91 protein-coding genes, 2 tRNA genes, 1 other RNA gene and 1 riboswitch (2 of these 95 running past the window's edge) are annotated in these 115,343 nt (G+C 36.0%); of the genes, 45 read left to right on the top strand and 49 right to left on the bottom strand.

Annotation, left to right across the window (positions count from 1 at the left end):
* The 3 genes in view from LK994_RS08640 to LK994_RS08630 are tightly spaced (at most 26 nt apart) and all read left to right on the top strand, a layout consistent with a single transcriptional unit that may run on beyond the window.
* Positions 1-339, top strand: the 3' end of a protein-coding gene (locus tag LK994_RS08640; protein WP_229759675.1) for an LTA synthase family protein. The gene continues 1,776 nt to the left of window position 1, outside the view; only the last 339 of its 2,115 coding nucleotides appear in the window; its start codon lies beyond the left edge, outside the window; it ends in the stop codon at positions 337-339.
* 26 nt (positions 340-365) lie between these two features.
* Complete coding sequence (locus tag LK994_RS08635) at positions 366-1,292, top strand: carbohydrate kinase family protein (RefSeq protein ID WP_229759674.1); 927 nt, start codon at positions 366-368, stop codon at positions 1,290-1,292.
* Entirely contained in the window at positions 1,289-2,206 is a 918-nt protein-coding gene (locus LK994_RS08630; RefSeq protein WP_229759673.1) for a pseudouridine-5'-phosphate glycosidase, read from the top strand. Before LK994_RS08635 ends, LK994_RS08630 begins: the two co-directional genes overlap by 4 nt.
* A gap of 8 nt (positions 2,207-2,214) precedes the next feature.
* On the opposite strand, the gene LK994_RS08625 is transcribed toward LK994_RS08630, so the two are convergent.
* The 3 genes from LK994_RS08625 to LK994_RS08615 are packed head-to-tail and all read right to left on the bottom strand — an operon-like array spanning position 2,215 to position 6,609.
* Complete coding sequence (locus LK994_RS08625; RefSeq protein WP_229759672.1) at positions 2,215-2,973, bottom strand: DUF2490 domain-containing protein; 759 nt, start codon at positions 2,971-2,973, stop codon at positions 2,215-2,217.
* Positions 2,974-3,001: 28 nt separating this feature from the next.
* A complete protein-coding gene (locus LK994_RS08620; RefSeq protein ID WP_229759671.1) occupies positions 3,002-4,669 on the bottom strand; it encodes a putative transporter in 1,668 nt (555 codons plus the stop codon).
* 53 nt (positions 4,670-4,722) lie between these two features.
* The gene (locus LK994_RS08615) at positions 4,723-6,609 is read right to left on the bottom strand and encodes a phosphoenolpyruvate carboxykinase (GTP) (protein ID WP_229759670.1); all 1,887 of its coding nucleotides are present in this window, start codon (positions 6,607-6,609) and stop codon (positions 4,723-4,725) included.
* A gap of 340 nt (positions 6,610-6,949) precedes the next feature.
* On the opposite strand from LK994_RS08615, the gene LK994_RS08610 reads away from it, so the two are divergent.
* From LK994_RS08610 to LK994_RS08575, 8 genes are all read left to right on the top strand, one after another.
* Positions 6,950-7,918, top strand: a complete 969-nt coding sequence (locus tag LK994_RS08610) for a PhoH family protein (protein WP_229759669.1) — start codon at positions 6,950-6,952, stop codon at positions 7,916-7,918.
* 172 nt (positions 7,919-8,090) lie between these two features.
* Positions 8,091-8,597, top strand: coding sequence for a YiiX/YebB-like N1pC/P60 family cysteine hydrolase (locus LK994_RS08605; RefSeq protein ID WP_229759668.1), 507 nt, complete (start codon positions 8,091-8,093; stop codon positions 8,595-8,597).
* A gap of 57 nt (positions 8,598-8,654) precedes the next feature.
* Positions 8,655-9,215, top strand: coding sequence for a nuclear transport factor 2 family protein (locus LK994_RS08600; protein ID WP_229759667.1), 561 nt, complete (start codon positions 8,655-8,657; stop codon positions 9,213-9,215).
* An 80-nt stretch (positions 9,216-9,295) separates the two neighbouring features.
* On the top strand, positions 9,296-9,703 hold the full coding sequence (locus LK994_RS08595; protein WP_229759666.1) for a hypothetical protein: 408 nt from the start codon (positions 9,296-9,298) through the stop codon (positions 9,701-9,703).
* Positions 9,704-9,826: 123 nt separating this feature from the next.
* Entirely contained in the window at positions 9,827-10,369 is a 543-nt protein-coding gene (locus LK994_RS08590) for an inorganic diphosphatase (protein ID WP_229759665.1), read from the top strand.
* A complete protein-coding gene (locus LK994_RS08585; RefSeq protein ID WP_229759664.1) occupies positions 10,370-10,813 on the top strand; it encodes a sulfite exporter TauE/SafE family protein in 444 nt (147 codons plus the stop codon).
* A 73-nt stretch (positions 10,814-10,886) separates the two neighbouring features.
* Entirely contained in the window at positions 10,887-11,459 is a 573-nt protein-coding gene (locus LK994_RS08580; protein ID WP_229759663.1) for an RNA polymerase sigma factor, read from the top strand.
* A complete protein-coding gene (locus tag LK994_RS08575; protein ID WP_229759662.1) occupies positions 11,449-11,808 on the top strand; it encodes a hypothetical protein in 360 nt (119 codons plus the stop codon). Before LK994_RS08580 ends, LK994_RS08575 begins: the two co-directional genes overlap by 11 nt.
* Positions 11,809-11,875: 67 nt before the next feature.
* On the opposite strand, the gene LK994_RS08570 is transcribed toward LK994_RS08575, so the two are convergent.
* The 4 genes from LK994_RS08570 to LK994_RS08555 form a co-directional block, all read right to left on the bottom strand.
* A complete protein-coding gene (locus LK994_RS08570) occupies positions 11,876-12,139 on the bottom strand; it encodes a hypothetical protein (RefSeq protein ID WP_229759661.1) in 264 nt (87 codons plus the stop codon).
* Between the two features lie 132 nt (positions 12,140-12,271).
* Complete coding sequence (der, locus tag LK994_RS08565; RefSeq protein WP_229759660.1) at positions 12,272-13,576, bottom strand: ribosome biogenesis GTPase Der; 1,305 nt, start codon at positions 13,574-13,576, stop codon at positions 12,272-12,274.
* 111 nt (positions 13,577-13,687) lie between these two features.
* Positions 13,688-14,554, bottom strand: a complete 867-nt coding sequence (gene era / locus LK994_RS08560) for a GTPase Era (RefSeq protein ID WP_229759659.1) — start codon at positions 14,552-14,554, stop codon at positions 13,688-13,690.
* Between the two features lie 128 nt (positions 14,555-14,682).
* Positions 14,683-14,754, bottom strand: a tRNA-Met gene (locus LK994_RS08555).
* A 51-nt stretch (positions 14,755-14,805) separates the two neighbouring features.
* Here LK994_RS08555 and LK994_RS08550 point away from each other — a divergent pair.
* Positions 14,806-15,735, top strand: coding sequence for an alpha/beta hydrolase (locus tag LK994_RS08550; protein WP_229759658.1), 930 nt, complete (start codon positions 14,806-14,808; stop codon positions 15,733-15,735).
* A 60-nt stretch (positions 15,736-15,795) separates the two neighbouring features.
* Here LK994_RS08550 and LK994_RS08545 read toward each other — a convergent pair whose 3' ends face one another.
* Positions 15,796-17,520 carry a T9SS type A sorting domain-containing protein gene (locus tag LK994_RS08545; protein ID WP_229759657.1) on the bottom strand — a complete coding sequence of 575 codons (1,725 nt, stop codon included), beginning with the start codon at positions 17,518-17,520 and terminating at the stop codon, positions 15,796-15,798.
* 346 nt (positions 17,521-17,866) lie between these two features.
* A riboswitch (TPP riboswitch) is annotated at positions 17,867-17,962 on the top strand.
* A gap of 40 nt (positions 17,963-18,002) precedes the next feature.
* Between LK994_RS08545 and LK994_RS08540 the strand changes: the two genes are divergently transcribed.
* The gene (locus LK994_RS08540) at positions 18,003-20,153 is read left to right on the top strand and encodes a TonB-dependent receptor (protein ID WP_229759656.1); all 2,151 of its coding nucleotides are present in this window, start codon (positions 18,003-18,005) and stop codon (positions 20,151-20,153) included.
* An 84-nt stretch (positions 20,154-20,237) separates the two neighbouring features.
* Here LK994_RS08540 and LK994_RS08535 read toward each other — a convergent pair whose 3' ends face one another.
* The 5 genes from LK994_RS08535 to LK994_RS08515 all read right to left on the bottom strand — a co-directional run bounded on the left by LK994_RS08535 (position 20,238) and on the right by LK994_RS08515 (position 23,410).
* Complete coding sequence (locus tag LK994_RS08535) at positions 20,238-20,546, bottom strand: rhodanese-like domain-containing protein (protein WP_229759655.1); 309 nt, start codon at positions 20,544-20,546, stop codon at positions 20,238-20,240.
* A 30-nt stretch (positions 20,547-20,576) separates the two neighbouring features.
* Positions 20,577-21,377 carry a PASTA domain-containing protein gene (locus LK994_RS08530; protein WP_229759654.1) on the bottom strand — a complete coding sequence of 267 codons (801 nt, stop codon included), beginning with the start codon at positions 21,375-21,377 and terminating at the stop codon, positions 20,577-20,579.
* A gap of 5 nt (positions 21,378-21,382) precedes the next feature.
* A complete protein-coding gene (locus LK994_RS08525; protein WP_229759653.1) occupies positions 21,383-22,366 on the bottom strand; it encodes a D-alanine--D-alanine ligase in 984 nt (327 codons plus the stop codon).
* A 103-nt stretch (positions 22,367-22,469) separates the two neighbouring features.
* Positions 22,470-22,934 (bottom strand): YybH family protein, encoded by a 465-nt coding sequence (locus LK994_RS08520; protein ID WP_229759652.1) that lies wholly within the window; start codon positions 22,932-22,934, stop codon positions 22,470-22,472.
* A 128-nt stretch (positions 22,935-23,062) separates the two neighbouring features.
* Positions 23,063-23,410 (bottom strand): 4Fe-4S dicluster domain-containing protein, encoded by a 348-nt coding sequence (locus LK994_RS08515; RefSeq protein ID WP_229759651.1) that lies wholly within the window; start codon positions 23,408-23,410, stop codon positions 23,063-23,065.
* Between the two features lie 68 nt (positions 23,411-23,478).
* Here LK994_RS08515 and LK994_RS08510 point away from each other — a divergent pair, with 68 nt between their 5' ends.
* The 3 genes from LK994_RS08510 to LK994_RS08500 all read left to right on the top strand — a co-directional run bounded on the left by LK994_RS08510 (position 23,479) and on the right by LK994_RS08500 (position 26,647).
* Complete coding sequence (locus LK994_RS08510; RefSeq protein WP_229759650.1) at positions 23,479-24,471, top strand: acyl-CoA reductase; 993 nt, start codon at positions 23,479-23,481, stop codon at positions 24,469-24,471.
* A gap of 159 nt (positions 24,472-24,630) precedes the next feature.
* Positions 24,631-26,148, top strand: a complete 1,518-nt coding sequence (locus LK994_RS08505) for a Do family serine endopeptidase (RefSeq protein WP_229759649.1) — start codon at positions 24,631-24,633, stop codon at positions 26,146-26,148.
* Between the two features lie 106 nt (positions 26,149-26,254).
* Positions 26,255-26,647, top strand: coding sequence for a hypothetical protein (locus LK994_RS08500; protein WP_229759648.1), 393 nt, complete (start codon positions 26,255-26,257; stop codon positions 26,645-26,647).
* An 8-nt stretch (positions 26,648-26,655) separates the two neighbouring features.
* Here LK994_RS08500 and LK994_RS08495 read toward each other — a convergent pair whose 3' ends face one another.
* Entirely contained in the window at positions 26,656-28,665 is a 2,010-nt protein-coding gene (locus tag LK994_RS08495; protein WP_229759647.1) for a thioredoxin family protein, read from the bottom strand.
* Positions 28,666-28,669: 4 nt separating this feature from the next.
* Positions 28,670-29,125: a protein-disulfide reductase DsbD domain-containing protein gene (locus LK994_RS08490; protein ID WP_229759646.1), complete on the bottom strand. Its 456-nt coding sequence runs from the start codon at positions 29,123-29,125 to the stop codon at positions 28,670-28,672.
* Between the two features lie 317 nt (positions 29,126-29,442).
* Here LK994_RS08490 and LK994_RS08485 point away from each other — a divergent pair, with 317 nt between their 5' ends.
* The 3 genes from LK994_RS08485 (at position 29,443) to LK994_RS08475 (ending at position 32,334) form a co-directional block, all read left to right on the top strand.
* Positions 29,443-30,489 carry a hypothetical protein gene (locus LK994_RS08485; protein ID WP_229759645.1) on the top strand — a complete coding sequence of 349 codons (1,047 nt, stop codon included), beginning with the start codon at positions 29,443-29,445 and terminating at the stop codon, positions 30,487-30,489.
* 28 nt (positions 30,490-30,517) lie between these two features.
* A complete protein-coding gene (locus LK994_RS08480; RefSeq protein WP_229759644.1) occupies positions 30,518-31,999 on the top strand; it encodes an MBOAT family O-acyltransferase in 1,482 nt (493 codons plus the stop codon).
* 113 nt (positions 32,000-32,112) lie between these two features.
* Positions 32,113-32,334 carry a hypothetical protein gene (locus LK994_RS08475; protein WP_229759643.1) on the top strand — a complete coding sequence of 74 codons (222 nt, stop codon included), beginning with the start codon at positions 32,113-32,115 and terminating at the stop codon, positions 32,332-32,334.
* 154 nt (positions 32,335-32,488) lie between these two features.
* Here the strand turns inward: LK994_RS08475 and LK994_RS08470 are convergent, their stop codons facing one another.
* Positions 32,489-33,541 carry a nucleoid-associated protein gene (locus tag LK994_RS08470; RefSeq protein WP_229759642.1) on the bottom strand — a complete coding sequence of 351 codons (1,053 nt, stop codon included), beginning with the start codon at positions 33,539-33,541 and terminating at the stop codon, positions 32,489-32,491.
* A gap of 184 nt (positions 33,542-33,725) precedes the next feature.
* Between LK994_RS08470 and LK994_RS08465 the strand changes: the two genes are divergently transcribed.
* Positions 33,726-34,403 carry a hypothetical protein gene (locus tag LK994_RS08465; protein ID WP_229759641.1) on the top strand — a complete coding sequence of 226 codons (678 nt, stop codon included), beginning with the start codon at positions 33,726-33,728 and terminating at the stop codon, positions 34,401-34,403.
* A 38-nt stretch (positions 34,404-34,441) separates the two neighbouring features.
* Here the strand turns inward: LK994_RS08465 and LK994_RS08460 are convergent, their stop codons facing one another.
* The 4 genes from LK994_RS08460 to LK994_RS08445 all read right to left on the bottom strand — a co-directional run bounded on the left by LK994_RS08460 (position 34,442) and on the right by LK994_RS08445 (position 41,661).
* A complete protein-coding gene (locus tag LK994_RS08460) occupies positions 34,442-38,632 on the bottom strand; it encodes a PAS domain S-box protein (protein WP_229759640.1) in 4,191 nt (1,396 codons plus the stop codon).
* Complete coding sequence (locus tag LK994_RS08455; RefSeq protein ID WP_229759639.1) at positions 38,619-39,761, bottom strand: FIST signal transduction protein; 1,143 nt, start codon at positions 39,759-39,761, stop codon at positions 38,619-38,621. The genes LK994_RS08460 and LK994_RS08455 overlap by 14 nt, the downstream gene beginning before the upstream one ends.
* Before the next feature lie 159 nt (positions 39,762-39,920).
* Positions 39,921-41,267 (bottom strand): sigma-54-dependent transcriptional regulator, encoded by a 1,347-nt coding sequence (locus LK994_RS08450; protein ID WP_229759638.1) that lies wholly within the window; start codon positions 41,265-41,267, stop codon positions 39,921-39,923.
* 124 nt (positions 41,268-41,391) lie between these two features.
* The gene (locus LK994_RS08445; RefSeq protein ID WP_229759637.1) at positions 41,392-41,661 is read right to left on the bottom strand and encodes a hypothetical protein; all 270 of its coding nucleotides are present in this window, start codon (positions 41,659-41,661) and stop codon (positions 41,392-41,394) included.
* A 360-nt stretch (positions 41,662-42,021) separates the two neighbouring features.
* On the opposite strand from LK994_RS08445, the gene LK994_RS08440 reads away from it, so the two are divergent.
* On the top strand, positions 42,022-45,429 hold the full coding sequence (locus LK994_RS08440) for a T9SS type A sorting domain-containing protein (RefSeq protein ID WP_229759636.1): 3,408 nt from the start codon (positions 42,022-42,024) through the stop codon (positions 45,427-45,429).
* A 79-nt stretch (positions 45,430-45,508) separates the two neighbouring features.
* On the opposite strand, the gene LK994_RS08435 is transcribed toward LK994_RS08440, so the two are convergent.
* The 5 genes from LK994_RS08435 to LK994_RS08415 all read right to left on the bottom strand — a co-directional run bounded on the left by LK994_RS08435 (position 45,509) and on the right by LK994_RS08415 (position 52,518).
* Positions 45,509-46,228: a heavy-metal-associated domain-containing protein gene (locus tag LK994_RS08435; protein WP_229759635.1), complete on the bottom strand. Its 720-nt coding sequence runs from the start codon at positions 46,226-46,228 to the stop codon at positions 45,509-45,511.
* A gap of 92 nt (positions 46,229-46,320) precedes the next feature.
* The gene (locus LK994_RS08430) at positions 46,321-48,891 is read right to left on the bottom strand and encodes a TonB-dependent receptor domain-containing protein (RefSeq protein ID WP_229759634.1); all 2,571 of its coding nucleotides are present in this window, start codon (positions 48,889-48,891) and stop codon (positions 46,321-46,323) included.
* Positions 48,892-49,031: 140 nt separating this feature from the next.
* Positions 49,032-49,412, bottom strand: coding sequence for an HYC_CC_PP family protein (locus tag LK994_RS08425; RefSeq protein WP_229759633.1), 381 nt, complete (start codon positions 49,410-49,412; stop codon positions 49,032-49,034).
* A gap of 77 nt (positions 49,413-49,489) precedes the next feature.
* Positions 49,490-50,008 carry a helix-turn-helix domain-containing protein gene (locus LK994_RS08420; protein ID WP_229759632.1) on the bottom strand — a complete coding sequence of 173 codons (519 nt, stop codon included), beginning with the start codon at positions 50,006-50,008 and terminating at the stop codon, positions 49,490-49,492.
* 344 nt (positions 50,009-50,352) lie between these two features.
* Positions 50,353-52,518, bottom strand: coding sequence for a T9SS type A sorting domain-containing protein (locus LK994_RS08415; protein WP_229759631.1), 2,166 nt, complete (start codon positions 52,516-52,518; stop codon positions 50,353-50,355).
* A 14-nt stretch (positions 52,519-52,532) separates the two neighbouring features.
* On the opposite strand from LK994_RS08415, the gene LK994_RS08410 reads away from it, so the two are divergent.
* The 4 genes from LK994_RS08410 to LK994_RS08395 all read left to right on the top strand — a co-directional run bounded on the left by LK994_RS08410 (position 52,533) and on the right by LK994_RS08395 (position 56,739).
* Complete coding sequence (locus tag LK994_RS08410) at positions 52,533-53,663, top strand: sensor histidine kinase (RefSeq protein ID WP_229759630.1); 1,131 nt, start codon at positions 52,533-52,535, stop codon at positions 53,661-53,663.
* Between the two features lie 376 nt (positions 53,664-54,039).
* A complete protein-coding gene (locus tag LK994_RS08405) occupies positions 54,040-54,633 on the top strand; it encodes a Crp/Fnr family transcriptional regulator (RefSeq protein WP_229759629.1) in 594 nt (197 codons plus the stop codon).
* A gap of 39 nt (positions 54,634-54,672) precedes the next feature.
* Positions 54,673-55,239, top strand: coding sequence for a Crp/Fnr family transcriptional regulator (locus LK994_RS08400; protein ID WP_229759628.1), 567 nt, complete (start codon positions 54,673-54,675; stop codon positions 55,237-55,239).
* Between the two features lie 225 nt (positions 55,240-55,464).
* Positions 55,465-56,739, top strand: a complete 1,275-nt coding sequence (locus tag LK994_RS08395; protein ID WP_229759627.1) for a sensor histidine kinase — start codon at positions 55,465-55,467, stop codon at positions 56,737-56,739.
* Between the two features lie 321 nt (positions 56,740-57,060).
* On the opposite strand, the gene ssrA is transcribed toward LK994_RS08395, so the two are convergent.
* The 13 genes from ssrA to LK994_RS08330 form a co-directional block, all read right to left on the bottom strand.
* Positions 57,061-57,433: a transfer-messenger RNA gene (gene ssrA, locus LK994_RS08390) on the bottom strand.
* A 104-nt stretch (positions 57,434-57,537) separates the two neighbouring features.
* Positions 57,538-58,917, bottom strand: coding sequence for an RIP metalloprotease RseP (rseP, locus tag LK994_RS08385; protein ID WP_229759626.1), 1,380 nt, complete (start codon positions 58,915-58,917; stop codon positions 57,538-57,540).
* A 125-nt stretch (positions 58,918-59,042) separates the two neighbouring features.
* Entirely contained in the window at positions 59,043-60,203 is a 1,161-nt protein-coding gene (locus tag LK994_RS08380) for a 1-deoxy-D-xylulose-5-phosphate reductoisomerase (RefSeq protein ID WP_229759625.1), read from the bottom strand.
* A gap of 177 nt (positions 60,204-60,380) precedes the next feature.
* The gene (gene argH / locus LK994_RS08375; protein ID WP_229759624.1) at positions 60,381-61,712 is read right to left on the bottom strand and encodes an argininosuccinate lyase; all 1,332 of its coding nucleotides are present in this window, start codon (positions 61,710-61,712) and stop codon (positions 60,381-60,383) included.
* A gap of 93 nt (positions 61,713-61,805) precedes the next feature.
* Positions 61,806-62,867, bottom strand: a complete 1,062-nt coding sequence (locus LK994_RS08370; RefSeq protein WP_229759623.1) for a M20 family metallo-hydrolase — start codon at positions 62,865-62,867, stop codon at positions 61,806-61,808.
* Positions 62,868-62,869: 2 nt separating this feature from the next.
* Positions 62,870-63,664 (bottom strand): acetylglutamate kinase, encoded by a 795-nt coding sequence (gene argB, locus LK994_RS08365; protein ID WP_229759622.1) that lies wholly within the window; start codon positions 63,662-63,664, stop codon positions 62,870-62,872.
* Positions 63,664-64,638 (bottom strand): N-acetylornithine carbamoyltransferase, encoded by a 975-nt coding sequence (locus LK994_RS08360; RefSeq protein WP_229759621.1) that lies wholly within the window; start codon positions 64,636-64,638, stop codon positions 63,664-63,666. Before LK994_RS08360 ends, argB begins: the two co-directional genes overlap by 1 nt.
* Before the next feature lie 27 nt (positions 64,639-64,665).
* The gene (locus tag LK994_RS08355) at positions 64,666-65,814 is read right to left on the bottom strand and encodes an aspartate aminotransferase family protein (RefSeq protein ID WP_229759620.1); all 1,149 of its coding nucleotides are present in this window, start codon (positions 65,812-65,814) and stop codon (positions 64,666-64,668) included.
* Positions 65,815-65,824: 10 nt separating this feature from the next.
* A complete protein-coding gene (gene argC, locus LK994_RS08350; protein ID WP_229759619.1) occupies positions 65,825-66,817 on the bottom strand; it encodes an N-acetyl-gamma-glutamyl-phosphate reductase in 993 nt (330 codons plus the stop codon).
* Positions 66,814-68,019 carry an argininosuccinate synthase gene (argG, locus tag LK994_RS08345; RefSeq protein WP_229759618.1) on the bottom strand — a complete coding sequence of 402 codons (1,206 nt, stop codon included), beginning with the start codon at positions 68,017-68,019 and terminating at the stop codon, positions 66,814-66,816. The genes argC and argG overlap by 4 nt, the downstream gene beginning before the upstream one ends.
* Positions 68,020-68,137: 118 nt before the next feature.
* On the bottom strand, positions 68,138-68,767 hold the full coding sequence (locus tag LK994_RS08340; protein ID WP_229759617.1) for a GNAT family N-acetyltransferase: 630 nt from the start codon (positions 68,765-68,767) through the stop codon (positions 68,138-68,140).
* A 368-nt stretch (positions 68,768-69,135) separates the two neighbouring features.
* Positions 69,136-70,386 (bottom strand): metallophosphoesterase, encoded by a 1,251-nt coding sequence (locus LK994_RS08335; protein ID WP_229759616.1) that lies wholly within the window; start codon positions 70,384-70,386, stop codon positions 69,136-69,138.
* Between the two features lie 23 nt (positions 70,387-70,409).
* A complete protein-coding gene (locus tag LK994_RS08330) occupies positions 70,410-70,919 on the bottom strand; it encodes an NADPH-dependent FMN reductase (protein ID WP_229759615.1) in 510 nt (169 codons plus the stop codon).
* A 120-nt stretch (positions 70,920-71,039) separates the two neighbouring features.
* Between LK994_RS08330 and LK994_RS08325 the strand changes: the two genes are divergently transcribed.
* The 6 genes from LK994_RS08325 (at position 71,040) to LK994_RS08300 (ending at position 75,905) form a co-directional block, all read left to right on the top strand.
* The gene (locus LK994_RS08325; protein WP_229759614.1) at positions 71,040-71,723 is read left to right on the top strand and encodes a metal-dependent hydrolase; all 684 of its coding nucleotides are present in this window, start codon (positions 71,040-71,042) and stop codon (positions 71,721-71,723) included.
* A gap of 209 nt (positions 71,724-71,932) precedes the next feature.
* A complete protein-coding gene (locus tag LK994_RS08320) occupies positions 71,933-72,733 on the top strand; it encodes a ParA family protein (protein ID WP_229759613.1) in 801 nt (266 codons plus the stop codon).
* Positions 72,734-72,820: 87 nt separating this feature from the next.
* On the top strand, positions 72,821-73,738 hold the full coding sequence (locus LK994_RS08315) for a ParB/RepB/Spo0J family partition protein (protein WP_229759612.1): 918 nt from the start codon (positions 72,821-72,823) through the stop codon (positions 73,736-73,738).
* Positions 73,738-74,313 (top strand): DUF5683 domain-containing protein, encoded by a 576-nt coding sequence (locus LK994_RS08310; protein ID WP_229759611.1) that lies wholly within the window; start codon positions 73,738-73,740, stop codon positions 74,311-74,313. The genes LK994_RS08315 and LK994_RS08310 overlap by 1 nt, the downstream gene beginning before the upstream one ends.
* Before the next feature lie 108 nt (positions 74,314-74,421).
* Positions 74,422-75,138 (top strand): 4-hydroxy-tetrahydrodipicolinate reductase, encoded by a 717-nt coding sequence (dapB, locus tag LK994_RS08305; protein ID WP_229759610.1) that lies wholly within the window; start codon positions 74,422-74,424, stop codon positions 75,136-75,138.
* A gap of 125 nt (positions 75,139-75,263) precedes the next feature.
* Positions 75,264-75,905 carry a response regulator gene (locus LK994_RS08300; RefSeq protein ID WP_229759609.1) on the top strand — a complete coding sequence of 214 codons (642 nt, stop codon included), beginning with the start codon at positions 75,264-75,266 and terminating at the stop codon, positions 75,903-75,905.
* A 67-nt stretch (positions 75,906-75,972) separates the two neighbouring features.
* Here LK994_RS08300 and LK994_RS08295 read toward each other — a convergent pair whose 3' ends face one another.
* Positions 75,973-80,706, bottom strand: coding sequence for a PKD domain-containing protein (locus tag LK994_RS08295; RefSeq protein WP_229759608.1), 4,734 nt, complete (start codon positions 80,704-80,706; stop codon positions 75,973-75,975).
* Positions 80,707-80,932: 226 nt separating this feature from the next.
* On the opposite strand from LK994_RS08295, the gene LK994_RS08290 reads away from it, so the two are divergent.
* Both LK994_RS08290 and LK994_RS08285 read left to right on the top strand, forming a co-directional pair.
* A complete protein-coding gene (locus LK994_RS08290; RefSeq protein WP_229759607.1) occupies positions 80,933-85,807 on the top strand; it encodes an Ig-like domain-containing protein in 4,875 nt (1,624 codons plus the stop codon).
* Between the two features lie 7 nt (positions 85,808-85,814).
* Positions 85,815-86,885: a PorP/SprF family type IX secretion system membrane protein gene (locus tag LK994_RS08285; protein ID WP_229759606.1), complete on the top strand. Its 1,071-nt coding sequence runs from the start codon at positions 85,815-85,817 to the stop codon at positions 86,883-86,885.
* A 67-nt stretch (positions 86,886-86,952) separates the two neighbouring features.
* On the opposite strand, the gene LK994_RS08280 is transcribed toward LK994_RS08285, so the two are convergent.
* Positions 86,953-87,327 (bottom strand): DUF805 domain-containing protein, encoded by a 375-nt coding sequence (locus LK994_RS08280; protein WP_229759605.1) that lies wholly within the window; start codon positions 87,325-87,327, stop codon positions 86,953-86,955.
* A 107-nt stretch (positions 87,328-87,434) separates the two neighbouring features.
* Between LK994_RS08280 and LK994_RS08275 the strand changes: the two genes are divergently transcribed.
* Together LK994_RS08275 and LK994_RS08270 are read left to right on the top strand one after the other, a co-directional pair.
* Positions 87,435-87,794, top strand: coding sequence for a nuclear transport factor 2 family protein (locus LK994_RS08275; RefSeq protein WP_229759604.1), 360 nt, complete (start codon positions 87,435-87,437; stop codon positions 87,792-87,794).
* Between the two features lie 65 nt (positions 87,795-87,859).
* Positions 87,860-89,458, top strand: a complete 1,599-nt coding sequence (locus tag LK994_RS08270) for a Na+/H+ antiporter (protein WP_229759603.1) — start codon at positions 87,860-87,862, stop codon at positions 89,456-89,458.
* 637 nt (positions 89,459-90,095) lie between these two features.
* Here the strand turns inward: LK994_RS08270 and LK994_RS08265 are convergent.
* The 3 genes from LK994_RS08265 to LK994_RS08255 are packed head-to-tail and all read right to left on the bottom strand — an operon-like array spanning position 90,096 to position 92,199.
* The gene (locus LK994_RS08265; RefSeq protein ID WP_229759602.1) at positions 90,096-91,058 is read right to left on the bottom strand and encodes a hypothetical protein; all 963 of its coding nucleotides are present in this window, start codon (positions 91,056-91,058) and stop codon (positions 90,096-90,098) included.
* Positions 91,051-91,401, bottom strand: a complete 351-nt coding sequence (locus tag LK994_RS08260; protein ID WP_229759601.1) for a nucleotide pyrophosphohydrolase — start codon at positions 91,399-91,401, stop codon at positions 91,051-91,053. Before LK994_RS08260 ends, LK994_RS08265 begins: the two co-directional genes overlap by 8 nt.
* 3 nt (positions 91,402-91,404) lie before the next feature.
* Positions 91,405-92,199 carry a hypothetical protein gene (locus tag LK994_RS08255; RefSeq protein ID WP_229759600.1) on the bottom strand — a complete coding sequence of 265 codons (795 nt, stop codon included), beginning with the start codon at positions 92,197-92,199 and terminating at the stop codon, positions 91,405-91,407.
* A 394-nt stretch (positions 92,200-92,593) separates the two neighbouring features.
* Between LK994_RS08255 and LK994_RS08250 the strand changes: the two genes are divergently transcribed.
* Positions 92,594-93,942 (top strand): IS3 family transposase gene (locus LK994_RS08250; RefSeq protein WP_229759599.1). Its coding sequence is split into 2 segments (ribosomal slippage): positions 92,594-92,929 and positions 92,932-93,942, totalling 1,347 coding nucleotides; the frame shifts between segments, so codons are not numbered across the junction.
* Between the two features lie 41 nt (positions 93,943-93,983).
* Here LK994_RS08250 and LK994_RS08245 read toward each other — a convergent pair.
* A complete protein-coding gene (locus LK994_RS08245; protein WP_229759598.1) occupies positions 93,984-95,006 on the bottom strand; it encodes a site-specific integrase in 1,023 nt (340 codons plus the stop codon).
* Between the two features lie 299 nt (positions 95,007-95,305).
* A tRNA-Lys gene (locus tag LK994_RS08240) sits at positions 95,306-95,378 on the bottom strand.
* 154 nt (positions 95,379-95,532) lie between these two features.
* Here LK994_RS08240 and LK994_RS08235 point away from each other — a divergent pair.
* From LK994_RS08235 to LK994_RS08215, 5 genes are all read left to right on the top strand, one after another.
* On the top strand, positions 95,533-96,342 hold the full coding sequence (locus LK994_RS08235) for an SDR family oxidoreductase (RefSeq protein ID WP_229759597.1): 810 nt from the start codon (positions 95,533-95,535) through the stop codon (positions 96,340-96,342).
* A 147-nt stretch (positions 96,343-96,489) separates the two neighbouring features.
* Positions 96,490-97,320: an SAM hydrolase/SAM-dependent halogenase family protein gene (locus LK994_RS08230; protein WP_229759596.1), complete on the top strand. Its 831-nt coding sequence runs from the start codon at positions 96,490-96,492 to the stop codon at positions 97,318-97,320.
* 30 nt (positions 97,321-97,350) lie between these two features.
* Positions 97,351-97,926 (top strand): RNA polymerase sigma factor, encoded by a 576-nt coding sequence (locus LK994_RS08225; protein WP_229759595.1) that lies wholly within the window; start codon positions 97,351-97,353, stop codon positions 97,924-97,926.
* On the top strand, positions 97,923-99,218 hold the full coding sequence (locus LK994_RS08220) for a carboxypeptidase-like regulatory domain-containing protein (RefSeq protein WP_229759594.1): 1,296 nt from the start codon (positions 97,923-97,925) through the stop codon (positions 99,216-99,218). The genes LK994_RS08225 and LK994_RS08220 overlap by 4 nt, the downstream gene beginning before the upstream one ends.
* Before the next feature lie 14 nt (positions 99,219-99,232).
* Positions 99,233-100,060, top strand: a complete 828-nt coding sequence (locus LK994_RS08215) for a DUF2911 domain-containing protein (protein WP_229759593.1) — start codon at positions 99,233-99,235, stop codon at positions 100,058-100,060.
* Positions 100,061-100,110: 50 nt separating this feature from the next.
* Here LK994_RS08215 and LK994_RS08210 read toward each other — a convergent pair whose 3' ends face one another.
* From LK994_RS08210 to LK994_RS08200, 3 genes are all read right to left on the bottom strand, one after another.
* Positions 100,111-101,736 carry a sodium:solute symporter gene (locus tag LK994_RS08210; protein ID WP_229759592.1) on the bottom strand — a complete coding sequence of 542 codons (1,626 nt, stop codon included), beginning with the start codon at positions 101,734-101,736 and terminating at the stop codon, positions 100,111-100,113.
* A 166-nt stretch (positions 101,737-101,902) separates the two neighbouring features.
* The gene (locus LK994_RS08205) at positions 101,903-104,521 is read right to left on the bottom strand and encodes a PIG-L family deacetylase (RefSeq protein WP_229759591.1); all 2,619 of its coding nucleotides are present in this window, start codon (positions 104,519-104,521) and stop codon (positions 101,903-101,905) included.
* A 141-nt stretch (positions 104,522-104,662) separates the two neighbouring features.
* The gene (locus LK994_RS08200) at positions 104,663-107,158 is read right to left on the bottom strand and encodes a M14 metallopeptidase family protein (protein WP_229759590.1); all 2,496 of its coding nucleotides are present in this window, start codon (positions 107,156-107,158) and stop codon (positions 104,663-104,665) included.
* A gap of 23 nt (positions 107,159-107,181) precedes the next feature.
* Between LK994_RS08200 and ggt the strand changes: the two genes are divergently transcribed.
* The 4 genes from ggt to LK994_RS08180 all read left to right on the top strand — a co-directional run bounded on the left by ggt (position 107,182) and on the right by LK994_RS08180 (position 114,980).
* Complete coding sequence (gene ggt / locus LK994_RS08195) at positions 107,182-108,873, top strand: gamma-glutamyltransferase (protein ID WP_229759589.1); 1,692 nt, start codon at positions 107,182-107,184, stop codon at positions 108,871-108,873.
* Between the two features lie 12 nt (positions 108,874-108,885).
* Positions 108,886-109,419, top strand: coding sequence for a DUF1572 family protein (locus LK994_RS08190; RefSeq protein ID WP_229759588.1), 534 nt, complete (start codon positions 108,886-108,888; stop codon positions 109,417-109,419).
* A gap of 68 nt (positions 109,420-109,487) precedes the next feature.
* Positions 109,488-110,138: an outer membrane beta-barrel protein gene (locus LK994_RS08185; protein WP_229759587.1), complete on the top strand. Its 651-nt coding sequence runs from the start codon at positions 109,488-109,490 to the stop codon at positions 110,136-110,138.
* Between the two features lie 171 nt (positions 110,139-110,309).
* The gene (locus LK994_RS08180) at positions 110,310-114,980 is read left to right on the top strand and encodes a translocation/assembly module TamB domain-containing protein (protein WP_229759586.1); all 4,671 of its coding nucleotides are present in this window, start codon (positions 110,310-110,312) and stop codon (positions 114,978-114,980) included.
* A gap of 7 nt (positions 114,981-114,987) precedes the next feature.
* On the opposite strand, the gene LK994_RS08175 is transcribed toward LK994_RS08180, so the two are convergent.
* Positions 114,988-115,343: the 3' portion of a hypothetical protein gene (locus tag LK994_RS08175; protein WP_229759585.1), read on the bottom strand. The gene runs 202 nt beyond the window's last position; only the last 356 of its 558 coding nucleotides appear in the window; the start codon falls outside the window, past its right edge; it ends in the stop codon at positions 114,988-114,990.

Here is a 115,343-nt window from a genome sequence, read left to right as displayed (position 1 = left end):
GTTTCTCAAATTGACATCGCTCCTACTATACTGGGCATGCTTAACTTTAATTACAAAAGCAAATTTTTCGGACAGGATATTTCACATGCTTCTGCAGAAAACCAGAAGGCATTTATAAGTACATACCAGGGATTAGGATTCATTACAAACGGTCAACTCATTGTTCAATCTCCGTTGAAAAAAATAAAAAGTTATCAACCTGACTTTATTACCGGGAATGCCACAGACATAACCAATACAGATAGTTTGGTTCAAAAAGCCATTGCATACTATCAAACTGCTTCGTGGTTGATAAAGAATAAAAAATACGATAGTAAATCATTGTTTTCCGATAGATAATAATTTAGTTTTATTACATTTGATACATGTCAAAACCTGTCGTATGTATCGGAGCCGCTTTGGTAGATGAATTATTTCATGCTTCTGATCCAATCCTCTTGCACACAACAAACAATGTAACAGTTCTAAAAAGTGCAGGAGGCGTAAGTCGCAACATTGCACATCAACTTTCATTGCTCAATATTCCTATACAATTAATTACTGTTTTTGGCAATGATTCGGAAGGCTCTTGGTTAAAAGATATTTGTCAAAAAGCTAACGTACAAATTGACGCATCTGTTACAGCTTCCGGCGCCAGTGCCAAATATACCGCTATCATCGACAGAGATGGTTCAATGTTCACCGCATTATTATCCAGCGCTGCATTTCATCTTATTACTTCGGAACATTTAGAACAGCATGAATCCTTACTGAGTAATGCGGCCTATTTATTGGCAGATGCAAATGTCAGCATAGAAGTCATCAACTGGTTAGTCAATTTTAGCAACAAAAAAAATATTCCATTAATAATAGAAAGCGTATCAGTTCCTCCTGCAAAAAAAATATCTGTTGCTGATCTAAAAGGAGTGTATCTTATCACTCCAAATGAAGATGAACTACCGGCATTGTGCAGTGATTCATTAGCAACTACAGAAGAACAAGTAAATGAATTGTTGCAAAGAGGTGTTCAAAATGTATGGCTGCATAGAGGTGCAAAAGGATCTACTTTATATAACAACAACGAAGTATTTCATTTAGATGCGCCAAAAGCAGAAGTATTAGATTGTACGGGGGCGGGGGATGGTTCTTTATCAGGTTTCATCATGTCAAAATATATTGGCATGAATGATCGGGACAGTTTAAAAACAGCACATACTTTATCTGCCGAGATCTTACAGGTAAATGGTGCTATTGCTACACATATCGACCAAAAAACATTATTACAACTAATTGCTAAATATTATCCAGAATGACACATGCGCTATTAAAAATTCACCCGGAAGTTGAGGCTGCCTTAGAAAAAAATTTGCCAATAGTTGCATTGGAGTCTACTATTATTTCACATGGTATGCCCTGGCCTAAAAATGTTGAAACTGCCTTAGCTGTAGAGAATGTTGTAAGAAAAAATGGAGCCATACCTGCTACCATTGCCATCTTCGATGGCAAATGTCATGTAGGCTTATCAAAAGAACAAATTGAATATTTTGGCAAAGCTGAAAATGTATGGAAGGTTAGTTTAAGAGATATGCCTTATGTATTGAGTAAAAATTTATACGGTGCAACAACTGTTGCTGCAACAATGCGTATTGCATCGCTGGCGGGTATAAAAATTTTTGTAACAGGAGGAATTGGAGGAGTACATAGAGGTGCAGAAAACAGCATGGATATATCTGCTGATCTCACAGAAATGGGGCAAACCTCCGTTGCCGTAATATCGGCAGGCGTAAAATCAATTCTTGATATTGGATTAACATTGGAGTATCTCGAAACAAAGGGAATCCCTGTCATAACTCTAGGGCAAAATGAATTCCCTAGTTTCTATTCGCAAAAAAGCGGATTTACTTCACCATTAAGATTAGATACGCCGGAGGAAATTGCATTGTTGTTAAGTACAAAATGGAGACTGGGTTTGGAAGGTACTGCGTTGATCGCTAATCCTGTGCCTGCAAGCCAGGAGGTGCCGGCTGAAGAAATGGAGGTTCACATTAAACAAGCACTGGCAGCTGCAGAAAAGGAAAAGATCAATGGAAAAGAAGTCACTCCATTCTTATTACAATATATTGCTACTCACTCCGAAGGAGAAAGTTTACAAACAAATATTGCATTGATCTTGCATAATGCAAAAGCAGGCGCAGCAATCGCTGTAGCTTACTCAAACTTAAATTAGAAAGGATTTTATTTTTTGCTCTTACTTTTCTTTCTATAGTCAGGAGTGTAATAAAAGAACCAGCGAAATGTATCATTATGATCATATTGATACCCGGTAGATTTTTCCTGGAACAATAACATATACCCGGCATCAAAACTCAGGTCTTTGGTGATCTTCTGTTTAATACCAACGAATACTCTGTTTTGATCAAATGTATTATACACCACCTCTTTCCCAAATTGCATACACAACTCATCAGCTATAACTAATGAGGGATAATGCGGTTGTTTAAAAACAGGAATAGTAAAACTCAGTAAATAACGAATTCTGTCCGTAAACTTATTTTCTCCACTGGCTTTATCATTTACTATTTTTTCCTGCCAGCGCTGCTCATTTCGCAATCTCTGTAATACTGATATTTTCGAAATTTTAGAACTCATTTGTACCTGTTGGTAAATACGATTTTCATTTGAAAATGTTTTCCATCCTTCCTTTGTGGGTGCTACCCACATGTGCCCATACCCTGCAGTGAGTATGATATTATCTTTCAACCAGTAATTGATACCAACACGTACAAAATGAAAACTGTTATCCTTCAGAAAATTATTTCTTCTTTCATGCAGATCAAACATAAAGCCCCATTTTTTTACCACTTTAACTGTACTATTAACGCTAAGCCAGGCCTGAGTTTGATGGTTAACTTGCTTTTGAGATTGTTGTCCAAATACACCAAAAGATACCCCAATAAAAAAAAGTGTACTGTATATTTTAAGATAATGACGCATGATTTTTTTATTATAAAAATGAAAGTGGCTACGCAAAAAGTAAGATCAATAACTCTGCTGCCACAATCCGCATGATCATTGTCAATGGATAAACTGTTGCATAAGTAGCAGAAGGAATATCATTACCTGCTATTTTTAAAGCAAATGCCAATGCAGGAGGGTCGGTAGACGCACCTGAGAGTAATCCGCATATTTCAAAGTATGTTTTCCTGAAAAATTTATGCGCAATGATGCCCACTGTTAATAACGGGATCACCGTAATAACCGCTCCCATTAATATCCAGGTCCAACCACTGCCATTTACAAAGGCTGCCGCCAAATTCCCTCCGCTATGTAATCCCACACTAGCCAGAAATAAGGTGATCCCCATTTCACGAACCATCAGGTTTGCACTGTTAGTTGTATAGGTATTCAGGTATAATATACCGCCGAATCTGCTCAACAACAAAGCCACAATTAAGGGGCCCCCAGCCATTCCTATTTTTACTGATACAGGCATATTAGGGAAATAAATAGGGATACTACCTACGATCACACCCAGCACTATTCCCATGAAGATGGGAGCCAGATCAGGCACTTCCAGTCTTTTAAGAGAATTACCAAAAAGTTTCACAACTCCTTCTACGCCTTCTTCTGTACCCACCACTTTTAACGTATCTCCCAACTGCAGGTATATATTACCGTGAGGAACAAGCTCTATACCGGCCCTGCTTAATCTTGTTAGAGTAAATCCATCCTGATGTATCTCATGAATATCTCCTAAGCGTTGATGAGTTACTTCCTTATTGGTAACAACAATGTGTTTTACTATCAATTTACTTCCCAATTGAGTTTTCAGATCGATAGGACTTTCTGTACCAATAAGTAGTTTAACAGTGTCTAATTCATGTTTTGGCACCACCACTAACAGCACATCATCTTTTTCAAGTATCACATCCGGTGTTGGGGTAATTACTTCCCCGTTTTTCAACATTCTTGATACAACTATCGGATCTTTCAATAAACTGAAAACCTTCCTCAGCGGTTGTCCGATCAATCTAGGATTATCAAGATTCAAATGAACCGATACAGGACGTTTAGATCTGAAAACATTTAATTTACGATGAAGCTCTCTCTCGGTCTCAAGATTTACTTTAAATATTCTCTTTAAAATGATCAGGGAAAGAATGATCCCGAACACGCCAAAAGGATAAGCGCATGCATAAGCCAGGGTGATCAAAGAATTGTCAATATTTGTAATGCTCATTTCTTTTACTGCAGCCTGTGCTGCGGCTAAGCCAGGAGTATTGGTAACAGCCCCACTCATTACACCAGCCATCAATGTTATGTGAGATCCTGAAACATATTTCAATGTGATCGTAATAACAACCCCCAGTAATACCACAGAGCCCGCTAACAAATTATTTGCTAATGCATTTTTCCTTAACGAAGCAAAAAAACCAGGCCCTACCTGCAAACCAACAGAGTAAACAAATAATATCAAGCCAAAATCTCTTAAAAAATCTTCTGTTTCCTTATTTACAGAAACCCCGAGATAAGAAGATAACAGACCGATAAAAAGTACCCACGTCACTCCAAGAGATATTCCGAATATTTTTACCCGGCCTAACCATATCCCAATTGCTATCACAAGCCCATAAATTACTACCGCATGGGCTACAGTCTGCTCTGTAAAAAGTTTAATAATCCATTCCATAAAAAAAGGGTTAAAAAAAGAGTATTGTAATTAGCTACAATACTCTTTTAAAATTAATGATGTTCCGGTTGCAGCCCAAAATGTTCTGGAGAGCGCCACAACGCTGAGAGTAATAGCTCTCTCATAAATATAAATTCTTTCGGAAGTTTATCATAAAAACGAGAGAAGAGTTCTTCATGTGATAACAATTCTTTTTTCCATGGCTCTCTGTCGATGGTCATTATTTTATCATAATCATCATGGGTGAAATTTTCTAAACCTCTGCGATCAAGATCTTCGAATCTTGGTATCCAACCTATGGGGCTTTCTATTCCTGATGCATGTCCGTTAATTCTGTCTACGATCCATTTCAGTACTCTGATATTATCTCCAAAGCCGGGCCATAAAAATTTCCCCTGATCATCTTTTCTAAACCAGTTCACACCGAAAATACGTGGAGCATTTGGAAGTGACCGGCCGAATTGCAACCAATGATTTACATAATCTCCCACATGGTAACCCATAAACGGCAGCATTGCAAATGGATCATGACGAACTTTTCCTACTTCACCAAACGCAGCTGCAGTTGTTTCGCTACCCATAGTTGTTGCTAAATACACACCAAAATTCCAATTGAATGATTGATATACTAACGGTATGGTTGTACTACGACGACCTCCGAAAATAAACCCTGCAATATGCACTCCTGCCGGGTTTTCCCAATCTTCATCAATGGCCGGATTTTGAAAAGCCGGTGCAGTAAACCTAGAGTTAGCATGCGCCGCAGGTTTTCCACTTGATGGATCCCATGGTTGACCATGCCAATCAATCAATCCTTGCGGTGCTTCTTTGGTCATTCCTTCCCACCATACATCACCATCAGGAGTAATAGCCACATTGGTAAAAATGGTATTGGCTTTTATAGACTCCATTGCATTTGGATTGGTTTTGAAGTTGGTACCTGGCGCCACACCAAAATATCCTGCTTCCGGATTAATAGCATGTAATGCTCCGTTTTCTGCACGATGGATCCATGCTATATCATCTCCTACAGTTGTCACTTTCCAGCCATCAAATTCTTTTGGCGGAATCAACATAGCAAAATTTGTTTTACCACATGCACTTGGAAATGCAGATGCAACATAAGTTTTTTGACCTTTTGGATCTTTTACTCCGAGAATAAGCATATGTTCTGCCAACCATCCTTCTTCCCTACCCATTTCAGATGCTATACGTAGTGCAAAACACTTTTTACCCATCAATGCATTTCCTCCATATCCGCTACCGTAAGAAATGATCAAACGTTCATCAGGAAAATGTGAGATATATTTTACATCAGGATTACAAGGCCATTTTACATCTTTTACTCCATAAGTAAGTGGCGCTCCAACCGTATGCAAACATTTTACAAATTGTTTAGAGGGGATATGTGGCAAAACTTTTTCTCCCATACGAGTCATTATTCTCATATTCACCACCACATATTCTGAGTCTGTGATCTGTACACCATATCTTGATAATGGAGAACCAATAGGTCCCATACAAAATGGGATCACGTAAAGTGTACGACCCTTCATTGAACCTATCAATAAATTGTTCAATATTTTTTTCATTTCATCAGGCGCCATCCAGTTGTTGGTTGGACCGGCATTTTCTTTAAGACGGCTACAGATAAAAGTTTTATCCTCAACTCTTGCTACATCACTCGGATCACTGAAGCATGCAAAACTATTCGGTCGTTTTTCGGGATTTAATTTAATGAACGTTCCTTTATCCACTAAAAGCTGACATAAGTTATCGTACTCTTCTTGTGAGCCATCGCACCAATGAATAGCGCTTGCTTCGCACTGTGTTGCTATCTGTCGAACCCATTTATCTATTTCGTTGTTCACCGGTGTAGATTCGAAAGAAGAAAAATTACTTGGAATTGACATAGAAGAAAAATTACTTGTAATTGACATAATTGTAAATATTTATGATAAAAAATGTAGAGAAAGAGTCTTAAGGTGAGCCAGTTGTGATGCCTTACAAAAGATTCAATCACAACACAAAGGTATCTACACAAAAAAAATGCCGACTGACATAAATTAGTTTTTTGTATGATGTGTATCACATTACTTTTCGAAAAAAATCAGTTAATCAGATCAAATTATTCAGTAAATTTTGCAATCTCACCTATCCTTTTTAACATATTGTGAATAACTATAATTGTGATGTAATGGTGTTAAATCATTAAATTTGGATAGCATGCTTCTTTAATGGTTTTTTGAAACAATATTTTTCAAAATAAAACAAACGACATTGACAGAAACTATCATTAACCTCGAAACCGTTAACCCAATTGAATTTTTTGGGGTTAACAATGGAAAACTTGATATTCTAAAAAAGAAATTCCCCCTCTTGAAAATTCTTAGCCGCGGTACACAGGTAAAACTGAGCGGAGCTCCCGAACAAATTATGGATGCCAAAGAAAAGATCGACCTTATCGTTCAGTATATCGAACGCAATGGTCATATGAGTGAGAATTATTTTGAACAAATATTAGGTGGCGACGACCAACAGGTTGTTGACAATTTTATTGACCGTAATCCTAATGATGTACTTGTTTTCGGACCTAATGGTAAAACAGTAAGAGCGAGAACAGCGAATCAAAAAAGAATGGTTACTGCCGTTGATAAAAATGATATTGTATTTGCTATCGGGCCTGCAGGTACAGGTAAAACTTACACCGCAGTAGCATTGGCAGTAAGAGCATTGAAAAATAAAACTGTAAAAAAGATCATCTTAACCAGGCCAGCTGTAGAAGCCGGTGAAAATCTTGGTTTTTTGCCCGGCGATCTGAAAGAAAAGATCGATCCATATCTACGTCCTTTGTATGATGCATTGGATGATATGATCCCTGCAGATAAGCTTGGTTACTACATGACCACCAGAACTATTGAAATCGCACCATTGGCCTACATGAGAGGCCGTACACTCGATAATGCATTCATTATTTTAGATGAGGCCCAAAATACCAATGACGGACAATTAAAAATGTTCCTTACACGTATTGGAGCAAATGCTAAAGCAATTATCACAGGTGATCCAACGCAGATAGATCTGCCTAAAAATATGCGTAGCGGTATTGATAAAGCGCTACGTATCCTGAAAAATGTTGATGGTATTGCTCATATCGAATTAGATGAAGAAGATGTGGTGCGTCATAGATTGGTAAAAGCAATTATAAAGGCATACGATAAGGATAAAGAACATGAAGAAAATCGTTAATAAACCCTTAAACCGATTCACATTTAAGAGGTGGCTTCCATGCTGCCTCTTATTTTTTTTGTATGCCTGTAAGCAAAACAGTTATAATAAGTTAATCCTTACATCCAAAGACTCTATTGCCGAAATGCAAATGATTTCAAGGTCATTTGCCGCAATTGAAAATGCAAAAAAAATGATACACTCCGGTGATCTCATCACAAGAACCGGAAACGATTTTACCAGTGAAAGTTTAAGGCAATTAAATCAAAAAGACAAAACCTATTCGCACTGCGGTATTGCAAGTATTGAAAACGATAGTGTATTTGTTTATCACGCTCTGGGGGGTGAATTTAACCCCGATCAAAAAATACGCAGAGATGCAATAGAGACTTTCAGCGAACCATATAGCAACAGAGGAATTGGTATTTTCAGGTTTCGGTTAAATGATAATGAGAATGACAATGTGATCAAAGTAGTAAAAAAACTCTATGCAATGGGGCTGATGTTTGATATGAAATTTGACCTGAAAACTGATGACAGAGTATATTGCGCCGAATTTGTTTATAAAAGTTACAAAGTGGGCTCTTTAGATAAATTGCATTTTAATATTAGCCATATTAAAAACTTTGCCTTCATTGGTGTCGATGATCTTTTCTTAAATCCATTGTGTATCGAACAACAAAGGATTGTATACAAATAATTATAAAAAAGTAATAATTAAAATTATATTTGAAGTCTAAAACTAAAAGTAACGTTTATGAAAAAATTATTGATGGCAATTGCCATATTAAGCAGTGCATTATTCATTACAAGTTGTAAAAGCGGAAGCGGCGACCCTAAAGGCGTTCTGATCAGCTTTTTTGATGCCCTTAGTAAAAAAGATATTGATGGCGCAAGAAAACTTGCTACTACAGATAGCAAGAGCATGCTGGACATGATGGAAATGGGAATAAAAATGGCGAAAGACAGTAAAGAAGCTGATAGCAAATATGATAAAACAAAAATGGAATTCGGTGAACCGAAAATAGAAGGTGATAAAGCAACCATTGAAGTGAAAAACAAAGAAAAAAATGAATCAACAAATTTTATTTTGAAAAAAGAAGATGGAGCCTGGAAAGTAGCTTTTGATAAAGCTTCGATGATGCAAATGGGTATGGAAAAAATGAAAGAAAAAAGTGGTGAAGGAATGGATAGTCTTAATAACTCTATGCCGAATATGAAAGATGTAAATATGGATTCATTGAATCAGGCAATGGAAAAAGGATTAAAAGCATTGGATTCAGCTAAAAATCTTTTAAAAGATCTGAAAACACAATAAATATTCAATAAAATATAGAAAGCATCCCGCCAAAAACGGGATGCTTTTTTATTTTAATGTAAAGATGTTAACTTTATCGCATGATGAACAGACTATTTTCTGCACTTTTTTGTTTGTTGCTTTTATATTCCTGCAACAATAAAAAAACGATTCCCAACACAGATATGGATGTTGCAAGAACATTTATAAAGGATGTATTGGTAAACGATTTAAAAGAAGCCAACACTCTGGTATTGAAAGATGAAACAAATAAACAATACTTTGATCTTTTTGAAAAACAGTACGAATCTATCGGTAAAGAAGAACTGGAGAACTATAAAAATGCTGATATCATTATTAAAGAGATCACTAATGTAGTTGCAGATTCTATAACTATTATTAATTATTCAACTTCATATAAAAAAGAAAAGAATAATAAATTAAAAATGGTAAAGGTGAATGGCCAATGGCTGGTTGACCTGAAATACACCTTTTCAGGAAATTTATAAGCATTGAAACCAGTTGTATTGGCAGAGTTCCATTCATAATTAACTATATCCTCAATACTGTTCTTATGGGTATATTTGCAGCCTGACCTGACAACAAACTAATTAACAATAAAAATAGATTACATGTACGTATTACATCCATGGCACGGGGCACATTATGGCAAAAAGGCACCTGAAGTAGTAAATGGCTTGATAGAGATCCCTCAAGGTTCAAGAGCTAAATATGAAATTGATAAAACCACAGGGTTATTAAAACTTGACAGGGTTGTTTATTCTTCGTTTCACTATCCAGTAAATTATGGTTTTATTCCGCAAACATTAGGACATGATAATGACCCCTTGGATATATTGGTAATGTGTAGTGAGAGTATCCAGCCTTTATGTCTTGTAGAAGCTACTGTTATTGGTAATATGCAGATGATCGATAATGGCGAAAAAGATGACAAGATCATTGCTGTGGCCACAAAAGACCCCACAGTAAATCATATTACCAATATCAATGAATTACCAAAACATTTCATTGCAGTATTAAAAAATTATTTTGAGCAGTATAAAGTACTGGAAAATAAAGTTGTAGAAATAGACGACTTCCAGGATAAAGAAGCAGCATATAGTATCATTAATGATGCGATAGAATATTACAAAGTAAAATTTCCTGCAAAATAAATGTCTGTAAAAAAAGCTAATATGGATATGCAAACAATTCTGATAGTGATACTGATCGGTATTGCTGCAGGCATGCTAAGCGGATTAGTTGGTATAGGTGGTGGATTGATAATCGTTCCGGCATTGGTGTATTTTCTAGGATTTTCTCAACATACGGCGCAAGGCACATCACTGGGGTTGATCCTTTTACCGGTAGGTATACTGGGCGTTTTACAATACTATAAACAAGGCAATGTCGATGTTAAAGTAGTGGCCATATTAGCTGTAGGGTTTTTGATTGGAAGTTATTACGGTAGCAAGGTTTCATTAAACCTACCACAAACAACGGTAAAAAAAATATTCGCCGTATTGATGATACTCATCGCCATAAAGATGCTTTTTCTTGACAAACCGAAAGTAGACAAAAAAATTGCCTCAACTAATACCGGTATCATTGAAAAATAATTGCCTTAAGCCTGATAGGTTTATGGAATTCGGGTCGATACTACATCTAAGATAATATATACAGTACATTGCTTTGAGTAACGACAAATACAGGCATATAGAAGATAACCAACTGCTGGAAAATTTTTATTCAGATAAAAATAATCAGTGGTTGGGTATTTTATTACAACGCTACACATTGTTGTTATTGGGTGTATGTATGAAATATTTGAAAAATGAGGATGAAGCAAAGGACGCCGTTCAACAGGTCTTTTTAAAAGCTATAACTGAATTACATAAGTATAAAGTAGATTATTTTAAGAGCTGGTTATATACAATTGCAAAAAATCATTGCCTGATGCAATTAAGGAGCAAAGGGAAATACGATATAGCAATCAACGATGATACCATCACTTTAACAGAGGAACCTGAATTAAAACTTACCTTAATTGAAAAAGACAATACGTTAAATGCTATGGAGGTTGCTTTACAACAACTGAGTACCGAACAACAGCAATGCATAACTTTGTTTTATCTGCAGAAAAAAAGTTATCAGGAAATAACAGATATTACGAACTATAGCCTCTTACAAGTTAAAAGTTATATACAAAACGGAAAACGAAATTTAAGAATTCTGCTATTGCAGCAACACCAAAATGAGCAATGAATTAATTGACATATTATCCAACAGTAATAAAGATATTGATAACCAGCAATTAATGGATTATCTGAGCAATCAGTTATCAAAATCAGAAAGCCATGCTATTGAAAAAAATATGGCTGATGATGCTTTTATAAATGATGCGGTAGAAGGATTACAAAAACTGGAAGGCAAGAAGAATCTCAACCTCTATGTTGATCAATTAAACCGTGATCTGCAAAAACATATAGCCAAATCTAAGCGTCAGAAAGATAAACGTCGGTGGAAAGAACAACCCTATACTTACCTGGCCATTCTTTTGATATTATTTTTATTGATAATCTGTTTTATTGTAATAAGAAATTATCTGCATTGATAGCCCTTCAATAAAAAATCCCCCCGATAAATCGAGGGGACTCTAGCAAGAAATCGTTTATAAAAAACTAGTGTTTTGCAGCTTCTTTTGCAGTTGCAGCCATTTTATCAACAGCAGCTTTAGCAGTATCAGCAACAGCGCTCATTTTGCTAGCAGCAGTATCGATAGCAGCTTTAGCAGTATCAGCAGTAGCAGCAGCAGCTTTAGCTAAAGAATCAGCAGCAGCAGCAGCATTTTTAGCTGAATCAGCAGCAGCGTCAACAGTTGTTTCAGCGTTGTTACAAGCAGTCATAAGACCAGCAACAGCAAGAATAGCAAATAATTTTTTCATTTTTTGTTTTTTTTGAGTTTTTAAAAATTCGGTGCAAAACTAATCACTTTTTTTAATTATACAAGTATTTAGCAACTATTTTATTAACATTATCATATTTTGGGGATAAAACAGGCAAAATCTGCAGTGATTTTACTTCTTTCTAAGGAAAATCCTGATTGGAACCCCCGTTAACTTGAAATTTTCTCTCAGTTTATTTTCTAAATAATTTTTGTACGGCGTTTTTATATCATCCGGATAATTACAGAAAAAAGCAAAAGAAGGAACTACTACAGGCAATTGTGTTACATATTTTATTTTTACCTGATGTCCTCTTACTACCGGCGCATGATATGCTTCCACCGCCTTTAGCATAACATCATTTAATTTAGAGGTAGCTATTTTTTGTTGCCTGTTGTCATATACTTCCAACGCCATTTCCATTGCCTTCATGATCCTTATCTTTTCGGTGGCAGAAATAAACAATATAGGAAGATCGCTAAACGGAGCAAATCGTTTCTTTAACTCTATTTCATAATCACGAGCTGTATTCGTTTCTTTTGGCATTACATCCCATTTGTTCACCAACACAACAATCCCCTTTCCTTTTTTAACCGCCATGGCAAAAATGCTCAGATCCTGGGCTGCAATCCCTTTTTCCGCATCTAATAACAACAAACAAACATCTGCCTCATCAACAGCCTTAATTGCACGGATAACAGAGTAAAATTCAAGATCCTCATTTACTTTTGCTTTACGTCTGATACCAGCGGTATCAATCAGAATGAATTCTTTGTTGAAAAGATTATAATGTGTGTGAATTGTATCTCTAGTTGTACCGGCAATGCTACTTACGATCGTTCTCTCCTGTCCAGTAAGGGCATTTAGTAAGGATGATTTCCCTACGTTGGGCTGACCTATGATCGCAAATTTTGGCAATTGTTTTTCTTCAATGATTTCTGGCTCTACGATCAAGGCTGTTACATCATCTAACAGATCTCCTGTACCGGTTCCGCTGATCGAAGACAGGAAATGGATCTTATCAAAACCTAAACTATAAAATTCAGATGCTTCTAAAAGCCTGTCGTGGTTATCCACTTTATTAACGACTAAGAAAACAGGTTTGTTAGTCTTACGCAGCATTTGTGCCATCGAATCATCCAGATCGGTAATACCTGTAGCAACATCTACCATAAAAATGATCGCATCTGCTTCTTCTAATGCAATTACAACCTGCTTACGGATCTCTCTTTCAAAAATATCTTCGCTCTTAGGAACAAAACCGCCTGTATCAATCACATTGAAAGATTTACCCGCCCACTCTGCTACGCCATACTGACGATCTCTTGTTACACCACTGATATCATCTACAATGGCTTTACGCTCTTCCAACATTCTGTTGAAGAATGTACTTTTGCCAACATTTGGTCTGCCTACTATTGCTACTGTAAAACCCATAATAAATTACGATTTGTGAATTTCGATTTACGAATTTTTTAAAATCGAATGCTGGTATTTCATTCGCAGATCTAAATTCGTAAAACGTAAATATTTATTTAAAACTCAATTTCAATATCCGTATTCTTTCAACTGCATTTCATTGTCACGCCATTTAGGACGCACTTTAACAAACAATTCCAGAAATACCTTGCTATTTAAAAACTCTTCTATATCCTTCCTCGCCAATGTTCCTAATTGCTTGATCATTTTCCCTCCTTCTCCTAAAATAATACCTTTCTGTGTATCTCTTTGTACAATTATATCTGCCTGTATTTTTATCAGGGTAGTTTTTTCTTTAAACTCTTGTATCAATACAGTTGCATGGTAAGGGATCTCTTCTCCGTACAATAAAAATATTTTCTCACGTATCAATTCACTTACAAAAAATTTTGTAGGCAGATCACTAATATCATCTCCTTCGTAGAACGGCGCTCCTTCAGGCAATAAAGCTACAATGCTTGTCAATAGTTCTTCTATGCCTTTCTTTTTAAGTGCTGAAATGGCTATTACCTGCTTACAATAAGTTTGTTGTAAAAAAAACGCTGTGGCTTTGGCTATATCTTCTTCACTAACCTTATCAGTTTTATTTAAAATAACCAATGCCGGCATTTTTAATTTCAACGCAGAAAAAATTGCATGACTTTCTTCGGGATTCTCTCTTGCATCTGTGATCAACAGTGCAACATCCGCATCCTCCAGACTACCTTTTACAGCCTGCATCATTTTTTCATGCAGTTTGTATTTCGGCTCAATGATACCCGGAGTGTCTGAAAAAATTATTTGATATTCATCTGATGTTAAAATAGCCTTTATACGATGACGGGTAGTTTGCACTTTATGCGACACAATGGCCATCTTCTCCCCCATTAAAGCATTTAAAAGGGTGCTTTTACCTGCATTAGGTTTACCAAAAATATTTACAAATCCTGATTTCATTTATAACCGTTTAACTGCAAGGCACACGTATCTGGCTATAAGAATTGAGAGGAGGTAATCAAATTCTTTAGCGTTGATCGGCAACTTGCTAAGAATAAAAAAGGCTCTTTCGAGCCTTCATTTTTTAGTTGCGAAGACCGGGATCGAACCAGTGACCTTCGGGTTATGAGCCCGACGAGCTACCGCTGCTCTACTTCGCGGTGCAAAGGTAAGGGTTTACAGACTCGCCACCAAATAATATACAATTATCGATGAAATTAATTCCCGTCAATCGACATACATATACCATTCCAGCTAAATATTATACATTCGTTAAACAAATGAATCGTATGAAAAATATGTATAAAATATTGTTGCTGCTTATACTTTCCTCATTTTTAATGAGTGCTTGTAAGAAGAAGACCAAAGAACAAAACGACGAGATCTATAGCAGACATTTACAGGAGCATATCAAGCTTACGATCATCAGCACCCCAATACCGGAAGATAAAAAAGAGCTGAACTTATTGTTATTGAATGATGGCCAGGATATTAAAAAGCTACGAGTGACAGAAATTGTTGATAGCCTTTTCAGGAAAAAATTAATTTCTCCCCTCATAATTGTTGCTATACACACTCTTGACAAATCACAGGAATATGGCGTAGCAGGTTATGCCGGTTATCAAAACAAAGGGAACAAAGCTGATAAATATGCTGACTTTATTGACAATGAATTGTACAGTTTTATAAAAAAGAAATCAGGTGTACGAAAATTCAAATCGGTGGTAATTGCAGGTTGTGACTTAGGTGGCTTATCAGCATTTGATATAGCCTGGGATCATGCAGATAAAATCGATAAAGTGGGTGTTTTTTCAGGCACATTTGGCTTCAGTAGTAAATCAACAGAGAGCCCTGACTACTCGGATAATTCGGACAGAATTATTTTTAATAAAATAAGCTCTTCCCGAAAAAAGCCTCACTTAAAATATTGGTTTTATGGAGATGATACGAATGAAAATGGCAGCCGGTATCAGGATAGTATCACTATCAATCATACCGAAGATCTAATAGCATTGATCAAAACTAAAAACGTTTGTGCCCCGTCTGACATTATTTATACAAAAGCGATTACCCGAAAACAGGGGCATAGAGAATGGAGTAATGCTTTCCCCGATTTCATACAATGGGCATTTGGTAAATAGTCATAAAAAAGATGCTGCATTTTTACATGCAGCATCTTTATAAAGTAGAGTGTGTGATTATTAATGTTTGATTACAGAGAATTTGCTTTGCAGCATAGTTCCGTTGGCATCAACAGCTTTTAGAATATAAGTTCCGGCAGGGAAAGCTCTTACATCTATTTTAACTGAATTGCTATTTACTTTTAATTTGTTGATCATTGCTTTTCCTGTTAAGTCAAATATACTGATCAGGTTGTTAGTTGCAGAGAAACTGTTCATATCAACTGTGATTGACTCACGAGCCGGTGCAGGATAAACTTCTAAGCCTAAATTTTTACCGCTGAAATAAACAGAAACGATCTCAGAGTAGCTAACTTTAGAGTCATTACTGATCTCTGTTAGACGATAGTAGTTGTATCCGTTTTTCGGAGACTGATCCTGAAATGCATACGCAACTTCTGTGCTGCTGTATCCTTGTGCATTTACTCTGCCAATACCCACAAAACTAATTCCGTCAAAAGATCTTTCAATGATGAACTCTTTCGCATTCAATTCTGTGCTTGTTGACCAATTCAATTGCACTTGTTGCAAATTCAATTTTTTAGCTTTGAATGATTTTAGTGTAACCGGTAAAGGTCCACACTGTCCATTTCCGTCACATTGATACAAAGGGCAATTACCATAAGCGGCAGGAGTAAGGAACGCATTCATATACAATCTTATACCATTAATATCATCATCTGTATTACCTGAGAAACTATGGTTACCCAAATAAAAGATCAAGCCCCCTTTACCAGACCTATGTTTTGATACTGTTGCACCAAATACAGAATCCGTAGCAGCGGTACTACCATTGATAACAGGATAAAAATTATTCAAAGCCACACTACCTGACTTCCTTGTCCATGATTGGCAAGAACCGCCTTGCTCTGGTGTAAATATACCATCAAATTGAGCATAGGAAAGATCAGGATTGGCATAATTTATATTCGTTTTGATAGCATTATTTAATACATCAATTCCCAGAGAGGATTGTGAATGACTAACATTTTCATATGTTTCAATAGCCGCACATTCTGCAAGAAAATTTCCTCCCTTCTGAACAAAATCTCTTAGAGAATCCACTATACGTGCTATAGGAAAACTTCCACCACCATCATTATGCGGTTCAGAGGCAAAAGTATAACAGCCATTATATAGATTAACGGCCGAATCAAGAATTTTGTAATTGGTAGAAGGAATTGAAGCAGCAGTCATGTAAGCTATCTGAATTGAACCTTTACCACCGTCATTCAAGACCGCAGCTTTAGGTTTAACAGCGGTAAGATCATAACGTACATTCACATTTACAGGAGCAGTAGTTCTGTAAACATTTATTTTATTTACCGGTGTCATAGAATTATTATAAATCGTTATAAATAATCTAGCCAGAGCGGTGTCTGAAGGAGTGATCACAAATGGACCGGCTTTAAAGTCTTTAGGTGTTGTGCCAGCTGCAACAAAACTAGGAGTAATTTTTTCAGCCAATACAGAAAAATCTGCGGCACCATGCACTTTACCTGAATCAATCACCCAACGAAGTCTGATACCACCATTCATAAGGTTTACAAGTAAACCATATGTTTTGATGTTGAAATAACCTGGATTTGCCTGATAAGTTTTATCCATCGCTATCACAAATGAACCCGCAGGTAACACTTTGATATTCTTATTTGGATTAGGCAGATCAGTGTTTTGAGCTTTAGCGTGTGAAGAAAAAAACACAAGGGTAGTCAGTAAAATAACTGAAGGTAGAAAAGTTTTCATAATTAAAATGTTTAATAAGGTTAACGGCTCTTCTACAGAATAAAGGGAAATTAATTACGGCGGCTTTTCAAACAAATGGATTGTTTGCTCGGGAGAGGATATGAACGAAATTTTTTTAAGGGAAATTTCGTCTTGAGGATTAAGCTAGACTCTTGTGTGATGTAAAAATATTTTTTATTTTCTACATAATGAAAGAAAAAGTGAATTATTTTTATTTTTATTGTTTATTAATTATTTATATATTATAATTTTATTTGTATTGATAGAATGATAACGATATCGTAGAAAAAATTACCACTAACTCAAAAACTACTATACCTTTGTTTTGCAAATGTTTTTATAACCGACTGAATTTCCGGGGTGCTTCTTGAATGAGGCTGAGATTAAACCCGTATAACCTGCTCAGGATAATACCTGCGAAGGGAGATACCTTTCTTTTACATCGGATCATAATCCGGATGTTCAGCACAAATCTCGTTTTAATGAAAAAAGTATTTATCAGTACAGTATTGTGCTCATTCTCCATTATTTTGGCCAAGGCGCAGGAGAAGCTCGGCGACACTACCTTTTTACAACCTATTGAAGTATCAGCTGTCAGGGCAACAGAAAAGGCCCCCTTTGCAAAAACCAATCTTTCCAAAAAAGAAATTGAAAAGAATAACATTGGCCAGGACCTTCCTTTTATTCTTAACCAAACCCCATCAGTTGTAGTCAACTCTGATGCAGGAAATGGTGTTGGATATACAAATTTCAGGGTTAGAGGATCTGACGCCACCCGTATCAATATAACATTGAACGGCATTCCTTACAATGACCCCGAAAGCCAAATCAGTTATTTTGTTGATATGCCTGATTTTGTTTCTTCTGCCAGTAATATACAAATTCAAAGAGGTGTAGGAACTTCATCCAATGGAGCTGGTGCTTTTGGAGGTTCGGTAAATATTTCTACCAATGAGATCATTGAAAAAAACTACACTGAGTCTAACAATAGTTATGGCTCATTTAATACATGGAAAAATACAATCAAATTTGGTACAGGTATATTAGATAAACATTTCACTTTTGATGCCAGGCTCAGCAAAGTAAGCAGCGACGGATATATTGACAGAGCTAAAAGTGATCTGAAATCATTTTACACAAGCACTGCTTATGTTGATGCTAACAAATCATTTAGATTGAATATTTTTTCAGGCAAAGAAAAAACCTACCAGGCATGGAACGGGGTACCGGAATATTTATTAAATACAAACCGAACATATAATAGCAGCGGAACAGACAAGCCCGGAGAACCTTACAACAATCAAACAGATAATTATACACAAACACATTACCAGTTCTTTTACAATCAAAAAATATGCAATAGTTTAAAACTGAGTACGGCTGTTTTTTTAGTTAACGGAAGCGGATATTGGGAAGAATATAAAGCCGGCGAAGCGTTAGCTGATTATGGTTTGTCTGATTATACCGTTGGTAATACAACTATCTCTTCTACAGATCTTATTAGAAGGCTTTGGCCAAACAATAAGCAATATGGAACTATTTTTTCTGTGCAACATGAAAAGAAAAACACACAGTTAACGATTGGTGGCGGATACAACCAAAATGACGCAAAACATTTTGGAGAAGTTATCTGGGCACAGGTTCCGGTTACACCTAATTATCACTGGTACGATTTAACTGCAACTAAAAAAGATTTTTCTTTGTATACAAAATGGACACAAACGCTTAACCAGCATTGGCAAACTTTTGTAGATGTGCAATACAGAAATGTAGATTACACCATTAATGGTTTTAGAAAAAATCCGGCTTTAATAGTTAAAAGCAATTACAACTTTTTTAATCCTAAAGCTGGTATTACCTATAATGCTAATAACTGGCAGGTATTTTTATCATATGCCAACGCAAATAAAGAACCTAACAGAGATGACTACGAGATCAATACAGCCAAAAAGCCTGTTCCCGAAAAGCTACACGATTTTGAATTAGGCGCTGAAAAAAGAAAAACAAATTACAGTTTTGGTGCAACAGTTTACTACATGCGATATAAGGACCAATTGGTATTAGTTGGAAATATTAATGATGTAGGGGCTTATACAAGAATAAATATCCCTAAAAGTTACAGACTGGGTGTAGAGCTGGAAGGAGCATATGTTTTCAATAAATGGTTAAATGCTACGGCCAATCTTTCTTTAAGCGAAAATAAGATCAAAAACTTCACGGAGTTGATAGATGATTATGACAATGGTGGATATGTAACTAATTTTTATAAAAAAACAGATATATCTTTCTCTCCTGCTGCAATCGGTAATTACAGTCTTAATATTATTCCTGTAAAAAATGGAGAAATCAGTCTTCTTGGAAAATATGTAAGCAGCCAATACATGGACAACACTTCTAACAAAAGCAGGAGCCTTGATTCTTATTATCTGCAGGATGTAAGACTAGCTTACACTTTACACAATAAGCTTTTTAAAGAAACTAATATCAGTTTAAAACTCAATAATATTTTTGCAAAAAAATATGAATCAACCGGATATACATTTAGTTATGTATACGGCGGGTTAACTACTGAAAACTTTTATTATCCTATGGCACGATTTAATGCAATGATATCATTGAATGTTAAATTGTAACCGTCTACCAAAAATAAAAAGTTCCGTTTCGCTAGTCGAAATGGAACTTTTTTATGTTCATCAATGTGGTTTATTCTATATATCCTAGACATTAAATTTTGCTCTCCAGTCTAACATCCCTCCTACCAGATTTTTTGTGTTTTTAAAACCTGCTGCATCTAAAATCATGCAAGCCTGTCCGCTACGATTACCACTTCTGCAATAAATGATCAATTCCTGGTCTTTCAGTTCTTCCAGCTCATCAATTTGCATTGCCTGTATCTTGCCCAATGGAATAAGTGGCCCCCCTATATTAAATTCAGCATTTTCGTGAGGCTCTCTTACATCTATGATATGTAGTTTTTCGCCTGCATCTAATCTTGCTTTTACTTCTTCAACGGTTATGGTATTCATGTTATAGTATTTTTTAAATGTATTAATATCTTATTGGTTGTTTAAAGTATCCTTGAGGTATATCATCACAGGCGATATCCAAATATCCATTACCTGCCCGGAGTGAATATACATTGGTTGCTTTTCTTCATTAAATCTTTCAGGATTTTGTTTATAAATAAAAGCAGAAGCAGTGTCTTTAATATCTGTTTCAGAAATAATTGCTCCTATGCTTATACCAGTAGAATCAAGCGCCGCTTTCGCTTCAGCAAATCTCATCCCAACCAGATCAGGTACAAGTATTTCAGCATCTTGTAATCCTCCGCCAATGATCAGAGTAATAGCACTACCCCATTGCAACTTTTGTCCCGGAGAAATTCTTTGCCCGTTATATTGCTGTTCCAAAACGGACCCCATCATAAAATCCGGTTTATAAATGGTATCTCTCAACTCCAAATGATTGCGACGAAGCAGGTCTAAAGCAAAACGTAAGCTTAGCCCTTCCAATTTTGGCATTTCAATCATTGGCGGCACATAACGATTGATAGTAAGAAAAACACTACGATTTACTTTCACGGTAGAGCCCCCATCAGGTAACTGCTTGATAACAGTACCACGTTTTACTGTATCAGTATACACAGAATCTTGTATCACTACATCAAAGCCTTTGCTTTCCAATAATTCTATTGCCTGGTGTGTGTCTTTCCCTACCAAAGAAGGTACTGTTAAATACTCTCCATGCTTGGTTATCCAACTTAGCATTTGCAGTAATACAAATACCAACGTAAACAATAGTACAACAGCGGCTACAAAGTTTACCCAAAGCGGCTTATCGGTGATAAATTTAAACATATTGATCAGTTAAAACATTCTTCAATTAAAGCTGAATAAAAATCTTTCAATGTCCAGTTCATTGCTTTTACCTGCTGAGGTACAATACTTGCCTCACTTTGACCGGGTACAGTATTTATTTCTAACATATAAGGATTGCCACTCTGCTCATCATAAATAAAATCGATTCGTACAATGCCATTACAATTAAAAATACTATAGGCTTTTTTTGCGGCATTACTTATTTTATCAGCCATTGACGGATCAATTGCAGCAGGCGTAACTTCTGTGCTAGCTCCTTCATATTTTGCATTAAAATCAAAGAAGTCATTTTTAGATATCACTTCAGTTATGGGTAGTGGGATGATCTTGCCTTTAGTTTTAAAAACACCGATCGTGAATTCTCTTCCTTTAATAAATTCTTCTACCAAAACCTGGTCATCTTCTTTAAATGCTTTTTCCAATGCTGCCTGCAGATCATTTGCTTCATTTACTTTACTCATACCAATACTGCTGCCTCCATTATTAGGTTTTACAAACACAGGCAATTTTAATTCCTTTAAAATATCGCTGCTTGTTATTGAAGTGTCGTCTTTAAACAAGTGCAAAGATTTTGCCACATGCATGCCTCCAAAAGCGGCCACTGCTACAGTGTATCGTTTATTAAATGTTAATGCTGAAGTTGCCGCATCGCAAGAAGTGTAGGGTATTTTTAAACAATCGAAATAGCCTTGTAATTTACCATCTTCACCAGGTGTCCCGTGAAGCCCTATTAATACCGCATCAAAAATGATCTTTTTCCCATTTACAATAATAGAAAAGTCATTTTTATCAACAGCTATATGTTCGCCTTCGGCAGGGATATAAAACCATCCATCAGTACGAATGTCTATTTTATAACAATCCCATTTTTGGGTATCTATGTTGTTTTCAATGGTGATGGCACTTTTATAAGATATTACCGCTTCTCCGGAATAACCGCCTGTAACCAGTGCAATTTTTTTCTTCATCTATATCAATAAGTTATTTAGCAAAGAAACGAAATTAGTTTTAGTTTTTAATGTATGCTTATTAGTTACAGTTGTTTATAAAATTTAACAGTTTGACCACGTTTTATTCTGCTATATCAATTCCCTCGTTACCTGTATCTAAAGCAAATTTCCATTTACCATCCGGCTGTCTTTTCCAAATACTTACATAAGTACCATATTGTACCGTTTCAGATTTTTTGGGTTTAATGGAATATATCCCATAGGTATAGCCAAGATCACCCGATTGAGCTACACTCCCCCCTTTAGGATCCCATGTCATTGTATATGAAGAATCTTCTCCCTGGCTAATGTAAAATATAGCCTCTCCACCGATGATAGGCTTTGAATTGGGTCTTAACAAAACGCCATTGCTATCAATATATTCCATAAAAGCTGCCTTCATTCCTTTTAACTCACTCATTTTTGAAAACTCTCTGTCAGCATCCATCATACTCATCTTAATATCCACCATATCTTCTTTAGGCTTCTTCTTAAAACAAGACAATAAAGAAATTGAAATAATAAGCAATAGTGATAAATTTTTCATGCAGTTAATTTAGTAAAAAAAAATGAGATGAGAGTATACAAAAAAGCGAAAGTATTTTTCAATACCCTCGCCCTTGTTGCAGGAAATATCACCTGCCTGTAGTAAGACCTTCCGGTCTGTATAAAATCTTAAACGTGTAAGCTGTCTTTTTTTGCCATGAGTACTTCCACTGTTTCTTCATACATTTCATCAGGAACACAACAATCAACCGGACAAACTGCCGCACATTGTGGTTCTTCATGAAATCCTTGACACTCCGTACATTTATTAGGAGTAATATAATAAGTATCCACACTTAAAGGTGCGTTACGTTGGTCGGCATCTACCTGAGTGCCATCCAATAAAGTAAATGATCCTTTTACAGTTGTTCCGTCAGATATTGCCCATTCTACACCACCTTCATAAATTGCATTGTTAGGACATTCTGGTTCGCAAGCACCGCAATTAATACATTCGTCGGTAATCTTAATAGCCATTGTTTTGAGTTTTTTATAAATAAAGGGTTAAATAAAATACATTTGCAACCCAAAAGTATAATTACCAGATGAATTTACAAAATAGAATTAATTTATTATCAGCATTAGGAAATCTTCTAAAAAAAAATACAGAAGAATGGCAGGCTGTTAAACATAAAGCTTCGATAAAAAATGGTTGGTTTACCCCCGATTTCATTGATGTTGCTTTAAATAACATTATTAATGAATTTATTGATCCGGAAAAATTAACGGCATGGGCAAACCGCTATTTTTTAGATGACAATATCACCCAAAAACAGGTAGGCATTGTTATGGCAGGCAACATTCCATTAGTTGGTTTTCATGATTTTTTATGTGTATTTATTTCCGGCCATCGGCAAATGATAAAACTATCCAGCAAGGATGATGTTTTGTTGCCGTATTTAACTGAAAAAATGACGGAACTGAACAGCGATTGTGCAAAGTTGATCTCATATTCAGAAATGCTAAAGGGCTGTGATGCTTATATTGCTACGGGAAGTAACAACAGCGCCAGATATTTTGAATATTATTTTAGTAAATACCCAAGTATAATCCGTCGTAACCGTACATCAGTGGCAATTTTAACCGGTAACGAAACAATGGAAACGCTTGAAAAACTGGCTGATGATATTCATATTTTCTTTGGGTTAGGTTGCCGAAATGTGACAAAGATATTTGTACCGGAGGAATATGATTTTGTTCCGTTATTACAATCTTTTCATCGCTATAAATATTTTGCAGACCATCATAAATACAGAAATAATTACGACTATAACCTGGCCATACAGATCATGAACAATCGATTTTATATGACCAATGAAGCCACTTTGCTGGTAGAAAGTGATTCTATTTTTTCTCCCATCAGTCAGTTGAATTATAGTTTTTATAGCGATAAAACGACTCTTTTGGAATCCTTGAAAAAAAATGATGAAATTCAATGCATTGCAGGAATAGATATCCCTTTTGGCATGGCCCAAACTCCCTCCCTCACAGATTATGCAGATGGCATTGATACCATTCAATTTTTGTTATCTTTATAGCAGGTAATAGAATTGAGTTTTTTCATCTACGAAATCGTTCCTAATTAATTGTTAAACATGTCAGTTGGTAAATATCATTTTGTCAGCCCTTCGTTACTTTGTATATGAAAGGCACAAAAATTGAATTCAATTTTTAAAATTCAGAAAACGTTATAGATTATGAAAACAAAACAAATTTTATTTACTGTAGCGATCAGCGCCATTACAGCGCTGGGTGTAATGATTGGTTACACTAAGTTTATACAACACAACAATAGTTTTGCCGGACAACAAGCAGGAATGGTTCCGTCTAACTACAAGTATGCTGGTATGTTTGATAACAACCTGCCTCCCGGTGCCACAGATTTTACGCAACCTTCCCAGGCGGCATTGCCGGCAGTAGTGCATATAAAAACAAAAACAAATGCTAAACAGGTAAGTAATAATTTACCTAAAATGCCAAAGAGCCCATTCAGCGATTTTTTTAATGATGATATTTTTGATCAGTTTTTTGGCGGCAGAGGTAATAGCTACATACCTGAACAAAGAGCTTCGGGTTCTGGTGTTATCATCAGCGATGATGGATATATAGTAACTAATAATCACGTAGTGGAAAATGCTGATGAGCTAACCGTTACATTAAGCAATAAAAAATCTTACACAGCAAAGGTTATTGGTAGAGATCCTGCTTATGATCTGGCTGTGATCAAAATAGATGCTAGCGGATTGCCATTCTTATTATACGGCAACTCTGATGATGTAAAAATCGGTCAATGGGTATTAGCGATAGGATATCCTTTAAATTTAGAAACAACAGTTACCGCAGGAATAGTAAGTGCTAAAGCAAGAAGCCTTGGTTTGAACAAAAGCACAAAAACAAATTCTGCAGTTGAATCTTTTATACAAACAGATGCTGCTGTAAATATGGGTAATAGTGGTGGTGCATTGATTAACACCAACGGGCAGTTGATAGGCATCAACTCTGCTATTGCATCTCCTACAGGATATTACAGCGGTTACTCTTATGCAATACCAGTAAATATTGTAAAAAAAGTAGTAGATGACATGATCAAGTATGGTACTGTTCAAAGAGCATTCTTAGGCGTATCATATAGTCCGGATGGATTGTCTGATGAACAAAAGAAAGCCAACGGAGTTATGGAAGGTAATGGCGTATTCATCAGTGATGTATCAAAAGGTGGAGCAGCAGAAAGCGCAGGCATTAAAAAAGGTGATTTCATTACAAAAATAAATGGAGTTCCAGTTTCATCCAGTGCAGAAATGGTAGAACAAGTTAGCCGCTATAAACCAAGCGATAAGATCACTGTGACATATGAAAGAGGTGGTAAAGAAACTACAACCAACGTTACACTAAAAAACAACGCCGGCACGTATGATATTGTTAAAGAAGATGATGGAACGATGGCTAAATTAGGTGCTGATTTTGTTACTTTAGATGCAAAAAAAGCGAAAGAGTATGGTATACCTGGTGGTGTAGTTGTAAAGAAAATAAATGAAGGTGCATTAAATGATCAAACCCGTATGAGAGATGGATTTATCATTTTAAAAGTAGATGATAAAGATGTTAAAAATGTTGAAGATTTCAAGAAAATAATCGCTACTTCCAAAACACTTACGATCAGTGGTTTTTATCCTGGTTCTGATGGAATTTTTGATTACCCGATAACTCTGGAGTAATCAACACGAAATAACTTTTACAAAGGCAGTAGCAATACTGCCTTTTGTTTTTTCAAAAATTGTAGTATTTTGGAAGTCGTTGTACTTAATCTTTAAAATATTGTTTATGAAAAAGATATTTGGTCTTATCGTATTCATTGCATTTTCAGCAACCGTATTTTCACAAGTAAGTAAAAATGATTACCTCGAAAAAAGTAAGAGAAAAAAAACTACCGGGATCGTTTTGTTAACCATTGGAGTGGCTGCTATTACCGGAGGAATTCTTGCAAATGAATCACGTGGTCAATATAGTTCTTTCGAACAGGATTTTGCAGGAGGTTTATTAATTGGAGGAGGTATTGCCAGTGGTCTTGTAAGTATTCCTTTTTTTATCAGTGCTAATAAATACAAAAAGAAAGCAGCAACAGTAAGCGTCAACAATTTAAAAATCTTTTTATCAAAAAACAATCAGTTGGTTAACAATTTCCAACCGATGATATCTTTAAAAATTAACATGTAAAAAGAGAATTATTTTTTATTGAATTTATCCAACACCATATCCAGGTGTTTTACAAAATCAAGTTCTCCATTTTTTTGCACATCATCGTAGCCATAACTTTTATCAACGATCTTACTTCCATCGTGATATAAAAAAATATAATTGGGTTGAGACACCCCTCCGGTAAGTTTTATTGACAATTCTTTGTATTTATCTCCAACAGTGTTTATCTGAGCACCCAGCAATGCGGAATATCTTTTTTCAGCATCCGGTAACTCCTGATTAAAATCTTCAAATAAAGAAGCCACTACAAATTTATTTTTCATTCTCTCCATCACTTCGGGCATAGTCCACACCCTATTCTCAAACTCTCTGCAATTAGGACAAACAATTCCTGTAAAATCAATCATCAATGGTTTATTTTGTTCTTTAGCTGCCGCCAATGCCTCATCATAATCAAAAAAAGCAACCAACCCTGCACTCTTAGCCGCAGCAGATTCATTTTTGATCAATTCATTTACATACTTAACAGGTTTAATAACATAGGTTGATTTTATTGAATTATTTTTTTCAATATCAGTCTTGGCTGCATTCATTGTATATTCCTGCGTACCGTAAGGTGGTAACAATCCACTTATTTTATTAAGCGGTGCTCCCCATAATCCGGGAATCAGGTATATTGTAAAAGCCATTGAAAGTAAGGCAAAGAAAAAACGAGGAATAGGAATATACTGCATATCCCAATCATTTTTCGGAAGATGACTATCATGTTTCATTTTGAAACCACCCAATAAATAAACAGTAAGGAAAGCAAATAAAGCCACCCATATTGCCAGATAAATATCTCTCGAAAACAAAAACTTACCAATCTGTACATCTGCATTGCTCAAGAATTTCATCGCCAATGCTAACTCTAAAATACCAAGTGACACTTTCATTGCATTTTGCCAACCACCCGGTTTAGATATTTCTTTTAACCAGGAAGGGAAAAAGGCAAATAAGGCAAAAGGCAACGCCAATCCTATTCCAAAGCCACACATTCCCATTATAGCAGCCAATTTGTTCGTCTTAGCTGCAATCCCCAAGATACTTGCTACAAAATTTCCTGTGCAACTGAATGACACTACCACTAATGTTAATGCCATGAAAAATATGCCTGTGTAACTTCCTAAACCGGATTTGCTATCTAATTTATTGGCCCATGATGAAGGAAGACTAATTTCAAATGCGCCCAAAAAAGAAATACCAAAAATTACGAACAACGCAAAAACCAGCAAGTTAAATTGCCAGCTGGTGGATATAGCATTCCACGTAGATTGCGGTACAAACAATACCGACAATATTGCAACGAAGGTATAAATGGCTACAATGGAGAATGCATAGAAAAGAGCGCTCTGTCTACCTTGCTGAGGAGTTTTGCTTCGTTTCAAAAACAAGCTAACGGTAACGGGCACAAGCGAATACACACATGGCGTTAAGAACCCTATCAGCCCGGCTAGAATACCAGCCAATAGCCATCCGAGCACAGATTTGTTGGTAGAAGATTCGGGTGCTTTTTCAAAGGAAGTTAATTCTTGAGTTTTGGGGCGATAAACGAATTCTTTTGAAATAGGATAAGAAAAATTCAATACTTCATCTCCATTTAACACATAGGCAAGCACTTCTCCTTTTATCCTGAAACTATCCTCTTTCACTACATTGACTTCCTGAGACCATATGGCGGAATCGGTAAAATACTGAATACTTACACCTCCTAACGCAGTTGATTTTTCTGTGATCGATGATGTAATAGCAATCGGATCACCTTTTATTCTCAATCTGGATGTACTATCAAAATTGATGGCAGTTCTTACATCATCCAATCCATCTATTTTTTGGGTTGATAATAACTTAGCTCCTTTCGCAATAGTAGCCTTAATGAGTAACACTTGTTTACCTGCGGTATCTGTAGCGGTCGTAAAGCTAAACTGCACAGGTTTTTCCTGTGCAAACATTGATAAAGTAATAAAACATAAGACAACCGTCAGCAGTTTTCTCATCGGCTTATTTTAGTGCTATATTAAATGGAGTTGTTGTTGGCGGCAAACATCTGGAATCTGTACAGACCATATAATACACTTCTCCGCTCACATTAGTTTTGATTTTGCCTTTAACAGTAACTACCTGCACAAAATCAACCTTATCAGCATAATGCAACACATCTATGCCAAAATTTTCATCATGTTGTTTAACCAGCTTACCCACCTCTTTTGGTTTACTTGTGTTTGTCACCAAGGCATTTTTAGCAAAGGTAAACTTTGTTGGCTCCGGACCACCTTCAGGTGTATTTTGAGAATAAATATGCCATCCTTTAGGAAGAGTAGCAGTGATCTTTAATTCATATTTATTTTTATCACCCGCCAGTTTTTTTGCACTAAAGGTCCATTTAACCGGATTTTGCTGTGCACTGACCGAACCTGCCAATGCTGAGAACAATATTAAAAATAAGTATTTATACATGGTATAAAATTAATCATTAAAGCAGTCATATCAATCGAAATTTTAGTTTTAACAATGCGTTTTCAAAATTACCTGTTCAAACAGTGATAAGTACACTAAAATCAATGTTTTTCAGAGTTTATATCCTTCTTCACTATCAAACTCAGGATTATATTGCTTCATCTCTAAGATTATGAATTATCAATCTTAACACTTATCTTCATTTCTTATACATTTAATATCCTTTCGATAATTTTAAAAACCGGTCGTTCCAAGCACCTGTGTCGTTTTAATTTCCATATACCATTATATTTTTTCTGATCATTAAACCTAATCGAATGAATCAATCTTCTTTGGTAAAAGCAGGCATATTCGCATTATTGTTGGTTACTACTACACTTATCAGTTGGGAGTTGCATCTGCGTAATCAAGGCATTTCAATTTCTTATGATGATGACGAAGGGTTATGGGCCGACAAAAGAGAAAAGATCTATTTGCCTGCCGATAAGGCCACTGTTTTGATAGGATCATCCCGTAACAAATATGATATAGATATCCCTACATGGGAAAAACTTACCGGTGATGAGGTGATACAGTTATCCTGTGTAGGAAGTTCTCCTTTACCTACACTTGACAATTTGGCAAATGACAAAAACTTTAAAGGAAAACTGATTGTTGACGTAACCGAGATATTGTTTTTTTCAACATCGCCACACAATAGCGAAGCCCCGGTTAAAAGAATAGAATGGTATAACAAAAGAACTCCGGCCCAATGGTTCAGTTTTAAAGTAAATACCTTTCTGGAATCGAATCTTGTTTTTTTAGATAAAGATTATTACTCTTTGAATGCACTTATTAACAGAAATAAGATCCCCAATAGAAAAGGAGTTTTTCAAGAACCTGATTTTCCTATGGATTTTGAAAGAGTCACTTTTGAACGGCAATGTTTTATGACAGATAAATTTGTGGAAGATACCAATCAACACAATCAGGTAAAAGCAATCTGGGAGTTTTTCAGAAGTATCAGTAAAGACCCTCCAATGAGCGGACATCCGCTAGATTCTCTTCTTAATACGGTTAAAACAGATGTAGATAAAATAAAAGCAAGAGGTGGCCAGGTACTATTTATCCGCACTCCTTCCAGCGGAGGATTTTTAATGGGAGAAAGAATGGGTTACCCAAGAGAAAAATATTGGGAAAGAGTTTTATCCGTTACCAATTGCCCCGGCATTCATTTCGAAGATTATCCTGCTATCGCACATTTTGAATGCCCGGAATTATCGCATTTAAAACCAAGTGATGCGATCATCTATACAACAACGTTAGTAGATATTCTGCAAAAGGAAAAAGGATGGATATTTCCTCATAAACCAACTGCCCAATAAAATCATTTAACCTTCTAATACTACTGCTATGGTTTTTAACTCATATACTTTTATTGTTTTTTTCATAATCATGTTGGTGTTGCATAACCTGCCATTTTCCTGGAAAACAAAAAAAATAAATCTCTTACTTGCCAGTTATATTTTTTATGCAGCATGGAACCCCCCATTCATTTTATTATTGTGGCTTTCTACTATTATCGACTTTTTTGTAGGTAGAGCCTTGTACACACAGGAAAACAAACACAAGAAAAAACTATTGCTTGTCATTAGCCTAATCGGTAATCTTGGCATGCTTTGCTTTTTTAAATACGGAGGATTTTTATTAGAAAACTTCACTCATCTGGTAAATTTATTGGGCATCAATTTCCATCCCGCCAAACCAAATATTATTTTACCGGCGGGTATATCTTTTTATACTTTTACTACACTTTGTTATACGATTGATATGTATAAGAAAAAAAGTGAACCTGTAAAATCATTGTTAGATTTTTCTCTGTTTGTTACCTTTTTCCCTCACCTGGTGGCAGGTCCAATCGTTCGTCCGCCACAATTGGTGCCACAGTTTGAAACAGCACGTAAAGCAACACAACAACAATTACTGCAGGGGTTATTACTAATGACACTTGGCTTGTTTATGAAAGTTGTGTTGGCAGACAGTATGTTAGCGGGATCCGCCAATATGGTGTTTAATGCTCATGCTGCAGTGAGCACGTTGGATGCATGGACTGGTGTACTGGCATTTTCAGGACAAATATTTTTTGATTTTGCAGGATACTCCACATGCGCTGTTGGCGTAGCACTGTGCCTGGGTTTTGTGCTGCCGCAAAATTTTTTATACCCTTATGCTGCCATTGGATTCTCAGATTTCTGGCGAAGATGGCATATCACTTTATCTGCATGGCTAAGAGATTATTTATACATTCCGCTAGGAGGAAACAGGAATGGAAAATTCAGGACTTATATCAACCTAATGCTTACTATGCTGATCGGTGGTTTATGGCATGGTGCCAATTGGACCTTTGTTGTATGGGGTGGTTTACATGGACTTTATTTATGGGTTGAAAAAATGATCGCAGATCTCCGGCATGATAAGGTTAAAGCAATTGCTATTACTCCTTCAGGCGAGGTGGGGGTTTTAGGGCCGGTTCCGGAGATATTGAAAAAGAAGAGCCTTAGTAATTTCTTATTGGCGCTTATTACATTTTTCTTTATCAATGTTACATGGGTATTTTTCAGGGCACCCGACTTTACATCTGCCTGGCGTATGCTTACCTCTATGTTTTATTCAGTGCCAAAAGGCGCAGAGTTATTAACCACCATAAGTATACTTAAAGTTTTGATCATTATCTTTTTTGTGATCATTTTTCATTGGCTGATGAGAAATACCCGTGTATTGATCGTTGCTGAAAAAATGCCCTGGTGGTTATTGGGCATTGTATGGGCTGCATTATTGCTATTGCTCATTTTAAGCCAGGAGAGCAGCAGTTCATTTATCTATTTTCAATTTTAATCTCTATCAAATTTTGTATCAAAGCACTACTGTTTTAAGCTAAATAGTTACATAATTCCTACAAATAATAAACGTGGCTTGAAATTAACGGCATTATAGAGAAATATACTTATATGAAATCTGATGCTATATCAACTGAAAAGAAATTAAGGAATGACTCGAGCGACACTCAGACCAATAAGAGAATACATGAACACCTGACCAATGAAAATGATGTAATATCTGACGAAGATATTAATAATGCTAAAACTGATATAACTACTATTAATGATAGCCAGGCATCACCGGAAAGTGAACCTGATGAAACAACATCACGGGATGTGCCAGAGTCTTGAGCGTAAACAAAAATGGCAATGGGATAGATCGTGTAGTTTTATACCCACTTAATAATCTATAAGTGTGTTTTCTTTATCTGTTTTACTTTCAAGTAATTAAAGAACTTGCAAGTGGCATCATTTGCCCAAATCTCTATAAAAACAAAATTTTTAGTTATTGCTCGTCTCTGAAATACACTTTATAAAAGTTCATATTTTTTTCTTCGTCATATCCTTTTTCGATCAATTCTTTATCGCCATGTATGTAAATATGAAAATTCCTATCGAGTTTTAAAACACTTTTAAATACTCTCGCCTGTTTCTTTACTGCAGCAGTAGAAATGGAGAATGTATCCGCTATTTGGGTATCATATTCATTTTCATACTCTCTTTTAAAACTTTTAAACAATTCTATTCCTTCGGGATTTTCAATAACTTCATTGGCAAATTCATCAATATCAAAACTGTCTTTGTCTTTAAAATATTTTATCGATCGATTCAACAGATCGATCTTATCTGTCTTAGAAATATCAAACTCTTCATCCATTTTTTTAGTAACAAAGTTCTTGTAAATATTGAGTGTATTCTGCGTTTGGGTGTAGTTGTCATTCCTGATACTCAGTTTTAAAAAATCATCTATCCAATAAACCGCTTCAGACCGGTTTGTCTGGTCTACAATAGCAACTTTATACCCTTCTTCTTTTTCCGTGTTAAATATCAAAACTCCTTTATCGAGTTTTTTAATATTTATTGCCTGTTCTTCATAATTAATTTTAAAACCTTGTATATCTTGTTGTACGGTTAGATATGGCTCTTTGGATTCAGATTTAAAAACACCTATTGCGTCCAACAACTCACCTTCTATCTGCACCCCTTTGAAATAAACACAATACAATTCTCCGGATTTTATATTTGGATGATTGGATATATCGTGGAGGTGTTTTGCTATTTGTTGTGTATGCGTATGAAAAGATTCCGGCTCTTCAAAGATCATTTCTGCAAAGTGAAATACCTCATTCAGATTAAGATCATGTGTTGGATGCGACAACCGGTATACTTCATTCACTTTTTCAAAAGGAGCCAGAAAATACTTCATTAATAAACCATTCAAAATTTCATCTTCAATTTGCAAAGAATGTTCTGACAAAACAATAGGGTCATCTGTTAATTTATTCCCTACTTTATGTATAGAAAGTTGAGAAAATGACGCTTCAAAATACGAAACCATTGAATAGCTATTTTTTTGAGTAATAAAATTTTGAGCAGCAAATGTAGCCAAACACATTGAATAAGTATCCCTGGTTTGTGATGCAATAAATAAGGAGATCGACTTTAAGAATGACCCAAATCATTGTTTCCTTTTTTTACAATTATTACCTTGTTCAATGCAACCTGCAACTAATACAGGCTTTATGAAAGCAATACTGCGTAAATACCTGGTCAAACAAGCAAGTCTTTTCCCTTGGCTGATAGTATTATTGTTAGTAGCAATGATATATTATGTTGTAATAGGAATCATTGTCATTCAGGAAAATGCCGAAGGCATCATGGCTTTTCTAATAGTACCTTATCTGATACCATGGATACTATTATTAGCCGGACTGGATTATACATTCCGACGTATTTTAAAATACCGCTTACAAAAAGTATGGTTAATAGAAACAACTATTCTGATAGCTTGGGGAGCTTGGTATTATCATCACAATTTTTATCGTACAGAATTTGTTACAACATCTGTAACTCCGATAATAGTATTCGTTAAAGATATACAGACAGGCAAGGAGCCGGAAAGAGATTTCTTGCAGCAAAGCACTACATTCATTATCCCTCCCGACAATATTCTTCAACTAAAAACTTTTTTACGTACTAATGAGTGGAGGCGCCTGGTTGCTCGTACCTCCGGAGGATACAGATACAAGCAGATCTATCCAATGACTTTTATGGAAAAAGACACGATACAATGTGGCAAACAATCTTATCCTATTCAGTTTTTTATTTTAGAATCAGAGAAATACCCTCATTATCGATTCGATGACAAACAGTTTGACTCTATGCGTACTGCGGTTTGTAACAAATTACAGCTCAAATAAATGATGGCATCCCACTATATGCCTTCTCATCAGGCTCATTAACTTTTGGTTGTAAATTTTTCTCTTGACCCTGGCATTTTAATATCTGTTACGACATGGGTCAGCACTGTTCCTACAGTCTGTATTAGAACGAGCAGCTCTTCTGACGGCATGTTATCTAACGCCAGTATTTCAATTCGTCGTATCTCATTTTGCAAAGAATAGATGCCCATATTATCTATCGAAGGTTTAATACGATGTGCAGTTGCTTTTATTTTTTCAAAATTATTGGTTGCATACCCTTCATTCATTTCTGTTATTGCAAGTGGTATCTGATCACAAAAAATATCAAGCATTTTTTTTATGAATACTTCGTCGTTATGCCCTATCTCTTTAAGTCTCGACAAATCGTACAATGAAACATTGAAATTTTCGTCACTATTCGTTTCTGCTTTCATTTCGTGTTTACCCAACCATTTCAAAATAATATTAACCAACTGAATTTCTTTGAACGGTTTAGATAAATAATCATTCATACCAACTTCAAGGCATCTGAGATTATCATCTTTTAACGCAAAGGCAGTAAGTGCAATTACAGGCAACTCTTTACTTATATTTTTGCGAATATTTTCTGTGGCCTCTATACCGTTCATTATTGGCATATGTACATCCATCAGCACAATGTCATATTGATTGCCCTTGATTTTTTCAACTGCCTCAGCTCCATTTACCGCCTCATCAGTAAATACTCCATAATTCTTTAAAATAGTTGCAGCTACCAAACGATTCATTTCATTATCATCTACAATCAACACTTTTTTATTTACCAAAACAGTCGTATCGATATTTTTTATTTCCTTAACGGGCAATTGGGCCGCAGTTCCTTTTTGAAATGGAATCACAAATGAAAACTCTGTACCTACCCCCTTCTGACTTTGTACATTTATCTTACCATTCATGAGTTCGATCAACTCTTTACAAATACTCATACCTAATCCCGTGCCTCCAAAACGGCGACTAACCGAATCATCTTCCTGAGTGAATTTTTTAAAGAGATCATTGGTAAAAGATTTGTCCATGCCAATGCCGGTATCTTTTACAGTTATTTTTATTGTTTGTTGCTGACCTTGTTCATGCACCAGTTTACAACTAATATCAACGGTTCCTTTTTCTGTAAATTTAATGGCATTAGAGATCAGGTTAAGTAATACCTGATTAAGACGATACGGATCTCCTATAAGTATTTTTGATACCCGATCATCAAACAGGTTGGCTGTAAGTATTAATCCCTTTTCTTCAGCTTTATGTACCATTACCTGAATAGCCTTGTCTATTACACTATTTAATTCGAATGCAATATTTTCAAGCGTTAATTTCCCTGCTTCTATTTTTGACAGATCGAGAATATCATTAATAATGACCATTAAATTTTCTGCTGAAGACTGAATGACCTCAAGATTAAATTGCTGATTCTGATTGAGTGGTGTCTTAGCTAACAGATTTGTCATTCCCAAAATGGCATTCATTGGAGTACGTATTTCGTGACTCATATTTGCCAGGAAATTCTGTTTGGTTTGCGCCATTTCTTCCGTGGCCTGTTTAGCGATCTTCAATTCTTTCTCTGCCATTATCCTGTCTGTAATATCTACGGAAAACCCGATGACATATGGCGCTCTTCCTTCCTCTTCTTTAAGAAAATTATTATATAATGTATATAATAATTTTCCACTTTTATGTACCACTCTTAATATACCACTTGCCTCTTTATTGTCCTTAATAACTTTCAGGTATGATTCTGTAAAAAGCTTTTTATCATCTTCCAACATAAAATCGCTTATATGATGCCCCAATATCTCCTCATCCTCATACCCATAAGTTTTCCCTACCATTGGATTGACAGTTAAAAATTTGCCATCCATATCATGAGTAGTAATAATAGCCATACTGTTATCAATCACATCCCTATATCGCTTTTCACTTTGCTCTATTTCCCTCTGTATTTTTTTAATATCAGTAATATCAATACCATAACCAATTACCATCTTCACTTCATCATTATCATTTAGCACAGGATAAAAATTACGCAAAATGGTTTGAACTGTATTATCAGCCCCCTGCATTTCTTCCTCCCAACTGGCTATTTTTTTTGTTTTAGTTATTGTATCAAACATCTTATCGAACATTCTTTTTCTTACTCCGGCTAAAAAAGACAATGGCTTATTTCTATATTCAAAATACTCTTCGTCTGTTTTCCCAATGATCCATTTCCTCATCTCCTTATCTTTTATAGCCATCGGATTTATATACAAATAACGATGCCCCTTATCAAACACAGCTATATCGGAAGGAATATTATCTAAGATCTCTTCATAAAACACTCTTTGTTCATCCAGCCTTTTTTCTACGTTTATCTTTTCCGTTATATCTGTGTATACCCACAAATGACCATCGTAAACATTATCACTCCATACAGGAACAAAATCTCTTTCAAAACATCTGCCATCTTTAAGTTCCAATTTTTCACCGATCACTTCTTTTCGTTCATTCAGTATCTTAGTTGTATGTTCGAGAAAAGATTTTTCATTTTTAAAAAATTGACTAACGTGTTCGAAAGATGCAAAACAATCTGATCCGACAAAGGCCGAAGGATCTTGTTCAATTTTAAACAAATCGCAAAAATGTTGATTAATGAGGGCAATGGTTTTATCTTCATTTGAAAGTAAAATACCGGCATGCAGGTTAGTGATCAGAGAAGACATTCTTGTAGCTGCTGCCTTCAATTTTTCTTGCGATTCCTTTTCAAGTGTAATATCTTCTTCGTAAGAGAAATACTGCACCACATTATTGTCTTTATCAAATACAGGCTGAGCATTTACCCTTACCCAATACCCTTCTCCTGATTTTTTGTAATTATAAATTTCGCAAACAAATGGTTCTGCACGACTAACTTTTAACCGCATAAAACGTATAGTGGCTTCACTTGTTAATGGCCCTTTCGCTAATCCCGGAGTTCCGCCTCTAACTTCTTCAAGTGTGTATCCGGTTATTTTGGTATATGCATCATTTACCCATTCTACCCTACCTGTTGCATCTGCTATAAGAATAGCATTTCTTGATTGTTGTATGATCAAAGAAAGCCTTTCCAGCTCTGCCTCATATTTTTTTCTATCAGAAATATCCTTAATAAAAAAACATAAGAATTCTGTATTTCCCTGTTTTACAGGAATAACAGAAAGTTCCGCCGGAAACTCTTTATCATCTCTATTTATAGCAGCTATCTCTACTTCTTTATTCAGCAGTGTACCTTCATTTACTTTAGCAAAATGCAGTACCCCTTCTTCATGTGCTCTCCGATATGCTTCAGGAATGATTGTTTTGCTCAATTTCCGTCCAATCACCTCCTCTGCTTTCCATCCAAATATTTTTTCCGCCTGGTGATTCCAGAAAGTAATCAATCCGTAACTATCCATTGTAATGATCGCATCCAAAGAAGCGTTCATGATCAAACGGGTTTTTATTTCGCTTTGCTCAATGGCAGCTTCTGAATTAACAATCTCTGTAACATCCGTATAACTCCATAAATGCCCCTTATATTCGCCGTCTATGGTAATTGGAATAAAATCTCTTTCGATGATTCGACCATCATCCAATTCCAGTATCTCTCCATTGACAAGTTTTTTTTCTTTCAGTATTTTTTCAATATTCTCAACAAACTTATCAGGAGACTTGAACAAATGTTTATGCTGTTCAGCGCTATCAGCACAATCCACCCCCTGTAAATCATCGGGTGAAACAGGAACACCAAACAAATCGCAAAATAATTGATTAGCAAAAACAATATGGCGTGTTTCATCTTCGAGCAACACACCGCTTTGCATATTAGATATTAACGAAGTAAAAACCTTTTCGGCGTTTTTTCTTTTATTGATCTGCAAATTGAGCATTTCTGCAATCATTAACAGATCATCAGAATCTTCCTGCAAGCTGGCTCCCGATATTACGCCAACTGCTTCTTTTAATTTTTCTATGGACAACCTTTTTACTTCCGCTTCTTGTTGCAGGGTTTTGTTTAATTCGCTATACTCTTCTTCGCTTATTTTGAAAGCTCTGTCGGAAAGTTCCTTCTCTCTTTCGAGTGTTATATATGATTCATTTACTACAGACAAGAACTGCTGCATTGCCGGATTATGCTGTAGATCTTCCGGCAGCAGCTTCAATATTTGTTTAGACAATAGTTTATGGTAATTCATAAAAAGAGGTAATGGTCATAGTTTGATTGTGTAGCTGACTGTAACCTCCTTCATCAAAAGGAGCAATCTCTCCATATGAATAAAAACCAGCCAATAATGTTTTATTATTGAACGTTTCATTTACAGCTTCTACTTCTTCTTCGATACGAGGACCTAAAATTATTTTTCTGCCAACACAACTAACCAACATTGTGAACGCAGGCTCTTGATACTCTTTCAACATTGTTTGCTTTGCTGCTGCTGCAGCAGCTTCTGTTAGCTTGGCAAGATTACTTTTCATAAATCTGACAGATGCCCCCTGAGGGATATCTCCGGCAAAAGTCATGCTGTTATTACTTTCGTCTATTGATAAAATAGTGCGTACTACGGGTGTTGAACTTCCAGGTACTGTAATAGCCAACGGAAATAATAATGCAGCGCCGGGGAGATTTTCAGCTTCACTGCCCAAGTATTTTTTATAGAGTTCCAATGCATTGCTATCATCTATTTCATACAGCACATTATCTGCAGACTTTGTAATTTCCTTTTCTACGCCGAACATTTCCCAGCCTCCCCTAGAACCATGGGTAACCAACAAATTGTCTCCATAAAAGCCAATTGCAATAACTTCCCCCTCTTTTGGCTGCTCATTTAAACCTACCAAAGTTGATTGAAAATTGGCTGCATCTCCCGCAATCCCTCCCGTTATTAAAACATCTTTATCTAGCGTTGTATTTAATCCTTTTACCAATTCGCTGCCATTTACTAAACTGCCATCAGCAAAAATCATTACATAGGTCAAATCTTTCTTAGGCAGTTTATCAGCCAGCTTGATTGCGGCATCATAACTACATGCACAATTGCTAATATTTATTGAGGCTGTATGGATAGCAGTCTTTTCAAATTCCAACGCTATTGCTATTATAGCATTATCCAAAACTGCATCATGATAAATTTCTCCTGCCGTACTACACATGGAAATTTGTGCTACGGGGAATTGCTCCTTTAAGGCTGCATAAATATTTTTATCTTTCAATTGTTCCTTTCCACCAAAACTTAAAACCAGCTGTGCCTTGTTTTTATTATTTGCATTATTTGCCGGATGTTCGTTCCAAGTGTTTTCAGCCAATTGATAAAGAGATGTTCTCATTGATTTCTTTTTTCGGTTTTTTAATAGGATTTACTGATACCGGAAGTATCAAAACCATGCCATAAAAAAAAACATTTTTTCATATTGATAATAAGCCTTTTACAAAATACTTTTTTTCTTCCATTCCATGATCTGGAATAAAAAGCCATATTCTGGAAATCACACCAATTCTCCTGTTTGGATCATTTTATATATAGTACTCTTACCAATATCCAGCTTATCAGCCGTAACAATTACATCATTATTATATTTCTTTAAATAATATTTTACAATATCGCAAGTATATTGCCGAAGTGTTTTTTCTTCTGCAGTAAAAGTTTCATCTGCATTTACCGTTGGATAACTTATATCTTCTGCAGTAAGTTCCTTTCCATTACACATCACTACTGCAAGGTCTGTAATAGCTTTCAACTCTCTTACATTACCAGGATAGTTATAACGCATGAGTTTGTCTTTGGCAGATTGAGCCAGTGTAATATTTTCTAATTTATTTTCTTTAGCAAATTCTTCAATAAAATATTTAGCAAGAATGAGAATATCGTTTCCTCTTTCTCTCAATGGAGGTAATTCTATTGGTAAACCAATAATACGATAGTAAAGATCTTCACGAAATGCCCCCTTTTTAACCTCATCTGCCAGATTTTTATGCGTAGCTACTATCAACCTGATGTCAAGTTTTACTTTTTCATTTCCTCCTACACGAATCACTTCTCTTTCCTGCAACACCCTCAGCAATTTACTCTGCAAACTCATATCCAGCTCAGCTATCTCATCCAAAAAAATAGTTCCATTGTTGGCTTCTTCAAACTTACCTGATTTTCTTGCCACAGCACCAGTGAATGCTCCTTTTTCGTGTCCAAACAGTTCACTTTCTATCAGTTCTCTGGGTATAGCAGCCATGTTTACGGCAACAAAATTTTTCTTTTTTCTTTCTGAGTTATAATGAATGGCTTTAGCTACCACTTCTTTCCCCGTCCCCGTTTCTCCGGTAATAGAAACATTAATATTAGTTTTAGCTGCTTTATCCATCAATGCAAATATTGTTTGCAATGCTGCACTTTGTCCTTTGATACTTTTATCGAAGGAATATTTTTTTCCTAATTCCTCTTTAAGGTGTTCTACTTCTTTTTTTAACGAACCGGTTTGCCTGATCTTATTTACCGCATTCCACAACAGATCTTTAGTACTATCATCTTTCACCAGATAATCAGCAACCCCCATCTTGAGTAAATTAACAGCAACAGGAATATCTTCCTGTCCGCTAATAACAATAACAGGTATCTGATCATTCACCGCTTGTATCTTTTGATACAGTTTATCTCCGGAAAAATCCGGCAGAGAAAAATCAATGGTGATCAGATCAGGATTTTGGTGAATGTTTGCCAGGCAATCTTTTCCTGTGGTAAAACGGCTGATACTAAAGTCTGGGTTCAATGAGAGATGATACTCTAAAATTTCACCATACCACGGGTCATCTTCTACAATAAAAATTTTATACGATTCCATGCATTAAAATATATCAAATTTATGTTCGTGTTTTTAAGTAAACCGGTAAGAAAACAAAGCTATGTTATCTGGATAAGATACTATAAGAATTCTAGTAACATTAGTTGCAGCTTTTTAAGCGACCTTATTGTTCACGCTGAGTATTTAACCAAAATTCAAACTCTTCATTCGCATTACTGTCATTCAATACATCAAAATAAACGGTATGCTGGCCTTTTGAACACAGTCCATCTTTATTAAAATAAAACCTGCTACAACCTTGATGCAAAGGTGGTTCTTCCGATATATTATCATCTACAACATCTTTTAGCTTATTAACTGTCTTGTTTCCTTTCATGTTTTCCCCCATCAGCGCCATAGACATAGCGGCTAATAAGAGCCCTTTCGATCTCATTGACATTTTTTCTGTTTTTAATGTTTAAAATATAATAACCTCCCCTGAAAATCTGTGTAAAAGCTTTTCTACTTTCATGTAGTAAGCTTTCTACAAATTTGTATACTACTGATAATCAACGATTACTTACTTAAGACGACAAATCATTCCAAATATTGTATACAAGTAAATATTTATTTACTGTATCGATTAAACAGTTTTAATCAGAATACTTATTAACTAATTCTATTACCTGAAATCAGTTTGATATCAATTTTTTTTGGAAAACGATTCCATATTTTGGAAAATCCTACACCGCTCATTCTCTGAAATGCAGTACTGGCAAGGGTTTTTATTTTGGCACGGTAGTGGAAAACCGGTATGCACAACCCGAAAGAAAATTTTGAAACAACCATTCCCAAGAAAATGAAAAAGAACCTTAAGAACCTAAACGCATCAACCTTATTTACTATCGCAATGATGGCAATCTTTACCATCTGTTCATTTAACAGCGTACAAGGACAAGTAACTCAAGTAGGTACAAGTCAGACAGTTTATTCTACATCAAACTCTCTTACTATAAATAAACCAGCCGGAGTTGCTGTGGGTGATCTAATGATCATCAATGTAATTAAGTATGCAAACGGAAATACCGCCGGAAACGCAATGTCTGGCTGGACCAAAATAGAATCAGCATTAGGAGGCAGTTCTGATAAGATCGGAATTCTTCTGTATAGAGTTGTTGACGGAACAGAAGGGTCAAGTTTTACTTATTCATTAGGAGGATCAAACTATGCTCAAGCTACAATTATTGCATATACCAACGTAGACCCTACCAGCCCATTTGATGTAACTCCAACATCAATTACAACACCTTCAAGTGTAGCTACAACTGTAAATCCTGCAAGCGTAACAACAGTTACTCCAAGAGCTTTCATATTGATGTTGGGGATGAGTTTCAGCAATGCTACTACTAGCAGAACTTTTAGTACATGGTCAGCTACTTCTACTTCTACATTAACAGAAGTGTATGATAACGCCGGAACAAATTATGTATCGGTTGGTGCAGCTACTGGTTTAAAATCTGTGGCGGGTGCTACCGGTAATGGTACCATCACAGTTTCGGGAAATGCCTATTTAGGAGGAATCATTTTGGCAATAAGACCAAAGATCAGAAAACAATTCCGTTCTATTACATCAGGAAATTGGAATGCCACTTCTATATGGGAACAATCAATGGATCGTGGTGTAACATGGACTGCTGCTACTACAACACCTATTTATAAAGATGAGATTGTAACCATATCAACCGGAACAACAGTAACTCTTACTGCCAATTCTACTGCAAGCAGTGTTGCTATCAACGGTACTTTAAATCTTGCAACCTATTCATTAACCGGCACAGAAGATTTTATTGCTGAAAATAGCGGAACACTTTCAATCGGAGGTAACTCCAATTTCCCAACAGGTTTTTTAACAAAAACGCTAAATGCAGGTTTCACAATTGATTTTAGCGGAACTATTGATCAAACGATTAATGGAACTTTTGTTAACAATACTTTTAGCAACCTAAAATTAAGTGGAAGTGGTAAAAAGAGCTTGAACAGTAATATTTCGGTAAGTCGTAATTGGGTTCGTACAGGTACAGCAACATTCGAACCTAACACTTATAAAGTTATATTTATTGGAGATAATAGCGATAATCAAAATGCAGTTATTTCTGCACCAAAATCAAGCACAAGAAATCAATATGGTGCTTTTGGAGGTGAAATTTTTTATGATCTGGAAATAAATAAACACAATACCTCTACTACTGTCGGTAATGGCACGGGTGTAAATATTGCTGTATTACATGGTCTTACTATAACTAAAGGCACACTTAACATTGGTGATAGCAATATCGTTTTAGTTTCAAATAAAAATAACACTGCCAGTCTGAACCAATTCAACAGCACAAATGCTTCTATTATTTACAGCAGCACCGGTCGTTTTATTGTTCAACGTTTTATTGACAATAGCAGTTCTACGGTACGTACATGGAGAATGTTAACTGCTCCTTTACAAAGCACAGAAAGTATTTCTATCAGTGAAGCATGGCAGGAAAATACAGAAAGCAATAATTATACAACACCAGAAACTTTTAATCCTTGGCCAGGATTTGGCACACAAATTACGGGGCCAAAAGGATATACTGCCGGTAATGGTTTTGATCAGGGGTCAGGTTCATCTAGTTATTCAATTAAATATTTTAATGCAGCTACCAGCTCATGGGGATATCCATCTACTACCAATAAGACCGCTTTGATGAGTCAATCAGGTTGGGCAATATTTATTCGTGGCGATAGAAGTTTTGGAATCGCTAATCAATATACCGCCCCTACCAGCACAGTATTAGAGCCAAAAGGAAAAATAAACACCGGTGATATTACAGTAGATGTTGTAAAAGGTAAATTTAATCTTATTGGTAACCCTTACCCTGCACAAATTAATATGTCGAATGTTTCTATTGGCGGTAAAAGGAATGGCTGGTATGAATTATGGGATCCAAAAGCCTTTTCAAATTATTCAAAAACAGGAAAATACATTCCGTTTGTATGGGATGATGTTGCAGGAACTTATGTACAGGCCAATTCACCAGTTACAAAATGGACCGCAGGAACAGTAGAATCAGGCGTGGCATTTTTGATCAACCCGTCAGGTTCACAAATGATTTTTCACGAATCAGATAAAGTAAACAATTCAAACTCTCTGAATGGTATCCAAAATCGTCCAAGTGGTCTTACTTCATCAAGTTTCCGTTGCGATCTGGCTTTTTATGATACAACAGCAAGTTCAAACTATTCATACATTGATGGCACTTTAAATTTATACAATTCAACTTATAGTTCTTCAGTAGATCAGTTTGAAGATGTTTTATCAGCTATAGGTGGTACAACAACAGGTGCAATAAGAATTGCAAAAAACGGCAGTCAATTATCTATCAGTAAGGAACAACCTTTGACGGAAAATGATACTATTTACCTAAATATTTCTAAACTATCACAAATGCGTCATCGTTTAGCTTTTTCTTCTAAGAATATAAGTATGAATAACACTCAGGCTTATGCGATAGATAACTACCTGGGCACTTCAACACCGATAACATTAAATAACAATGATTCTACATTCCTGGATTTTGAAATAACTGCAGACCCACAATCAAACAGTATGAATCGTTTCATGGTAGTATTTAAAACAAGTATCAATGCTCCGCTTCCGGTTAGCTTCACCAGTATTAATGCAGTACAACAACAAAATAAAATTGCTGTTAAATGGGAAGTTGCCACAGAAACAAACGTGAATCAATATGAAGTTGAAAGATCAGCTGATGGCATCAACTTCACTACAGTGGGTACTACTAATGTAAATACTCACAGCTGGATAGATGCAATGCCATTACAAGGCAATAATTACTACAGAGTTAAATGCACATTCTTTTCAGAGCAAGCTAAATATTCAACTATTGTAAAAGTTACTTCAGATAAAGCTACTTCATCAATAGAGTTATTAAATAATCCTGTACTAAACAGTTTGATCAGTTTACAGTTCAACAATCAAAGTAAAGGAGTTTACAATGTAAATCTTTACAATGAAATGGGACAACAAGTACAAACTGCAAAATTGAGTTATGAAGGCGGAAACGGTGGACAATCTGTATCAGTTCCAACTTCATTACCAAAAGGTATTTATCAAATGGAATTGATCACTCCGGCCAATGAAAGAATAACAAAGAAAATTATGGTTAATTAAGGATAAAGGATGGTTTTTTGATTAAGAGCGGGAAAGATTTTAAGATCTTATCCCGCTTTTTTATTTAATAAAATACAATTTACCTATACAGCATAGAGAATAACATCACTGCACTCATTACAATCATCAGGGCATCTTCAATAATTGTAACAGTACTCATAGGAAGATTGAATACTGCTCCCAGGCAAGCGCATTGAATTTTACGTTTATTAAATACACTCTTCAACACTCCTATTATGCTAACAGTCATCACCACGATTGTAACTATATTAGTAAGCAAAGATTGAAAACCTATTGTATATGAAATCCCTAACCCCAACTCTATAAAAGGATATACAAAGCCCCAGCCTCTCCATTTTTTTGCTACAATATCATACATGGCATAGCTATCTGCAAAGCCATTAAGATCAAGCAATTTGAAAAAAGAAAAAGCAAGAAAAAATCCTGCCATAAAAACATTCATTCCATGCATCCAATCAATAGCATCATATTTGATTGCGGCTATCAAAGCAATAGCAGTGATATAAGCAAAGATCAACAGTATGGGTTTATATGTAGCTACCCAACTTTTTGCCTGCTCGGCGGTTTCATTATGTTCTATTGCTGAGATGGTATATTTTTCATTAAGCGAATGTTGAAAAACACTAAGAGGTATATGTTTTTCCATTGTAATGGTTGCAGTCTGTTTTTCTTTTGAAACGGCTACAGCTGTAACATCAGGCAATAAAAGCAAACTACTTTTTACTTTCGCTTCACAACTGCTGCATGTCATTCCGGTAACTTTATACGTGTGTGTCATTGCTTTAATTTTTTATACAAAATTAATTTGATCAACTGCCTAGTGTGTTATAAAATATCTTGTTTGATTTGTAAGATTTACTGTAGCGGAATTTATTTTATTTTAAACCGCAATCCTGCATACAATACTCTCCCATTTACAGGTCCCCAAATGATTGAACCATCAAAGTATGGACTGAACGGATCAGCGGCAGATACGATCGGATTCCCCTGCATGTAGTTAGTCAGATTTTCTGTGCCGACATACAGATCCCACTTACTACCTAATTGCTTAGTAACCTGTGCTGCCATTTGTAAAAAATCAGGAGAGTAATCTCCCATTTGTTTATCGGAAGGGTTACTACCGGTGTAGGGTAATCTTTTTTTACTAAACCATTGTGTAGTAAAATCAAATTTCCATTTATCCTTGGTTTCGTAAGCCAGATTCACAAAAGCTCTATGCTTCGCTATTAATGGCTTATCAAGCACAAGACCATTATAATTTGTCTGCACATCAAGCCAACGATATGCTAACCGAACATCAAATTTTGGAAAGAATTCATAATTCAGCTCCATTTGCACACTATTGCTAAACGATCTTCCTTTCAGATTATAGAAAAATATTTTTTGTGGGTTTGCATCTATATCCACTACCACCTGATGAGTAAAAGAGGTATGATAAGCATCTATACTAAATGATCCGGAACGGCTATTCAGTATAAAGTTTCGAACAAAATTAACTCCATAATTCCATGATCTTTCAGGATCAAGTCCGTAGCCATAAGCAGTAGACGGATTTAATATAGTATACACTCTTGAACTGGCAAATAACCCGGCATTTTCTGCAAAAACATTTGCTGTTCTGAAACCAGATCCAACAGAAAAACGAAGATTTGTTTTAGGGCTGAAGTCATATTTTAAATGCAGCCTTGGTGTTGCGATCCATTTATATTCATTGTGATAATCCAACCGTACTCCGGCAACAGCAGTAAATTTTTTACCCGGAGTATACGTGTATTCAAAAAAAGTTCCTGGTACCGTTTCCCGGCGTTTAAAATTGGTAGCATTATATTTTTCATTAAACACATCATTCACAAAACTTAACCCCGTCCGAAATTTATGAACTGTTGTACCGATAATAGATTGATAAATAAGATTGGCATAAACAGACTGTTGTTTACCATCATATTTTGTCAATCCATAATAAGAATCATTATTATAAGTATTTGCTGAAAAAATAAACCCAATGCTTTTATATTTTTGTTGTGGAAATACATAGCCGAGTTTTCCCGTAAAAATATATTGCTCTACATTAATGCCAACACCATATTTATTTGTTGTAAGCTTATCAGTTGAAGGATTAAAATCTAACTGCCCTGCCTGCCGATGATCATTTAAAACTTTAATAGCAAACTGTGCAAAAATGCCTTTTGTATCAGCATATTTCCAACGGTTGATCACATTGAATTGTCTACCCAACGGAATGTCCAGAAAGCCATCTTTATTATCATCTGTCTTTGCAGCAACGCCGTTTACATGTGTAAACAGTGCTGTGCTCCACTTGTCGTTCACTCTTTGTGAAAGATCAATGGATGTTTCCATGCGTCCCAAATTATTGGCGTAAGCATTTATGAACAGCCTGTCCATTTTATCCGGTTTTTTCTCTTCCACATTTATCTGCCCGGCAATGCTTTCGGAGCCGTTAGCAACGGAGCCGGTTCCTTTGGTAACCTGTATCCCTTCTATCCATGGTCCGGGAATAAAGGTGAGTCCGTAACTCCCTGCCAGTCCACGTATTTCAGGAGTGTTCTCTGTAGTTATCTGTGTATAATTTCCTGACAAACCTAATAATTGAATTTGTCTGATGCCTGTTACCGCATCTGCATAACTAACATCAACAGATGGGCTGGTTTCAAAACTTTCACTCAAATTGCAACAAGCTGCTTTGACCAATTCTTTACTACCGATATTCAACGTATTTAAAGTGCTCAACGAAGAAATATATGTTGATGGCCTTTTGGAATTTACCACCACCTCAGTGAGCTTTGAAGTAACTGCATTCTTAAGTATTATTTTTACCTGTTCAGAAGAAATAATATTTACTGTATCTGTTTTAAAACCCACATAACTAATAGCAAGTTGTATAGGAATATTACATTCCAAACGAAACACTCCCATACTATCAGAGGAAGTTGTATGTTTTGTATTTAAACAAACTACAGTAGCATTTGCCAGTGCCGACAATTTACCCTTTTTATTTTCTTCCAAAATAACCCCTGTGATGGTCTGTGTTTCCATTGCAGGCACTATCACTTTATACGTTGTATCAGCTATCGCTGCTGCAGCTGCTGGTTTTACATATCTTTCATAATAACAACATTCCGGCAAACTCTTGTATGTATTTTCATCAGCCTGAAATTCTTCAGTATCGTGCCCTACCGAAGCCAATTTTTTTGATAGTTGCGTTTTAGATAATTTTAAGCTATCATAACTAACTGTAAGCATTTTTGTCTCTATACTCCAGTTTGCCTTATATACATTCATGCTTTTCATCGCCTTTTCAATCCGGCTCTTACATTGTGAACAGGTACCGAATACTTTAAAACTTTCTGTCTTTATATTTTTATTTTGTGCGGATGCTGCAAAACTTATTACAGTAAATAACGCCGCAAGGATATATTTCATCTTCTTAATTTTTTCAAGTAAATGATATCGATTCAATTATTGCTATTCAATATCATATAAATATTATTGGATATGAGCTTCTACAGCATTATTTACAGCTGCGATATGGCTCAAAATCAAACATACTGTTCAGAAAAAAATCAGATTCGGAAGATGCAATAGAGAATACGCCTGGATGGCAAAAGATCCGGTGGAGGGCATTTGTAAAATAAATCAGTATTGCCTGCGCCGGTAAAATTTATAACAATATTATCTGTTGGATGTAAAATTACCGCTAAAACTGCAGGGGCTAATTGAAAAGAAGTTTGATCAGTATTTTTTTGATCTGTAGTTAATTTTATTACAACGGTTTCATTTTTACAACAACCTTTCCCAGACCTGGCTTTGCATTTTTCTTCTTTTATATCCGGTGTAAGAGAAACGCTTTTTAATTTACCGCAGCAATAAAAATAATTAATACTTACTCCGAAAGAGGAGATAGAGTAAGTAATTAAAATTGCTATTAGTAACAGGCGCTTCATTATAGAAATTTGATATCATAAAGGTAAAACATATCTACAATGCCACGTTATACTATTTTGGATAAGATTTGTAAGATTTACAGCTCTTCTATATTTTTTCGCTTAAACTCCTTCAGCGCTTTAAAATGACTGGGGGTAAACCCTGTTACTTTTTTAAACTGATTGGATAAATACGCAACACTGCTATAGCCCAACCTATCCGCAATTTCTGACAAGCTAAGTTCATCATACACAATCAGTTCCTTTGCTTTTTCAATGCGCTGAGTGATATAATATTTCTCAATTGTTGTACCTTCTGCTTCGGAGAAAAGATTGCTTAAATAATTATACTCCTGGTGAACTTCCGCCGTAATAAAATCAGAAAGATTGGTTTTTAACTCACTATCAGAATGATGGACCAAACGAATAATGGCATTTTTTATCTTCTCGATGGTACGTATTTTTTTGTTATCGATGACTTCAAAACCTAATGCTTTTAAAGATGTATTCAACGCTAAAAGCTGGTCTTTTGACAGGTCCGTTTCGGTTTCCACTTCACCCAGGCGCACAGATAAGGTTTTAATTGCAAGTTTTTCAAAAACCGATTTTACAACCATTGAACACCGGCTGCACACCATATTTTTTATATAAACCTTCATAGAAACATAAAGATACAGCTTGATTTTATGAATAATTGTAATTGTATTTTTAAAAGTTCAACCGAGGAATAAACACAGGTCATATCTCGGTTCTCCCAATGTAATTTTTTCTACTCATTTTAACTTGTGTGATACGGCTTTTGTCTTTTAATGTTTTACAGACAATACGAAATCTAACAAAAACAAAAAATGATATGTTTCAATTTAAACCCGGTTCAAAACAATTATCCCTAAAGCAAAAGGGAATCAAGCCCTTCTCGCTTGATTCCCTTTTGATAATTGCTAAAACTATAAAACTATTATTACTTCCATACAATTATTGTTTTAGAGAGAGACTGCTTATTATTATAATATATGGAAAGCTGATATGTTCCGGAGCTAAGGTTACTTATATCCATTTGTTCCGTTTCTTTAATTGAAGGTATATACCTTGTATAAACTACCCGTCCGATATTATCATACAACACAAGCTTGCCAGGTTTATTAAACCCATCCTTGCCGAAATTAATATTAATATTTGTTGTTGCCGGGATTGGGTAAATATGTATCTCATTTTTATTGATACCCTTTACATACATTATTTGGCTAAATGTTATTATGCCCTCTGCACTTGTCTCTTTTATTCTGTAATAATTATCAATAGCCGGCTGCACATCTGTATAAGTGTATTTTAAAGCATTAGTTGAAACAATAGCAGCTAACTTGCTGAATGTAATTCCATCAAAACTTCTTTCAACAGTAAAAGTGCTACCAGATACTACCTGTGCAATTGAAAAATCAACTTGCACTGCATCCCCTGATCTATTTGCTACTGTATTTACAAATTTTACAGGAAGAGTTGAATTTGAGCCCCTTCGCTTTATCCCAAAGTTTACATTAGTAATAATTATTGTGGTTAGATTTATTGTAGCTGATTTACCATCTACTCCTCCATCGTCACCAGATCCTAGACCAATAAATTCTCCAGTATTTTCCCATCCATCTGGTAAAGAGGCTTCAGCAGATGCCATCAAATCATTTATCAATACCCAATATTTTCCAGCATTTAAACCTGCAAAGTTATATTTGCCGTCTGCCGCAACTGCTTTGGTTGCTAAAATTGTATTAATACTGTCTAATAAGTGGGCATACAGTTTACCTCCTGCATTTGTACCTAAGCCATTTACTGCCCCATCCTGCAAACCATTGGCATCTTCGTACACATTACCACTGATTGAAAGTGTTTTAAACGACATGGTTACTGTTGCAGGTGCACTTGATTGTAAGGCCGCATCTACTTCAGCATAAGTAAAGCTTACTATTACTGCGCCGTCATTAGGATCTACTGTTAATAATGATGGATTGTAATTCTTAATAGTATCGCCGGTTACTACCGGAACGCCATTGTAATACAATACACCATTTGTTGGAAGGGTTTTAATAATCACCGTATCCTGATTACCTGTACCAGGGAAACTTCCTTGTTCTGGATCACTACCATTTAATGTTGGTACTACTATTTTATTTGTACCGCCAGGATTAATATAGAAAAATGGTTGCGCCACATTTTTTGCAGTCGGCAATTGTTCTATTCCAAAGTTTACATTAGTAACATTTGCTGTAGTTAGATTTATTGAAGCTGATATACCATTTACTACACCATCGTTACCAATTCCTGTACCGATAAACTCTCCGGTATTTACCCAATTGCCCGGTAAAGTGGTTGCTGTTGATGCAGTGGATGAGGTATTAACAAGCACACTATATGTTCCTGCAATCAAACCTGCAAAACTATATGTACCATTTGCTGCTACTGCTATTGTTGCTACTACAACATTGCTGCTGTTTAATAATTGAGCGTAAAGTTTACCTCCTGCATTTGTACCTAAGCCATTTACCGTTGCATCCTGCAAACCGTTGGCATCATCATACACATTACCACTGATAGAAAGTGTTGTAAACGGCATGGTTACTGTTGCAGGTGCACTTGATTGTAATGCCGCATCTACTTCAGCATATGTAAAGCTTACTGTTACTGCACCGTCATTAGGATCCACTGTTAATAATGCCGGATTGTAATTCTTAATGGTATCGCCGGCTACTGCCGCAATTCCATTGTAATACAATACACCATTTGTTGGAAGGGTTTTGATAATTACTGTATCTAAATTTCCTGTGCCCGGGAAAACTCCTTGTTCCGGATCACTGCCATTTAATGTTGGTACTATTACTTTAGTCGTACCGCCGGGGTTAACCTGACTAGCAGCAGTTACTGCATTGGCTGTTGGTAATTGTTCAATACCAAAGTTTACATTAGTAACACTTGCAGATGACAATACAATATTTACAGATTTACCATTTACCAATCCATCATTACCAACTCCTGTACCGATAAACTCTCCGGTATTTACCCAGTTAGTTGGCAAAGTGGTTGCTGTTGATGCAGTGGATGAGGTATTAATAAGCACACTATATGTACCTGCATTCAAACCTGCAAAACTATATGTACCATTTGCTGCTACTGCCGTTGCAGTTAGATCGGTTCGATTCTATAATATTTGATAACAATACCAATCAAATCTTTTTAGAATTTTCCGTACCACGCTTTACAGATCAGGAAAATTTACTGATTCAATACAAATTAGATAACCAACCATGGAGCTTGATAAAAAATGAAGAGCTACTCGGATTGAATCTTTATAATCTTTCTTCTGGCTGGCACGAGCTTATAATCAGAAAGCGAACAGGCTTTGATACAAATGATTTTGCATACACCAAAGTTGCTATCTATATTGATAAAAAGTATTATGAAAAATGGTGGTTCATACCAGTACTGTTATTAGGACTAACAGGTATAATATGGATGACGGTTTTATTATCTAATAAAAATTTACAAAGAAAAAAGAAACAATTACAAAAACAAGTAGATCTACAGACAAAAGAACTGAAAAAAGCCCTTAATACCAAAGAAACGTTGATATCTGTTGTTTCGCATGATATGATCGCTCCATTAAAATTCGTTTCCTATATAACAGATATTCTTGGAAAAGGAATTGAAAAAGATCCCCAAAAAATAAATGATGCACTCACAGATATTAAGAAAACAACCGATAAAGTTTTGTCTGACTCGCTAAATATTATTAGCTGGATAAAATATAGTAGCGGAAAAATAAAAACAGAAAGACAGTCAATCGATCTTTACTCATTGACTGAAGAAATTATTCAGTTATTTTCTCCTTTAGCAAATAAAAAGGGAATAAACCTATACTCTACTATAAATAATACAGTGGCGATCGAATCCGATCCAAACATAATCAAGGTCATAATCAGTAATCTTGTTTCTAATGCTGTAAAAAATACAAACGAGGGTTATATTGAAATTAGCTTTTCACATACAGATTCAGAAGAAATATTAACAATAAAAGATACTGGTTCGGGCATAAGTAAAAACAAACTGAAACGCATACACGAAGTATTAAAAGGGAATTTCATGCAAGCAAATAATGAAGCAATCAGCACAGGATTAGGTTACCTCATCATCGGAAGATTAATTTCTGTGATCAAAGCTAAAATAGTAATTGATAGTACTCCGGAACGAGGCACAGAAGTAAAAATAATTTCATCAGTTAAATAAAATAAAAACAATAATCCTCAAATACAAGTATATATTCAATTCAAACATTAAGTTGCCTGTATAATTATATCTTTTACTCACATCAAATAAGAATCTTCCCGAAAGTATTCTATTTCGAATATGTTTTCTCCTCTCTGAACAAGGTAATTTCTTTTCAAAAAAGCCTGTAGTAAAAGTACTACAGCCGCATATTGCAATTATTACATTTCCCACTATACCTCAATTATACCTTTGCTTCATTATCAAGAAATTGATATTTGTCAATTAAATAATTGACAAATATCAATATATGGCGACCATGGATTAACACACATAATTGTATTCTGTTAATCCCAAGCGCTGTGATTTATCTAGGTAAAAACTTTAATTATTAAATATGATATCAGATTCTATCATCAAATCATTATTCAGAACCTCCCCCATACTAAAACATTATCCTTATCAGGTAATGCTGCCGCTTATTAAGACAAAAACGCTTAAGCCTGGTGAGATTTTACATAGAGAAGGAGAAGTCGATTCAAATGTATATATAATTATATCGGGCATACTGAAGAGTTATATTCATGAAAACAACGAAAAAATATTATCGCTATTTTTTGAAGCTGGCGATATTATAACTGCGTCTCCAACTAATAATGAAAAAAATACTGTTTGGGAAACAGTAGAAGCTACTACAAAAACTCATTTAGTTTATTTTGAACATGAACAATTTTTAAATCTTTATGACAGTGACGCTATGATGTTTAGCCTTTATATAGAAAGCTCTAAAAAAACACTGCTCCAGCATTTTCAGCGACACAAAAATTTATTGTTTAAAACTGCAGTTGAACGATACCGGGAATTTGAAAAAATAATGAGTAATCAATTGCCTTATCTATCACTGAAAGATATTGCATCATACCTGAATATTACACTGGAAACTTTAAGCAGATTACGAAACAAAAAACCAAATCGGAGAATTACATATTAACTAAAAATTACAGCAATGCTCGACACCGAAACTAAAAGTTTGATCAAAAGCAAACTTGGCCATTATATTTCCGAAGTAGAAATTGAGGCGATTTTGCCACATGTATTTATAAAAGAATTAGAACCTGGCCGATTGCTATTTATCGAAGAATCCATCGATGAGAATAATTATTTTTTGATTGAAGGATTAATGAAGAGGTACTTTGAAACGGGTAAGAAAAGAAATATCACCAATTTTATTAAACCCGGTAATCTGATCAGTAATTTATCTTCAGAAATAAGTGATGGAAAAGCCTGGGAAACACTTGAGGCAGTAACAAAAGTAAAGCTACTTTATATAACGAAACAATCATTATTTAGTATTTGTAAATCAAACTACAAATTAGGCCTGCTTTACCTTGATTTTATTATGAAGATTCGGAAGAATCAAACCAACAAATTAAGACAGATCATTAATAAGAAGTCAAATGAAAAAGTCGAAAATTTTATGGTTGCATATAAACCTTTTGCTGATTATGTTCCTCAAAATGAAATTGCTTCATTTTTAAATGTAAGTCCTGAGACATTAAGCAGAACCAAGAGGGCTATGATTACCAAATCATCATAGGCATAAAAAACATATTGCAACATACAAGATTTAGAATAAAAGCTCATCCAGAGAATCGTTGGAGCTATTGATCTGATCTATACCAAAAAAATCCAATTCCATTGCTCCCTTACAAGGGAGTTTGAAGACAATATTTTAACCGTACCCTTATAAAAAACAAATTCCCGTATTTTAATAAATACCGGAATCTTAAACACATCCCTTAACGGACTAAATTAAAATATTATGACTTTAAAACTTTGGAACAACAATTTTTACCTGGCGAAGGAGCAGCTTTACAGCTTAAAGAAAAATGGACTAAACATTTTTGAGCAGCTAAACCACATCGTGATTTTAATGAGCTGCTTGAAATTAATTTCTGCCATAATCGAAAATAACCAATTAAGGCACTCATACTTAGCGTTATTTGTTTATTTGCTACCACTTCTTTTAAGTACCGGCACTCACTTTCTTCTGGCAAAAAAAAGATTTACCGCTTGTTTTATTTTATCTTTTTACTGTATGCCAGTTAGCATTATTTTAGTTGGTTTATATGAGCAAATGACTTACCTGGTACTTTTTGAAGTTGCTTATGGTATAGTTGGTTTTTTTATTCTTCAAAAAAGAAGCTATATAATAATCTCTTACACTTTTACTGCTTTGACCGGCCTTATGATTGGAATCAGGGAGATCTTAAACACAACAACTTCTCCTACATACCAGATCGGTCTTTTGATATTAAATTTCTGCATTTTCTTTATCCCGTTTTATTTCATTCTTGGATATATAAGAGGTATTATCGAATTAGCGCTCAAAAATAAATCATTAGCTGAGTCAACTGAATTTCAGAATAAGGTCGTCACTATTCTTTCTCACGACATCAGAGTTCCGTTAGTGGCAATAAAAAATATGCTCACCTCATATTCCAAGGAAAAAATATCAAAAGAAACCATTCTTGAATATTTACCTGACATTGAAGAAAACGTTCGTTATCTAAATGATCTTTTTGAAGACATGCTATGCTGGTCAAAGGCTCAACGAACACATCAGGAGTTGGAAAAAGAGTATTTGAGTTTAAAAGATATTACTGAAGAGGTATGTCATGCTTATATAGGGGCAGCCAGTTCAAAACGAATAACACTGCACAACCAAATAAACGATTCCAGGATAATTTTTGCAAATGAACGATCTGTGAAAGTGATTTTAAGAAATCTTATTTCGAATGCAATAAAATTCACTGATATGGGGGGTGATATTTTTATATACTCAGAAAAGAATGATTTTTTTGATACAATATCTGTAAAAGATACGGGGCGTGGAATTTCTGAAGAAAATTTAAAGAAGATCCGCAATGGTCTTGAGGTAAGCACTAAGGGAACACTTGATGAATCGGGCACTGGCTTAGGTCTTTATTTCTGTAAAGATTTTGCTATCAAAAACGGTGGCGCCCTCTTTGTAGAAAGTGAGCAAGGCAAAGGCAGTACATTTAGTTTTACAATACCTCTGAAAAAAAAGCTATAGAATCTTATCCCCTATATTATGATATAAATTCTACTAACAACGAATGAATCAAATTGCTAAAAAGTATCTGAATCTATAGGTAACGAATGCATATACTTGATTTACTGAAAACATACTTCAATATAAATTGCTTCATTCCTAATATAACCCTGAGAAGCTATGTGAAACAAGAAGAGAATTTATTCCAAAAAATTGGGATCATTCCAGCACAGTTGTCAAAAATCATCAGAACTATAAGTATTGATTCTGAAACTTGGCTGTTTTCTTTAAAAGTAGGCTAAATAAAAAATCGTAATTAATTCAAATTAATTACGATTTTTTAAGTGGAGCTGCAGGGAGTCGAACCCTGGTCCAAACACATTCGTCATAAGCTTTCTACATGTTTATTGTTGCATTAGTTGTCGGGAAAAAGCAGGAGCAACACACACCAACCTTATCCGTAGAAGAATAGTCTTAAACAATGGGCACTTCATTCCATTGCAGCAACCCGTTTTCTTTTTGAGTCGGCGGCGGAGCTTGGTAACAGGTAAACCTGCCCGGCGGCCCTAATGGATGCTAATCTATCGATTAAGCAGCCATGGCATACGAAGTATTGCCATTTGAAATTTTGAATATTCAGATTAAAGTGCTAATTATCCAACGCACTACATGCTTACACTTACAAAGAACTATGCTGTCAAAACCGGTCAGCCCCGGGTTGATTTGAAGATTTGGAAATTTGATGATTTGAAGATGGATAGCTTTCGAAATTAAGAATGCTCATTTCCAAATCATCAAATTTCCAAATCTTCAAATTATTTATTTTCCTCTCCCCCAACCAAACCAATCATTGCCATTGGCGAAGAGCATTAAACCTAACAATAGAATCATGCCAACAATTTGAGCATACTCTAAAAATTTTTCACTCGGTTTTCTGCCCGTGATCATTTCTACAAGAGTAAATACTACATGTCCTCCATCTAGTGCCGGTATTGGTAATAAATTCATAAATGCCAATACAATAGATAAGAACCCGGTGATTCTCCAGAAGGACTCCCATTCTCCCCATTGTGTAGGAAAGATAGATCCCATAGATTTAAAACCACCTAAGCCTTTATAGGCTCCGGTACTAGGACTTAATATCAATTTAAACTGATCAATATAAAATTTTAATTTTCCCATTGCCATTGAAATGCCTGCAGGTATTGCTTCTAATAGACCGTATTTCTTTTTATCTAATTTAAATACACCCAAACTATCAAACTGCTCCAATGTTAAAAAAGGTAATCCTATTTTTCCATCCTCATTTACATTTGCCTGTACATTGATCAACGTACCTTTTCTATCAACACTTAAGTTTACTTTTTGATTCTTTCTGCTCGCAAGAATCACAGGCATCTCATCATAGAAAGCTACAGGCAAAGAATCTATCGCAATAATTTTATCCATTTCCTGCAAGCCGGCTTTTTTCCCGTTGGAAGAATCTTTTGCATCATAAGCCCCCACATACGGAGGAATACGCTGCATTAATAACATCCCCGTTTTCTTTTTATTTTCTACCAAACGCTCAATAAAATTATGAGGCATTGTTATATTGCTTTGCACACCATTTCTTTCTATCGTAATATTTTTACTCAATAATAATTTCGCCTGGATCTCATCAAAAAATTCCATCGGCTTGCCATCCACTGCCAATATTTTATCTCCGTTACGAAGACTTAATTCATATAACACACTATCCTGTACCCAAATACCATTTTTTACAGAAGCATTAGGCACCTTGGTTTCTCCCCAAACAAATAATACCATTGCGTAAATAAAAAATGCCAATAAGATATTTACAATAATACCTCCCAACATAATGATCAAACGTTGCCAGGCCGGCTTACTTCTGAATTCATATGATTGAGGTGGCAATTTCATTGCTTCTTTATCCATACTTTCATCAATCATGCCGGCAATTTTTACATAGCCGCCTAAGGGTAACCAACCAATACCATATTCTGTTTCACCTACTTTCTTTTTAACTAAAGAAAACCAAGGATTAAAGAACAGATAAAATTTTTCTACCCTGCAGCCAAACCATTTGGCGGTGATATAATGTCCGAATTCATGCAGGATCACTAATATTGATAAAGACAGGATCAGATAGAAAACCTGTATTCCTACGTTGCCCCAATTGATTGCTAATAATGTCATATTTGTTGCCCCCATCCCCTAAAGGGGAGTTGTGATTGTTAATTTAAAGTTTTCTTGCTATCGCTTTTGAAAAGACGCATGTAAAGTCTCTGCCTTTACACCCCCTTTAGGGGATGGGGGCGGTTTTACAACTTGATCAGCGAAGCCGCAAAATTACGGGCTTCCCCATCGCTTTCAAAATATTCTTCAAGTGTTGGAGATTCGATAAATGCAGTGTTTTGGATAGTTTTTTCCACAACGGCAGTGATATCTAAAAAGCCAATACGGTTGCGTAGAAAGGCCCACACGGCAATCTCATTAGCAGCGTTTAATATGCAAGGCATATTTCCTCCCTTAAATAAGGCCTCTGTCGCCAATGCTAAATTTCTGAAAGTTTTAACATCAGGCTCCTCAAAACTAAGGTTGGCAAACCTGCGAAACTCAAATCGAGGGAAATCATTCTTTATACGTTGGGGGAAAGTCATTGCATATTGTATCGGCAATTTCATATCCGGCAATCCCATTTGAGCTTTTATACTGCCATCCTCAAACTGTACCATACTATGAATAATACTTTGCGGATGAATCACTACCTGTATTTGTTCGGGCTTTAAATTAAACAACCATTTTGCTTCTATCATCTCCAACCCTTTGTTCATCAATGTGGCAGAATCAACAGAAATTTTTGCCCCCATATTCCAGTTTGGATGTTGCAATGCATGATCTCTTTTTACATTCACCAAAAAATTAGGCTTCTTCCCAAAGAAAGGGCCACCACTTGCTGTCAATATAATTTTCTCAATGGCATTTCGTCCTTCACCAACCAAACATTGAAAAATAGCAGAGTGTTCGCTATCAACAGGAATAATTGGCGAACGATTTTCAACAGCAGTTTGCATTACAATATCTCCTGCCACCACCAATGTTTCTTTATTTGCCAAACCAATCGCCTTCCCTTTCTGTGCCGCTTTTAATGTAGGTTTTAACCCTGCAAAACCAACAATACCAGCCATCATAAAATCGTAGGTATCAAAATCCGCAGCTTCTTCCAAAGCATCTTCGCCTGCAAAAACTTTTGTATCTGTACCTGCTAATGCATCCTTTACTTTCTGGTATTTTGTTTCGTCTCCGATCACAACAGCATTCGGTTTAAATTCCAAAGCTTGCGCAACCAGCAATTCATCTTTTGTTTGTGCAGTTAATATCTCTACCTCAAATAATTCAGGATTAGCACGGATCACTTCTAATGATTGTGTACCTATTGAACCGGTGGAACCAAATATTGCTATGCGTTTTTTTTGACTCATTTTTATTTTTCTTTTAATACCAACGATAGTATTTCATGGCATCATCGTTCCATCGCAATCCTTTCATCTACATGCCAATGGGCATCTTTGTAGATGTTTTGCCGTGAAAGCTATATTGGGTAAAGATAAGGGAAAATAAAAAGCCCCAAAAAGGGCTTTCAAATATTAAGGATTTTATTAACTTAATAAGTTGGCAAAGGCTTCCCTGATCTTCTTAAAATTGAACCTACTTACAATTATATCCATTTTTTGCTGAATTTGAGCATTCTGCAAATTCCCAATCGTCCCTTCATGTGTGTGATTCACTTCAGGAGTATAAGTAAAGTCACCTTTTTCGATCGAAAGACCAACTTGTTTATAAGCATCTCTGAAAGGCACACCTTGCAACACCAATTTATTTACTTCTTCAACACTAAAGAGATATTTATATTTTTCATCTTTCAGCAGATCTTTATTCACTTGAATATTACTCAACATCAAACCTGCCATTTGAATACAATCATTCAAATTTTGAAATGCAGGAATAATATGTTCTTTCAATAATTGCAAGTCTCTGAAATAACCGGAAGGCAAATTAGTTGTCTGCATCATGATCTCATTTGGTAATGCTTGTATTCTATTGCAATGAGAACGTATCAATTCAAATACATCCGGATTTTTTTTGTGTGGCATAATGCTGCTGCCTGTAGTCAATTCATCAGGAAAAGAAATGAATGCAAAATTTTGATTTAAGTATAAACATGCATCCATACTTAATTTAGAAAGCGTAGCTGCAATATTTGCAATGGCAGCAGCAACAATTCTTTCTGTTTTACCTCTACCCATTTGTGCATACACCACATTGTGATTTAAACTATCAAAGCCCAACAACTCAGTTGTCATTGTTCTGTTGATCGGAAACGAAGAGCCATAGCCAGCTGCAGAGCCTAAAGGGTTTTTGTTTACTACTTCGTAAGCAGCTTGCACAGTGATCAGATCGTCTACCAGACTTTCTGCATACGCCCCAAACCATAATCCAAAAGATGAAGGCATGGCTAATTGTAAATGCGTATAGCCAGGTAATAGATCGCCTTTATATTTTTCGCTTTGGGTAATTAATAGATCAAATAATTCTTTCGTATTGCCAACTAATTTTTCAATTTCACTTCTTAAAAATAATTTTAAGTCAACTAAAACCTGATCGTTTCTGCTTCTTGCACTGTGAATCTTTTTACCAATATCCCCTAACTTCTGCGTCAACATCAATTCAACTTGTGAATGGATATCTTCTACACCATCTTCTAATTTAAAATCAGGTTTCGTGGTTAATTGGTAAATATTTTTAAGCTCTGCTTGTAATTGCGTTAATTCATCTTTCGTCAACAAGCCTATAGACTCCAGCATCTGGGTATGCGCCAAAGAACCTAACACATCAAACGGTGCTAAATAAATATCCAGATCCCTATCGTTGCCAACAGTAAATTTTTCTACTTCTTTCAGAGATACTTTATCTTTTTGCCAGAGCTTCATATGAGTTAAGAGTTAAGAATTATGAGTTAAGAGTTATTGAAAAAAGATTCGAGTTTATTAAACTCATAATTCTTAATTCTTAACTCTTAATTACTAAACTATTTGTTCAACCATTTTAATATAAGTAGCGATACCATCCTTAATTTCATCCAGATAAATAAATTCATCTGCAGTATGGCTTCTTGCGCTATCTCCAGGTCCCATCTTCAATGTCGAAAAAGGCATCAAAGCCTTATCAGACGTAGTTGGTGAGCCGTAGTATCCTTTACCTAGAGCAATACCCGCTTTAACCAGAGGATGATCCAACGCAATAGAGGTCGATTTCATTCTTGTTGTACGTGGCTTGAAAGTACTTTTCAGGTTAGCTTTTAATGCTTCTAAAATTTCTTCGAAGCTGTACAGTTCATTCACCCTCACATCAATTACAAACTTACAGGTAGAAGGAACTACATTGTGTTGTTTGTTTTCAGTCTCAATAACTGTTACGGTTAAACGAGATTCACCCAACAACTCACTAACCTTTGGAAACTGATAATTTCTTATCCAGTTAATATCATCTAAAGCATTGTACAATGCATTCTCTCCCTCTTTACGAGCTGCATGCCCTGCCCTGCCGGGTGCTGTACAATCAATTACCATCAGCCCTCTTTCTGCAACAGCCATTTCTAATTTTGTCGGTTCCCCAACAATTCCAAAATCAATATTACCTAAGAAAGGTAAAACCAGTTCAATGCCATTCACCCCACTGATCTCTTCTTCTGCACTGGCTGCAAATACCACATTGTGACTGATATCATTTCTATCATAAAAATGCAAAAATGTAGCGATCAATGAAACCAAACACCCTCCTGCATCATTGCTACCCAATCCAAACAATTTGCCATCTTTCTCTATCGGTGTAAATGGATCTAACGTATAACCTTTATTAGGTTTAACTGTATCATGATGTGAATTTAACAACACTGATGGCTTGTTTACATCATAATATTTATTCTTTGCATAGATATTATTACCCACTCTCTGACATGGAATGCCATGACTTTCAAAAAAGTTTATAATGATCTCTGCCGTATCATTTTCTTCTTTAGAAAAAGAAGGCGTAGCGATCAGTTGTTTCAATAACCCCAATGCATCTGCATACAAAGTTTCAATCATAACTATTTTATTAAGGTTCCTTTTGTTTCGTTTGTTACGTTCTGCAACAAATCGTTTGCATCGCCGATCAATACTTCTTTTACGCCACTGTTAATAGCATCAAAAGCATTATCAATTTTAGGCAGTATGCCATCGAATAATTTATTCTCATTCAGCAATTGCTGATAAATATCTTTTGTAATTAAGGTGATGACCGAGTTTTCATCTTCCACATTTTCCAACACCCCTTTCTTTTCAAAACAATAGACCAACCTTACATCATAGCTTTTAGATAAAGCCACCGCAAGACTTGAAGCTACCGTATCTGCGTTGGTATTCAGCATTTGCCCTTTACCATCATGTGTTAGAGGTGCAATTATCGGCATAAGACCTGCATCTAATAACAATTGTAAATTGCCAATTGCCAATTGCTTATTGTCAACGTCCCCAACAAACCCAAAATCTATCCCATCTTTTGTGATCGGTCTTTTTACAGCAGGAATAATATTTGCATCAGCACCTGTCAAGCCAATAGCGTTACAATTCAATGATTGCAATTTTGCAACAACTTTTTTATTTACCAACCCGCCATACACCATCGTAACCAGGTCTATGGTATCAGCATCTGTGATCCTTCTGCCATTTACGTAGTTAGATTTAATGCCCAACTGCTCTCCTATTTTTGTTGCGATCTTTCCTCCGCCATGAATTAATATCTTCTTTCCCTCAACAGCAGCAAATGTTTTAAGAAATGAATCCAATGCTGATTCCTTATCTATTACATTTCCACCGATCTTTATGACAAATACTTTATCCATTATTTATTCTTCAAAATTTCTGCTAATACAGCTTGTGCAGCCCAAACTCTGTTTGATGCCTGTTGTGTTACGATACTATTTGCGCTATCCAATACTTCATCACTTAATTCCACATTTCTTCTTACAGGCAAACAGTGCATAATTTTCGCATTGTTAGTGAGCTTTAATTTTTCTTCTGTCAACATCCATTTTGGATCGTTGCAATAGATTCTTCCGTAATCAGTATAAGTACTCCAGTTTTTTACATACACAAAATCCGCATCTTTCAATGCCGCATCCTGATCTTGTGTAATGGTTGCGCCTTTTGTAAATTGTTCATCCAGTTCATAATCTTCCGGATGTGTGATCACAAATTCAGCTTCACCCCAGGCATTGACCCATTCTGCAAATGAGTTAGGAACACATTGAGGTAAGGGTTTGATGTGAGGAGCCCAGGTTAAAACAACTTTAGGTTTTCCCCCTCCGCCCCCTAAAGGGGGAACTGTAGGAAGACACTCTTTAATTGTAAGAATGTCGGTAAGCGATTGTAAAGGATGCAATGTCGCACTCTCTAAACTCACAATTGGGATGCCAGCATATTTAATAAAAGACTTCATTACCTCTTCACTATAATCTTCCTCTTTATTTCTTAACGTTGGAAATGCACGGATACATAGTATATCGAAATAATTACCCAGGATCGGCGCTGCATCTTTAACGTGTTCAACTGTGTTGCCACTCATGATGGCACCATCTTCAAATTCCAACGCCCAGCCGTCTTTGTCTACGTTGAATACAATTGGCTCCAGTCCTAAGTTTTGAGCCGCCACATGTGTACTTAATCTTGTACGTAGAGAAGGATTCAAAAATAATAACCCTATTCTTTTGCCTGCACCTAAATTTTTATCGGCAAAGGGATTTGCCTTGTATGCAATCGCTTTTGCAACTAATGCATTGATATCGGCAACATCTTTTACTGAAATAAAATTTTTCAATTTTTTTATTTTAATTTTTGTTCTGAATTAAACTGTTTCGGGAGTAAGCACTAATTCACTTTTTAAAGCCTTCAAAAATATATCAGCTTCAACCTTTGTAATATTCAAAGCTGGTAATAACCTGATCACATTTGGTTTTGCTTCACCGGTAAATATTTTGTGCTTGAATAACAAATTCTTCTTCACGTCTTTTAGTTCTTCAGGTAATTCAATCCCTATCATTAACCCTTTTCCTCTAATTTCTTTTATATTCGGCAATTTTTTCAACTCTTCAACCAGATAATTACCAACAGTTGCTGCGTTCGCCATTAAATTATCCTGTTCAATAATTTCTAACACAGCTAAAGCTGCGGCGCAAGCTAAATGATTACCTCCGAATGTTGTACCCAACATAAAATGTTTGGCAGGTATCTTTGGTGAGATAGAAACTCCTGCAACAGGAAACCCATTCCCCATTCCTTTTGCCATCGTATATATATCGGCATTTACACCACTATGATCATGGCTATAGAATTTCCCTGTTCTTCCGTAACCGCATTGAACACTATCGGCAATGAATATACTATTGTATTGATCGCATAGACTTCTTATCAATTGTAAGAACGAATCAGATGCAACCCTGATACCACCTACACCTTGTATCCCCTCAATGATCACCGCACAAACTTCATTGCCATTTGTATCAAAATATGCTTGTAATGCAGCTTCATCATTAAAAGGCAAGAACACCACATTATCTGTTTGGTTCACCGGTGCAACAATATTCGGATTATCTGTAACAGCTACCGCCAAAGATGTACGTCCGTGAAACGCTTTTGTAAATGCAATGATCTTTTTTCTACCATTGTAAAAAGATGCAGCTTTCAATGCATTCTCATTTGCTTCTGCACCTGAGTTGCACAAAAACAATTGATAATCTTCTTTGCCACTTATTGTACCTAATTTCTCTGCTAATTGAACCTGCAGAGGAATTTTTATTGAGTTAGAATAGAACCCAACTTTATGCAATTGATCTTCTAATCGTTTTACATAATGCGGATGTGTATGGCCAATACTAATTACCGCATGACCGCCATACAGGTCAAGGTATTTTTGTCCTTTATCATCCCAAACATAGGAACCCTCTGCCCTTTCAATTACGATATCATTTAAAGGGTATACATCAAAAAGTTTCATCGATATAATTTTAGAAATAATTTGCTTTTAGTTTCAATCCAGCAGTCTCTTCTAGCCCAAAGATCAGGTTCATGTTCTGTACCGCTTGTCCGCTTGCCCCTTTCAATAAATTATCAATTGCAGAATGCACTACCAATGTAGAACCTGCTTTTTCTAACTGAATAATTGCTTTATTGGTATTCACTACTTGCTTCAAGAACAAAGGTTCTTTGATCACAGTTGTAAAAGGGTGTTCGTTATAATATTCTGAGTACAACACATTCAACTCTTCAAGACTTAGCTCACATTTAAATTGCGAGCTGATAAAAATACCTCTTGTAAAATCACCCCTCCACGGTATGAAACTTAATCCGCCATCTTTTGGCGCTGCAGGAAAAACATTTTGCAACTGATGAAGCGATTGCTGTATCTCATCATTATGTTGATGCGTCAATGTTTTGTAAGCAGAGATATTATTTTGTCTCCAACTGAAATGTGATGTAGCGGATAATGATTGCCCGGCTCCTGTACTACCGGTAATGCCTGTAGTATAAATTTCTTTCGGCAACAAACCTGCTTTTGCCAAAGGTAATAAACCAACTTGTATGGCTGTTGCGAAACAACCGGGATTAGCAATATTATTGGCTGTTTTTATTTTTTCTCTTTGTAATTCAGGAAGACCATAAATAAATGTTCTTCCATTTATTTCGGCATCGGCATTCAACCTGAAATCATTGCCGATATCAATTAATTTTATGTTAGATGGAATATCATTGGCTGCAACAAATTTCTTTGCTTCTCCGTGACCGGCACAAAAGAAAATCACATCAACATCATAGTTGTGTGATTCAGAAAATTTCAGATCAGTTTCTCCTACAAGATCAGCATGAACTTTGGATAATAGATTACCAGCATTGCTTCCGCTTTGTGCAAATGCAATTTCAACTTCAGGATGATTAATAAGCAACCTTATTAATTCACCACCTGTATAACCTGCTGCCCCTATAATACCTGCTTTGATCATTTTTTATCTTTATTTGTTTCACAAACACTGTGATATATTCCAACCTGGTTACCAAATATTTTCGTAAAGCCTCTTACATCTTCTCCGGTGAATCCTGTATTCATTTCGCCATACTTACCAAACTTCGCACTCATCAGGTCGTTATCACTTTCAATACCGATAATCTGGAAATGATATGGATTCAATTGAACGAATACATCACCCGTTACTTTACGCTGGCTTTTTTCTAAATACGCTTCAATATCTCTCATCACAGGATCTAAAATTTGCCCTTCATGCATCCAGTTGCCGTAGAATTGTGATAAAGTATCTTTCCATTGCAATTGCCATTTGGTCAACACATGTTTTTCCAATGCATGATGCGCTTTAATGATCACCATTGGCGCAGCTGCTTCAAAACCAACACGACCTTTGATCCCAATGATAGTATCTCCAACATGTATATCTCTTCCTACTCCATAAGGACCAGCAATAGTTTGTAAATATTGTATGGCGCTTGCAGGATGTTCAAAATGTTTATCATTCACCGATTTCAATTCCCCCTTTACAAAATGCAATTTCACTTCCTCGCTACCTGATTTTGTAACCTGTGTGGGCCATGCGCTTTCAGGCAACATACCTTTACTATTCAATGTTTCCTTACCGCCAACACTTGTGCCCCATAAACCTTTATTGATTGAATACATTGACTTCTCAAAATTCATTTCCACCCCTTTGCTTTTTAAATAAGCAATTTCTTCTTCACGGCATAATTTCATATCACGTATTGGTGTGATAATTTCTATCCCCGGCACATCAATATTCAATATCATATCAAAACGAACCTGGTCATTACCAGCACCGGTACTTCCATGCACTACTGCTTCAGCCTGCAAATTCTTTGCATGTTCAGCAATATGCATCGCCTGACTTAATCTTTCTGCACTTACACTTAATGGATAGGTATTATTTTTTAAGCAATTACCGAAGATCAAATACTTAATGATCGACTCGTAATAACTTTCTACTGCATCTACTGTTGTATGTGTTTTTACTCCAAGCTTGTAAGCATGTTGTTCGATGTGTTTCAATTCTTCTTCATTAAAACCACCTGTATTTACAATAACAGAATGTACTTCATATCCTAATTCATCTGTAAGATATTTTACACAATACGAAGTATCTAAACCTCCGCTAAAACCTAATACAACTTTTTTGCTCATGAGTATTTTTTTATTACACTAATTAAAATCACGAATTAAATGTTCAATACCGGTATGTCGTACAAGTGAGTGACACAACGATGTTGATTAAAGAGCTAATGCCCGTTCCATACATTTATTAAAAATTAAATATTTGCCTGAACATAGATTTTGGAGACGGACCACCGCCGCTGTTTTGTCTACGTTTTAATATTTTCAAAAACCTGCTTTGTTTTACTTCCATAAAACGTTCGTAGATCTTCGAATTCTTTTTGAAATCTTCTTTTGTTTCTTCCGGCTCAAAATGATCTGCAGGATCGTACAACATAGCTGTACACATACAGTTCTTTCTTCCCTTACTCATTAAGATATCATAATTAACGCAGCTTTTACAACCTGCCCAAAATGCTTCATCTTGTGTCAACTCAGAATAGGTTACCGGTTCGTACCCCAGATCTGAATTTATCTTCATCACCGCAAGCCCGGTTGTCAGTCCGAATATTTTTGCATTTGGATATTTTTCTCTGCTTAACGCAAATATTTTTTCTTTGATAGATTTTGCAACGCCGCTTTTTCTGTAAGCAGGTGCAACAATTAACCCGCTATTGGCTACATACTCACCTTCCCAGGTTTCGATATAACAAAAGCCTACCCATTCACCCTCTTTAGTAACAGCGATAACTGCCTTCCCCTCACTTATTTTTTGATCGATATATTCCGGTGAACGTTTTGCAATACCTGTTCCTCTGGCTTGAGCGGACGCAGCCATTTCGTCTGTAATTGTCTTGGAGTACTTACAATCGTCAGATGTAGCAACTCGAATGATAATATTATTATTTTCCAATTGTATTAAATTGAAATAGATTAAAGTAAAATTGTGAGAATTCGGTTGTAGTAATCCACTGACAGGGGCAATAAAATGCTCGGCCTATCAGCAACCAGGTCGGCGGCGGGGAGATACTGGAAACACATTTACAATAGCAAATACTACTCCGTTAGAGTTAAAATTTGTATTGATATTATGGAGTTGAATATTTTCCACTTTGCGTTTATTAATTTAATGACACAAAGGTATATCTTTTTATTAATTATCAGCCATTTTTTTACAAAACTTTAGCAAGGGATATAATCACTTACTTAGACCAGCTCTATTACGGTAATTTCAGCTAAAATACCAACTCTGCCGGGGTAACCAATGAAGCCAAATCCACGGTTCACATATAACTTTTGTTTCACATCTTCATACAGTCCGGCCCACTGCTTGTACACGTATTGCACGGGGCTCCATTTAAAGCCAGGTATTTCAATCCCAAATTGCATACCATGTGTATGACCACTTAGCGTAAGATCTATATCAGGATAATTTGGTTTTACCTGTGCATCCCAATGGCTGGGATCGTGGCTCATTAATATTTTGAAAGGATATTTTTCTGCTCCGGGATAAGCCAGGTCCATTCTGCCATGTTTGGGAAATCTTGCCTTGGCACTCCAATTCTCTATTCCAAGCAATGCAATCGTATCTCCATTTCTTTCAATCGGCACATGCTCATTCATCAATAAACGCCAGCCCAGATCAGCATGCACTTTCTTTAAATTCTCTAGGTTTTGTTCACGAGACACTCCATTTATTGGCCAGCTTACATAATCACCATAATCATGATTACCAAAAACAGAATACACTCCCAACGGAGCTTTCAAACGATTGAAAACATCCATATACTCTTCCATTTCTGTTGCTCTGTCATTCACCAGGTCTCCGGTAAATAAAATGATATCAGCCTGTTGATCTAAAATTTCCTGCACTCCATGTTCTACCGCTTTTTTATTTGTAAAACTTCCGCTATGTATATCACTTATGTGTAAAATCTTTAATCCTTTGAAACCGGCTGGTAAATTATCAAAGGATAGCTTTATTTTCTTTACCTGATACTTATACTTATTGCTGAAACCGTAGAGCAAACTGCCAAATAATCCACCACCTGCCGCCAATCCAAGCCAGCTTAAAAAAACCGATCGGGTGATTCCCTCACCTACAACAGCTTCTCCTTCCGTATTCAAATAAAATACTTTACTGGCTATCCATTGAATTAATCGTCGCAGATCATCAAATAATATAAAAACAAATGCGATCAGTTTAGCAAAGAACAACCCTAGAATAGTGGCAAAAAGATAAGTCCTTACTTTACGAGGCATGAAAGTATGGTCGGTCAACACAAAAATCAAAAAGCCAATTACAGCTATCGCAGAAATAGACCAGTAGATCGCATAGACAATGGCTTTTGTTTTAGGAGAACTGTTTTGACAAACAGCTTTAACAGCTTGAAACACATAAGTATCAAGCAATAACATTACAGCAACAAAAATAAAAGCACCAATGGGTGTACGCATCTTCTGAATTATGAGTTATGAATTTAGGATTTAATCCAATGAATTAGATCATCTAATTGTGTATTGATCACTTTTAACGTATTGTCATCAGTAAATCTGCCATTTACATCCATTAATTTATCTACCGAAGATATTGGCAATTGATTATGGTGTACGGTAATTTTGAGATGGTTCAGCACTGCTGATAAATGATCCATCCCCCTCAGGTTTCCTGCTCTTCCGGTTGCTATCCCTGTAAGCAACGCTTTTTTATGCCACCAGGCAATTCGGGGTTTAGACATGTCAAAGAAAAGTTTCAGGGCTCCGGGAAAACTTCCGTTGTATTCCGGTGTAATGAATATAAATGTATCAGTGGGAGCAATGATCTCAGATTCTATCTTTTTAAAGGCCTCATCATATTCCAGCAGGTTTATCCCTTCCAGAGAAAACACATTTGCGTCAACTCCCTTTTCTGCCAAAATTCGCTGGTATTCCTTTGCTACTCTTAATGTATAGCTATCTTCTCTGTTCGTCCCTGCTATTATTGTAATCATTCTATATTTTAATTGTGTATTATTTGTAACAAAGATATTGACTCTTTGTTGCCCAATTTTATGCCGAATAGCTAAATTTGCCAAGCTGTCACATATATATTAATTATTAAACATACCAATATGGACTTTACTTATTACGGCCATTCGTGTTTTAGTGTAGTGTTGGGAGGCAAAAAAATACTTTTTGATCCGTTCATTACCGGTAACGAATTAGCGGCAAGTATCAATATTGGCAGCATTGAAGCTGATTATATTTTTGTAAGTCACGGACATGCTGATCATACGCTTGATTGCATTACGCTTGCACAAAGCACTGGCGCACAGGTAGTTTGCAGCTGGGAGATTCATGAATGGCTGAATAAAAAAGGCGTACCCAATACGCACCCTATGAATACAGGTGGTAAGTGGCATTTTGATTTTGGAACAGTAAAATGTGTAGTAGCGCAACATTCCTCTGGTTTGCCTGATGGCAGTTATGGAGGCAACCCAATGGGCTTTATATTTATTACAGATGAAATAAATTTTTATTACAGTGGAGACACTGCTTTAACGCTTGATATGCAATTAATTCCGATGTTTGCCGAAATTGATCTGGCCATTTTGCCGATCGGTGATAATTTTACCATGGGAATTGAAGATGCAAGTGAAGCAACCAAAATGATACAAACAAAAAAAGTAATTGGAGTACATTTTGATACCTTTGGATTTATTAAAATAGATCATCAAAAGGCAATTGAGTTGTTTAGAAGCAAGGGATTGGAATTAATCCTTCCGGAAATTGGAGAAACAATCAATACCCCCTAACCCCCTAAAGGGGGAACCGGGAAGCAACTTTTATAAAATGTATCAGTTCTTAATTTATTGGTGCAAGTTTTTTGTGAAACCAGCATTGGTACTACTATGTAACATCGTTGCGTCGCACTTTTCTACTGAATACCATTATTGAACTTTTATAGAGTAACTAAATAATTATTAACTAACAAACTAAGTTCCCCTTTAGGGGACAGGGGTATATGGCAAGAGTAATCGGAATAGCGAATCAAAAAGGTGGTGTTGGAAAAACAACAACGGCAATAAACTTAGCTGCAAGTTTGGCAGTATTGGAATACAGAACATTATTAGTGGATGCTGATCCTCAGGCAAACAGTACTACCGGTGTAGGCTTTGATCTGCACAATGTAACGCAGAGTTTATACGACTGCATGGTAAATGAAGCTAATGCAAAAGATGTGTTATTGAAAACTGATGTCCCCAATTTAGATCTGATACCATCACATATAGATCTGGTAGGTGCAGAAATTGAAATGATCAATTACCCGAATCGTGAGGGTGTATTAAAAAAATTATTAGAGCCGATCAAAGATGATTATGATTTTATCATTATTGATTGCTCCCCTTCTTTAGGATTGATCACAGTAAATGCATTGGTTGCATCTGATAGTGTTGTTGTTCCGGTACAAACAGAATTTTTTGCCTTGGAAGGTTTGGGTAAATTATTAAATACCATAAAAATTGTTCAAAACAGATTAAACCCTGAATTACAAATAGAAGGAATTTTAATGACCATGTACGATGGTCGCTTACGCTTATGTAATCAAGTGGTAGCCGAAGTTAGACGACATTTTGAAGATATGGTTTTCAGTAGTATCATTCATCGTAATACAAGACTCAGTGAAGCGCCAAGTTTTGGGAAACCTGTAATTTTATACGATGCTGATAGCAAAGGTGCTGTTAACTATTTAAATCTGGCTAAAGAGGTTTTGCAAAAAAACAATCTAACTAAAATTAAACAAGAAGATAAAATTCTTGAGTAATAAGTAGTAAGTTCTAAGTAGTAAGTTAATATAACCATACCCTTAGAGCACTACCTAAAACTTATTACTTAAAACTTAAAACTCGAAATGACACAACCCAATAAAAAAGACGCTTTAGGAAAAGGAATTCGTAGCCTTTTGCAAAATATTGATTCCGATCTGAAATCAACTGCCGGGTCATTAAAAACAGAGGTAGTTGAAAAAACTGTTTCATCTAATCGTATTCCATTAGATCAGATAGAAGTTAATCCCAAACAACCAAGAAGAGATTTTGATGAAACTGCATTGAGTGAATTGGCTGCTTCTGTAAAAATTCATGATATCATCCAGCCACTTACCGTAAGTAAAATGGCTAATGGCAAGTACCGATTAATTGCCGGGGAAAGAAGATTCAGAGCATCTAAAATTGCTGGATTAAAAGATGTACCCGTTTACGTTAGACAAGCCAACGATGCTGAATTATTGGAATTGGCATTGTTAGAAAATTTACAAAGAGAAAATTTAAACGCTATTGAAGTAGGTTTAAGTTATAAGCGCCTTATGGATGAATTGGATTATACACAGGAACAGGTTGCTGAAAGAATGGGTAAAGAAAGAAGTACTGTTACTAATTATATTCGTCTTTTAAAATTACCCCCGGATATTCAGGTCGCTGTTCGTACCGGTGTTATTTCAATGGGGCATGCAAGAGCATTGATAAGCATTGATGTTGTAGACAAACAGTTATTCGTTTTTTCCGAAATAAAAAACAAAGGATTATCCGTAAGACAAACTGAAGAACTGGTTCGAAGATTGTATACCGGAGGAGGTAATACTGTTAAAAATTCTGCAAAACCTGCGCTTCCACCAGCGTTCAAAAAAATTGAAGATAATTTAGCATCTGAATTCAACACTAAAGTTAAATTGGCTCATAATAAAAAAGGATATGGTTCGGTTACTTTTGAGTACTATTCAATTGAGGAACTGAATAGCTTGCTTGACAAGCTGAATATTAAAGTTAGCTGATGCAAAAATTTTTTTTCATACTTTTTTCTTTTTGCTTTTTTAGTTTATTGTCTTTTTCTCAAACAAAGAAGGACAGTACTATTGCCATTGTTAAAAAAATCCCTGACACCACAAAAAATAAATTCAATCCACGTACTGCCACTATTCGTTCTGCCATTATACCCGGTTGGGGACAGATCTATAATAAAAAATACTGGAAACTACCGTTGGTATATGGAGCATTGGGAACTACCGCAGGTGTATTTTCATATAATGTAAAGAATTATAACCGTTTGAAAAAAGCCTACATCCTTAAAACGGATAATGACCCATCAAATGACGGACAGGTATATGTAAAATTTCAAAATCTTTCGGCAGAATCAATTAGAAGTTATCGAAATGAATTCAGACAAAATGTAGACTACTCTGTCCTTTTCTTTGTCATATTTTGGGGACTGAATGTAGTAGACGCCACTGTTGATGCACATCTCAAAGCATTTGATGTAAATGATGATCTGAGTTTGGAATTAAGGCCGGGTTATAGCCCTTTGGCAAATACCTCAGGAGTAAGTTTGGTTTTAAACATTGGTAAATAAATTCTTTATTAACTTGCAGCCGGATAATAAGGTTTAAGGACTTTAAAATATTTCAAAGGTCCAACTTATTAAACCCATTCAATTTATTAAACTCATTAAATATCACAAATGAACATTGCACTGATCGGTTATGGTAAAATGGGGAAAGCCATTGAAGAGATCGCTCTTCAAAGAGGGCATACCATTGCTTTAAAAATAGACATTGATACTGCCGCAGAATTTACCAAAACAAACTTGAACAAATGTGATGTTGCCATAGAATTTACCGGCCCTCATAGCGCTGTTCAAAATATTTTAACATGCATTGATGCTGGCACACCAGTTGTTTCCGGCAGTACCGGATGGTTAGACAAATGGAATGAAGTAAAAAAAGAATGTGAAACAAAAAGCGGTTCATTTTTATATGCCAGCAATTACAGTGTTGGTGTAAACATTTTTTTTGAATTGAATAAGAAACTGGCTGCGTTAATGAGCCAGCATGCAGAGTATGACGTTAGTATGACAGAGATTCATCATACACAAAAAAAAGATGCTCCCAGCGGAACTGCCATTACATTAGCAGAACAGATATTGGAAAATATTGACAGAAAAACTAAATGGGTAAATGAACCCAGCAGCAAAAAAGATGATTTAAATATCATCAGTGAACGCATAGATCCTGCTCCCGGCACTCATATAATAAAGTATTCTTCACCGATAGATGACATCGAAATAATTCACACAGCCCATAACCGTACAGGGTTTGCTACCGGTGCTGTGTTAGCTGCCGAGTTTTTAATAAATAAAAAAGGCATCTATAGCATGAAGGATGTGCTTGGATTTTAATTATATCTGTAATTAAATTAACGGCTTTTAAACTTTCGTTCTCTATCTTTGTGTACACATGTATAGTTCAATTGTTCCTATTCGAAATCAACAACCTGATTACGCCCTAACCTTAGTTGAACAAAATGAAGAACGGAAAAATCGCACTCGCTATCGTAGACGACCATCAACTTGTAATTGATGGATTAAAATCACTGTTAAACGGACTTGATAAATTTACAGTTGTTGCAGAATGCAACCGACCTACAGAAATGTTGCGGCTACTTCATGAAAAACATGTTGACATTCTGCTTACTGACGTTATGATGCCCGTAATGAATGGCGCTGAATTATCCAAACAAGTAAGAGAACAATTCCCCGATATAAAAATTCTGGCGCTCTCAATGAGCGGACAAGGTGATTTGGTAAATCAAATGATCGACGAAGCTAATATTTCAGGTTATGTTTTAAAAAATATTGGCAAACAGGAGTTTGTTACTGCACTCACCAAAATTTCTGAAGGTGGTATTTATTTCAGTCAGGATGTATTGACAGAAATGACAAAAGCTGCTGAGGTAAGAAAAGAAAATGAAGAGATAAATTTAACAGCCAGGGAAATCGAGATCATTAAATTGATCGAAAAAGAATACAGTAACAGAAAAATAGCAGACTCACTTTTTCTTAGTGAGAGAACGGTTGAAACCCATCGAAAAAATATCTTTCGTAAAACAAAAACGTCCAGCGTTATCGGGCTGATCAAGTATGCCTATGAGCATAAATTAATTTAATGGTTCGACCATAAGGCCGAACCATTACTTACTTTTAATTTTCAGGTCTGGCCTTACAATCTGGCCATTATTTTATCAGCACTAATTGTTTCGTTTGCACCTGTCCGTCATCACTAATTACACTTACCATATACATTCCTTTTGCCCAGGCAGTAGCATCAACTTTATATATTATAGCAGCTGCGCTGTATGTATATTTCAACATACCATGACTATCAAACACCATTATTTTCTTATGTTTATTCTCACTGGTAGCGATGGTAAATACTCCATTTTTAACAGGATTTGGATATAATTTGATCGAATTATTATCACTGATCTTTATAGTTCTGATAGTAGTGTAATAGCCTGCTCCACCATTTTCCACTACTTTAATTCGATAATAATATGTACCTGGCACCAATGACTGATCAGTAAAAGAATAAATATTATTTCCGGAAATATTTTTGACAGTAGTGATCAAAGAAAAACGCACCCCGTCTACAGAACGCAATATTTCATAATGATCGACATTAATTGACTCACCCATCTCCCATCGTAAGAACGCATCCTTATTTTGTTTACTCACCGAAAATGAAGAGACCCTTACAGGTATCGTTGAAGAACAATCAATCACAAATATGCTGTACACATCAGAAGAATCAGTACATCCGTTGAAAGTAACTACTATACTTATGTTATGATTTCCTAATAACGGAACCAATGTTGAAACGGGTAAGCTGGCCCCAGTAAATATATAGTTGCCATTATCAAACCAATCAATCGTGTAAATGCTGTAATTCAGGTTTCCGGCTAAAGCAAGCGGTGGCACAATATTACTCGTATCACAAAGTGTATCACATCCAACAGGGAATAAAATAGCAGATGGACTTCTCTTGATAGAAACTGTGGTAGAATTACCGGAACAGCCATTCACCGGATTGGTTACCGTTACGTAATAATTACCTGATTGCCCCGTACTCATTATTGGACCATATACACCATTACTCCAATAATAAATATAATTTGGATTAGGCGGTAAACCTACGGCAGTGAAGGTGTATATCGTTCCCGAACAGAATGGACCACCGGAAGGAGGCGTTACAATCACCTGTGGTTGCAACCCTACGATCACACAAAAAGTATCAGATACAGAACAACCACCATTAATGCTTGTATCCGTAACTGTTAGTGAATAACTGTAAGTACCGATTGCATTCTGCGAAGTATTTAAATAATAGTTGGTTTCTGCCGGCATTAATACTCCATTCAAATACCATTGATAAGCATAGTTAGACAAAGCCGGAGCATTGTATAGGAATATGTTAGCAGGATTGCTGCCATCCCAACAGGCTACAGTTTGACCCTGTATATCAGCTATAGGCAATGGTCTGTAAAATACCTGACAAATAGGTGAAGTGATATTACAGCCACCATTATTACTGGTTACTACCACCCAATATTGACCAATAGCTCCTGTGGCCAAGGTATCTGCAGTAGCGCCATTAATAATATTTCCGTTATGATACCATTGATAAGTTTGGAAACCAGCCGTAGCCGTTAATGTTGCCATACTACCGGGACAAATAAATGTATCGGGTGTAATATTCAATGGCGGAGGTATGATCACGTTAATAGCATGCGTTGCGCTATCGGTACATCCATGGCTATCCGTTACCGTTAGCGTAATGGTGTAATTGGTTGGGCCTGGTGTTGGATATGAATGATTTGTATTTGCAATAAATGAAGTGGCATTATCTCCGAAATTCCAGGCGTATTGATACAATGGCCCGACAGGTGTTGCACTAAATGGTGCATCTGTGCCGGCACAAACTGTTGTTGGACCACTTATAGCAGCATTCACCAGATACACTGTAACAGGTTTTGAAATAGTTGATGAACAACCATTTTTAGAAATAGTTAATGTAACTATATAGGTTCCTCCTGCGGTATATGTAATGGTGGGGTTAGCCGCAGTATTTGACGGACTGAACGTTGCAGGTCCTGTGGAACTCCAGAAATAAGAATAACCACTATAAGCCGGCATCGCCGTTGAGAGATCACTTAATGTAACAGCACCACAGGTGATCAACGTATCAAAATCAGCTTCCATTGGCACATCAATAGTTCGGCAATAATTTTCTGCACAGGTATCTCCACCACCTGTTACTACATATGTATACAAACAAACAGTATACTGTCCTGCATACTTATATTTGTGATCGACTGTATCAACCACTGTAACTGCACTGGCTCCATCTCCAAAACACCAATGATAAGGAAACTGTGGATTAGGCACAGGAGTAATGTTTGCTTTAAAGTGAATAGTATCGCATCCTGACTCAACAAAATTCATTGCATAACTATTATCACAACAAATAGTATCAATTTTTACATAGCCTAATGTATCCTTGCAACCACTTGCTATATTGGTAGTAATCACCCAATACAAACCAATAGCTGTGGCTGTATAAGAAGACGAATTTGTACCAACCGGATTACCATAAGTATTCATGTACCATTGAAAATTACAAGGACCTCCGGGTGTTGCAACATTAATAGATGAACTGATAGGCTGACCGCTGCAATATTTTATAGAAGTAGTATCCGGTGGTAAATAGTCAAATATGCCTGTACCACATGGCAATACTAAATAAGGTTTTTGATCAGGAGAAATGGTAATTTTTGCTCTCGACGGACAAGCTCCGGGAGATTGATATACATACACCATATAAGTTCCTGCCTGATTGATATTGATAAACTGTGTATTGGTACTTGGTAATGGATTATCATTCAAATACCATTGATAAGAAACACCACTTAAAGTTGACGTTAATGTTATACCGGAACATAAAAAGCCTGTAGGCACAATACTGGTAGCAGGTGGCTCTGCCACTGTTACAAAAAATGTATCAGTGCCACCACAAGTAGTTACCACTACTGTATCAAAAGTAACAGGATTAAATATCGATCCATGCCATTGAATCTGCACTGAATTGGTTCCTTGCCCACTGGTAATAGTTCCTGAATTAACAGGCAGTATACTCCATGTATAACTTCCGCTTGGTAAAGTATTATTGGCAATATAGGCAAAATTTTGATCTACACAAGCATTAGCCGTTCCCGTTAGTATAACCGGTGGAGGCACTGTTGTTACAGTCAAAGTCGCTACGCTTGAAGGACAGCCATTTACTGTTTGATATACACTAACTGTATGTAGTCCTGTTCCATTCCATTTCACCACTACCGAATCTTTATGTGCTCCCATTTCAGAAAGAATAGTATCTCCTGGTGTAACTGTCCATGTAAATTGTCCGGCTCCGGGCATATTCGTTCCTACACTGTACACATAACTACCGCCGGGGCAAATTACCTGCTGACCGGAAATCAATCCTATGGCAGGCGTATCATTAACTATCACATTAAATGAAGATGAAGGCGTACAGTAATTCGTAGTAATAACGGGAGTCGCAAACACTACATAATTTCCTGCTACATTCCATGTTGGTGTAATGATCGGTGTATTTAATAACGATCCTGCAGTGAAGCCACTGTTAGGAGTAATCGTAAAATCTGCCGCTCCACCATCCGTAACAAAATAACTACCCACATTACCTACACACAAAGGGGAAGTACCGTTGATAACAAACTTGGGTTTAATATTTACAATCAAAATGGAAGTATCGCCGCAGCCTGTATAAGGATTTGAGTAAATACAGGTAATAGTATCTGTGCTACCTGGTGCCCCTATCCATAAAACATTGATCTCATTCGTATTCGAATCAGGGCCATTAATATTGCCACCACTTGTTACGCTCCAACTATAAAATGTACCAGGTAAGGATGGCAAAGAATAAGTTTGTGATGAATTTTGGCACACAACCGTATTACCTGTTATAGGAATATTATTATACAAAACCGGCACATTTAACGTACCAACATTACTGCATTGTCCAACACAAGTTCCCGTACTAACGGTTACGGATGTAGGATAATTTACCGGAGGATTATTCCATTGCACCACCACACATTGCTGATTGGCCGGACCAATGATCGTTCCTCCATTTACTGTCCAGTTAAAAGGCGGACAGGTTGAGTTGACACAATAGGTAGCAGTATCATTAGGGCAAAGCATTTTTGAACAACTTGATATTATTTCGGGAGATGTGCCAGGATCCACCGTAATAACCGCCAACATTGTATCAGGGCAACCGCATCTTTCTCCGTCAAACACATTGTAAATAGTAAGCACTACATTATAGGTACCGGGCAATGTATATTGATGTGTAGGATTTGAAGCGCTGGAAGAGTTCCCATCTCCAAAATCCCAATAATAACTGTTTGCGCCGGAAGAGGTATTATTGAATTGTAGAAGTGTACCCGAACAAATATTTGCATTAGGTATAAAATTAAAAGCTGCCGATGGAGGGGTTAACAAACAAAAATTTTCAGTGAGTGTATCTATACAGCTTCCGCTACTATTTGAAACGATCACTTGTAATGAACCCGTACTTCCATTGCCCCAGGTAATGCTGATAGGATTTCCGGAAAAGCTTGTTGGAGTACCTCCAACAACTGTCCATACATAAGTAAATCCGGGTAAATTGGGGAATACAGTGTAATTAGCTACACTGTTTTTACAGGCATACGTTGACTGTAGCGGCCCGCCATTAGAACCTCCCACACATCTGTCATCCGTTTTACAGGGGAAAATATGACCATTATCTCTTAACGAAAATTGTGGACAGCAACTCTGCCCTCGTAGGATGTGTGTTTGTGATAATGCCAATAACAGGACTAGGAAGGGTATAATTTTTCTCATACATACAGGTTAAAGGTGGCAAAGCAAAATACTGGTGCTATGAAAGTAACAAACAGTTGCAAGAAATGCAAGTAAATAATGGAAGGATGTTAAGATAGTTTGCACAATCTATTACATGTATTTAATTAAATTGACATACGAATAAAAAATTAAATTTTTATCATTATCTTCGGAACAATCACATTATTAACCACCTATATCCTAGCAGATCAACTTATATCACCTTATGAGTTTATGTTTATCGGATTTTAGGAAGAGTTTTAAAAAAGTATGGATTTTATTTAGTGCATTTATAATCACCGCACAAATAGGTTTTGCACAAGCCCCGACAATTACATCTTTTTCTCCAAGTCAAATTTGCACAGGTGAAAATGTTACAATTATAGGCACTAATTTTACGGATGCAAGCATAGTTAAATTAGGTAATATTAATGCCGCAAGTTTTATAGTAAATAGTGCTACTTCTATTACTACAACAGCAGCAGCACAATCAAATGGGACTATTACTGTTACTACTCCCAAAGGCTCAGTCAGTAGTGCAAATTCACTTACAGTTTTAGCTGCTCCAATACCGGAGCTAACTGACATCGGCTATTTAAATGCCCCTTTTACCAATTGTGATGGCAACCAAACATATCAATTAAAAGTTAGCAATAGTTCTACAACTGCTGGCGGCAGCTGCATTTATGAAATAAACTGGGGAGATGGTTCCGCTATTTTTACACAAACAGATTGGCCAAACGGAGCAACAACCAATCATACTTACAATGCTCAGGGATATTTTAATATTACACTTACCATTACCCCTGCTAACGGTTGCAAGAAAGTAAAAAATTATAAATTTTATAATGGTACAAATCCTTTAGCCAGTTTAACAACGACGTCTCCTACAACCGGACTGTGTGCTCCCGCCGCAATAGAATTTCAGATAGGTAATTGGTTCAATAATTCACCGGGTACAATTTATGAACTGGATTTCGGCGATGGAAAAAATATCAGTTTATCTCATCCTTTAAATCCAACAAATTCATTTTATTTAACTTCACATACGTATACAACATCTTCCTGTCCTACGCCCGATTTTACAGCAACATTGAATGCTATCAACGGATGCTTTGTTACCAAATACACTTTGAACCAGATAGTAATAAGAAAGAAGCCAATTGCGGATTTCAGTAGCTCAACTGCTTCCCCCTGTGTTAATACCCCGGTTTGTTTTACCAATCTGACAACAGGTGGTTATAGTGGTAATTTCTGTAACAACGCTAGTACGTTTATTTGGGATTTTGGAGATGGTACCCCTACCTATACAGGAACAACCCCACCTTGTCATACGTATGCGACAATCGGTACATATAATGTAACACTATCAGCATCCAATGCAGCATGTGGTAACGATACTAAAACTAAACAGATACAGGTAAAAGCCGTAACTGCTGAACCAACAGTCAGTGCTACTCCCGTAACATATTGTCAAAATCAGCTTGCCATTCCACTAACGGCAACGGGTAATGGTTTATTATGGTATACATCCACAGGAGGATTCGGCAGCACTACAGCCCCAACGCCATCTACCTTTTTCCCTGGCAATACCACTTATTACGTAAGTCAATCTGGAGGAGCTAACGGATGCGAAAGCCCTAAAGTGCCAATTACCGTTACAGTCAATGCCGCCCCCAACCCACCAAGTGTATCCGACGTAGCATTATGTCAAAATCAAACAGCTACCGCACTCTCAGCAACGGGTACTAATTTATTATGGTATACAACCCCAACAGGCACAGGATCAGCAACGGCACCTACACCTCCAACTACTACAATCGGTAACACTACTTATTATGTTACACAAACCGTTAACAATTGCGAAAGCAATAAGGCTGCAACTAACGTAACGGTCAATTCATTTCCTACAGCTCCGATTGCCACCCCATCAACTATTATCTATTGTCAGGGACAAACTGCGTCACCTCTCTTTGTTTCGGGTAATAATTTAAGATGGTACACCGTTTCTACTGGAGGTACAGGTTCTCTGGTTGCTCCTGTTCCACAGACAACTACTATAGGTACTACAACATATTATGTAAGTCAGTTTACTGGATGTGGCGAAAGTCCCAGAACATCTATCACTGTTGATGTAAAAGCAAGCCCATCTGCATCTATTGCTTATACTCCGACAAACCTTTGCAATGTAACAGGTGCTCCTAGCGTTGACGCTATACTAACGGGAACGACTGGTGGTAGTTATTCCATCTCTCCTTCTTTTGGTTTACCTATTGACGCTGCCACAGGGAAACTTAGCCCGGCAGGAGCTACACCTGGTTCATATACTATTACATATACCATACCTGGTGCAGGAGGTTGTGGTAATTTTACCGTAAAAGCAACCGTAAATGTAAATGGTACACCTACTGCCACAATAAATTACCCTTCTACAATTTGCACTTCAGAATTACCTAAAAGTGTTGTAGTAACAGGTTCAACAGGGGGGACATTTTCATCAACTACCGGCTTGACCATTGATAATGCAACAGGAACGATCACTGCTTCAACAAGTGCACCGGGAACGTATACAATAACGTATACGATACCTCCTGCTGCCCCTTGCCCCGGATTTACCACCACAGCTACAGTTACCATAACAAAAGCACCAGTCGCAACAATAAGTTATACGCCAAAAAATCTTTGTAATGTTACAAATACCCCTGCAACTCCCAATCCCCCAGTAACAGTAACACTAACTGGAACGAGTGGAGGAACTTATAATGTATTACCTGCAACAGTCGACCTGACAATTGATGCAACAACAGGAACAATCACTCCTTCAGGTGCAACTCCCGGAAATTACACAATAACATATACTATACCGGGTTCAGGAGGATGTTCGGACCTTATAGTTACAACTCCTGTTACTGTAAGTGGCGCCCCAATAGCAACACTTAACTACCCGGGCTCACCTTATTGCCATGGTATTACTATACCACAACAAGGAATAATTACCGGAACTAACGGCGGAAGTTTTACTTCCGATCCTAAGCTGTCCATCGATGCAACTACAGGAGATATTAATCCATCTTTGAGTACGCCAGGTACTTATACCGTAACCTATACTATTATTCCATCTCCACCTTGCCCGGGGTATATAACAACAGCAAGTGTAACAATAGACGAAAGTCCTGTACTAACTTTTCCTGCATCTACTAAAACAATTTGTTCTGGTGGTTCAGCCATTTTTACTCCGTCTTCCACAGTTGCTAATACAAATTATTCGTGGAATGTTGCAGGTGTATTGCCTGCAGATGTTGTCGGCATTACATCGGGCACATCTTCTGCATCTGCACCTGATATCAATTTATCATTTACAAATACAGGGACAAACAGGCAAACAATCAAGATAGAAGTTACACCAACGAATGCCTCACAAAATCCATGTGACGGAGCTCCATATTTATTAACGCTCAATGTTGACCCGGTACCTCCTGCACCGATCGGCTCAGATACAGTCAACTTTTGCTTGGGGGCCCCTGGCTCAGCACTAACAGCTAATGCATTACCTGGCAATACTATCAATTGGTATGATGAAAATCAAACAGCTTTAGCAACAGCACCCGTTATCAATACAATTGTTCCGGCAGAGTTCACATATTATGCAAGTCAGTCAAATAGCTATCAGTGCGAAGGACCAAAATCAAAAATACTTGCAATTGTAAATCCTACTCCAAAAATAATCAGTTCAAATTTTACAAGTCCACCAACCTGTGGTGTACCGTCAGGATCAATTGTGTTAAACATTCTCGACATCAATAACAATGCGATGCCAAATACTCCCGTGACTGTTTATTATGATAAATTTCTGGCTTCCTACCAGGCAACTGACACCAGTGACGCCACAGGCAAGATCACCATACCTTTGGTAGGAGGCACTTACAAAAATATTTACGTGGAAGCAAAAGGTTGTGCATCACAAAAGATCCCTGATGTATTTGTATTAAAAGACCCGACCCCTCCTGCAAAACCGGTAGCAGGATATAATCCTCCTTTATGCACCGGCACACAATTAAATTTGTCAGCATCATCACCAACAAGTTCTCAAACAGGACCGATAGATTATGTTTGGGTTGGACCAGCTTTTGGTTCGATAGCTGATACCAACAGAAATACAGTGGTAACTTTTCCGAATGCAAAAGTGACTGATGGAGGAACATATATTGTTTATGCGATTCAAAATAATTGCATTTCGGAAGAAGTGAATTTTTTAGTGGATATTAAACAAGCACCAACCAAACCGCAAATAATTACCAATGCTCCTTTGTGTATCGGAGATAACCTTAATTTACAAGCAACCAGTTCTATACCTGGCCCCAATCCAATATTAACATATACATGGGCTGGCCCCGGCAGAGGGTTTCCTGTTAATGCACCGAATGCACAAATCAATAATGTGATCACACAGGATGCAGGCAGATACAGCATTACGGTTACTTCACCACAAACAGGATGCAGTACCAGTTCCGATACAATGATAGGCATCGGCGGCTATCCGATAGTTAGATTTACTCAACATGACTATGTTCTTCCGGCAGGTAATCTTTTACATTTACAACCCATCATCACAAATGCCAGCGCTCCCAATATTTTACCCATGAAAATATTTGAATGGACACCCTCACAGGATATCGATTGCAATGATGCGGTATGTGCTACTCCTGTTGCGAATATTAAAAAGGACGAGTGCTATATTGTAAAAGCCACAAATATTTATGGCTGCAGCGGTTCCGATACGATCTGTGTAAAAGTATTTTGTGAAAAAACACAAGTATTCATTCCAAATACATTTACCCCACAGGGAGGGTTACCCGAAAATTCTGTATTAATGGTAAGAGGTAGTGGCATCGGGCTAATAAAATCATTCAGGGTATTTAATCGGTGGGGGCAGATCGTTTTTGAAAAAAGTAATTTCCCTCCTAACACTCCTGCTTATGGATGGGATGGAAATATAAATGGCAAACCTGCTGAACCAGCAGTATATGTTTATACAGCCGAAGTTCTTTGCGAAAATGGCGTACCATTTACTTACAAAGGAAATGTAACACTGCTTAAATAAATTATTTATGAAACTTTTTTATAAAATATTTTCAATCATTCTTCTTGCACAATGTACTGAAAAAGCATGTTCGCAGGATATTCATTTTTCTCAATTTTACGAACAACCATTGTTGCGTAACCCTGCGCTGGCAGGTATTTTCACAGGAGATATCCGATTCATCACATCTTACCGAAATCAATGGCAGAGTGTAACAGACCCTTATCGCACTTATTGTTTAAGTTCGGAGGTAAAACTACCGGCAAGTTTTCTGGGAGCAGACGATCATTTTACATTAGGACTGCAGTTGACCAACGATATCGCAGGCACTTCCAGGTTTAGTAAAACGCAGGTTTTACCTACATTAAATTTTCATAAATCTTTAAGCAGTGAAAAGAACTCTTACTTATCTGCTGCATTAATGGGAGGTTTTGTTCAACAAAGATTTGACCCTACTAAATTGGTTTTGAATGATCAGTTCTCTGCCAACGCAGATGGCAGTTTCACTATTCAACCAACGAGCCGACAAACATTCGACAATACCAATCTTACCTATGCTGATGTTTCTGCCGGTGTTTCATACAGTAGTGAATTCAGTAATGGAGTAGATTATTATATAGGTATCGGCGCTTTCAATCTTACCAAACCAAAATTATTTTACGCTGGTAATCAAATAAAATTAAATCCAAAATTTGCACTCAACTTCGGGCTATCGGCACCTACAAGCGAAGCCAATGAATTTATTTTTTATGGCGATTATTTTAAACAGGGGGGCCATACCACCTTACAGGCAGGCTTCATGTTGGGACATGATTTTGTAATAGAAGAAGACGACCGTAAAGGAATCAGAGCCGGCATATTTTATCGGATGAATGATGCCATCATGCCTGTTGTACAGTTGGAATTATCTAAAATAACCATTGGCGTAAGCTATGATGCTAATATCAGCAAACTTGTGAGCGCCTCTCAATACAGAGGAGGTTTTGAACTTACTTTATCTTATAGGAATTTTTTAAATATTCGTAACAGCGAACTACAGTCAACAAGGTGTCCGCAGTTTGGAAGAGCACAATCCAGCAGTGGTTATCTGGGATATTAAAATCAATACACGTACACAAAAAAAGCGCAGGTATCCTCTGCGCTTAAAAAATATTTTGCTTACATAATTAGTTATTTCCTATCATATCAATATCATCTTCAATAGGATCTGCTTTCGGATCATACCCGTATTCATTAGAACCCGTTTGACCTTCTGTACAAGCCAATACTAAATTGTAGATGGGTATCAATAAATACCAACCACTTTTGCCAACATCATGCATGCGTCTCACGCCAACTGCAATAGATGGAATCAATGTACCAAAAGAAAATATCAGTCCTAAAATACCTATAGTAGAACCAATGGCCGCATCTATAAAAGATATGACTATACTAATCAAGATAGAAAATAAGGTAAAATACCAATATTCTTTTCTTCTGGCTCTGCCTTCAAAATTTGCGTAATTTTTTAAAACTTTTACGAAGTAATCGAATCCGCTCATGGGTGTATAATATTAAGGTTAAAAAACAAATGTAGGTGAATTATAGAAGTTTCAAAAAAATTATACCTTCATAAAGAAGATTTTTAACCCCAGAAAAATACAACATTATGCAACCTAAAGAAATAATAGAAAAATGGGTAGACGCATTCAACAAGGTTGATATCGAATCTTTGATGAATTTATATCATGATGACGCTACTAATCATCAGGTAGTAAATGAGCCGCTAGTAGGAAAAGATGCTATCAGGAAAATGTTTGAGACCGAATTCTCTTTAGCAGAAATGGTTTGTATTGTAGAAAATGTTTTCGAATCAGGCGACTGGGCAATGCTTGAATGGAAAGACCCCAAAGGACTAAGAGGTTGTGGATTCTTTCATATTATCAATGATAAGATAATATTTCAACGCGGCTATTGGGACAGATTATCTTTTTTAAGAATGAACGGATTGCCATTGCCAAAAGAGTAATCAATGGTTGTATAAAATTACCTTGAATCGATATTCTCATAAAAGGAAACACTTATTTTTATAGAATGGAAAATGTAGGTATTATCGTAATGCTTTTGTTTGGCATTACATTTTTAGGCATACTCAGTACTAAATATAAATTCCCTTTTCCCATCATATTGGTATTGAGTGGAATATTGATTAGTTTGATACCGGGGCTGCCTGTTATTGAACTTGACCCTACTATTGTGTTTATCATTTTTTTACCTCCATTATTATATGGTGCAGCATGGAATACCAGCTGGCACGAATTTAAAGCAGCAATCCGCCCTATATCACTAGCAGCAATAGGTTTAGTGATATTTACTACTGTACTTGTTGGTGTAGCAGCTCACTGGCTTATTCCGGGTATTGGCTGGCCCGTTGCATTTTTATTAGGTGCAATTGTATCTCCTCCCGACGCCGTAGCAGCATCCTCTGTTACCAAGGGACTTGGACTAAGTCCCAGACTCATTTCTATCTTAGAAGGAGAAAGTCTAGTGAATGATGCCAGTGGATTGATTGCATATAAATATGCATTGACCGCCATCACCGGTAGTTTTGTATTATGGAAAGCAGGACTTAATTTCTTAGTGGTAGCTTCTGCTGGTATAGCTATCGGACTGGGTATAGCATATCTCATGTATATCATACATAAAAAATTTATTTGTGACCCGGTTATTGAAGTTACACTTACTTTCCTAACCCCGTTTGCTTCCTACCTGTTGGCAGAACATTTTCATTTTTCAGGTGTGCTGGCAGTAGTATCAACAGGCCTGTATTTATCTTTCCGTTCTGCAAAAATGTTTACGAACGAAAGCAGGATAATGGCTTATGCTGTCTGGGATGTGGTAGTGTATATATTGAACAGCCTGATATTCGTTCTTATCGGACTGCAACTAAGAAATGTGATGCAGGGAATCACCGATTACTCTACCGGCACATTGGTGCTGTATGGAATTGCTATAAGCATGGTAGTAATAATAGTAAGATTTATATGGGTCGTTCCTGCAGCCATGCTTCCCCGTTATTTAAGCAAAAGGATCAGAGAAAAAGAAAAAGATTTTGACCCACGCAATATGGTATTGTTTGGATGGGCCGGCATGCGTGGAGTCGTTTCTATGGCGGCTGCATTGGCATTGCCCATTACATTGGACAATGGCACCGCTTTCCCACATCGCAATCTGATCATATATCTTACTTTTTGTGTTATCCTTTCTACGTTGATACTTTTAGGATTAACGCTTCCCTGGATCATAAAGAAAATGAAGATGCAACCGCATTCTATTGTTGCAGAAGAATATGAAGTAAGAACACATGTGGTGAGTCATGCTATTGAACATATTGAAGGAAATCTTTCACTGATACAGGATGAACTATTACACAACATCAAAAGCAAGTACGAAGTAAAATATAACAGACTGCAAAAAACTGATCTGCCTGCCAATTACTTTGGTAAAGGGGGTACACTTCCAACCAATACTTTTAATGAATATTCTCAATTACAAATAGGATTGATCTCTATTGAACGTAAAGCGCTGGACGAATTACACAAATCAGGTAAAGCAAGTGAGGAGATCCTCCGCAAAATTGAAAGAGAGCTTGACTTGGAAGAAACACGACTGCAAATGGAAATGTATCAGTAGATTTAGACATGCCCGGGAATCACACAACACAATAAAAGATGAATAAAGAGCAAAAAGCTGAATGGATGCCGGATGGAACGGAAAGCCCGGAACGTAGCGCAGCGGAGTGAGGACTTGGAGTGATAGCCGGAACAAATGTTGACAACAGCATAACTGCTGATAGCCCCAAATAAAAAGAGGAGTTCATTACTGAACTCCTCTTTGTGAACTGGCTGGGAATGCCCAACTTTCACTAGAACGTAGTACAGTAAAGGATTTCATGATATTTTTGTATTTATAGTTACCGAATTAGTTACCTTTTAGGCTCTGAATAGGACTTAAACTCATATTCTTGCATAAACATCTTTATGCTATATTTAATAATTAGTGACGTTCCTTTCTCTTTCGTACTCCAGAACCTCAAAAACCTATCTACTACAGTACACACTCTTTCTTTTACACATTTTAAAATAAATTACAAAAGGAATAACCATAACTTTCCCTCAATTGCTCTTGGTCAAGCTACGGCTACACCCTTTGCCACGCAAAATGGATGGGTAGTTGATTATGAGGCGGGGGGCTTTTGTATACACTTACTGCAAAATTGTAAAATTGCAATCTAAATTTTCAAAAAAAAGAAAATTATGGAATATCCTTTTTACTTATGGTGTTCTTTATGCCAGTTAAAATAATCAACAGTATTTTGATTATAATAGGTACAACCTGTATCTGTTAATTGGTTAATGTAGTTTTCTAATTCTAACGAAGTCGGTGTTTTATTTAAGCTAACAAATTGACCATTTTCAACTATTATGTAACCTTTTTCAAATAATTCATCACATCCAAACTTACACATAGGCATTACAACATTCAAATCTCTTTTTTCTTGTGGAGTACAATATGACCTTTTCTTTATATGTGCTGTAACTAAATACGAAACAGGGTAAACTTTCTTACAACAAGCACAGGTGCCATTTGTATTATTCCCGAACAAATATGTTTTTAAGTACCCCTGTTCTAATCTTCTTGTTGTAGTAATTTCCCTTTCTGTATCTTCAAGATTATCTAATAGATTAATTAAATTTTCAAAAGTAGGTGCATTTACTACTGGAATAAATACTTCACTAGCTAAATCAAAACGATTAAAAACTAAATTGCTTTGTTCCTCAGTCAAAACACCGAATCCTTGTATAACATAATTATTAGCATACCCAACTGTTGTATTAAATTCAATGTAAGGAATATTTAAATTCCGAATTTCTTCTAGAAAGTAAACATATTCCCATGTTTCACCATTATTATTATAACCCCAAAGAGTTGAGGCTAAATTTCGACTATGTAATTTAAATGTAGTAACTCCTGAAGCATAAATAGCTCCCTCTTTTGAAAAAAGTGTGACATCTCCACGTTGAATTCTATCCCATTTTGTAATATTATTACCTCCAGGTGTCACCCCCCAGACATAACATAAACCCGTAGGGTATATCTGAGATAAATTTTGAAATTCTTCTGCTGTTATATGGGGTTGTATACGAGTTAATGGAACTGGGGTTTCAATGGTATCCAGATAATGTTCACGAGCATCCCTATTTCCCGAAGGTTGTAATATTATTTTACTCATCTCTTCTATTATATTTTACAGCATTATCTTTTGATAGTTCTACAGGATATTTAACTGAATTCAAATCAATTTTTTTATTTGCTTCATTAATCAAGTCAATACCTAATTTATCTGCGATTCTAATAATATAAATAAATATGTCTGCTAATTCTTCCTTAGCCCTCAAAAGATTCTTTTCATTTATATTATCCAATAATGTTTCTTCCTCTTTTAGCCATTGAAAGATTTCCATAAGTTCACCAACTTCACCAGCTAAAGCCATTGATAAATTCTTGGGACTATGGAATTGATCCCAATTTCTGTCCTTTGCAAATTGTCGCAGTTTTATTTTTAAGTTATCCATAATTTAAATCAATTCATTTTCAATTTTTTGAATCAACTTTTTGACCCCCAATTTTGGATTGAGAGTGATGCCGTCTTTCAACCAAATTAAGGATTTCTCTAAAATTTTAGCATTATAATATTCCTCTCCGATTGCTCTATAGTATTCAGAAACAGTAATATTGCTCAATTCATATTTGTCTTTCTTGATAATATTAAAATAGTACTCCATTTTTTCTATATTATTGGAAACAAAAAATCCATGCCCTAATAAGAATAAACCACTAATTCTAGCAAAATCATAATGCTCATCAGATAATGTTCTATTTATTAGTTCTTCTTCTTCTAAAAAGTCCAAATACCCTGCTGCAATTTTTTTTTCGATATTGTATGATGCAACATTTAGTCCAGTATAATAATGACTAAGTTTTTCTTTCCCCTTATTGCTAGCAAAAGCAATTTTCTTGCTTATTTCAATATTACTTACCTTATCGATTTCAATTGAGTAGGTCTCAAAGTTAAATAAGTAAATCAAAAAAGGAATTTCAATTTCCTTGTTTGTAATGTAATCAGTGAGCAATTGAGTAGTTTCAACTCTTTTGGTTTGTTCAGATATTTTTAATACTGTCAAAATCTCATTGAGTTGATAAATAAAAATGTCCTTTAATTCAGCAGTATGAAAATAAAGTTTATCAATAAATTCATAATCAATTCCTGCGAACAATGCTTCAGTTTTGTAGGCTCTTTCTACTTGAGTAATTGTTTCATCTTTATTATCAGACCTCTCAATTTTAGGAAAAAATTTACTTATCCAACTCATTAATTTTCAAGTTTTTAAATTATAAACAATAAATATAAACAAATGAACTGTTAAGTAAAGCCGTTATCTAAATTTTATATATTACAAATATGCAATTATAAAATGATTTTAGTAACTATGCCAAAACCACTTTCTCTATTTCTTCCTTCCAGTTTTTAAACCCATTTTGAGAGTCTGAATAGTTATGAAAAACTCTACTAAAACCATTTTCTTTTTTACTTATATACTCATTTTTCCCATTTTTAATAATTGAACTAATTGTTTTATCTGTATGTGTTAAAATTTGCTTTAGATTTTGTACTTCACTAGCAATGTAAATCGTCAGCTAAAACTGGACTAAAAATAAGTTAATTTTAGAGAGTATTTCCATTGTTCATCATTAAAATAGAATAACATGGAAAAGAAACAAAAACAGTCCACAGAAAACTTCATTAAAGACATCCGTCGCAGGACTAGGCGATTGTTCACCTCCGAACAAAAGATCCTTATAGTTATGGAAGCACTACGAGGTGAAAGCTCTACCGCAGAGATATGTCGTAAACATGGGATTAACCAGGCATTGTTTTACAAATGGAATAAAGAGTTCATGGAAGCAGGTAAGAAACGCCTTAATGGTGATACTACTCGTGAAGCTACTAGTGACGAAGTAACTGAACTACGTAAAGAGAATCAAAGGTTAAAAGAAATGGTAGCTGATCTGATGCTCCGCTATGACATTGTAAAAAAAAGCTTAACCATCTTGGAGTAAGCGAAAAATATCAACGTCGTATGAGATTATCAGTAGCAGAAAAGGAGGAAATCATTCAATTGGTTGAACGTTCAGAACTGGGAGTAAACAGAACTTTGGTACAGTTGGGGATCAACAAGAGTACGTTTTACAATTGGTACAAAGCTTATTTGGATAAGGGTGCTAATGGCCTTGAATCAAAACGTGCTACCCGGCAACGCTGGAATACGATACCACAGTCTGAAAAGAATCTTGTAGTGGAGATTGCGCTGGAATATGCCGAGTTATCACCCAGAGAATTATCCTGTAAACTCAGTGATGTAAAAGGAATATTCATATCAGAATCCAGCGTGTACCGGATTTTGAAGGCCAAAGGGTTAATCACCAGCCCTTCACATATTTTGTTAGCAGCAGGAAATGAATTTAGTCAAAAGACCTGCTTTGTTCATGAAATGTGGCAAACAGATTTTACTTACTTCAAGATATTGGGATGGGGATGGTATTATCTGAGTACAGTACTGGATGATTACAGCCGTTTTATTGTTCATTGGGAACTCTGTAAGACAATGAAAACAGAGGATGTACAACGAACAGTTAATAGAGCCCTGGAGGCTTCAGAGTTGCCAAATGAGTTCAGGCCAAAGTTATTATCGGACAATGGAGCTTGCTATATCGCATCAGAACTCAAAATCTTTTTACAAAACAAGAAAATGAAACTTTTACATGGCAGGCCCAATCATCCGCAAACACAAGGGAAAATTGAACGTTATCATCGGTCAATGAAAAACGTTGTTAAGTTGGATAATTACTACTGCCCTGAAGAACTGGAAGCATCATTAACGGCTTTTGTACACTACTATAATCATGAACGCTATCATGAGTCTCTTGGGAATGTCACACCGGCAGATGTTTATTACGGAAGGCAAGAAGAGATTTTTAAATACAGGCAAAGAATAAAAATGCTAACGCTTCAAAGAAGAAGGCAAAATTATTTAAGACAAAAAATAGCATCTTAATTTTAATCTGTACACTATAAAACTAAAAATAAAAAGTATCTTTAAATCACGAAACACTCTCTAAGAGAAAGTTCACTTTGATTTGACGACATACAGCTGTTTACTGGGAACATAACACCTCTATTTAAACACACTGGATTATCCTTATACTTATCAATAAGTATTTCGGCTTGTTCAAACAATGGTATATTACAACGTTCGTCAGTCTTAGTAGTATCAACTGTAAGCCATTTTTTCCCATCAATCCCAACAATGGTATTCGCAGGAGTTAATTTCGCTACATCGCTATACCTTAAACCTGTATAACAACAAAACAAAAATATATCTCTCACATAATTGAGTCTATCACAACCAAAGTCTTTAGTTGATAAAGTTTGCAATTCCTCATTTGTTAGTACCTCTCTCTTAGGATTTTTATAACTACATTTAAAATTCCCGAATGGATTTTTTGTAGTCCATTCATTCGCTAGAGCAAGATGAACAACAGTCTTCAACTGAGTAATCTTTTTCATTGCTGAATTAGAACTCAGCCCATCAACGTTCTTTAAATAAGTTTCAAAATCGGTTACAAACTTGTGAGATAATGAATCTAGTGATACATCTTCTTCTCCACTGGAATACTTCAGAAAGCTTTTTAATTTTCCTTTGGAGACTTCATATTGTTTATACGTCCCAATAGAATATCCATTCCCCACTTGAGCTTTGACTTTATCATTATGATAGTCAAATACCTCCAATAGAGTTTTCCTTTGAGTTGATAAACCCAAAAAACGTTGTTTAACTAAATCCGCAGTAATGCAATTGGAATTATCCAAAGTAAATTCGTTCTCAATTTGAAGAATTTTACTTCGGCTTACAGTAATGTAATTGTTGATAAGAATACTATTATCACTCTTACCCTTGACAAGCTTCTTGTTTGAGTCCCATTCAGAAGCTTTAATAAAATAACCAGTAGCAGTTTCTACTTTTTTTCCCCCTACGGTAATACGTAAGTAAAGCGGGGATTCTCCTTGATTGTTCTTTTTTGACTTATAAAGCCAAAACAAAATACTAATTCTCTTCATATCCATCTTTAAAAAAGTTAACAAATATGTTATTTGTAGTTATCCTTTTTAACTGATGAAGAGCTACGGAAATTCAAGAATGGACTTCCGTACCACAAATATACGAACAAATTCGTAAATAACAACAGTCAGCTAAAAAAAATTACTTTTTTCTAAGGTTACCACTTGATTTTTTTCAGTTACCAATTAGGTTACCAAATTTTTTGTGGCAATTTGAAGAGTTATGGAGGTTGTAAAAACAAGAATGCCTTTAAACATTGAAGTCTAAAGGCATTTGCAAATTTTTGTGTTTTTAGATGTGAACTGGCTGGGACTCGAACCCAGGACCCCATCATTAAAAGTGATGTGCTCTACCAACTGAGCTACCAATTCTTCCGCCATTTTTTTAATGGAGTGCAAAAATAAGGCAAAATAATCTTGTACCAAACTTTTTAAAAAACTTTTTCCAAAATATTCATAATATTTTTCAAGATTGTTTACCAAACAGCCGATTAAGTCGCTTATTTTTGTTGATAATACGTAAACAATGAGCGAATTTTTTAAAAATAAAGTGGTGGCCATTACCGGTGGTAGTAATGGTATTGGCAAGGCAATTATAGATATCCTGCTTGCATCAGGTGCAAAAGTGGCTACTTGTAGCCGTAATCAGGATAAATTATACAATCTTCAGATACAAAATTCCAATAAGCCATTACATACCGTTGTTGCGGATGTAAGTCATTATTCAGAATGTAAAAAATTCATTGACTCTACCATCAAAACCTTTGGTGGTATTGACATATTAATTAATAATGCAGGTATTTCAATGCGGTCATTATTAAAAGATGCAGATATTGATGTGATTGAAAAAGTCATGAGTATTAATTTTTATGGCACACTTTACTGCACAAAACTGGCCTTAGAGTCAATTACAGAGAGAAAAGGAACAATTGTAGGTGTATCTTCTATTGCAGGATATCGTGGTTTACCGGGAAGAGCCGGGTATTCTGCTTCCAAATTTGCCGTGAATGGTTTTATGGAAACTTTAAGGGTTGAATTGGCAGATAGCGGGGTGAATGTAATGTGGGTATGCCCGGGTTTTACCAGCAGTAATATCAGAAATGCGGCATTAAATGAAAGAGGGCAAGCACAGGGTGAAGGACCAATGGATGAGAGTACTATGATGTCATCTGATGAATGTGCCAGACATATTTTAAATGCCATTGAAAAAAGAAAAAGAACATTAATACTAACTTTTACGGGCAAACGAACTGTATTTTTAAATAAGTTTTTTCCGGCATGGACTGATAAGTTGGTACATAACTTCTATTTCAAAAAGGGAAAGCTGGTTAAATAATTTACATACCCGGCCGTTAAAAGTAAATCGTGAAAAGATAAAAGGAGGTTAATCGCAACTGATTTATCTCAAATAAAAAGTATAAAAGATGATAATGCTATTACACAAGGTATTATCAATTATCATCTATCAATTACCAAATAATAAATGCCTTTACTAACAATTACATCGGATATTGGCCAGCAGGATTTTCTTGTTGGGGCGGTAAAGGGACAGTTATTACAACTGATCAACAATATCACTATTGTTGATATTACACATGAGTTATCGCCTTTCAATTATCCGCAGGCCGCTTATGTATGCAGAAATGCATTAAAGAATTTTCCTTCCGGCAGTATGCACCTGGTAATGGTAAATTTATTTGAAGAAAGGCCTGAACATATGCTACTTGCTGAGCACAATGGACAGATCATTGGTTGTGCTGACAATGGTTTACTGACGATGATATTAGAAGAAGTCCCTCAAAAAGTAGTGGCGCTTGAACTGGATAAAAATCAACAAAAAAACACCCTTTATTGCACTACGGTTTTTTCCAGAGCCTTTAATGAAATCATCTCCGGTAAAAAACTGGAAGAAGTTGGAGATGCTTCTGTTTCGATCAGGGTAAAAAATCCGCTTAGGCCACTATTGGGTAACAATTGGATCGAAGGTCAGATCATCTTTATTGATAATTTTGAAAACGTAATTGTAAATATTACCAAAGAAGAATTTGAGGAACAACGAAAAGGAAGAAGTTTTAAAGTTGTATTTAAAAGAGACGAAGTAATTGACAAGATTAGTGAAACTTATGCCGATGTACATGAAGGGGAAAAATTAGCCTTATTCAATTCAGCAGGTTATCTTGAAATTGCTATTAATAAAGGAAATGCTGCAGGACTCTTTGGTTTACAGGGCTTTTCAGAAAAACAACAGCAAAATCAAAGCCAGTATAACAGTAACAGGCTTTTTTACCAAACGGTAAAAGTGTATTTTGAATAACGAAAGCACTGAATACAACACATATTTCATTTGAATTTTCTTACCAACATATCAGCTGATAAAAAAACTGACAAGGAGTTGATCCTTGCTTTTAAAGAAAGTAATGACAGCAGATATTTAAGCATTCTATATCAACGATATATGGACCTGGTATTTGGGGTATGTTTTAAATATTTTAAAGAAGCTGAACGTAGTAAAGATGCCGTGATGGATATCTATGAAGAACTGCATTATAAGTTAAGATCTCACGAAGTGGAAAATTTTAAGGGCTGGTTACATACATTGGCACGAAATTTTTGTTTAATGCAGTTAAGAAGTCCTAAGAACCTCAAAACCACTGAATTTAGTGGCGATTTTATGCAATCGATAGAAAATACGCATCTGACAAATGAAGCATTTGAAAAAGAAGAAAGCTTCCTTAAACTGGAAGATTGTTTAAAAAGGTTACCCGGAGATCAGCAAAAGACTATTGAGTTGTTCTTTTTACAAAAAAAATGTTACAATGAAATTGCCGAAATGACCGGTCACGATTGGAATAAAGTAAGAAGTTTTATTCAAAATGGAAAAAGGAACTTAAAGCTTTGCATAGAAGGAAAAAATAAATGAGTAACAATAAAATAAATAGCATTTACACAGTAGAAGACATTTACGACTATTTGTCGGGTAAAATGACTCCTGCAGAAAGGCATGCTATTGAAAAAGCTGCATTGGATGATCCATTATTAGCCGACGCTATTGAAGGATACAGCAATGTGCCCGAATTTACCCAGGAACAAGGCTTTGAAAACATCAACGAACACCTGGTGAATTTAAGAGCCAAATTTATCACCGATAAAACCGCAGCAGTATCTATAAAAAATTACAAAACCATCTGGAGAGCCGCAGCAGCAGTTTTGTTATTGATAGGAGGCACTGTTTTGGCTCTCTATTTCTCTGATCATCTAAACAATAAAATAACCCCCATTGCGAAGGTAGAACCGAGTGTAACATCAACTATTACACCTATACCATTAGATAGTACAAAAGCGATAACAGGTGGCAACAGTAATACAAAAGTTGAGAAACAGGAAATTGCTTTTACAAAAAAAGAAGAGCCCGTTTCATTTACTGCCAAAAAACAGGCTGAAGAAAAAATCATTCAATCTGATGATGAAAGAATAGAACCGATTACAGCAACCAACAATATGAAATCTATTGCTGATGAAAAAAATATACCGGCAGTAGCTCCACGCATTCTCAAAAGTGATGAAGCTGCAGTTGCAGCAGAAAAAAGAAAAGAAGAATTAAGTGCAAAAAAAGCCGTACAAAACAATAGTAAAAATGTAGTTTTTTCCGGCAGAGTAGTAAATAAGAACAATCAACCTATTGCATTTGCTTCGCTTAAAACTGAAGAAGGGCTTATGTCTACAACAGATGACAGCGGAATGTTCAGCCTGCCAATCTCTAAGAAAAAAACCGGCAAGGTCACTTTTAGAGCAAGTAACTATTTACAAAAAACTGTAATCGCATCCGGCGGTTTCCAGACAATTGTACTTGATAATAATAGGGTCAGCAACTCCAATAACAGCAATATAGCTAATACACAGAACAAACCCGGACAAGTATTGGTATTACACAAAACCGGCGCCGAACCAAAAGAAGGATGGCAAAAATATTTAAGCTATCTTGTAGAGAAAATATCATACTCTACCTATGATACAGGTAAACCGGTAACAGGCGAAACAATTGTTATATTTGATATCGATACTAAAGGCGAGCCAATGAATTTTTCTTTTGAAAAACAAATTGATGCTGACGTAAATGATGCAGTAGAGGATTTGATCGTAACCGGCCCCGAATGGAAATTGACTGATGAACATTTAACCATCGGTCATATTAAATTGAAAATTATTTTTTAACCAAACTAATCGATATGAATAAGCTATCTCTGTTTTTGTGTTTTGCTTTATTTGCAATCAGCACAACAGCACAAGTAAAAATGCCTCAACCATCTCCTACCCAAACCATTAAACAGAATTTTGGTATTGGTGAGATAGAATTAACCTACTCACGCCCAGGTGCAAAAGGAAGAAAAATCTTTGGCGACCTTGTCCCTTTTGATAAGATATGGCGTACGGGAGCCAATGCCGCTACCAAATTCAGTTTAACTGAACCGATCGAAATGGGAGGCAAAAAATTAGATACAGGTTCTTATGTTCTATATACCATCCCGGGCAAGCAAAACTGGGAAATCATCATTAACAAAGGACTTTCCAATTGGGGAATAGACGGATACAAAGAATCTGAAGATGTTGCACGTTTTACTGTAGAACCTAAAAAAATAAAACCGGCCGTAGAAACTTTTACAATGGAATTTGCAAATGTGAAAGCTGAAAGTTGTGAACTATTGATCACATGGGAAAAAACTGCTGTTACTATCCCTATCACTACAAATTTTAAAGAAAAAGTAAAGGCTCAATTAGAGGCAGCTATGCTTACCGACAAAAAACCTTACTGGCAAGCGGCTCAATTTTATAACGAATACGAAAAAGATCTGCCGAAAGCAATTGGTTATGCCGACAAAGCGCTTGAAACATACCCTAAGGCTTTTTGGATATACATATACAAAGCAAGAATGCAAAAAGAAAACGGTGACATTGCCGGCGCAAAAATAAGCTCTGACAAATCTTTGGAACTAGCTAAAGAAGCTAAGAATGATGACTATATAAAAATGAATGAAGAATTTCAAAAGAAATTATAATAACAATAAACTGTTTTATTTAAAAAGCTGCATACTATTTATGCAGCTTTTTATTTTTGACCTATCTTAAAAAAATTAAAAATGGCTTGTAACAATACACCTAAAATAAGTACCAACAATGCACCAATTGCATTCAACCATAAAAAAGAGATCACATCCATTTTATAAATGATAACCACAATTAATTCTCCAATTACCGCTGCACTAAACACAGCAGTTGCCTTGATATATTTAACCCAGAAAGCAGTTAAAAATATCCCCAATATTACTCCGTAAAATAAGGAGCCGATAATATTTACCGCTTCAATTAAACTATTGCCGATATTATACGCAAACATCGCAATAACAATACAAAATACGCCCCACCCGAATGTGTACCATTGCGATAACACATAATCACTTTTCTGTGTTGCTTTTTCAGCCACAAATCTTTTATGAAAATCTATTACTGTACAGGCTGCCAATGAATTTAAGGCAGCAGCTATACTCCCCCATGATGCTAAAAAAAGCATTGCAATTACCAATCCTATTAGCCCTATTGGTAGATTGTCTTTTACAAAATGAAGAAAGATATAATTATTATCGTTCAGGTCTGCGGCTGGCAACGCTTTCTGTAACATAGCTCTGTATTGCATCCTATACATATTAGCATCAGCCGTATGAGCGGAATTAAATGCTTCGGTATAATTATGCTCCAAAATATTCAATGAGTCTTTATAAGGAGTAAGGTTCGCTTCAACGATCATTGTTTCATTGAAATACACAGGAGGCTTTGCAGAACTGTAAAAAATAAAGATCAATACACCCAGTAATAAAATAAAAAATTGCATCGGCACTTTCACAATTCCATTCACTAATAAACCTTTTTTACTTTCCGACTCATTTTTTGCTGTGAGATATCTACCAACCTGGCTATGGTCTGTTCCAAAATAACTCAGGGCCAGAAAGAATCCACCAATTACGCCACTCCAAATATTGTATTTGTCTTTCCAGTTAAATCCTGTTTCTGTAAATCCAGAAGTGATCACATTCATCTTTCCGCTTGAACGTATTGCCTGAGAAACATCTAGCCCCTGCGGTAATAATTTAACTGCTAAATAAGCAACAATCAATAAAGCAACAAAGATGATGATCATTTGCAATTTTTGGGTATGTGCCACTGCTTTAGCTCCACCACTCATAGTATAGATGATCAGCAAACCTCCCATCACCAAATTAGTCATATAGATATTCCAACCCAATAAAGAACTTAATACCAGCGATGGTGCAAAAATGCTTACGCCGGTACTTAATCCTCTCGATAATAAAAAAAGAAATGATGTAAATGTTCGTGTCCGTCCATCAAACCTGTTTTCCAAAAATTCATAGGCTGTATATACTTTCAATTTGCTGAAAACAGGAACAAAGAAAATACAAATAACCACCATCGCTATAGGCAAGCCAAAATAATATTGCACAAAACGCATTCCATCACTGTAAGCCTGTCCGGGTGCAGAAAGAAAGGTGATAGCACTCGCCTGTGTGCCCATGATACTTAGTAACACCAAATACCAGGGCATACTTCTGTTGCTAAGAAAATAACCATCTAAGTTTCTAGTGGTGCGGCTCTTATAAATACCATAGGCAATAATGCCGCAGAGTGTCAAACATAATATTATCCAATCTATGATACTCATTACTGTAAGCCTGTGGGCCGATTACATTTTTATTTTTTCTCAGTTAAAATACTTTGTAATAAAATAGTAGAGCAGTATCTGTACGATCAAAAAAAACAATACAAACATGTATCGCTTCGTCCAATATGGTTTGTTATTCTGCATTTTTTGCATGTACAGATGAATGTTATTTATGTTTCTTTACTGCTTTACTTGGCCTGGCATTTTTATTAGCCAGTAAATTAGCCAGTAACCTATACGCTCCTGGCACCCCTGCTGGTAGCTCTCTAAAAAACACTAACCCGGTATAGATAAATCTGCCTTTCCCGTAATCGGCTATGATCAAACTACCTTCCTGCTCATTTTCTCCGGGATCTTTCATACTAAGAACACGTTGGTAATTGCTATCGATATTTTCTGCATTGTAAATACTTCTCTCCTGTATCCATCCGTCAAAATCTTTCTCAGTGATCTTATTGGGATAGTTAAGTACTGGATGTTTAGGCAATAAGAAATTTACTTTTGCGGTTTCATCTGTTATCCTGCTTCTGCTGATCGTAAATGGATACGGACCAATTTTCGATTTCACTGAACTAATAAAATTATTGGTATTGTATTGCGATAACAATACGCCTCCTTCCTTTACATACTGCATCAGTACATCATAACTGTTGATCATCCAGTCATTGGTATTGTATGCTCTTACACCTGTAACGATGGCATCGAATTGTTTTAGATTAGTCTTCGTGATATCAGCTTCTTTAAGCATGGTTACTTTGTAGCCCATTTGTTCTAAGGCTTGAGGAACTTTATCTCCTGCACCAATAATATAACCTATATTCTTACCGACTGTTTTAATGTCTTCATCGATTTCCTTTGTAAATTTCAGAGGTTTAAAATATACTATTTGAGGGATATGATCATATTTAATAGTTTTGAATTCCTTTAATATTTGCTTATTCTTATTCACATATGAATTCTCCATTACATTTTCAATATGTATGTGATCAAACACCTTTCCAGTAGATGTAAATAAATCGATATTGGGTTCAAATTCAATTGGTCCGGAAACTTTAAACGTAACATTCTGTTCTCTATTTAGGGATAATTCTTTTATCGTCCTTAACAAAGTTGTATCGTGATTTTGATATACAATATCTTTTTTTTCATATACAATATCTCTATTATTATCTTTAAAGGAAGTTATGGATAAGTACGAATCGCTATGGTTTACAGGACTAGCAACAATTTTAATCTCTGGTAAAAACTTTCCCACAAAGCTCGGAGTAACATACACCGGCTGATAGATCTCACCCTTTATCGGATCTGTATATTTATACCGGATCGGTTTATTAAAAGTGAAATCAGTTCCTTCAATATTGATCTTGCAATCGATACTTATAGGATTGTTCTCTGCCTTACCGATTAATTGCTGATCGGTAACATTAAAGCTCCCCTTTTCCATGGGTTGCTCTAACCAATATGGCTGTGTTAATTTTTCATCAGGTTGGATATAAGTAATGATCGTATCTGTCTGATTGATATTCTTTTTAATATCCTTTTTAGCCAAATGAATATCCCATGCAGCAGCGTTAATATTAATTCCTGAACGATTATTTATCACCGTAAAAACCTTCAAGGTATCCCCTTGAACAGCATACTGCGTATTTGTAGTTGCATCCAAAAATAACCCACTGCATACTTCTATCAAATTTTGTATTTCCCGTAATTTTTGTTCTCTCCAATAATTATTACCTGTTGTCTTCACTTTGTTATACAATCGAACTAAGGCCGGCACGGATTTTTCGGGATGCTCTTCAGAAAAAGTTTTTATAATTGAATCAATTAAATTTTGTGCATTGTCTTCATGCACCGGTCTGCTGATCAATTCTCCGCCAAATAGAGTTCTGTCCCAGCTTATATCCACGCCATCCATTAGATCTTTTTCCGGCTTAGTCCCTTTGGTAGTTACAAAATATTCGAGTGTTTCGCCTCTTTGTGCAGGTACTCCAAAGCCCTGGCTTTTATGCTGACTACGACTCAATGCAGCTATCTCTCCATAACTTTTACCCAATAAAGGATTATACATCCCTACATCAAATTTAAACTGATCGTCACTTTGTGTATTGGTTGTGCCGAAATTAAAGGTATTCCACAACAAGCGTTTTGCCTGCCATGGTTGTACACCAAAAGAAAATTGTTCCGGAAATTTTGTAGCATCAGCTGCTGCATCAAAGGCCTCACTGGCAAGTATAGCCGAAGCTGAATGATGCCCATGCCCTGCCCTGTTATCTTCCGGGAAACGGGTAATGATCACATCAGGTTTAAACTTCCTGATCACCCAAACAATATCACTTAGTATCTTATCATGCCCCCATGTTCTTATTGCCTCATCAGAAGATTTACAAAAACCAAAATCATATGCTCTTGAAAAAAATTGCTCTGCCCCGTCTATCCGCCTTGCGGCCAATAACTCCTGCGTTCTTATCAAACCAAGATCGATACCTTGTTCATCGCCAATTAAATTCTGTCCACCATCGCCTCTTGTTAAACTTAGATATCCGGTGCGGTACATTTTTTCATTGGCCAAATAGGCCAGCAGCCTGGTATTTTCATCATCTGGATGTGCGGCTATATACAACACCGAACCAAGCACATTTAATTTCTTCAACTGTAATAATATTTCAGAAGAAGTGTATGTTTTAGGTGTTTGCGCTACTGCAATGAAAAATGAAAAATGAAAAATGAAAAATATAATACTCCCTTTTACCATAGAGCAATATTTAAAATAACTTCTTTGCATCATAACATATGTATTAATTCGTACGATAACTACCTGAATCAGCATTGACAGGATTTCTATTTTGTATTATAAACATCTTACAAAAATCAAATAAATTAACAAGCCTCAAGCATTCGTAAATCAAAAATCGTAATTCGTATTTTTTTACTGCCCTACAAAAAACACCGCATTGACAAATATCAATTTACCATTTTCCCAGAAACTTCTAAATATAGGATTATCAGCAAAATAAACGATCGATCCGCTCCCCATTGGCTGAACTCCGATCACAGTGCCATCTTTAATCTTATTCGTTAATTTATTGCCCACAAAACCTGCTATTTGATTTTCATTTTTAAGCACTCCTACATTCCAGCCATCTTTTGAAAATTCATACAGGTTATCATTTTGTTTTAAAGTAAAATAATAATTCGGATAGCCAAAGGCCAATGGATGAGAATTATCCAACTCTAATTTATAAATAGCCCCGGGTATATTTTTAGAGATGCTTTCTCTTTCTCGATTTTCATATCTTTTCACATCTGCATACGTATCCTTGTTGCTTTTTTCATCATCAGATTTTTTAAGCTTAAGGCCCCAGTCATTGGAAGCAAGCTGCGATACAGCATTTTCTGTGGCAATGATCTTACCTCCTTGTCTTACCCAGTTTTTAACATCGGTAGCAATATCTCTAGCAGTTAAAAATTTATAATTCCCAGCTGGCATGATCAATACATCTATATTTTTAAGCATTGTACCATTTATGTCATCCGCATTGATCAATGTGATCGGGTAATCTAATTGCTGTTCAAACAACTGCCATACTTCTCCTGCTGCTTCTGCCACCACCCCATTGCCTGTAAGCAATGCTACGGTTGGCTTTTTGATCAGATGAATTTTGTCGGAACCATAATCTAACCCCTGATCCATAAAACCAGACTCTACCGAACTTACCAGTGATGTATATTTAGCAAAAATATCCGTTACTGAAGCAAAGCCTTTTTCATTACCATTCTTTAATACGATCAATGTCCCCTTGTTAAATATTTTATTTTTATAAGTAAAATCCTTTTCGGTAAATCTTACCCTAAATCCTGCCTTTAGTAGATCAGCCAACAACGTTGCATCTTCTATTGAATTATACTCTATCAGATATCCGTAATTACTTTTTGTAACAGTATTTTTTAAATCCGATAATGCAATCTGCGTTAATCCATTTTCTTTAACCGCATATGCTTTTAACCCATACACGTATGGTAAACTCCAGGCAGTAATATCATACGTTACTGAGTCGCTCAATTTAGATTTAGGTTCAAACAACACCCTGATAAGCGCTGCCTTTGGTTGGTATGCATCTATACCAATCGTATATTTTCCTGCCACAACTGACTCTTCCTTACCGGTAAAATAATTATATCCTTTAATACCTGATCTGTTAAAACTTCCATACTGAATTTTATTATTGTCCAGCAATGATCTTAACTCATCCAATTTATTTTTATTATCTGATGTTATGATATATGTTTTGTATTCTCCTGAGCCATTTTTTTGTGCGTCATCATAAAATTTTTTAAACTCTTGTATCAATTTATCTGCATTGGCAGATGCCACTTCAATGGTGCTCATGCCGGTAATATAATGATGCTGAATCCTATCCGCAAGTGTAAGCGTATCTCCAGACTTAGTAACTACCGCCAGCCCTCCAAGGCTATGCCCTGCCTGTTCATATGTCATCCCAATAGCACCATTGTACATTGGATAGGTATCTCCGTAAGACGGATAGAACAGATCAAAAGTTTCTCTGGTGAAATACAGCCAACCATTTGCATCAAAATATTTTGCATGATTCCTCCCAATGCTTACCTGAAACTCACGCTGCCAAGGAGTAATTACTTCATGCAACGGCTCAGCAGCCGGCGCAAAATAATAAGGGTTGTCGGGATATTGCTCATGATAATCGCAATGAATTTGCGGCATCCATTCGTTATACTTTTTTATTCGCTGTTGTGTTTCCGTCTGCGTTTGCCACGCCCAATCTCTGTTAAGATCAAAATTATAATGATTGATCCTCCCTCCCGGCCAGGGTTCGATATGCTCTCTAGAATTAATATCAGCGTTAGCAGTTTTTCCTACTACTTGTGTAAACCAATTTACATAGCGATCTCTTCCATCTGGATTTAAACATGGATCAATGATCACTACCGTATTTTTTAAATAATTTTTTGATTGCGTATTGTTTGTGTTTACCAACTCATACAATGTTTTCATTGCTACCTCAGAAGAACTAGGTTCATTACCATGTACATTATAACTCAGCCAAACAATAACCGGTGCATGTATGTCCGCAGGTTTATCCTTCAACAAACCGGTTAACCGTAAATTATTTGTTCTTATTTCATCAAGTTTTTTAAAATTATCAGCGGAGGTAATATAAGCCAGTAATAATGGCCGGCCTTCAATGGTTTCTCCATATTGCTCCACTTTTATCATTTGTGGAGCAGCGGATGCTATGTATTGAAAATAACTTACAATTTTATAATGCGGTGTATATTTACTACCCAAAGGATACCCTAAAAATTCGTCAGGACTTTTTATTACCTGAGCAGAGGAAACTAAAAAAGAAAAAGCAGATAATATAAAGAGAAGTATATATTTTTTCATTGTCTGATCAAATTATTTAAATAATGAGATACAAAGCTCCCATATTGCTCCTATTGCTTGTAGGAATAATTGTGCAAAGTACTGCACAATTTAATCCTTATAGCTACCACTCACAAAAAAAAGTGACCTGCCGAAATGGAGCCGTGGTATCAGCACATTCATTGGCAAGTAAAACAGGTATAGATATATTAAAACAGGGCGGCAATGCAATAGATGCGGCGATCGCCACACAACTGGCTCTGGCAGTGGTGTATCCCGGAGCAGGTAATATCGGCGGAGGAGGGTTTATGGTGGCACATTTAAAAAACGGACAAAATATTACTATCGATTACCGGGAAAAAGCAGCCGGCAATGCCAACAGAGACATGTACCTGGATAGTAACGGTAATGCGCAAATGCATCTATCCCAAGATGGTCACCTGGCCGCTGGTATACCGGGCACCATTGCAGGATTATTTGCATCAATGCCCTATGCATCACTTCCCTTTGCCACATTGATACAACCGGCCATTGATCTGGCAGAAAACGGATTTTCACTTACACAGGCCCAGGCAGATGATCTTAACAACTATACCGCCGATTTTGTACGATTGAATACCGCACCGACCGCTTTTACTAAAGCTACTCCCTGGAAAGAAGGTGATACATTGATACAAAAGGATCTGGCCATCACTTTAAGGCGTGTGAGAGACCTCGGTGCTGCCGGGTTTTATACAGGAGAAACAGCAAGACTGATCGTAGAAGAAATGAAAAGAGGCAATGGCATCATTAATTACGATGACCTTAAAAATTATACGGCTATAAAAAGAACAGCTCTTGAATTTGATTATAAGAAATACCACATTGTTACGATGCCATTACCGAGTAGTGGTGGAATCATTTTATTACAATTAATTAAAATGATGGAAGATAAAAAGTTCAACGTGCAAGGATACCTGACTACTGAAGCAGTACAATTGATGATCGAAGCTGAAAGAAGAGCTTATGCCGACAGAGCTACATTTTTAGGTGATGCTGACTTTGTACATGTGCCCATAAAAAAGCTAACAGATCCAGTATATCTAAAAGAACGATTGAAAAATTTTACCCCCGGGAAAGCGGGAACCAGCATTACTACACAAGCAGGCAATATCAATGAAAGTGAAGAAACCACTCATCTAAGCGTAATAGATAAGGCCGGTAACGCTGTTTCAGTAACCACTACCTTAAACGGGCACTTCGGTAGCAGAACAGTTGTAACCGGTGCCGGTTTTATTTTAAATAATGAAATGGATGATTTTAGTATAAAGCCGGGAGTGCCCAATATGTATGGAGCCGTTGGTAATGAAAAAAATGCCATAGCTCCCAATAAAAGAATGCTTAGCAGCATGACCCCAACCATCGTTCTTAAAAACAATAAGCCTTATATAATTGTTGGTACTCCCGGGGGAACTACAATTCCGACAAGTGTTTTTCAAACGCTAATGAATATACTGGAATTCAAAATGAAGCCGGAAGATGCAGTGAACAAATCAAAGTTTCACCACCAATGGTTGCCTGACACAATTTTTGTAGAAAAAACCTTTTCTTCAATTATTAGAAATAAATTAGCAAAGATGGGATATACACTAGTTGAAAGACCTTCCATTGGAAGGGTGGAATTAATTATCACTAAAAATAATATTATTACAGCTGTTGCAGATGGTCGTGGAGAGGATGCAGCAGAAGGATACTAAAACATTAAACAAATGAATATCGGAAATGAATTTTTAATCAGTGTTATTAAACGCCTTTCTTATTATAAAGAGTTAGGAGATAAAACATTCGTTCAGCTAAATGATGCTGATTGTCATTTTAGACCAAATGAATCAAGTAACAGTATTGCTATCATTATCCAACACATGAGTGGTAATATGCTCAGTCGTTGGACTGATTTTTTAACTTCCGACGGAGAAAAGGAATGGCGAAACAGAGATAGTGAATTCGAAATAACCCATTACACAAAACCCCAATTGCTGGATCTGTGGGAAAAGGGTTGGGATTGCTGTCTGACAAGTATTAAAAATCTATCAGAAAACGACTTATTAAAAACAATCTATATAAGATCCGAGCCGCTTGTTGTTATAGATGCTATCAACCGTCAATTGGCGCATCTTCCATATCATACAGGACAGATCATATACATTGCCAAAATAATTACTGATACTAAATGGCAAAATCTATCTATCCCCCGGGGAAAGTCTGAACAATTCAACCTAAATATGAAAAATAACAAACAATAAATGCAACTTTGTTTAAAAAAATTGCATCTAAATCTAAAATAGTAACTTCGCACTCATAAATAATAAAAATGAAAAAATTTTACCTGTTATTAATTTTTACCCTATCAATAATTTTCGTTTCGGCACAAACTAAAATAGCTCTAAAAGCAGGTTGGAATGTTGCTACAGCAAGAGTTCGTTATGTAAATGATGTTTACAGTCAAAATATTAAGCAACCAAGTAGCAATATCAATGGTTTCGGGTTGGGCATAATGTTTAAAACGCATTTTGATGATGTATTGCATTTTTCCCCTACAATTAGTTACAATATGAGAGGTTATATCTATAACCCAACATATGGCGATACTTCCAAATATTACAATACAATTCATTATATAGATATCACCCCTGCTTTAAGTGCTGATTTTCCTGTAGGAGAAAGAAAGAATACGCTGGTTCTTTCTGCAGGACCTCAATTAGGCATTGCTATTGCAGGCACTGAAAAAACAACGACTAAAGGAGGTGTTACCTCATCAAACAAAATGAAACTAAGTGTAGATGGAGAGTACGGGATGTTTGATTTGGGATTCAGTTCAGGTTTAGCGTTTCATACCCCTAAAGTATTTGTTGAATTAGGATACCTGCTGGGATTGGCGAATATTAATAATAATTATCAAACAGATCACAGAAATATCAGAAACAGAATGATATCTGTGAGCTTTGGCTACTATCTGAGATAATATTGTTAAAATAGATTAAATATTACCTGCTTTTAAAGCAGGTTTTTTATTGTATTTAATTAAATGTATTAATCTTTGGTATTGAATTTGCCTATAGGGCTTGATTAGTTATTTTTGCTCATAATTTATACCCATCTGCGTAGAGTCTGGAAAATATTAAAGCGATTTATATTGGCACTGATACTTTTGTTGGTGCTGTTATACATTGCTATTCATTTGGCGCCGGTCCAAACCTGGATCGTAAAAAAAGTGGCCAATGCGTTTTCAGAAAAATTAAAAACTAGAGTAAGTGTCAAACATGTAGATTTTGCCTTTTTTAATAAAATGGAGATCAGGGGCGTTTTGGTTGAAGACAGACAAAGAGATACACTTCTTTATGCAGGTACTGCTATCGTAAATATTACTGACTGGTTTTTTATAAAGGACAAATCTACTTTAAGATATGTTGGTTTAGATGATGCCGTTGTAAATATGAAACGGACAGATTCAGTCTGGAACTATCAATTCCTGATTGACTATTTCTCCGGCCCAAAAAAAATAGACACCACCACCAAAAAAGGAGGGATTGAGTTTGATGTAAAGATTTTACAATTGCAAAATATTCGTTTCAATCAAATTGACAAATGGGTGGGGCAAGACATGACTATCAACATGAAAAAGCTCAGCATGTTTGCCGATGATATAGATTTCACAAAAAAAATAGTCAACCTTAATACACTCGATATTACCGAGCCTCTTTTTTCACAAAACGATTATACAGGCAACAGAGACAAACTGCATATTCCCCGCCCTCCCAAAAAAATATCTGACAAAAAACCTGATGCCTATCAATGGAATAATGATGGATGGATCGCCAACATTAAAAATATTCATATCACGAATGGTGTTTTTAATAATGAGAAAGAAAACTCTTTAACAGCATTACTGGATAACAGATTTTATGGAGAGCATATTATTTTCAAGAATATCACCGGTGATCTGAAAAATGTTCATTTCGAAAAAGACACCCTTACCACAGATATCAGTTTAAGCAGCAAAGAAAGAAGTGGATTTGAAGTAAAAAAACTGGAAGCCGCAGTCAAGTTTACGCCACAAATGATGGAGTTTAATAAGCTTAACCTGGTAACTAACAAAAGCAGATTAGGCAACTATTATGCAATGCGCTACAAAGAGTTTAGCGACATGAATAGTTTTTTACATCGGGTAACTCTTGAAGGTAATTTTGAAAACAGTATATTAAGTAGTGATGATCTTGCTTATTTTGCCCCTGAATTAAGATCATGGAAACGCATTTTTACTCTTAAAGGAAATGCGAATGGTACAATAGATAACTTCACTGCAAAAAAAATGATCATCAAAAGCGGCAATACTTCCATCGACGGAGATATTGCCCTCAGCGGATTGCCCGATATCGATAATACTTTCATTGATTTTACATCAAGAGACCTGATCACAAATTATACTGACTTAACCAGCATTATACCTTCTTTAAAAAGCATCACACAACCGCAGTTGAGCAAACTGGGAAACATCCGATACAAAGGAAATTTCACCGGCTTCCTGAGTGATTTTGTTGCTTACGGTACAATCAATACAGATCTGGGTGTTGTGACAGGGGACCTGAATTTAAAGTTGCCCGAAAAAAAACCAATTGTGTATAGTGGAAAGATCGCTACCACAGGATTTCAATTGGGTAAATTTATCAATAACAACGATTTTAATAATATCGCTTTTGATGGAAAGGTAAATGGTGTTGGTATTTCAACAAATAATGTCAAAGCTAATCTCGATGGATCAATTCAGCGTATTGATTTTGGAGGATATACTTATCAGAATATTAACGTGAAAGGTGATTTTGGGAAAAGGATTTTTAATGGCACCGCCAGTATTGATGATCCAAACCTGAAATTAGAAAACCTGCAGGGGAAGATTGACCTGAGTGGAAAAATTCCCCAAATTAATTTTGATGTTTATCTGGCCAAAGCCAATTTACAAAAGTTGCATTTTACCAAAGATAGTTTTGATGTTACCGGACATTTTAACCTCAATTTTACCGGCAGCAATATTGATAATTTTTTGGGTAAAGCAAGTATCTATAATGCCACGCTACATCATAACAACCAACCCCTTTCATTTGATTCTCTTGTTTTAAAGTCTGAAATAATTGACAACAAGAAACAACTAACAGTACAATCAAATGAAGCCGACGTAAAGATCAACGGCGATTTCACGATCCTTGAATTACCTAAAGCTTTTCAGTTGTTTTTAAACAATTACTACCCGGCTTATATTGAAAAACCAAAAGCCGTTTTAAATAACCAGGATTTTACCTTTAGTATCCATACAAAAAATGTAGATGATTATATAGGGTTACTGGATAAAAAATTACATGGGTTTAATAACTCCACAGTAGATGGAGTATTGAGACTTAAAGAAAACAAATTGACTGTCAATGCGGATATCCCCGAGTTTAGTTATGATGGGAAAACCTTCAACGACCTCCGATTACAAAGCGTGGGCAATTTAGATACACTTGTTACCGAAATAAATGTTGCAGATATAATGCTTGGCGATAGTCTTCACTTACCTACTACAAATTTACACATCAGATCACAAGATGATATATCAGACATCGGAATAAAAACCAGTGCCAGCAAAACATTAAGCAATGCTGAATTACATGCTCAGGTACAGACTATGACGGATGGTGTTAAAATAAATTTCTCTCCTTCTACTTTTATTTTAAATGATAAACAATGGCAAATAGAAAAAGATGGGGAACTAACACTTAGAAACTCTCAGATCAGTGCACATGACCTCAAGTTTATTCAAGGCAATCAGCAGGTAGATATTTCTACAGAACTTTCCGAAGATGGTGGCACTAATGATATTAAGGTTGGACTTACAAGTATTAATATTGATGATTTCTTACCTTTCTTTATAAAAGATCCACATATGGAAGGTCAGGTAAGTGGGAAGGTTCTTATTACAAACCCTTTTGGCAAACCATCTGTTGATTACGATATTAAAGCGGATAATTTTAAATTTGAAAAAGATTCAATAGGATTGATAACAGCAAATGGAAGATACTCGTCTTCAGGAATAGTAACATTCAAGGTAAATGCTGCTAATGACAGCGCTTATAAGTTCAATGTTGATGGAAGTTTTGATACGAGAGACACCATAACCAATCAGGCGAATATTTTATTTAAAAGTGACCGATTCAATCTTGCGATACTTAACAATTATCTTGATGGTATCTTTTCTGATATACATGGTTATGCTAATACCAATGACCTGAAGATCAGTGGAAACAGTAAACACCTTAATCTTACCGGAACTGCCACTATCACCGATGCATCAATGATAGTTAATTACACACAATGTAAATATAAATTCAGCAATGAAACTGTCATTTTCAATCCCAATGAAATAGACTTTGGGATGATCGACTTGAAAGACACATTGAACAATACAGCTACATTAAGCGGAAAAATGTATCATCACTTCTTCCGGGATTTTGAATTTGATGATGTTCGGTTTGACACCAAAAAATTATTGGTATTAAATACGCTAAAAAAAGATAACAGTCAATTTTACGGAAAGGTCATTGGCCGAGCTACGATGACATTAAACGGCTCTGCTGACAATATGATCATGAATATAGATGGCGAACCTTCAAGAACAGATAGTAGTCATATTTATTTATTAAGCGGTAGTAGTGTAGAAAACGGAGCGATTGATTACATCAACTTTATTCAGTTTGGTAAGGAAATGGAAAATAACCTTAAACTGAAAGCCAGCAGCAGCATTTTGGTTAATATGACACTGAAAGCCAACCCTGCATGTAAAATAGATGTTATACTAGATGAAGCTACAGGTGATATTATCAAAGGGGTGGGTGTAAGCAACGAGTTAAAAATAACTGTTGGAAATAAAGAGCCGCTTTCAATAAGAGGGCGCTACGATATTACAAAAGGAGAATACACATTCAATTATCAATCCATCATTAAAAAACCGTTTACACTGAATGGAGGTACCATCAATTGGTCAGGAGATCCTTACCTTGCCAATATTGATATGGCAGCTGAATACCTTTCTAAAAATGTTGACTTTAGCGGTATCTCAGATAATAATACAAAGAGAAAAAATGATGTTATAGTTGTTGCCTTATTAAAAGGAACATTATTAAAACCTAAGATAAATTTTGAATTTCAATTACCCGACAACAGCCCATTAAGAAATGATATTCTTATTACCAAAAGATTACAGGAATTTACAAATGATGAAAATGAAATGAACAAGCAGGTCACATCTCTTCTTCTTTTCAATTCGTTCTTAAATAGCAATCAACAATTTTTAACTGCCAGCAGTGGATTGAATGTTGCAACCAATACTATCGGCGGTATGGTATCAGGTGTATTGGCCAACTCTTTGAATAAACTACTGCAAACATTAAACTTAAATAATAATGTAGCTTTCAATTTTGACCTGAATTCAAGTATTGACCTACAAAGCAATATTGCAAAATTACAGGGAGCGGCTAAGTTAGGTATAACACTTACCTTCTTTGAAAACAGGCTGATAATTAACGTAGGAGGAAATTTTGATTATAATAATCCTTATGCGGCACCATCTAATAAAAACAAGATCACGCCCGATCTTACAGTAGAATGGCTTTTAAATGAGGATGGACGAGTAAGATTGATCGGATTTAATCAGACAAACACTGATATAATAGGACAAAGGAACAGAACAGGTATTAAACTCACCTACAGGAAGGATGTAAATAAACTCTCGAATTTATTTAAGAAAAGTAATGGAAGCTCAGGAAATAACTAAATGAATATTATAAAACAGCACCCAAAATATGGCTGTTTCCTGTAGTATACCCATGCTGGGTAAAATGAAAAACAATAGCAGCTATACCTAGCACACCTAATACAATTGCCCATATCCACCAGCGGTCTTTCTGTAAAATTTCTTCGGTAAAATATTCGGTCATCACAACGTTAGTGGTCTCTTTATCTCCTACCAGCATAGCATGTGCTGCATTTTGCCGGATAACTCTTTCTGCATTTACAGGATATGTAAATGCAGCGTTCACCTTCTCTGGCTCAAAAGTGATTTTGCCTGATTCATCTTTACTAAAAACACCAACACCAGTTATTTCAGCACTACCATTATGGTCAATTTCATTTCGTA

This window comes from Ferruginibacter lapsinanis (assembly GCF_020783315.1).
GTDB lineage: Bacteria > Bacteroidota > Bacteroidia > Chitinophagales > Chitinophagaceae > Ferruginibacter > Ferruginibacter lapsinanis.
Note: the sequence above shows the minus strand (reverse complement) of the source record. Positions and strands in the feature narration are given on the sequence as shown.

What these genes read in the sequence shown, in the direction of transcription:
- LK994_RS08635 (WP_229759674.1), top strand. Translation starts at nt 366, where the DNA reads ATGTCAAAACCTGTCGTATGTATCGGAGCCGCTTTGGTAGATGAATTA.
- LK994_RS08630 (WP_229759673.1), top strand. Translation starts at nt 1,289, where the DNA reads ATGACACATGCGCTATTAAAAATTCACCCGGAAGTTGAGGCTGCCTTA.
- LK994_RS08625 (WP_229759672.1), bottom strand. Translation starts at nt 2,973, where the DNA reads ATGCGTCATTATCTTAAAATATACAGTACACTTTTTTTTATTGGGGTA.
- LK994_RS08620 (WP_229759671.1), bottom strand. Translation starts at nt 4,669, where the DNA reads ATGGAATGGATTATTAAACTTTTTACAGAGCAGACTGTAGCCCATGCG.
- LK994_RS08615 (WP_229759670.1), bottom strand. Translation starts at nt 6,609, where the DNA reads ATGTCAATTACAAGTAATTTTTCTTCTATGTCAATTCCAAGTAATTTT.
- LK994_RS08605 (WP_229759668.1), top strand. Translation starts at nt 8,091, where the DNA reads ATGATACACTCCGGTGATCTCATCACAAGAACCGGAAACGATTTTACC.
- LK994_RS08600 (WP_229759667.1), top strand. Translation starts at nt 8,655, where the DNA reads ATGAAAAAATTATTGATGGCAATTGCCATATTAAGCAGTGCATTATTC.
- LK994_RS08595 (WP_229759666.1), top strand. Translation starts at nt 9,296, where the DNA reads ATGATGAACAGACTATTTTCTGCACTTTTTTGTTTGTTGCTTTTATAT.
- LK994_RS08590 (WP_229759665.1), top strand. Translation starts at nt 9,827, where the DNA reads ATGTACGTATTACATCCATGGCACGGGGCACATTATGGCAAAAAGGCA.
- LK994_RS08585 (WP_229759664.1), top strand. Translation starts at nt 10,370, where the DNA reads ATGTCTGTAAAAAAAGCTAATATGGATATGCAAACAATTCTGATAGTG.
- LK994_RS08575 (WP_229759662.1), top strand. Translation starts at nt 11,449, where the DNA reads ATGAGCAATGAATTAATTGACATATTATCCAACAGTAATAAAGATATT.
- LK994_RS08570 (WP_229759661.1), bottom strand. Translation starts at nt 12,139, where the DNA reads ATGAAAAAATTATTTGCTATTCTTGCTGTTGCTGGTCTTATGACTGCT.
- der (WP_229759660.1), bottom strand. Translation starts at nt 13,576, where the DNA reads ATGGGTTTTACAGTAGCAATAGTAGGCAGACCAAATGTTGGCAAAAGT.
- era (WP_229759659.1), bottom strand. Translation starts at nt 14,554, where the DNA reads ATGAAATCAGGATTTGTAAATATTTTTGGTAAACCTAATGCAGGTAAA.
- LK994_RS08550 (WP_229759658.1), top strand. Translation starts at nt 14,806, where the DNA reads ATGAAATTAATTCCCGTCAATCGACATACATATACCATTCCAGCTAAA.
- LK994_RS08545 (WP_229759657.1), bottom strand. Translation starts at nt 17,520, where the DNA reads ATGAAAACTTTTCTACCTTCAGTTATTTTACTGACTACCCTTGTGTTT.
- LK994_RS08540 (WP_229759656.1), top strand. Translation starts at nt 18,003, where the DNA reads ATGAAAAAAGTATTTATCAGTACAGTATTGTGCTCATTCTCCATTATT.
- LK994_RS08535 (WP_229759655.1), bottom strand. Translation starts at nt 20,546, where the DNA reads ATGAATACCATAACCGTTGAAGAAGTAAAAGCAAGATTAGATGCAGGC.
- LK994_RS08530 (WP_229759654.1), bottom strand. Translation starts at nt 21,377, where the DNA reads ATGTTTAAATTTATCACCGATAAGCCGCTTTGGGTAAACTTTGTAGCC.
- LK994_RS08525 (WP_229759653.1), bottom strand. Translation starts at nt 22,366, where the DNA reads ATGAAGAAAAAAATTGCACTGGTTACAGGCGGTTATTCCGGAGAAGCG.
- LK994_RS08520 (WP_229759652.1), bottom strand. Translation starts at nt 22,934, where the DNA reads ATGAAAAATTTATCACTATTGCTTATTATTTCAATTTCTTTATTGTCT.
- LK994_RS08515 (WP_229759651.1), bottom strand. Translation starts at nt 23,410, where the DNA reads ATGGCTATTAAGATTACCGACGAATGTATTAATTGCGGTGCTTGCGAA.
- LK994_RS08510 (WP_229759650.1), top strand. Translation starts at nt 23,479, where the DNA reads ATGAATTTACAAAATAGAATTAATTTATTATCAGCATTAGGAAATCTT.
- LK994_RS08505 (WP_229759649.1), top strand. Translation starts at nt 24,631, where the DNA reads ATGAAAACAAAACAAATTTTATTTACTGTAGCGATCAGCGCCATTACA.
- LK994_RS08500 (WP_229759648.1), top strand. Translation starts at nt 26,255, where the DNA reads ATGAAAAAGATATTTGGTCTTATCGTATTCATTGCATTTTCAGCAACC.
- LK994_RS08495 (WP_229759647.1), bottom strand. Translation starts at nt 28,665, where the DNA reads ATGAGAAAACTGCTGACGGTTGTCTTATGTTTTATTACTTTATCAATG.
- LK994_RS08490 (WP_229759646.1), bottom strand. Translation starts at nt 29,125, where the DNA reads ATGTATAAATACTTATTTTTAATATTGTTCTCAGCATTGGCAGGTTCG.
- LK994_RS08485 (WP_229759645.1), top strand. Translation starts at nt 29,443, where the DNA reads ATGAATCAATCTTCTTTGGTAAAAGCAGGCATATTCGCATTATTGTTG.
- LK994_RS08480 (WP_229759644.1), top strand. Translation starts at nt 30,518, where the DNA reads ATGGTTTTTAACTCATATACTTTTATTGTTTTTTTCATAATCATGTTG.
- LK994_RS08475 (WP_229759643.1), top strand. Translation starts at nt 32,113, where the DNA reads ATGAAATCTGATGCTATATCAACTGAAAAGAAATTAAGGAATGACTCG.
- LK994_RS08470 (WP_229759642.1), bottom strand. Translation starts at nt 33,541, where the DNA reads ATGGTTTCGTATTTTGAAGCGTCATTTTCTCAACTTTCTATACATAAA.
- LK994_RS08465 (WP_229759641.1), top strand. Translation starts at nt 33,726, where the DNA reads ATGAAAGCAATACTGCGTAAATACCTGGTCAAACAAGCAAGTCTTTTC.
- LK994_RS08460 (WP_229759640.1), bottom strand. Translation starts at nt 38,632, where the DNA reads ATGAATTACCATAAACTATTGTCTAAACAAATATTGAAGCTGCTGCCG.
- LK994_RS08455 (WP_229759639.1), bottom strand. Translation starts at nt 39,761, where the DNA reads ATGAGAACATCTCTTTATCAATTGGCTGAAAACACTTGGAACGAACAT.
- LK994_RS08450 (WP_229759638.1), bottom strand. Translation starts at nt 41,267, where the DNA reads ATGGAATCGTATAAAATTTTTATTGTAGAAGATGACCCGTGGTATGGT.
- LK994_RS08445 (WP_229759637.1), bottom strand. Translation starts at nt 41,661, where the DNA reads ATGAGATCGAAAGGGCTCTTATTAGCCGCTATGTCTATGGCGCTGATG.
- LK994_RS08440 (WP_229759636.1), top strand. Translation starts at nt 42,022, where the DNA reads ATGCACAACCCGAAAGAAAATTTTGAAACAACCATTCCCAAGAAAATG.
- LK994_RS08435 (WP_229759635.1), bottom strand. Translation starts at nt 46,228, where the DNA reads ATGACACACACGTATAAAGTTACCGGAATGACATGCAGCAGTTGTGAA.
- LK994_RS08430 (WP_229759634.1), bottom strand. Translation starts at nt 48,891, where the DNA reads ATGAAATATATCCTTGCGGCGTTATTTACTGTAATAAGTTTTGCAGCA.
- LK994_RS08425 (WP_229759633.1), bottom strand. Translation starts at nt 49,412, where the DNA reads ATGAAGCGCCTGTTACTAATAGCAATTTTAATTACTTACTCTATCTCC.
- LK994_RS08420 (WP_229759632.1), bottom strand. Translation starts at nt 50,008, where the DNA reads ATGGTTGTAAAATCGGTTTTTGAAAAACTTGCAATTAAAACCTTATCT.
- LK994_RS08410 (WP_229759630.1), top strand. Translation starts at nt 52,533, where the DNA reads ATGTACCATTTGCTGCTACTGCCGTTGCAGTTAGATCGGTTCGATTCT.
- LK994_RS08405 (WP_229759629.1), top strand. Translation starts at nt 54,040, where the DNA reads ATGATATCAGATTCTATCATCAAATCATTATTCAGAACCTCCCCCATA.
- LK994_RS08395 (WP_229759627.1), top strand. Translation starts at nt 55,465, where the DNA reads ATGACTTTAAAACTTTGGAACAACAATTTTTACCTGGCGAAGGAGCAG.
- rseP (WP_229759626.1), bottom strand. Translation starts at nt 58,917, where the DNA reads ATGACATTATTAGCAATCAATTGGGGCAACGTAGGAATACAGGTTTTC.
- LK994_RS08380 (WP_229759625.1), bottom strand. Translation starts at nt 60,203, where the DNA reads ATGAGTCAAAAAAAACGCATAGCAATATTTGGTTCCACCGGTTCAATA.
- argH (WP_229759624.1), bottom strand. Translation starts at nt 61,712, where the DNA reads ATGAAGCTCTGGCAAAAAGATAAAGTATCTCTGAAAGAAGTAGAAAAA.
- LK994_RS08370 (WP_229759623.1), bottom strand. Translation starts at nt 62,867, where the DNA reads ATGATTGAAACTTTGTATGCAGATGCATTGGGGTTATTGAAACAACTG.
- argB (WP_229759622.1), bottom strand. Translation starts at nt 63,664, where the DNA reads ATGGATAAAGTATTTGTCATAAAGATCGGTGGAAATGTAATAGATAAG.
- LK994_RS08355 (WP_229759620.1), bottom strand. Translation starts at nt 65,814, where the DNA reads ATGAAACTTTTTGATGTATACCCTTTAAATGATATCGTAATTGAAAGG.
- argC (WP_229759619.1), bottom strand. Translation starts at nt 66,817, where the DNA reads ATGATCAAAGCAGGTATTATAGGGGCAGCAGGTTATACAGGTGGTGAA.
- argG (WP_229759618.1), bottom strand. Translation starts at nt 68,019, where the DNA reads ATGAGCAAAAAAGTTGTATTAGGTTTTAGCGGAGGTTTAGATACTTCG.
- LK994_RS08340 (WP_229759617.1), bottom strand. Translation starts at nt 68,767, where the DNA reads ATGGCTGCGTCCGCTCAAGCCAGAGGAACAGGTATTGCAAAACGTTCA.
- LK994_RS08335 (WP_229759616.1), bottom strand. Translation starts at nt 70,386, where the DNA reads ATGCGTACACCCATTGGTGCTTTTATTTTTGTTGCTGTAATGTTATTG.
- LK994_RS08330 (WP_229759615.1), bottom strand. Translation starts at nt 70,919, where the DNA reads ATGATTACAATAATAGCAGGGACGAACAGAGAAGATAGCTATACATTA.
- LK994_RS08325 (WP_229759614.1), top strand. Translation starts at nt 71,040, where the DNA reads ATGGACTTTACTTATTACGGCCATTCGTGTTTTAGTGTAGTGTTGGGA.
- LK994_RS08320 (WP_229759613.1), top strand. Translation starts at nt 71,933, where the DNA reads ATGGCAAGAGTAATCGGAATAGCGAATCAAAAAGGTGGTGTTGGAAAA.
- LK994_RS08315 (WP_229759612.1), top strand. Translation starts at nt 72,821, where the DNA reads ATGACACAACCCAATAAAAAAGACGCTTTAGGAAAAGGAATTCGTAGC.
- LK994_RS08310 (WP_229759611.1), top strand. Translation starts at nt 73,738, where the DNA reads ATGCAAAAATTTTTTTTCATACTTTTTTCTTTTTGCTTTTTTAGTTTA.
- dapB (WP_229759610.1), top strand. Translation starts at nt 74,422, where the DNA reads ATGAACATTGCACTGATCGGTTATGGTAAAATGGGGAAAGCCATTGAA.
- LK994_RS08300 (WP_229759609.1), top strand. Translation starts at nt 75,264, where the DNA reads ATGAAGAACGGAAAAATCGCACTCGCTATCGTAGACGACCATCAACTT.
- LK994_RS08295 (WP_229759608.1), bottom strand. Translation starts at nt 80,706, where the DNA reads ATGAGAAAAATTATACCCTTCCTAGTCCTGTTATTGGCATTATCACAA.
- LK994_RS08290 (WP_229759607.1), top strand. Translation starts at nt 80,933, where the DNA reads ATGAGTTTATGTTTATCGGATTTTAGGAAGAGTTTTAAAAAAGTATGG.
- LK994_RS08285 (WP_229759606.1), top strand. Translation starts at nt 85,815, where the DNA reads ATGAAACTTTTTTATAAAATATTTTCAATCATTCTTCTTGCACAATGT.
- LK994_RS08280 (WP_229759605.1), bottom strand. Translation starts at nt 87,327, where the DNA reads ATGAGCGGATTCGATTACTTCGTAAAAGTTTTAAAAAATTACGCAAAT.
- LK994_RS08275 (WP_229759604.1), top strand. Translation starts at nt 87,435, where the DNA reads ATGCAACCTAAAGAAATAATAGAAAAATGGGTAGACGCATTCAACAAG.
- LK994_RS08270 (WP_229759603.1), top strand. Translation starts at nt 87,860, where the DNA reads ATGGAAAATGTAGGTATTATCGTAATGCTTTTGTTTGGCATTACATTT.
- LK994_RS08265 (WP_229759602.1), bottom strand. Translation starts at nt 91,058, where the DNA reads ATGAGTAAAATAATATTACAACCTTCGGGAAATAGGGATGCTCGTGAA.
- LK994_RS08260 (WP_229759601.1), bottom strand. Translation starts at nt 91,401, where the DNA reads ATGGATAACTTAAAAATAAAACTGCGACAATTTGCAAAGGACAGAAAT.
- LK994_RS08255 (WP_229759600.1), bottom strand. Translation starts at nt 92,199, where the DNA reads ATGAGTTGGATAAGTAAATTTTTTCCTAAAATTGAGAGGTCTGATAAT.
- LK994_RS08245 (WP_229759598.1), bottom strand. Translation starts at nt 95,006, where the DNA reads ATGAAGAGAATTAGTATTTTGTTTTGGCTTTATAAGTCAAAAAAGAAC.
- LK994_RS08235 (WP_229759597.1), top strand. Translation starts at nt 95,533, where the DNA reads ATGAGCGAATTTTTTAAAAATAAAGTGGTGGCCATTACCGGTGGTAGT.
- LK994_RS08230 (WP_229759596.1), top strand. Translation starts at nt 96,490, where the DNA reads ATGCCTTTACTAACAATTACATCGGATATTGGCCAGCAGGATTTTCTT.
- LK994_RS08220 (WP_229759594.1), top strand. Translation starts at nt 97,923, where the DNA reads ATGAGTAACAATAAAATAAATAGCATTTACACAGTAGAAGACATTTAC.
- LK994_RS08215 (WP_229759593.1), top strand. Translation starts at nt 99,233, where the DNA reads ATGAATAAGCTATCTCTGTTTTTGTGTTTTGCTTTATTTGCAATCAGC.
- LK994_RS08210 (WP_229759592.1), bottom strand. Translation starts at nt 101,736, where the DNA reads ATGAGTATCATAGATTGGATAATATTATGTTTGACACTCTGCGGCATT.
- LK994_RS08205 (WP_229759591.1), bottom strand. Translation starts at nt 104,521, where the DNA reads ATGATGCAAAGAAGTTATTTTAAATATTGCTCTATGGTAAAAGGGAGT.
- LK994_RS08200 (WP_229759590.1), bottom strand. Translation starts at nt 107,158, where the DNA reads ATGAAAAAATATATACTTCTCTTTATATTATCTGCTTTTTCTTTTTTA.
- ggt (WP_229759589.1), top strand. Translation starts at nt 107,182, where the DNA reads ATGAGATACAAAGCTCCCATATTGCTCCTATTGCTTGTAGGAATAATT.
- LK994_RS08190 (WP_229759588.1), top strand. Translation starts at nt 108,886, where the DNA reads ATGAATATCGGAAATGAATTTTTAATCAGTGTTATTAAACGCCTTTCT.
- LK994_RS08185 (WP_229759587.1), top strand. Translation starts at nt 109,488, where the DNA reads ATGAAAAAATTTTACCTGTTATTAATTTTTACCCTATCAATAATTTTC.